Below are 113823 nucleotides of genomic sequence, written 5' to 3' on the forward strand. Positions count from 1 at the left end.
CAGATGCTTCAGCACGGGGACGCCTCGGGTGTCGAAGCCGGTCGTCACCAGGACGGTGCCGGCCGACTCGGTGAGCCGGGCGATCGCCAGCTCGAAACGCTCGGCGACCTCGTCGGGGTCGGTGCCGGGCCGGATGATGTCGTTGCCGCCCGCGCTGAAGGAGATCAGGTCCGGGGCGAGTTCGAGGGCCTGCGGAAGCTGGTCCGCCACGATCTGGTCGAGCAGCTTTCCGCGTACGGCGAGGTTGTTGTACGTGAAGTGGCCCTCGGGCTCCCGGTCCGCGAGCAGTACCGCGAACCGGTCGGCCCAACCGACCATCGCCCCGTCGGGGCCGGGGTCGCCGACGCCTTCGGTGAAGCTGTCCCCCACCGCAACGTACGACCCGATCACTGATCTGCTGTCACTCTTCGAATCGTCTGCCACAAGCGAACATGATTCACCTTCGAATGTGACCTACGCGACCGTAGGAAAGGGTTGACGTGCGGTGAGATAAGCCACTCCTAAAGTGTTCACCAAACCAGGAATAGCTTTCCGGCCACGGCTGTTGACGGCTGGAACGCCCTGCCGAAGGCGGCACCACGTCACACCGAAGGCCGGACCCGGGGATCGGGATCCGGCCTTCGGCAGCGTGTCAGGCAGGTGGTGCGGGAGGTGCGTCAGCCGACGGCGACGCCCTTCGTACGGAGGTACGCGACCGGGTCGACGTCGGAGCCGTAGTCGGGGGTCGTACGGATCTCGAAGTGCAGGTGCGGTCCGGTCACGTTGCCGGTCGCGCCGGAGAGGCCTATCTGCTGGCCCTCGGTCACGGTCTGGCCGGCCGAGACGGAGAGCTGCGAGAGGTGGGCGTACTGGGCGTAGTAGCCGTCGTTCAGCTTGATGACGACCTGGTTGCCGTACGCGCCGCCCCAGCCCGCGGAGACGACCGTGCCCGCGGCCACGGCCTTGAGCGAGGTGCCGGTCGGAACGACGAAGTCGACGCCGGTGTGATAGCCGCTGGACCACATGCTGCCGGCGACGCGGTAGCCGGTGCCGATGGTGGCGCCGCTGACCGGGAGGGTGTAGCCGCTGGAGCTGGTGGCGGAGTCGGCGGACTGCGTGCTCGTCGAGTTCGAGGAGGCCTGGCTGTCCGAGGAGGAACTCTTCGAGGAAGACGAGGAGGACGACGAGGAAGAGGGCGCGGACTCGGTGGTGCCGGTCGCGGCCTTCTTGCCGAGCGTGAGCTTCAGACCGGGATGAATGAGCGACGGGTCGTCGCCTACGGCCGCACGGTTGTCCGAGTAGAGCTTCTGCCAGCCGCCGGTGACGTTCTCCTCGTCGGCGATCTTCGCGAGCCAGTCGCCGGACCGCACCGAATAGGTGCGCACACCTTGGGTGTTGGCTGTGCTCTTCTTGGCCGACTTCTGTGCCGTCGACTTCTGCTGGACCGACGTCTTCTCGACATCCGGAAGCGACTGGACGGCCTTTTCCGAAACCGCCTGGGAAGCCGATTCCGAGGTGGCCGCGTGGGCGCCGGTGGCCCCCATGAGCGGGAGGGCGAGCGCGGCGCCCCCGGTGCCGGCGACGGCGATGGTGCGGGTCAGGCGCTGGGACTTGGGGCGGCGGTGCTTACCCTTCGCGGGCATGACGAATTCCTCTCCGGCGCCTGCGAGGTGAGCTGTCGGGTGCGAGCTGGAGATGCCCGGCCGTGCTTTTCGGCACGGCTTTACCCCAAGCCTCTTCCGGAGACCGGAACAGGCGGTTGTACCTGTGGGTCCCCCGCTCCTGCCGTTCACGGGTGAGTTGTGCGGACTCCGGTCGGCGGCAGGATTGGGCGTCCGTCCGGATTGGTGGCGAACGTAAGCGACCAGGACGCGAAGGAACAAGTAGAGGTTCCCTGTGAATACGTTTCTCTTGATCCCTTGTGAGAATTCACGGTCACCCTGCGTGAATTAAGGACCCGCCACCAGGCACAAACACCCTTGAAAAGCACGTGCATTACGTGGACATGCAGAACCACGCACGGTCACGGATATGACGCTCCTCACGTGACGCCACCCCAGTCCGCCTTATTCCAGAGCGAGTTGGAACGAAGGCGAACCAAGGCGCCAATTCGGACAGAAGAGTCAGATGCGACGGAGCCGGAGAACCGTCGCATCGAAGTCGCCGCGCAGTCCGGTCCGAAGTCCGTGATGCAGCAGTACGGCACCCCTGTGAACTTCGCCCGTTTCGAGGCATTCGTACGATGCTGTCGGGTCCAGCCCGCGCAGCCGCAGCGCGGGCACGGGCTCGCCGTAGCTCTGCGCCTGGAGCCAGGCGAGGACCACGGACTCGTCCCCGAGTACGTACTGGACGGCACTGAGCCCGCCCTGCGGGGCCCGCAGCCGGTAGAGGTCACCCTGCTGCACGAGGCGCCGGATCTCCTTGTACAGGGCGACCCAGTCGCCCGCCTCGGCCAGCTCCTCCTCGGTCCACCGGGTGAGGTCGCCGCCGACGCCCAGCACGCCCGCCATGGAGCTCACGAACCGGAAGCGCAGCGAGCTGACCCGGTCGTTGAGCTGGGTGTTGGGGCTGTCGGTGACCCAGGCGGCCATCACGCGCGCGGGGTGGATCTGGGTGAAGCCGTGCTGGATGGCGAGCCGGTCGAGCGGGTCGGTGTTGTCGGAGGTCCACACCTCGTCCGTGCGACTGATGATCCCGAGGTCGATCCGCCCGCCGCCGCCCGAGCAGGACTCGAAGGAGACTCCCGGGTGCGCCGCCCGCAGCCGGTCCAACAGGGCGTACAGCGCGTGCACATGGTCGATCCACAGCCGCTGCGGATACGCCTCGCCGGGCCAGCCGGCGTCGGTGAAGCAGCGGTTGAAGTCCCACTTGACGTAGTCGATCGGGGCGCTGGAGAGGATGGCGTCGAGCTTCTCCCAGAGGTACTCCTGGACGTCCGGCCGGGCCAGGTTGAGTACGAGCTGATTGCGGAACTCCGTCCGCTTTCGTCCCGGTTGGAACTGCACCCAGTCGGGGTGCGCGCGGTACAGGTCGCTGTCCGCGTTGACCATCTCGGGCTCGACCCAGATGCCGAACTGCATGCCGAGCGCGTGCACCTCGTCGGCGAGCGGCTTCAGGCCCCCGGGGAAGCGGTCGGGGTTGGGCGTCCAGTCGCCGAGTCCGGCCCGGTCGTTGACACGCTTGCCGAACCAGCCGTCGTCGACCACGAACAGCTCGACACCGATCGCCGCGGCCTGCCGGGCGAGGGCGCCCTGCTGCTCCTCGGAGATGTCGAACTCGGTGGCCTCCCAGGAGTTGAACAGCACGGGCCGGTCCCGGTCCGCGTCCGGGATGACGTACGTCCGCTGGTAGGCGTGCCAGGCACGGCTCGCGCCGCCGAAGCCTCCGTCGCTCCACAGACCGGCGAAGACAGGGGTGGTGAAGGACTCCCCCGCCGCGAGACGCAGCAGCCCGGATTCGTCGTACCCGACGCCACCGTTGATCTGCACGCGCGCGTCGGGGAGTTGCGCCACCGCGATCCGCCAGGAGCCCGACCACCCGAGCGCGCAGCCGTACACCTCACCGCGCTCCTCGGTCGCGTCGGTGTCCAGGGCGACCCAGGGCAGGTGCTGGTGGCTGGTGTGGCCGCGGCGGCTGCCGATGACCTTCTCGCCGTAGGTGAGCGGTACCGAGGCCAGCTGTGACTCCGCCGCCCACCGGCCGTGCAGGTGCGACAGCCGCCAGCCCTCGCGGTCGGGCAGCGTCCAGGTCGCCGAGTCCGCGCGCAGCAGCTCCACGACCGGCCCCTCGTTGTCGAGGGTCACCCAGCGCTCCACGACGTCGTGCCGCATCCGGTAGTGCAGGGTGATGGCGAGCCCGTCGTCCCGGAAGCGCAGCCGCAGTTCGCCGTCCTCGCCCTCTTCGGACTCGTACGCCTCGAACCGCCACTCCGTGCCGCGCCGCTCCTCGGTGCGCACCGACAGGGCGGGCCGGACGAAGCGCGGGCCGCCCTCGACGGGGTACTCCTCGCGCCCGTCGAGCTGCGACTCGAAGCCCCGGTACTCGGGCTGCGGAAGCGCGGCCAGCGCCTCGGCGTCGGCGAGCTCGATCCGGGGGCCCCAGTGCAGATGCAGCAGGACGTCGTCCTCGGTGAGATGGACGGCGTAACTGCTCAGCGGCCCCGAGAGGAGCCACGTACGACCGTTGTCGGCGATCTCCAGCATCAAGCTCCCACACTTCCCAACAGACGCGACCAAGGACCAACATCATCAATGGTCGTGCCGCCCGAGGCAACGCCTGTGGACAACTCATTGCCCCCGGAACCTGTGTCGTATCGTCGAAGACGCACCCCGTCGGCCATCATGCCGAGCCGCGCCGGCCGGGTGGACTGGGAGGAGCCCCCGTGACGCAGCAGATCCCGTCGACCGAGCCCGAGCTGACCGGAGTCCGCAATTTCCGCGATGTGGGCGGGCTGCCGACGGTGGACGGACGGCGGGTGCGGCAGGGAGTGCTGTTCCGCAGCGGGCATCTGGCGCACGCGACCGCGGAGGACGCGGTGTTCCTCTCGTCCCTGGGGCTGCACACGATCTTCGACTTCCGCAACGCGGCCGACCAGAAGCTGGAGGGCCCGGACGTCGAGCTGCCGGGTGTGCTGAACGTGAACCTCCCGCTCACCGACCCGGCCCACGGCGCCGACTTCTGGACGATGGTCCGGGACGGCGAGATCGAGCAGCTGCGCGAGATCCTCGGCGACGGCAAGGCCGCGAACCGGATGATCAGCTCCTACCGCACGATCATCAAGGGCCGCACCGCCGAGCACGCACGCGTACTGCACGCGCTCGCCGAGGACAGCGTGCCCGCGCTGATGCACTGCGCGGCGGGCAAGGACCGCGCGGGCCTGTCCATAGCCGTGACGCTGCTCGCCCTGGGCGTCGAACGCGAGGCGATCATCGCCGACTACCTGGAGTCGAACGCGAAGCACCGCCGCTACAAGGTGCGCCGCAGCAGCGGTGCCGAGTCCGCGTACTCCCCCGAGGTCATGGAGCTGCTCAGCCCCCTCTTCGAGGCGCGCGCCGAGTATCTGGCGGCGGCCTTCGACACCATCGAGGAGACGTGGGGCGACGTCGACACCTACCTGGAGCAGGGCCTGGGCGTCACCCCTGAGATCCGGGAGCGGCTGCGCGAGCGCCTGCTCGACTGACCACGGCGGCCAACCGGCCGACGGTCGGCACTACTTGGCGCCCGCGCCGACCTCGAACAGCAGGAACAGGAACGCCGCGAACACGTGCCCGGCGGCGATGTAGATGAGCAGCCGCACCCACAACGCGCGCGGGATCTTGTCTTCCATGTCTCTCATGGCGTCTCTCCGGTGATGGGGCCCAGGCACAGCGTGGCCGTGGGGCTCTGCAGCAGGGTGTGGACGAACAGCAGCTCGACCCCGTCGGGGTCCTGGGCCGCGATCCGGTGCGGGGTGAGGGAGTCGAAGTGCGCGCTGTCGCCGGGGGCGAGGAGGTGCGCGGTGTCCCCGAGGCGCAGCCGCAGCCGGCCCTTGAGGACGTAGAGCCACTCCTCGCCGGGATGCACGCGCACGATGTCGCCCTGCGAGCCGTGCGGCACATGGACGCGCAGGGCCTGCATGCCGCGGCCGGGCGCGCCGGCCGGCCAGTAGGTCCAGCCGCCGGCCGCGGTCGGTTCCATGTCGGCGGCGCGCACGACGGAGTCCCGGTCGGCGACCGTCTCGCCGAGCAGCTCCGAGACCGTCGTACCGTAGATACGGGCGAGGGCGAGCAGCATCGGCAGCGAAGGCTGGCGCTGCCCGGTCTCCAGTCGGGAGAGGTGGGCCGGCGACAGCCCGGCGGCGCGGCCCGCCGCCTCCAGCGTGAGGGAGGCACGGCGGCGCAGGGCGCGCAGCTGTGGAGCGACGACGGGCAGGATCTCGTCCGGCCCGTCCGCCGGCTCCGTCTCGGGAGAGCTCATGCTCTCCATTCAGCCGCAGGCTTGTCTCTGGGGCAAATTTCTTGCCTCAGAGACAAAACCCGCAGCCCCGCCGCGAGCGACGCCCGCTAGCGGTTGGCGACCGCCTGCTTCACCAGCGTCTTGCTGAAGTCCCACATCAGCCCGCCACCGCTGTGCGCGTCGTCCATCACGGCCGTGAAGGCGTCCACGAACCGGTCCACCTCCCGCTCACCGACGACCAGCGGCGGGATCAGCTTGATCACCTCCAGGTGGTCGCCGGAGACCTGGGTGAGGATCCGGTGCCGTTGCAGGAGCGGTACGACGACCATCTGCGCGAACAGGCCCTTGCGCGCGGCCTGCAACATCGTCCAACGGCCGCGCAGCTTCAGCGACTTGGGCCGGCCGAACTCGATGCCGATCATCAGGCCCCGGCCGCGCACGTCGGCGAGCAGCTCGTACTTGTCGATCAGCGCCGCGAGCCGCGTCCTCAACAGGTCCCCGGTCACCCGGGCGTTGGCGATGATCTGCTCGTTCTCCATGACGGACAGCACGGCGAGGCCCGCCGCCATGGCCTGCGCGTTGGACCCGAAGCTCGCCGAGTGGACCAGCACGCGGTCCATCGACGAGTAGACCTTCTTGAAGATCCAGTCCTTGCCGAGGGTGGCCCCGACGGGCACATAGCCGCCCGAGAGGGCCTTGGCCACGCAGACCAGGTCCGGCTCGACGCCCTCCTCGTGCTGGTAGGCGTAGAAGTCGCCGGTGCGGCCGAGGCCGGTCTGCACCTCGTCGGCGATGAGCAGCGCCTTGTGCTGACGCAACAGCTCCTGGGCGGCCCGCAGATAGCCGGGCGGGGCCTCGTGCACGCCCTTGCCCTGGATCGGCTCGACGACCAGCGCGGCGACGTCGCCCTTCTTCAACTCCCGGGCCAGGGCGTCGAGATCACCGAGCGGCACCGCCGTGTCGGGCAGCAGCGGGGCGAAGCCGTCCCGGAAGCCGTCCTCGCCGTTGACCGACAGGGAGCCGGTGGTCAGGCCGTGGAAGGCGTGGTCGCAGTACAGGACCCTGGGCTTCCCGGTGGCGTACCGGGCGAACTTCAGCGCGGTCTCGACGGCCTCCGTGCCGCTGTTGCCGAAGAACACGCGGTCCAGGTGCGGGCTGTGGGACAGCAGCTTCTCGGCGAGCAGCCCGGGCAGCGGCTGGCAGTCGAAGCGCGTGAGGTCGGCGAGGTCGGCGTCGAGGACGTCGTGCAGCGCCTTGCGGACGACGGGGTGGTGGCGCCCCAGGCCCATCACCCCGAACCCGGCCAGCATGTCCAGGTAGTCGTTGCCGTCCGCGTCCCAGAAGTAGGCGCCCTCGCCGCGCTCGTAGACCTTGTCGAAGCCGATCGTGTGCAGCATGCGCGGCAGTTGGTGGTTCAGGTACTTGCCGTGCAGCTCGTAGCGCTCGGCTCCGCGCTCGGCCAGCAGCGCGGCGAGGTCGAACTCCTTGGTCATTCAGCTTTCTCCTTGACTGGGCCGTCCAGCTGCTCCTTGGCGGCCAGACTCGCGCCGATCCGTCCCGCCACCTCGACCGGCGTGAGGCCGATGTCGGCCAGCACCTCACCGCGCTTGGCGTGCGCGAGGAACTGTTCCGGGATGCCGAACCGCCGTACGGGGACGTCGACTTCGGCGTCGCCCAGCGCGAGCGCCACCGCCGCGCCGACGCCGGAGGCCCGGCTGTTGTCCTCGACGACGGCCACCAGACGGTGTTCGGCGGCGAGGCCCGGGAGCGCCGGGTCGACGGGTTTGACCCAACGGGGGTCCACGACCGTGCAGTTGATGCCGCGGGCCGACAGCAGCTCGGCCGCCTGGAGGCAGACGGGCGCCATCACGCCGACGGCCACCAGCAGCACGTCCGGCCGCTCGCCCCGGTGCAGGACGTCGATGCCGCCGATCCGGTCCACCGCCGGGATCCGCGGGCCCACCGACTCCTTGGGGAAGCGGATCAGCGTCGGCGCGTCGTCCACGGCGACGGCCTCGCGCAGTTGGGCGCGGAGTTGGTCGGCGTCGCGCGGGGCGGCGATTCTGAGGCCGGGCACGACCTGGAGGATCGACATGTCCCACATGCCGTTGTGCGAGGCCCCGTCGACGCCCGTGACGCCGGCCCGGTCCAGGACGAAGGTGACCCCGCAGCGGTGCAGGGCCACGTCCATCAGGAGCTGGTCGAAGGCACGGTTGAGGAAGGTGGCGTAGACGGCGACGACCGGATGGAGCCCGCCCGTCGCCAGGCCGGCCGCGGACACCGCCGCGTGCTGCTCGGCGATGCCGACGTCCCACACCCGGTCCGGGAAGCGCGCGGCGAACTTGCCGAGCCCCACCGGGTGCAGCATGGCCGCGGTGATCGCCACGACGTCGTCCCGCTCCTCGCCGATCGCGAGGATCTCGTCGCCGAACACCGAGGTCCAGGAAGGCCCGTTGGAGGGCGTGAGCGGCTCGCAGGTGAGCGGGTCCATCACGCCGACGGTGTGGAAGTGGTCCTCCTCGTGGGCGAGGGCGGGTTCGTAGCCGCGCCCCTTCTCCGTGAGGCAGTGCACGAGCACCGGCCCGTGGAACCGTTTCGCCCGGCGCAGCGCCGACTCGACGGCCCCGAGGTCGTGCCCGTCGATCGGACCGACGTACTTCAGGCCCAGGTCCTCGAACATGCCCTGCGGCGCGAACGCGTCCTTGAAGCCCTTCTTCGCGCCGTGCAGCGACTCGTAGAGGGTGTTGCCGACGACGGGGGTGCGCAGGAGGACGTCCTTGCCCCAGGCGAGCACCTTCTCGTAGCTGTCGGTGGTGCGCAGGGTGGCCAGGTGGTTGGCGAGGCCGCCGATGGTGGGCGCGTAGGAGCGCTCGTTGTCGTTGACGACGATGATCAGTGGCCGGTCCTTGGCGGCCGCGATGTTGTTCAGCGCCTCCCACGCCATCCCGCCGGTGAGCGCGCCGTCGCCGATCACCGCGACGACGTGGCCCTTCTCCCCCTGCACCTGACGGGCCTTGGCGAGCCCGTCGGCCCAGCCGAGCGCGGTGGACGCGTGGCTGTTCTCGACGATGTCGTGCTCGGACTCCTCGCGCGAGGGGTAGCCGGACAGGCCCCCCTTGCCGCGCAGCTTCGAGAAGTCCTGACGGCCTGTCAGCAGCTTGTGCACATAGCTCTGGTGACCGGTGTCCCACACGATGCGGTCCACCGGCGACTCGAAGACCCGGTGGAGGGCGATGGAGAGTTCCACCACCCCCAGATTGGGCCCGAGATGACCTCCGGTCCTGGCCACCGCGTGCACCAGGAACTCCCTGATCTCTTCGGACAGTTCACCGAGTTCCGCCTCGGACAGCGCCTTAAGGTCGCGTGGTCCCCGGATGCTCTCCAGAATCGTCACGCTCGGGCCCCCTTCGGTCCGTGCTGTTCAGCTCACGGTGACGGCCGGCTCCCCCGACGCGACGCCGTCCTGCTCCATCTGTTCGGCGATCTTCATCGCTTCCTCGATGAGGGTCTCCACGATCTTCGACTCGGGCACGGTCTTGATGACCTCGCCCTTGACGAAGATCTGCCCCTTGCCGTTGCCGGAGGCGACCCCCAGGTCCGCCTCGCGCGCCTCACCGGGTCCGTTGACCACGCACCCCATGACGGCGACCCGCAACGGGACTTCCATGCCCTCCAGGCCGGCCGTGACCTCGTCGGCCAGCTTGTAGACGTCGACCTGGGCGCGCCCGCAGGACGGGCAGGAGACGATCTCCAGCCGCCGCTGCTTGAGATTGAGCGACTCCAGGATCTGGAGGCCGACCTTGACCTCCTCGGCGGGCGGCGCCGACAGCGACACCCGGATGGTGTCGCCGATGCCCTGGCTGAGCAGCGCGCCGAAGGCGACGGCCGACTTGATCGTGCCCTGGAAGGACGGGCCCGCCTCCGTCACGCCGAGGTGCAGCGGGTAGTCGCTCTGCGCGGCGAGCTGCCGGTAGGCCTCGATCATCACGACCGGGTCGTTGTGCTTGACCGAGATCTTGATGTCCCGGAAGCCGTGCTCCTCGAAGAGCGACGCCTCCCACAGCGCGCTCTCGACGAGTGCTTCCGGCGTCGCCTTGCCGTACTTCTGCAGCAGCCGCTTGTCGAGCGATCCGGCGTTGACGCCGATCCGGATCGGCGTGCCGTGCTCCTTCGCGGCCCGCGCGATCTCCTTCACCTTGTCGTCGAACTGCTTGATGTTGCCGGGATTGACGCGAACGGCCGCGCAGCCCGCCTCGATCGCCGCGAACACGTACTTCGGCTGGAAGTGGATGTCCGCGATCACCGGGATCTGCGACTTGCGGGCGATCGTCGCCAGCGCGTCCGCGTCGTCCTGCGTGGGACAGGCGACGCGCACGATCTGGCAGCCGGACGCGGTGAGTTCGGCGATCTGCTGGAGAGTGGCGCCGATGTCCGAGGTGCGGGTCGTCGTCATCGACTGCACCGACACCGGGGCGCCGCCCCCGACCGCCACCGGCCCGACATGGATCTGCCGCGACACGCGCCGCTCGGCGATCGGCCGGGCCGGTACCTCGGGGACTCCCAAGGAGATGGCGGTCATCGTGCTACTCCCGGTTTCCGGAGACCGTCTCGCGCATGGCGCGCAGCGACTCCTTCAGGGACCCCATGGTGGCGAGGACGGCGGTGGGCTCGTAGCCGCAGTGCGCCATGCAGTTGGCGCAGCGCGGGTCCTTGCCGCGGCCGTACTTGTCCCAGTCGGTCTCCTCGATGAGTTCGCGGTACGTGGGCACGTACCCGTCGCTCATCAGGTAGCAGGGGCGCTGCCAGCCGAAGAGCGAGTAGTTCGGGATCGCCCACGCGGTGCACGGGAAGTCGACCTTGCCCTCCAGGAAGTCCAGGAAGAGCGGGGAGTGGTTGAGCCGCCACTTCTTGCGGTTGCCGCCCGAGAAGGCCTTCTTGAACAGCTCCCGGGTCTGCTCCACGCCCAGGAAGTGCTCCTGGTCGGGCGCCTTCTCGTAGGCGTACGCGGGCGAGATCATCATCTCGTCGACCTTGAGGTCGTCGTTGAGGAAGTTGAGCACCTCGATGATGGTCTGCGGGGTGTCGGTGTTGAAGAAGGTCGAGTTGGTGGTGACCCGGAAGCCGCGCTTCTTGGCCTCCTTGATCGCCGCCACCGCCTCGTCGAACACACCCTCCTTCGCCACCGACTCGTCGTGGCGCTCACGCAGTCCGTCGATGTGCACGGCGAACGCGAAGTAGGGCGAGGGCGTGAACTTGTCCATCTTCTTGCGCAGCAGCATGGCGTTGGTGCAGAGGAAGACGTACTTCTTCTTCGCCACCAACTGCCGCACGATCTCGTCGATCTGAGGGTGCATCAGGGGCTCGCCGCCCGCGATGGACACCATTGGCGCACCGGACTCCAGCACCGCCCCGACGGCCTGGGCGACCGGCATGCGCTGCTTGAGCACTCCGGCCGGGTGCTGGATCTTGCCGCAGCCCTCGCACTTCAGGTTGCACGCGAAGAGAGGTTCGAGCTCCACGATCAACGGGAACTTGTCCCGCTTACGGAGCTTCTGTTCGGCCAAGTATGTAGCGACCTTGATGGACTGACGCAGCGGCATGGCCATCTGGCTCACCTCCTGGGGAGCAGCAAAGAACGGTGCCATTCGAAGAAAGCTGGAAGTACGGAACGAAGGACGCGGAAAGCTGATATTCCACCGCGCACCGTGCCGATCCGGACGAGTTCATGTTCAGGAGCGTCCACGACCACCCGTACGGCCGCAACAGGGCGCTCACCGGTGCGGACGGCGCTCAGGAGCGTCGCCGCGGACTCCATGTCGACCGCGATTGCGCCGGTCGCGAGCAACTCCGACCGTTCGTGACCGCGGATGACGTGATCGGAGCCGGTGAGCGGTCCGGTGTGGACCGTGCGCCCGGGCACGGCGCGCATGAGCTCCTTGACCAGCAGGTCGGTTCCGACGCACGGGACGTTCCCGCGCGAGTGCCAGGTCTCCTCGGCGACGACCAGGTCGCCGGGGTGCATCCCCGGTGCCAGCCCCGCACAGAAGCCCGTGGCGAGGACGGCGGCCCCCGCGAGCTCCGGCTGGGCCAGCATCCGGGTGGTGGAGGCCTCGGCGGCCTCCGGTCCCATGCCCGTGCGCAGGACGGTGACCGGCCCGTCGGCCCCGCGGTGGTCGCGGCTGCGCAGGGCGAGGCTCTCGATGCCGAGAGCGCAGGCGATCACCAGCGGAGCCGGTGCGGACGGTGTGCTCATCAGCCCCCCTCGACCTCTGGGAAGGGTTTCTTCGCGAAGGGCTCCCCGTGCACGTACCGGCCGAGGGCGGTGAGCGGGAACACCTGCCGGTAGAGGTGGTAGTTGATGGAGAAGTCCCCCGGGAAGCCGGTCCCGGTGAAGTAGGGCTCGTCCCAGGAGCCGTCCTCCAACTGGGTGACGGCGAGCCACTCCACCCCGCGCTCGACGGCCTTGGAGTCGTGCTCTCCGGCCGCCAGCAGGGCCATCAGCGCCCAGGCCGTCTGCGAGGGGGTGGAGGCGCCGCGCCCGCTCCACTTCTTCGCGTCGTCGTAGGACCGCAGGTCCTCGCCCCAGCCGCCGTCGTCGTTCTGGACCGACTCCAGCCAGCTCACCGCCCGGCGGATCGCCGGGTGCGAGCCGGGCAGGCCCGCGGCGGCGAGGGCGGGTACGACCGACCCGGTGCCGTAGATGTAGTTGACGCCCCAGCGCCCGAACCACGAGCCGTCCGGCTCCTGTTCGGTGAGCAGCCACTCGATGCCGCGCCGGGTGCGCGGATCGTGCGAGAGCCCCTCGACGGCCAGCATCTCCACCACGTGCGCCGTCACGTCGGACGACGGCGGATCGATGACCTCACCGAAGTCGCAGAACGGCAGCCGGTTGGGGAACGGGCTGGTGTTGTCGACGTCGAAGGCGCCCCAGCCCCCGTTCTTCGACTGCATCCCGAGGTTCCAGCGCACCCCCCGCCCGATCGCCTTCTCCACCCGCTCCGGGTCGTGATGCCGGACCCGGCGCAGCGCGAGGACGACCTCGGCGGTGTCGTCGATGTCGGGGTAGTTGTCGTTGTGGAACTCGAACGCCCAGCCGCCCGGCGGCAGTTGGGGTCGCTTCACGGCCCAGTCGCCCGGTCTGACGATCTCCTCACCGAGCATCCAGTCCGCCGCTCTGACGAGTTGCGGATGGTCGGCGGGCACGCCCGCGTCGACCAGCGCGATGGTGGCGAGGCAGGTGTCCCACACCGGCGACTGGCAGGCCTCGATCATCCGGGCCCCGTCCTCGCGCCAGACGGCGAACCGGTCCAGGGACGCCAACCCCTCGCGCATGACCGGGTGTTCGAGGTCGTAGCCGAGCAGCGACAGCGCGATCACCGAGTACACCGCCGGCGGCTGGATGCCGCCCCAGGCGCCGTCGTTCTCCTGCCGCTCGACGATCCAGCGGGCGGCGGAGTTCATGGCCGCCCGCCGCAACCGGCGCGGCGCGACCTTGCGTAGTTGGTGCAGCGCCTTGTCCAGCCGCTGGAAGGCACCGTCCCAACTCACCGCCGGGGCAAGGGGCTTGGGCGGATTCGGCCGGGCGGGGTCGGTGTGCAGCTCGTCCAGCGCGAACGGCGCGGGCCGTACCGGCCGCTTCGCGGAGACGACGGTGAGCGGGACGATGGTCTGCCGCGCCCAGCACCCGAAGTCGTAGATGTTGAGCGGGACCCACTTGGGGAAGAAGATGAGCTCCGGCGGGAGTTCGGGCAGGTCCTCCCACTTCCACCAGCCGAACAGGGCGAGCCAGATCCGGGTGAAGACCCGGGCCGAGGCCACGCCGCCCCGGCCGCGGATCCACGCCGAGGCCTTCGCCATGTGCGGGGCGTCCGGCGCGTCGCCGGCCAGCCGCAGGGCGACGTACGCCTCGATGGTGGTGGAGAGTTCGCCAGGGCCGCCGTAGAACGAGGCCCAGGTGCCGTCCTCGCGCTGCTCGCCGCGGATGAACAGGCCCGCGGCGCGCGTGGTCTCCTCGTCGCGGATCCCCAGGAACTGACGCAGGAGCAGGTCCTCGGCGTCCATGGTGACGTTCGTCTCCAGGTCGCCCTTCCACCAACCCTGGGGGTCCTGCCGCGACAGCAGGTAGTCGGTGGCGCGTTGTACGGCCCGTACGGCGGTGTCCGGTCCCCCCGCCGCCACGGGGGTCGTGCTGTCGGTTTCGCGGGCCGCGGCAGCGCGGGGCGGCATGGCCCCGGTGCTTCCGTCGGTCGTCGCTGTCATGGCTTCCCCTTCGTGCAGTCGTTCAAATCGTGCTGCTGTGGGTCCGCCGTCGGCCGGTGCGCGGGTGGTGCCCAGGGCACCGGTCGGCGACTACGCGAGGGTTATTCGACCGATAGTGATCATCTCTTTCGTACGACGACGAAGTCGGCGAGCGCCGCGAACTGTGCCCGCACCCGGTCGGGCATGTCGATGGCGTCCAGGGCTTCGATGGCGGTGGTGTGCTGACGGCGTGCTTCCTCGGCCGTCCATTCGCGACCGCCCGCCTTCTCGATGAGGTCGGCGCGGGCCGCGAACTCCTCCTCGGAGAAGTTCTCGAAGTCGCTGCTCTTGGCGTCCGCGGCGAGCATCTCGCCGAGCCGCTCGGAGGCGGGACCGCCCGCCGCGAGCGCGGCCACGACCGGCAGGGACTTCTTGCGCTGGCGCAGGTCGCTCCAGGCCTGCTTGCCGGTCGAGACCGGGTCGCCCCAGATGCCGAGGAGGTCGTCCACGGCCTGGAAGGCCAGGCCGAGGTGGTGACCGTACTTCTCCAGCGTGTCGGCGGTGCGGTCGTCCGCGCCGCCGAGCACCGCGCCGACCGAGGAGGCGCAGGCGAGCAGGGCACCGGTCTTGTTGCCCTCCATCTCCAGGCACTCCTCGACGCTGACGCGGTCGCGGTGCTCGTAGGAGATGTCCTGGGCCTGTCCGTCGATGAGGGCGCGGGTGGCGGTGGTCAGGCGGCGGGCGGCGCGGCCGGCCTCGGCGGTGCCGAGCTCCAGCAGCACCTCGTTGGCGAGGGCGAACAGGGCGTCGCCGACCAGGATCGCCTGGGCGGGGCCGTGCACCTTCCAGACGGTGTCACGGTGGCGGCGCTGTTCGTCGCCGTCCATCAGGTCGTCGTGCAGCAGCGAGAAGTTGTGGACCAGCTCGACGGCGACCGCGCCGGGGATGCCGACCTCGGGCGCGGCGCCGGTGACCTCGGCCGACAGCACCGCGAGGGCGGGACGTACGGCCTTGCCGCCGTCGCCGTGCGCGGGGTTGCCGTCGGCGTCGATCCAGCCGAAGTGGTAGGCGGAAACGGTGTCCATGGGAGGGGCCAGGCGGTCGATGGCCGCCCGCAGTACCGGTGTGGCCAGGGTCCGGCCGCGCTCCAGGAGCGCGGTCACGTCCACCGCGTCGGCAGCCGTCGAGGCCGGGGGCACAGTGGGCACAGTCTCTCCTCTTGTTGCGGTACCGGAGGTGCGGGGGTCGCCTGCCGCCTGCTGATCGAGCGTCACGCCGCCTCCTCGACTTCGAAGAGGTGACGGGGGCGGGGCCGGCCCAGGGCGGCGAGAGCGGCGTCCGCCGCGCTCACCCCACTGCGGACCGCACTCTCCATGGTCGCGGGCCACCCTGTGGCGGTCCACGTACCGGCCAGGTACAGGCCGGGGGCTTTGGTGCGGGCGCCGGGCCGCAGCCGCCCGACGCCGGGGGTCGGAGCGAACGTCGCCGTGCGCTCCCTGGTCACGAAGAAGTCCCTCACCTCGGCGCCACGGGTGCCGGGCAACAGCCGCTCCAGCTCCGGGAGGTAACGCTCCTTCAGCTCGGCCACCGGCGCGTCGATCTCGTCCTGGGCGGCCGACTGGGAGAGCGCAAGGTACTGGCCCTCGCGCAGCCCAGAGGCGTCGGTCCGGTCGAAGACCCACTGCACCGGGGTGCCGAGCGCGGCGAAGAAGGGCTTGTCGAGCACCTTGCGGTCGTAGACGACGTGCACGTTGAGGATCGGCGCGGTGGCGATGTCGAGGAGCCGTTCGGGGGCGTCGAGCGCGCCCGCGGGCAGCAGATCGTGGGCCTCGCGCTGGGCCACGGCGAGGACGACCGTGTCCGCCTCGATGGTCTCGCCGGGAACCTGAACGCTCCAGCGCCCGTTCTCGTCAGTAGAGATGGAGGTGACTCGTGTACGGATCTCGGTACGCACGCCCGCGGAGTCGAGCGCCTTGCGGGCCAGCCGGTCATGCAGTTCACCCAGCGGGACGTGCGCCCATCCGATGTCGGCCGCGCCCGGTTCGGACAGCAGACCGGTCTTGAACACCATCGCGGCGAGCCCCAGCGAGGCGTCGCCCGCGACCGCGTTGAGAGTGGCGACCCCGACCAGGTCCCACAGGGCCTCGATGGCACGCGCCGACTGACCGTGCGCGGTCAGCCAGCTGCCGAAGTCCTGTGCGTCCAGGCTCGGATCGGCGAGGTCGAGCCCTTTGAGCGCGAGCGCGGCACGTCCGACCTTGGCACGCTCGGCGAGCGAGAGATGCGGGTAGGTGGCGAGGCTGCGCCCCAGGTGCAGCGGTACCGGCAGCGCGTCGCGGCGCAGCCGTCCCAGCCGCCGTCCCTCCGGCTTGTCGACGTCGAGCACGGGCACGTCGAGACGATCCTGCAGCGGTGCCAGCGCCGTGCCCTCGATCCGGTCGAGGAACCAGCGGTAGGCGGTGCAGCAGCGCAGGTACACGTGCTGGCCGTTGTCGACGGTCAGTTCGCCGCGCTGGAAGGAGAAGGCCAGGCCACCCAGTCTCGGCCTGCCCTCGACCAGGGTGACGCGGACACCCGCGTCGGCCAGTGCGAGCGCGGCGGTGATGCCGGCGAGCCCGCCGCCGACCACGACGGCGTCCCGCCCGGCATGTGCCGGGACGTCCGCGGGCAGCCCCTCGGACTGCGTCCCGTCGGTCATCGTGCGCCCTCCCCCGAGCGGCCGCCGCGGTCGAACTCCGCGCGGCGGGCCGTTGCAGTCATGGACGCCGTCCGCGACCGGAGGGTTGCGCGCCGTTTTTCTCCGGTGGAATCACCTTGGACCGAATTGTCCATCAGGCGCGCCTCCTGATGGTCCTCCGCGTCACACCGCGGGCGTCCAGGCCGGACAGCCCGCGCACGGCGACGTACGCCTTCTCCCGCCCGGGCAGCGAGACCCGGCCGCGCAGCACGGCCTCCGGGTCGCGCTCGATCCGGTCGAGCAGCCGGCGGTAGATCCCGGCCATGGCGGCCACGCAGGCGCCGCTCCGCCGGTCGAGCATGGGGAGCAGCCGGTAGCCCTCGGCGAAAAGGGTGCGGGCCCGTCGCACTTCGAAGTGGACGAGACCCGCGAAGTCGGAGCCCTCCGGCGGGGTCGGCCCGTCGAACCCGGCCGAGCACCCGAATTTCGCGAGGTCGTCGGCGGGCAGATAGGTCCGCCCGTTCTCGGCGTCCTCGCGGACGTCCCTGAGGATGTTGGTGAGCTGCAGCGCAAGGCCGAGCGTGTCGGCGTACTCCGACGCGCGCTCGACGCCGGGCGCCCCCGGCTCGGGGCCGAACACACCGAGCGAGAGCCGCCCGATCGCGCCCGCCACGCACCGGCAGTAGACCTTCAGGTCGTCCCAGGTCTCATAGGTCTCGCCCTGTACGTCCATCAGGACGCCGTCGATCAGCTCGTCCAGGCCGTCGAGCGGGATCGGGAAGGCCTGGGCGGCATGGGTGAGGGCGACCGCGACCGGGTCGGTGTCGTCCTCGTCGACCGTCCCCTCGCGGACCCGGGTCAGCAGCGCCCGGGTCTCCTCGAGTCTCGCGCTCTTGACGTCGACCGCCAGCGTGCCGTCCCCGATGTCGTCGACCCGCCGGGAGAACGCGTACAGCGCCGACATGGCGCGTCGCTTCGGCGTGGGCAGCAGGCGGATCCCGTAAGCAAAGTTACGGGCCTGCTGTCCGGTGACGGCCTCGCAGTAGCTGTAGGCGGCGAGTACCGGCGGGGACACCTGTGGTGCGTCCACGGTCCGGATCACCCCTCTCCTCGCAGAGTCACGCCCACCTCGCGCAGCAGCTGGATCTTGCCGGGCTTGGGCGGGCCGGGAAGTACGTCGTATTCAGCGGCGGCGATCGCCTTGATCGCCGCCCTCCCCCCTGCCACGAACCCCGCGAGCAGCAGCTTCAACCTGCCGTGGACGCTACCCACCAGGGGGGCGCCTTCATTCAGGAGATCGCGTGCGCGTTCCGCTTCGTATGCAACCAGGGCGCGTACCGACGCGCCCGCGCTGGCCGTGGCGAGATCCGTTTCCTGGACATGGAACCGCTTCATGTCCTCGGCGGGCAGGTAGATGCGGTCGTTGCCGAGATCCTCGGCCACGTCCTGCAGGTGTTCGACGATCTGAAGTGCGGTACAGATCGCGTCCGAGAGATGGATCCGCTCGGGGGTCGAGGTGCCGGTGACCGAGAGGACGAGGCGACCGACGGGGTTGGCCGAGAGCTCGCAGTAGGCGAGCAGGTCGTCGTAGGTCTCGTAGCGGCTGACCAGCTGGTCCTGGCGGTTGGCGGCGATCAGGCCGAGGAAGGGCTCGGGGGTCAGCGCGCAGCGGCGGACGGTCGGCTGGAGGCGGCGCAGCAGGGGGTGGCGCGGGGTCGCGTCGAAGACCCGGTGCAGGTCGTCCTCGAAGGCGTCCAGGAGCAGCAGCCGGTCCTCGGCCGCCGCGGGCTCCACGCCGAGCAGCCGGGCGTCGGCGCCGCCGGGGGCCAGGTCGCCGTCGCCGATGTCGTCGACGAGGCGGGCGAAGCCGTAGACCGCCATCAGGTCGGTGCGCCAGGCCTTGGGCAGGAAGAAAGGTGCCACGGGGAAGTTCTCGCCCGCGGCCTTGTCGAGCGTGCCGCGCTCCGGATCACCGGAGGCCGGCGTACCGGTTCCCGTCACCGCTCACTTCCCGGCGCGGGGACGGCACAGGCAGCTCCGTTGAGCTGGGGAGTTTCCGTAGCCATTGCCGTCACATCTCCCGTTCTACACTGCCGACCCAATACACACTATTTCGGACACGCCGCCCAGCCGTCCGCACAGTCGTCCCGTACGAGGGTGTCGCGCATTATCGCCCCACTTGCCGCGTTTCGGGACCGGTCCAGCTTACGTTGTACAACGCAGCGAGGTTCTCTGGGGTGTCCTGCACATCACAAGAACACACCGATTGGCGCCAAGATTCCTAAGGCGACCACGAGTTGACGTTTCCTTTGCAGACGCGGGGCCCCGCCGGAGAGGTTCCGGCGGGGCCCGTGGAAGCGTGGTGGGCCGGACTGCCCATGTCGGGGTGGACTACTTGCCCGTGAACTTCTCGTACTCCTGGAGGACCTCTTCGGTGGGTCCGTCCATCCGCAGCTCACCGCGTTCCAGCCACAGCACGCGGTCGCAGGTGTCCCGGATCGACTTGTTGTTGTGACTGACGAGAAACACCGTGCCGGCTTCCTTGCGCAGCTCGCGGATGCGCTCCTCGGAACGTTTGCGGAAGGCCGCGTCGCCGGTGGCGAGGGCCTCGTCGATCATGAGGACGTCGTGGTCCTTGGCGGCGGCGATGGAGAAGCGCAGCCGGGCCGCCATGCCGGAGGAGTAGGTGCGCATCGGCAGGGTGATGAAGTCGCCCTTGTCGTTGATCCCGGAGAAGTCGACGATCTCCTGGTAGCGCTCCCTGATCTGCTCGCGGGACATGCCCATGGCGAGCCCGCCCAGGATGACGTTCCGCTCACCGGTCAGGTCGTTCATCAGGGCCGCGTTCACGCCGAGCAGGGAGGGCTGGCCACCGGTGTAGACGCGGCCGCTCTCGGCGGGCAGCAGACCGGCGATGGCGCGCAGCAGGGTCGACTTGCCGGAGCCGTTGGAACCGATCAGACCGATGGCCTCGCCGCGGTAGGCGACGAACGAGACGCCCCGCACGGCGTGCACCTTGCGCACGCCCCGCTCTTCGCCGCGCTTGATGATCCGGCTCAGCGCGGAAGTGGCGCTGCCCTTGCCGGTCTTGGCGCCGTTGACGCGGTAGACGATGTGCAGTTCCTCGGCGACGACGGTGGGGATGCGGTCCGCACCCTGCTCGCCAGCCTGCTCGACGGGATTGTGCTCAGCCACGGCCGTACCTTTCCTCCGCCTTCCAGAAGTAGACGAACCCGCCGACGGCCAGGCACACCGCCCACAGGACCGCGACCGCCCAGACGTGGTCGGGGAGGTTCTCGGCGCCGTAGCCGTCGATGAGCGCGAAGCGCATCAGGTCCATGTAGATCGCCGCCGGGTTCCACTGCAGGACGTTCGCCAGCCACTGCGGCTTGTCGGCCAGGAAGATCGGGATGGAGAACATCACGCCGGACGCGTACATCCAGGTGCGCAGCACGAACGGCATCAGCTGCGCGAGGTCCGGGGTCGCGGAACCGGCCCGGGCGAAGACCAGGGCGAGTCCGGTGTTGAAGAGGAACTGAAGGGCGAGCGCCGGCACGATCAGCAGCCAGGACAGGTCCGGATAGCTGCCGAAGGCGGCGGCCACCACGAACAGCACGATCAACGAGTAGAGCAGCTGCTGGAGTTGCTGGAGCGCGAAGGAGATCGGCAGCGAGGCGCGCGGGAAGTGCAGGGCGCGGACCAGGCCGAGGTTGCCGGAGATCGCGCGGACGCCGACCATCACCGAGCTCTGCGTGAAGGTGAACACGAAGACGCCGGTGACCAGGAACGGGATGTAGACGTCGTGCGACAGGCCGCGGTTCGCCTTCAGGATCATGCCGAAGATGAAGAAGTAGACCGCCGCGTTCAGCAGCGGGGTCACCACCTGCCAGAGCTGGCCGAGCTTCGCCTGGCTGTACTGGGCGGTCAGCTTCGCCCGCGAGAAGGCGAGGATGAAGTGCCGCCGGTCCCAGAGTTGGCGGACGTACTCGACGAGGGAGGGCCGGGCCCCGCTCACGGTCAGCCCGTACTTGGAGGCGAGCTGGGCCGCCGTGAGGCCCTCGGCGGGCACCGCGGGGGCACTCGGTGCGACCGTGCCGTCGTGCGTTGTCTCACTCACCAGTGGAAAACCTTCGTCTTCGGGATGCGCACCCGTGCGGGCTGGCATGGGACCGGGGCCGATCGGACCCGACGGCTCACAGCAAAGAGCTTGTCAGATCACAGGGGGGCGGCCCAGTCGGGTCAGCCGCCACACCGTACGCCACTTCATGGGCCTGCGCGGTCCGCAGGGCGTGCTCCAGCCCTCCCGGAAGCCGCCGAACCACGCCCGCAGGGCGGACCGCGAGGGGCGGCGGACGAGGGTGAGCAGCAGCCAGCTGCCGAGGTAGACCGGGACCAGGGGCGCGGGGAGATTGCGGCGGGCGAGCCAGACGCGGTTGCGGGCGACCATGCGGTGGTAGACCGCGTGCCGCGAGGGGGCGGTCGTGGGGTGGTAGAGCACCATGTCGGACCGGTAGTCGATCATCCAGCCCGCGTCCAGGGCCCGCCAGGCCAGGTCGGTCTCCTCATGGGCGTAGAAGAACGCGTCCGGGAGGCCGCCGACCTCGGCGAAGACCTTGGTGCGGACGGCGTTGGCGCCGCCGAGGAAGGTGGTGACCCGGGAGGAGCGCATCGGGTCGGCGGCGCGCAGGCGCGGGACGTGCCGGCGCTGGGTGATCCCGGTCTCGGGATCGGCGATGCGGAAACTGATGATGCCGAGTCGGGGGTCGTCCTCGAAGGCCCGGCGGCACAGCTCGGCGGTGTCGTGCTGCGCGAGCAGGCCGTCGTCGTCGAGGAACATCAATATGTCTACATCTCGACCACTGGGGCCGAAGGCCTCGATGCCGACGTTGCGGCCGCCGGGGATGCCGAGGTTCTCCGACAGCTCGATCGTGCGCACGCCGTCCGGGACGTCCGGGACCGGCGAGCCGTTGCCGACGACGACGACCTCGACCGGGTCGCCGTCCTGCTTGCCGACCGAGTCGAGCAGGGCCCGCAGCTCGTCGGGGCGGTTGCCCATGGTGATGATCACCGCGCCGACCCGCATGGCGCTCACTTCAGCCTGCTGGAGGCGAGGATGGACACGAGGTGCAGCAGGGTCTGCACCAGCGCGATGCCGGCCAGGACGGCGACACCGAGCCGCGAGAAGAACAGGTCGCCGCGCACCTGGTCGGCGATGGCCAGCACCAGGATCAGCAGGGACGCCTCGATGCCGAGCACCAGCCGGTGGAACTTGAGCGCGGCGGCGGCCCGGCGGGCCAGCGCCATGCCGGAGGAGCGCATCTCGGACGCGGCCTCCTGGACGGGGGCCTGACCGGTCTGGTGCCGGGCGACACCGACCAGATCGGTCTCGGCCTTGATCAGGATCGCGCCGAGCGCGGCGAGGGTGCCGAGGAAGGCCCACAGCCAGTCGATACGACCGCTGCCCCACAGGTCGGCGGCGCGCAGCCCGAAGCCGACGAGCACGGCCGCGTCGGTCAGATAGGCGCCGACCCGGTCCAGGTAGACCCCGCCCAGCGAGTACTGCTTCTTCCAGCGGGCGATCTCGCCGTCCACGCAGTCGAGCAGCAGGTACAGCTGGACCGCGAGCACGCCGAGCACGGCGCCCGGGATCCCCGGCACCAGCAGCGCGGGGGCCGCGAGCACGCCGCAGACAGTCATCAGGTACGTGAGCTGATTGGGCGTGACCCTGGTGTTCACCAGGTAACGGTCGACGCGCAGGGACACCTCTCGCATGTAGAGGCGCCCCATCCAGTGCTCACCGCTGCGCCGGTCCTTGACCCCCGGGGGGTGGACGACCGGGCGGAGTTCAGCTACCGATGGCCTTGACATAGTCGGCGTAGATGTCCTTGATCTGGTCGGTCTTGAGGTCGAGGTGTTCGAGGATCGTGTAGCGGCCGGGCCTGGTCTCGGGGGCGAACTCCACGACCCGGACGAACTCCGCGGTCGTGAAGCCGATCTCCTCCGGGAGCACCGGCAGTCCGTGCCGGCGCAGCACCTGGGCCATGAAGGCCGCCTCTTCGTGGGCTCCGCGCAGGTACATCGCGAAGGCCGCGCCCAGGCCGCACTGCTCGCCGTGGCTGGCCGCGCGCTTGGGGAAGAGCAGGTCGAAGGCGTGGTTGATCTCGTGGCAGGAGCCCGAGGCGGGCCGGGAGTCGCCCGAGATCGACATGGCGACACCGGTGAGGACCAGCGCCTCGGCGAGGACCTGGAGGAAGTCGTTGTCCCCGATGCCGCCGGGGTGTCGCAGCACCGCCTCGCCGGCCTGCCGGGCCATGGCCGCGGCGAGGCCGTCGACCTTCTCGCCGTTGACCCGGTGGGACAGCTCCCAGTCCGCGATCGAGTTGATGTTGGAGATCGCGTCGCCGATGCCGGCCCGTACGAAGCGGGCGGGGGCCTCGCGGATCACATCGAGGTCGATGACCACGCCGATCGGGTTCGGCACTCCGTAGGAGCCGCGCCCGGCGTCGTTGTCGAGGGTGGCGACCGGCGAGCAGAGACCGTCGTGCGCGAGGTTGGTCGGCACCGCGACCAGGGGCAGGCCCACGCGTGCCGCGGCGAACTTGGCGCAGTCGATGATCTTGCCGCCGCCCAGGCCCACGACCGCGTCGTAGTGACCGGCCTTTATCTCGCCCGCCAGCCGCACGGCGTCGTCGAGGGTGCCGCCGCCGACCTCGTACCAGGTGGCACCGGGCAGCGTCGGCTCAAGCCGCGCGCGCAGCCGGGCGCCGGAGCCGCCGCTGACGGCGACGGCGAGCCGGCCGGACTGCGAGATGCGCTCGTCGGCGAGCACTCCCGCCAGGTCCTCGAGGGCACCCGGGCGGATGTCGACGACGAGCGGCGAGGGAATGAGCCGGGTCAGTACTGGCACGCGATCTCCCGTCCGCGGGCGAGGTCGGCGTGGTTGTCGATCTCCACCCACTGCACGTCACCGATGGGCGCGGTGTCGATCCGGAAGCCGCGGTTCACGAGCTCCTGGTAGCCGTGCTCGTAGAACTGCTGGGGGTCGGTCTCCCAGACGGTCTTGAGCGCGTCGACCAGTTCGGGGGCCGCGTCGCCCTCGATGAGCGTGACGCCGATGTACTCGCCGGTGGCTTCGGCGGGGTCCATCAGCTTGGTGATCGTCGTCATCCCCTTCTCGGGGTCGACGACGACCTTCATCTCCTCGTCGGCGAGATCCTTCACCGTGTCCAGGGCCAGGATGATCCGCTTTCCCTCACCGCGCGCGGCGAGCAGCGCCCGCTCGACGGAGACCGGGTGGACGGTGTCGCCGTTGGCGAGGATCACGCCGTCCTTGAGGGCGTCACGGCCGCACCAGAGGGAGTAGGCGTTGTTCCACTCCTCGGCCTTGTCGTTGTCGATGAGGGTGAGCTTGACGCCGTACTTGCGCTCCAGCTCCGCCCTGCGCTCGTACACGGCCTCCTTGCGGTAGCCGACGATGACGGCGACCTCGGTCAGGCCGATCTCGGCGAAGTTGCCGAGGGTGAGGTCGAGCACCGTGATCGAGTCCTCGGCGCCCGCGGGCCCCACCGGCACCAGCGCCTTGGGCAGGGTGTCGGTGTAGGGGCGCAGACGCCGTCCGGCGCCGGCCGCCAGCACGAGGCCGATCATGCGGTTTCTCCTTCATCGTGTACTGCGGGGGCCCCTGCGGACACCCAGAAGCGGATGCTCTCGGCGAGCACCACCAGGGCCACGGCAACCGCGAGGACCGTGAGCGCGAGCGTGAACTGCGAGGCCGTGAGCAGCGCGGCCAAAGCGGTGACGAGCAGCGTCCGCCCGTCGTGTCCCCCGATGACGCGCACCAGCCACGCGGGGGGCGCTCCGGCGTCGCCACGGATGCGGTACACCGTGTCGTAGTGATGGTAGGCGACGGCGGACACCAGTCCGAAAGCCGCCGGAAGTGCTCCGTTCACGTCCGCCTTCGCCGCCAGGATCAGGACGGTGCCGTACTCGGCCGCCCGGAAGAAGGGCGGAACGAGCCAGTCCAGAGCGCCTTTGAGGGGGCGCGCGAGGGCGAGGCCGGAGAGCAGGACGTAGCCGGCGGCGCCCAGCACGGTCGGCCAGGTGGTGCCCCAGACTGCGGCGGAGATCACCACGAGGAGCCCGCCGGCCGCGGCGCTCACCGGCGCCGGGAAGCGCGGAGCGACCCGCGCGACCAGTCCGGCCAGCGGCCCGTTGTCGGCGAGGTCCGCCAGCGCCTGCGCCGCCCGGTCGGTGCGCCGCGCCTTGCGGGTCAGCGAGCGCAGTACCCGCCCGGCGGTCGTGTAGGTCGCCGCGAAGGCACAGCCGATGAGAAGGACGTACAAGGTGATGCGCGGGGTGGTGACGGCGGTGAGGACCGCGATCATCGCCCAGCGTTCGCCGATCGGCAGCACGATCATCCGGCGCAGCCACACCGTCCAGCCGACGCTGTCGAGCTTGTCGGAGAGGGCGGCGGTGGGGCTGGTGTTGGCGGTCGCGTCGTGGTTGGCCTCGTTGAAGGAGAAGTCGACGACGTGCCGGCAGGTCTGCAGGACCATCGCGCCGAGCGCGAGAGCCCATACGTCGTCACCGCCACGGGCGGCTCCCAGCGCGAGGCCGGCGTAGTAGGCGTACTCCTTGGCCCGGTCGAAGGTGGCGTCGAGCCAGGCGCCGAGCGTGGAGTACTGGAGGGAGTAGCGGGCGAGCTGGCCGTCGGTGCAGTCCAGGACGAAGGACGCGATCAGCAGCACGCCGGCCGCGACGTACCCGGCGCGGGTGCCGGTGGCCGCGCAGCCCGCCGCGATCAGCGCGGTGATGAGGGAGGCGGTGGTGACCTGGTTCGGGGTGAGGCCGCGGCGGGCGCACCAGCGGGCGATGTAGCGGGAGTACGGGCTGATGAAGTAGGTCGTGAAGAAGCCGTCGCGGGCCTTCACCGCCGACTTCAGGCGTACGGCCTCGTCGTCCACGTCGGCGACGGCCTGCCGTGCCTCGTTGCGGGCCTGCGGGTCGGCCGGGACGGCGGCGACGAGACTGCCGAGCTCGGGGCTGCGGACGTCGGCGCCGTCGTCGTCCAGGGCGGTGACTATGCGGTCGGGGAGGCTGTCGACGGCCAGGGCCGTACCGCCGCCCGCCGAGGTCTCGCGGGCCAGCGCCCGGGTGAGGGTCGCCCGGCCCTCGGGCTGCGCGGTGACGGCACCGGCGATCGCGGCGAGCGGGAAGCGGGGGTCGGTGAGACCGAGGCGCAGCGCGTGCACGTGTCCGACGAAACGGGCGTCGACCAGGGCGACCCGCCCGTCGGAGGGCACCTGCGCGACGAGCCGCTCCGCGTCGACGGCGTCGACGGCCACCAGCACGTCGAAACCGAGGGACCGCAGATCACCCTCGATCGACGATCCGGGGACCGGCTGACCGGTGAGGATGGCGGTCGACAACCGAACTCACTCCCTGGGTGCCGACGCACGAGCGCCGGTCATGTACACGATGGGGGCGCCCCTTGGATGCACCAGGCGGGCGGCATGTCGGCAGAGGCTATCGGATGCCGGAAGGCAGGCGTTCACCGCCCGTTCATGAGCTGATCAACGCCGGATCCACTGGCCTTCGCCGCGATCATCATCGGTGATTTTGGGCTCCGCCCACAAACCGTGCCCGCTATCACCCCCTTCGGGCCGGGCATCCAGGACATCGAGGGCGCTCCGCGGTGCCGACATAGGGTGGACGACCATGACATGGCTGATCACAGGCGGAGCGGGATACATCGGGGCCCATGTGGCGAGGGTCATGGCCGGGGCCGGGGAACGTGCCGTCGCGCTGGACGACCTCTCCGCGGGTGTGCCGGCCCGACTGCCCGCCGGCGTCCCGCTGATCGAGGGTTCGACGTTCGACGCCGGTCTGCTGAAGCAGGTCTTCGCCGAGCACGAGGTGACCGGTGTGGTGCACCTGGCCGCCCGCAAGCAGGTGGGCGAGTCCGTGGCGCAGCCGACCCGCTACTACCGGGAGAACGTCGGCGGCCTCGCCACGCTCCTGGAGGCGGTGGCCGAGGCCGGGATCGGCAGGTTCGTCTTCTCCTCGTCCGCGGCCGTGTACGGCAACCCCGATGTGGACCTCATCACGGAGGACACCCCGTGCGCGCCGGTGAACCCGTACGGCGAGACCAAGCTGGCCGGTGAGTGGCTGGTCCGGGCGGCGGGCCGGGCGCACGGCATCTCGACCGTGTGCCTGCGCTACTTCAACGTGGCGGGCGCCGCCGCGCCGGAGTTGGCCGACACCGGTGTCTTCAACATCGTGCCGATGGTCTTCGACCGGCTCACCCGCGACGAGGCGCCGCGGATCTTCGGCGCCGACTACCCGACACCGGACGGCACCTGCGTCCGCGACTACATCCACGTCGCCGACCTGGCCGAGGCGCATCTGGCGGCGGCCCGACGGCTCGGCGAGGCCACCGGTACCGCCGCCGGTGACCTCACGGTGAACATCGGTCGCGGCGAGGGCGTCTCGGTACGGGAGTTGGTCACGCTCATCGGTGAGGTCACCGGTGACACCCGGCCGGCGCTCGTCGAGGGGCGCCGGCCCGGGGACGCGCCGCGCGCCGTCGCCTCGGCCGCGCTCGCCGGGCGGGAACTGGGCTGGACGGCCGGGCGCGGAGTACGCGACATGGTCGAGTCGGCGTGGCAGGGCTGGCTGCTGCACCACGGCGACCGAGCCACCGGCTGAGGCACCGACCGAGGCACTGACCGAGCCTCCGAGCAAACCACCGGCCGGGCTACTGAGGGTGCCCTGACCTGCATATCGTTTCCGCAGGTCACGGCACATGACAACGGTGTTCAGTGCCGCGTTGCCCGATACCCCCCACCCGTAGTTCACTGTGATCCCGGGCCGACCACAGGAAGGGCTGTCATGGGGGCAGGACACGACCACGGACACGCGCATGGGCCGACGACGGGTACGGCCGCCTCGGCGTACCGCGGTCGGCTGCGGGTCGCGCTGTCGATCACGCTCGGCGTGATGGTGATCGAGGTGGTCGGCGGAGTGCTCGCAGACTCGCTGGCGCTGATCGCGGACTCCGCGCACATGGCGACCGACGCGCTGGGCCTGGGCATGGCGCTGCTCGCCATCCACTTCGCCAACCGTCCGGCGACCGGCAACCGCACCTTCGGGTTCGCCCGCGCCGAGATCCTCGCCGCGCTCGCCAACTGTCTGCTGCTGCTCGGGGTCGGCGGCTACGTCCTGTACGAGGCGGTCCAGCGGTTCGTCACGCCGGCCGCCACCGAGGGCGGGCTGACGATCGTGTTCGGCGCGATCGGCCTGGTCGCCAACATGGTGTCGCTGACGCTCCTTGTGCGCGGCCAGGAGGAGAGCCTGAACGTGCGCGGGGCGTTCCTGGAGGTCGTCGCGGACGCCCTCGGCTCGCTCGCGGTGATCATCTCGGCGCTGGTGATCCTGGGCACCGGCTGGCAGGCCGCCGACCCGATCGCCTCGCTGGTGATCGGCCTGATGATCGTGCCGCGCACCCTGAAGCTGCTGCGCGAGACGCTGGACGTGCTCCTGGAGACGGCACCCAAGGGCGTCGACATGGCCGACGTGCGGTCCCACATGCTGGCCCTGGACGGGGTGGAGGACGTCCACGACCTGCACGCCTGGACGATCACCTCCGGCATGCCGGTGCTGTCGGCGCACGTGGTCGTGCGCTCCGACGTGCTCAGCGCGATCGGCCACGAGAAGATGCTGCACGAGCTCCAGGAGTGCCTCGGCGACCACTTCGACGTGGAGCACTGCACCTTCCAGCTGGAACCGGTCGGACACGCGGAGCACGAGGCGAAGCTCTGCCACTGAGGCAGGCGGGGCAGGTGGGGCGCCTCCGGCGCGGAATGCAGCCGTCCGGCGCGCATCGGCGTCCTGCACATCAGTACGCCCGCCCCGCGCGGTTCCCCGCCGACCGCCAGGGGCACGATGACCTACCGGGCCCCTGTTCCGGCGTCCGACCGGTGACCGTCGCCGCCCGTGCCGCGCGCGGGACATGCGGGCGCACCGCGAAGTGCCGGGAGTGCCGGATTCGTACGGCAGACTTGGGCGGCGAGAACCGATGCGAAGGATGGGTATGCCGATCACACCAGCCACCGCGACGCACAGTCCGTCGAACGGCACCGCAGACGCCATTTTGCTCGAACTGGTCGACGAGAACGGCGTCACGATCGGCACCGCGGAGAAGCTCTCCGCCCATCAGCCCCCGGGCCGGCTGCACCGCGCGTTCTCCGTGTTCCTCTTCGACGAGCGCGGCCGGCTGCTGCTCCAGCAGCGGGCGCTGGGCAAGTACCACTCCCCCGGTGTGTGGTCCAACACCTGCTGCGGTCACCCCTATCCCGGCGAGGCGCCCTTCGCGGCGGCGGCCCGGCGGACGTACGAGGAGCTGGGGGTGTCCCCGACGCTGCTCGCCGAGGCGGGCACGGTCCGCTACAACCACCCGGACCCGGCCTCGGGCCTGGTCGAGCAGGAGTACAACCACCTCTTCGTGGGCCTGGTGCAGTCGAAGCTGCGGCCCGACGAGGAGGAGGTCGGCGACACGGCGTTCGTGACCCCCGCCGAGCTGGCCGAGCGGCACGCCAAGGACCCCTTCTCGTCCTGGTTCATGACGGTCCTCGACGCGGCCCGGCCCGCGGTGCGGGAGCTGACCGGTCCGTCGGCCGACTGGTGAGTCTCAGAGGACCCGCACGGGTTTGAGCGGCAGCGCGGCCCAGATCACCTTGCCGCCGCTCGACGTGTGCTCGACGTCGCACACCCCGCCCGCCTCCCGGGTGATCTCGCGCACCAGCAGCAGCCCCCGGCCGCCGGTCCGGCCGTGGTCGGCCTCCAGGGCGGTCGGGCGGTAGGGGTGGTTGTCCTCGACGGACACCCGCACCCACTCGGCGCCCACCGCGACCTCCACGGCGAGCATCGGCGACAGCAGGGCCGCGTGCCGGACGGCGTTCGTGACCAGCTCCGAGACGATCAGCAGCACGCCTTGGACGAGGTCGTCGGAGAGGGGTACTCCCTGGCGGTACAGCAGGTCCCGCACGGCGTGTCGCGCCTGCGGGACCGAGGCGTCGACGGCGGGGGCGGTGAACCGCCAGACACCTTCGTACGGCAGCGGATCCGGGGCCCTCGGGTCACGGGGCTCGTCCGTGTCGCCGTCTGGGCGTGGGCCGGACCCGCGCCCGTGGTTCTCCATCGTCCGGTCGCCACCCTTGCGCTCGATTGTCACCACACCTCGAGTGTTGATAACGACCCGCTCCGCTCCGGATGACTGAACAGAAGTCAGCGAATATCGAGCACTTCTGACCGCTGCCGCATGACGAGGTCGGCGACGCGACCGTTCCTGTCCACTCCGCGCCGACTTCGCGACCTATTCGGGGGGTACGGGTTTGGCGTGCGCCCGGCCCGGTCCGTCCCGCGCGTCGTCCTCCCCGGCGAGCCGCTCGGAGACCAGACCGACGATCCGCCGACCGCCGAAACCGGTCGCGATCAGTCCGAGTCCGTCGAAGAGCAGCGCGAGCGAGAAGAAACAGCCGATGACGTACTTGCTGCTGCTCGGCCAGTTCCCCAGCACCAGGATGCCGAGCAGCAGGTCGAAGGCGCCGAGGAGGAGGGTCCAGCCGAACTGCGGACCGCGTACCACCAGACTGCCCACGAGCCGGAAGAGACCGGCGGTGAGGAAGAGCAGGGCGGCGAACATGGTGAGGGCCGCGGCCGCCGCGTCGGGGCGGCGGATGACGACCACGCCCGCGGCGATGTTCAGGGCCGCGACGATGACACCGAGCCAGAAGAAGTTGGTGCCGCGCGCCTGGACCGCGTGCAGGAGTCCGACCGCGCCGCCGATCAGCAGCAGCCAGCCGAAGAGGAGCATCGAGGTCAGGGTGGCGACCCCGGTGTAGACGAGCCCGACGAGTCCGGCGAGCACCAGGATCACGCCGAGCGCGGCGAGCCAGCCGAAACCTCGGTGCAGTTTCGCGGCCTCGTCCTGTCGGGCTGTGGCCATCGCAGTCTCCTCGCGGTCGGCCCCCTCCTTGATCGTACGGTCGTGGGCTGCGGCTAGCATCCGGCCATGGAGCCCCAGCTGCTGCACACGGTCACCGACTCCGTCGCCACCGTCGTCATCCACCACCCGGCCAAGCGCAACGCCATGACGGCCGCGATGTGGGCCGCCCTGCCGCCACTGCTCGACACCCTCGCGGCCGACCCCGAGGTGCGGGCGCTGGTGCTGACCGGGGAGGGCGGGACGTTCTGCGCGGGGGCCGACATCTCCACGCTGCGGGGGTCGCCGAAGGAGGCCCAGTCGCTGGCGGTGGGTGCCGAGGAGGCTCTCGCGGCCTTCCCGAAGCCGACGCTGGCCGCGATCCGCGGGCACTGCGTGGGCGGCGGCGCGCAGCTCGCGGCGGCCTGCGATCTGCGGTTCGCCGAGGAGGGTGCGCTGTTCGGGGTGACACCGGCGAAGCTGGGGATCGTGTACGCGTCCTCGTCCACCCGGCGGTTGGTGTCGCTGGTGGGTCCGGCCGCCGCCAAGTACCTGTTGTTCTCGGGTGAGTTGATCGACACCGAGCGGGCGCAGCGCACGGGCCTGGTGGACGAGGTGCTGCCGGCGGGCGAACTCGACAAGCGGGTCGCGGAGTTCACCAGGATCCTGGCCGCACGCTCGCAGCTCACGCAGGCCGCAGCGAAGGAATTCGCCAACGGGCGTACGGACAGGGACGGTTACTGGGCCGAACAGGCGCGCGGCAGCGACGACACCGCGGAGGGGGTCGCCGCGTTCCTGGATCGCAGGCAGCCGCGCTTCACGTGGTCGGTTCCTTTCCGAGGATGAACCGGCTCATCGAGCGGATCAGTTCGACGACGTCCGCGGGCGCCTTCTGCGGGGACCCCGCGTCGTAGGGCGGCTGCGGGTCGTACTCGATGCCCAACTGCACGGCCTGGGCGACGACATCGCCCGACATCCGGCCGAGCAGGGCGAGGCCCATGTCGATGCCCGAGGAGACCCCCGCCGCGGTGACGTACTTGCCGTCGAAGACGACCCGCTCCCCCGTCGGCTCGGCGCCGAACCTCTTCAGCTCGTCGAGGGCCAGCCAGTGCGAGGTCGCGCGGCGTCCGTCGAGCAGCCCGGCGGCGGCAAGGAGCAGCGAGCCGGTGCATACGGACGTGGTCCAGGTGCTCGTGGCGTCGGTGGCGCGGATCCAGTCCAGCAGTGCCTCGTTGTCCATCTGCGGGGTCTGGCCGGGGCCGCCGGGGACGACCACGACGTCCGGGTTCGGCACCTCGGCCAGGGTCCGGTCGGCGATCAGCGCGAGGCTCCCGCTGTCGGTGCGGACGGGCCCGGTCCGCTCGGCGACGAAGACGACCTCGGAGTCCGGGAGGCGGCCCAGGGTCTCGTAGGGGCCGACGGCGTCGAGGGCGGTGAAGCGGTCGTAGAGGACGATGGCGAACTGCATGGGGTTCCCCCTTCGGGCTGCGGGTGTGTCAGCCGGTCTGCGGGTGCTCAGTGGGCGGCGCCGGGCGGAACCGGCGGCGGTACTCGGCGGGTGCCGTCCCGAGGGATCTGACGAAGGCGCGCCGCATCGCCTCGGGCGTGCCGTAGCCGCAGGCGCGGGAGACCTCCTCGATGCCGTCGGCGGTGTCCTCCAGGAGGCGGCGGGCGTGTTCGAGGCGGACGCGCTCGACGTAGCGGCCCGGCGTCATGCCGGTCTCGGTCTGGAAGGCACGGGCGAAGTGGCGGGGCGAGAGGCTGGCACGGGTCGCGAGGGCCTCCACGGAGAGGTCGTCGCCGGGGTGCTCGGTGATCCACTGCTGGACCTCGCGCAGTGGCTCGCGCTGGGCCGTCTGCGCGACGAGCTGGGCGCTGAACTGGGCCTGGTTTCCCGGGCGTCGGAGGAAGACGACGAGGTGGCGGGCGATGGAGAGGGCGGTCTCCCGGCCGACGTCCTCCTCGACCAGGGCGAGCGCGAGGTCGATGCCGGAGGTGACGCCGGCCGAGGTGGCGAGGTGTCCGTCGCGGATGTAGATGGGGTCCGGATCGACCTCGACGGCCGGGTGGTCGCGGGCGAGCTTCTCGCACACCGACCAGTGGCTGGTCGCGCGGTGGCCGTCCAGCAGACCCGCCTCGGCCAGCAGCAGCGCTCCGGTGCACACCGAGACCAGCCGCTTCGCGCGCGTGCCGTGCGCGCGCAGCCAGTCGACCAGGCGCGGGTCGGGGCTGCGGGTGCCCGCGCCGCCGGGGACCAGGAGGGTGTGTGGGTCCGGCGCCTCCGTGAGTGCCTGGTCCGGTACGAGGGTGAGGCCGCTGGAGGTGCGCACGGGACCGCCGTCCAGGGAGGCCGTACGGATGCGGTACGAGCCCGGCACGCCCTTCTCCGCGCCCGCGAACACCTCCACCGGGCCGGTGACATCGAGGCTCTGGACGCCGTCGAAGAGGACGACGAGAACGGTTCGCTGCGCCATGCCGTCGATTCTCGGCGGGCGCGCGCATGGCCGCAATGACGGGCTTCCCACCTTTCCTGCCATGCGGGTTGTCCACAGGGCGGCGCCCTGATCCCCGGGTGTCGGTGCGACCTGCCACAATTGCCGCGCAACCCCAGCGAGAAGGCGGTACGGGATCGTGACGACAGCCGGATCCATCGAACCAGGGTCCATCGAAGGCAGGATCGCCGAGGAACTCGGCGTACGGGAGCGGCAGGTCAAGGCGGCGGTCGAGCTGCTCGACGGCGGCTCGACGGTGCCTTTCATCGCGCGCTACCGCAAGGAAGCGACCGAGATGCTCGACGACGCGCAGCTGCGCACGCTCGAGGAGCGGCTGCGTTATCTGCGGGAGCTGGAGGAGCGGCGCACGGCGATCCTGGAGTCGGTGCGCGAGCAGGGCAAGCTCACCGACGAGCTGGCCGCGCAGATCCGCGCCGCGGAGACCAAGGCGCGCCTTGAGGACATCTACCTGCCGTACAAGCCCAAGCGGCGCACCAAGGCGCAGATCGCGCGTGAGGCCGGTCTGGAGCCGCTCGCGGAGGGGCTGCTGAGCGACCCGACCGTGGAACCACTGGCCGCGGCCGCCGCGTTCGTCGACGCCGACAAGGGCGTGGCCGATCCGCAGGCCGCCCTCGACGGTGCCCGGGCGATCCTCACCGAGCGGTTCGCGGAGGACGCCGACCTGATCGGCGAGCTACGCGAGCGCATGTGGGTGCGTGGCCGCCTGGCGGCCAAGGTGCGGGAGGGCAAGGAGGAGGCGGGCGCCAAGTTCGCCGACTACTTCGACTTCGCCGAGCCGTTCACGGCCCTGCCCTCGCACCGGACCCTCGCCATGCTGCGCGGCGAGAAGGAGGAGGTCCTCGACCTCGTCCTGGAGCCGGAGGAGGCGACGGAGGGGCCTTCGTCGTACGAGGGGATCGTCGCCCACCGGTTCCAGGTCGCCGACCGCGGTCGTCCCGGTGACAAGTGGCTGACGGACACGGTCCGTTGGGCCTGGCGCACCCGGATTCTGGTGCACCTCGGCATCGACATGCGGCTGCGGCTGCGCACGGCCGCCGAGGACGAGGCGGTCAACGTCTTCGCCTCCAACCTGCGCGACCTGCTGCTCGCCGCCCCGGCCGGCACGCGCGCGACGCTCGGCCTGGACCCCGGGTTCCGTACGGGTGTGAAGGTGGCCGTCGTCGACGCGACCGGCAAGGTGGTGGCGACCGACGTCATCTACCCGCACGTCCCGGCCAACAAGTGGGACGAGGCGATCGCCAAGCTGGCCCGGCTCGCGAAGGAGCACGCGGTCGATCTGATCGCGATCGGCAACGGCACGGCGTCCCGTGAGACCGACAAGCTCGCCGGTGAACTCATCACCAAGCACCCGGAGTTGAAGCTCACCAAGGTGATGGTGTCCGAGGCCGGCGCCTCCGTGTACTCGGCCTCCGCGTTCGCCTCGCAGGAGCTGCCCGACATGGACGTGTCGCTGCGCGGCGCCGTCTCCATCGCGCGCCGCCTTCAGGACCCGCTCGCCGAGCTGGTGAAGATCGACCCCAAGTCGATCGGCGTCGGCCAGTACCAGCACGACCTGTCCGAGGTGAAGCTGTCGCGTTCGCTGGACGCGGTGGTGGAGGACTGTGTGAACGGCGTCGGCGTGGACGTCAACACGGCGTCGGCCCCGCTGCTCTCCCGGGTCTCCGGCATCACCTCCGGGCTCGCCGAGAACATCGTGGCCCACCGCGACTCCAACGGCCCGTTCACCTCACGCGGCCAGCTGAAGAAGGTGGCGCGGCTCGGCCCCAAGGCCTACGAGCAGTGCGCGGGCTTCCTGCGGATCCGCGGCGGTGACGACCCGCTGGACGCGTCCAGCGTGCACCCCGAGGCCTATCCGGTGGTCCGGCGCATGGTGAAGACGTCCGGGCAGGAAGTCGCCTCGCTCATCGGCAACACGGGTGTGCTGCGCTCGCTGAAGCCGACCGAGTTCGTGGACGAGACGTTCGGTCTGCCGACCGTGACGGACATCCTCAAGGAGCTGGAGAAGCCGGGTCGCGACCCGCGGCCCGCCTTCAAGACGGCCACGTTCAAGGACGGCGTCGAGAAGATCTCGGACCTCACCTCCGGGATGGTGCTGGAGGGTGTCGTCACGAACGTCGCCGCGTTCGGGGCGTTCATCGACGTCGGCGTCCACCAGGACGGTCTTGCGCATGTCTCCGCGCTGTCGAAGACGTTCGTCAAGGACCCGCGTGAGGTCGTGAAGCCGGGTGACATCGTCAAGGTGAAGGTGCTCGACGTGGACATCCCGCGTAAGCGCATCTCGCTGACCTTGCGGCTGGACGACGAGGCGGCTGCGCGTCCGCAGGGTCAGCAGGATGGCGGGGGTGAGCGTCGGCAGCGGGGTGGTCGTCCGCCTCAGCCGCGGCAGCAGCGGCAGGGCGGTGGAGGTGGGGGTGGTTCGCGGCAAGCGGCTGCGCCGCCGGCCAACAGTGCGATGGCCGATGCTCTTCGCAAGGCGGGGTTGCTGAATCCGAAGGACGGCAAGCGCTGAGGTGGTGGGGAACTGACGGTCCGTTGTGGCTGGTCGCGCAGTTCCCCGCGCCCCTCAAGGGGCGCGACGCGGACCGTCGGCTGAACAGTCAGCGCTCCTCCACCTTTCCCGCCGCCACCTCCAGGCGGCGCGTCACATGGACCGCGTCCAGCATGCGGCGGTCGTGGGTGACGAGGAGGAGCGTGCCCTCGTAGGCGTCGAGGGCGGACTCCAGTTGCTCGATGGCCGGTAGGTCGAGGTGGTTGGTGGGCTCGTCCAGGACGAGGAGGTTGACTCCTCGGCCCTGGAGGAGGGCCAGGGCCGACCTCGTGCGTTCGCCCGGGGAGAGGGTCGCCGCCGAGCGCATGACGTGGTGGGCCTTGAGGCCGAACTTGGCCAGGAGGGTGCGTACTTCGGCCGGCTCGGTGTCCGGGACGGCCGCGCAGAACGCGTCCAGCAGGGACTCCTCGCCGTGGAACAGCTGGCGAGCCTGGTCGACCTCGCCGACCAGGACGCCGGAGCCGAGCGAGGCCGTGCCGGAGTCCAGCGGGATGCGGCCCAGGAGGGCGCCGAGCAGGGTCGACTTGCCGGCGCCGTTCGCCCCGGTCACCGCCACCCGGTCCGCCCAGTCGATCTGGAGGGTGACCGGGCCGAAGGCGAAGTCGCCGCGGCGGATCTCGGCTTCGCGCAGGGTGGCCACGACGGCACCCGAGCGCGGGGCCGAGGCGATCTCCATGCGCAGGTCCCACTCCTTGCGGGGCTCCTCGACGACGTCGAGACGTTCGATCATGCGCTGGGTCTGGCGGGCCTTCGCGGCCTGCTTCTCGCTGGCCTCGCTGCGGAACTTGCGGCCGATCTTGTCGTTGTCGTTGTTCGCCTTGCGGCGGGCGTTCTTGACACCCTTGTCCATCCAGCCGCGCTGCATCTGGGCGCGGTCCTGGAGGGCGGAGCGCTTGTCGGCGTACTCCTCGAAGTCGTCGCGGGCGTGCCGGCGGGCCACGTCCCGTTCCTCCAGATAGGCCTCGTAGCCGCCGCCGTAGAGGGTGATCTGCTGCTGGGCCAGGTCGAGTTCGAGGACCTTGGTGACCGTGCGGGTGAGGAACTCGCGGTCGTGCGACACGACGACCATGCCGGCGCGCAGGCCGGAGACGAAGCGCTCCAGGCGCTCCAGGCCGTCCAGGTCGAGGTCGTTGGTGGGCTCGTCGAGGAGGAAGACGTCGTAGCGGGACAGGAGGAGGGAGGCGAGTCCGGCGCGGGCCGCCTGGCCACCGGAGAGGGCGGTCATGGGCTGGTCGAGGTCCACGGACAGGCCCAGGGAGTCGGTGACCTCCGCGGCCCGCTCGTCGAGGTCGGCGCCGCCGAGGTCGAGCCAGCGCTCCAGGCTCGTCGAGTAGGCGTCGTCGGATCCGGGCGCGCCGTCGACCAGCGCCTGGGTGGCCTCGTCCATCACCCGCTGGGCCTCGGCGACACCGGTGCGGCGGGCCAGGAACTCCCGTACCGTCTCGCCGGTCCTGCGCTCGGGCTCCTGCGGGAGGTGGCCGACGGTGGCGCTCGGCGGGGAGAGCCGCAGCTCGCCCTCCTCCGGTGCGAGCAGGCCCGCGAGCATCTTGAGCAGCGTGGACTTGCCCGCGCCGTTGGCACCGACCAACCCGATCACGTCGCCGGGCGCGACGACGAGGTCGAGCCCGGCGAAGAGGGAGCGGTCGCCATGTCCGGCGGCGAGGTTCTTGGCGACGAGGGTGGCAGTCATCAGACCGCCGATCCTAACGTCCGGGTGCCGTCCCCCGCCGCCGGGTTCTCACCGCGCCATCGCCTCCACCAGCACACTCCCGGCGGTCCGCGCCACCACGAAGGACTGCCCCTTCACCGCCCTGGCGTCCAGGGCGATGCGGTGGCGGCCCGGTTCGAGGACGCCGTCGAAGACCTCGTGTGCGTGGGCACGGTAGAGGCGGTCGAGGCGGTACGCCGTGAGGCTGACCCGGCAGGACGAGGTGACCTCGACGCCCGCCTCGCCGTCGGCGGCGACCAGGCGGGTGAGGCGGCGCAGCTCCACCGGGCTGCGGTCCAGGGCGTGTTCGATCTGGGCGACGAGCAGCGGGACTATCGGGGCGAGGCCGTCGACGTAGGCGACGTCGACGCCGGCCTGTTCGAAGGCGTGGCGTACGGAGGCACGTTCCTGCTCGGTGACCGCGCGGCCGAAGGCGACGGCGCCGTAGCCGCGCAGTTCGTCGGTGTGGACGTCGTTCGTGTCGTGGGCGATGTCGGCGCCGATGCCGATGATGCGCAGGGCGGCGGCGAGTTTGGCGAGCAGGGCGACGCGGGCGCCGATCAGCAGGACCCGGCGGCGGGTGCTGCCAGGGCCGCCGTCGAGGAGGGCGGCGAGGGCCTCGCGGTACTCGGTGCCGTGGAAGCGGAGCGGCCCTATGCCGTGGTAGCCGTTGAGCTCCAGGTCGGCGTGTTCGTCGGTCTGCCAGGCGAAGTCCCGCCAGATGTAGTCGTCGCCGTCCTTCTCGATGACCGCGGTGACCGCGCCGCAGGCCAGGTCGGCGCAGTCGGGGCAGCCGTAGATGACGTAACGCCCGTCCGGAAGCGGGGCGTCCGCCTCCAGGAGCAGGCTGCGGACCTGTTCGGTGAAGATCGCGGGTGGGATGTCGGAGGCCAGTGGGGAGACGGCGTCGAGGTCGGAGAGCTGGAACAGCAGCGGGCGTCCGTCGACGATGAAGTCCAGGAAGTCCCGGTGAACCTGGTAGTCACCATTGACGAGGACTCCACCGGCACGCATCGCCGGTGCCAGGCCGAAGGTCGCGTACTCGACAGACATGCTGTGAGTATTCCCGCAGCGACAGCGATCTGCGCACGGCATGGGACATTCCGCTACGGTCCGGGAATGGAGAGCGGATCGAACAGCGATGTCATCGTGGTCGGTGGCGGGGTCGTCGGCCTGACCACGGCCGTCGTTCTCGCCGAACGCGGGATACGGGTGCGGGTCTGGTCCCGGGATCCGGCCGAGCGCACGACCTCGGCCGTTGCCGGGGCGCTCTGGTGGCCGTACCGGATCGAACCGGAGGCGCGGACCGGCGCGTGGGCGCTGCGCTCCCTCGGGGTGTACGAGGAGTTGGCGGCGCGACCCGCGGAGACGGGCGTACGCATGGCCGAGGGCGTACTCGGTGAGACGCGGCTGGACGAGTTGGGGCCGTGGGCGGCGCGGGTGCCGGGGCTGCGGGCGGCGACGGGTGACGAGTACGCCGGGACGGGACTGTGGGCGCGGTTGCCGCTGATCGACATGCCGACCCATCTGCCGTGGCTGCGGGGGCGGTTGGCGAAGGCGGGCGGGGTGGTCGAGGAGCGTACGGTGTCCGCGCTCGCGGAGGCGGACGCGCCGGTGGTGGTCAACTGCTCGGGCCTCGGCGCCCGTGAGCTGGTGCCGGACGCGAACGTGTATCCCGTCCGAGGCCAGTTGGTCGTGGTGGAGAACCCGGGGATCGACACCTGGCTGGTCACCACCGCCGACGACGGCGAGATGGCGTACTTCTTCCCCCAGCCCGGCCGCCTGTTGCTCGGTGGCACGGCGGACGAGCACGCCTGGACCACCGAGCCGGATCCGGCGGTGGCCGAGGCGATCGTACGACGGTGCGCGGCCCTGCGGCCGGAGATCGCCGGGGCGCGGGTGCTGGAGCACCGGGTGGGGTTGCGGCCGGCCCGGGACGCGGTCCGGTTGGAGAGTGAAGTCCTCGCGGACGGGCGGTTGTTGGTGCACAACTACGGTCACGGCGGGGCGGGTGTGACGGTGGCGTGGGGGTGCGCGGAGGAGACGGCGGGGCTCGCGTCCGCCTGAGCGGCTGGGCGGCTGGGCGGCTGGGCCAACAGCCGGTGAGCCACGCCGTGTTCCGCCCCGCCCGCCCCCCTCACCCGTGGTCGTGCCCCAAGGGGTCGCCCTCCGTGTCGGTGCCCGGGCCCGGTCCGACCTTGATCTCGAAGTCGCCGTCGTACTTCTTGTGGCCCTCGATCACGGCGAGTTCGACGGCCTCGGAGCCCATCTCGCCGCGCACGATGACCGGGTCGCGGCGGAGGTCGCGCAGGAGGGCGACGCACATGCCGATCATCACCAGGACGAAGGGCGCGGCGGCCAGGATGGTGAGGTTCTGCAGGCCGGTGAGGGCGTCGTCCTCACCGCTGCCCACGAGCAGCATGATGGCCGCGACGGCCCCGGTGACCACGCCCCAGAACACGACGACGAACCGGCCGGGTTCCAGGGCACCCTTCTGGGAGAGCGTGCCCATCACGATGGACGCGGCGTCGGCTCCGGAGACGAAGAAGATGCCGACCAGGATCATCACCAGGAGGCTGGTGGCGGTCGCGATGGGGAACTCCTGGAGGACGCCGAAGAGTTGGGCCTCGGGCGTCGACTTGCCGCCCAGCGCGCCGCCCTCCTTCAGCTTCATCGCCGTACCGCCGAAGACCGCGAACCAGACGAGACTGACCGTGCTGGGCACGAGGATGACGCCGCCGACGAACTGCCGGATGGTGCGGCCGCGGCTGATCCTGGCGATGAACATGCCGACGAAGGGCGTCCAGGAGATCCACCAGGCCCAGTAGAAGACGGTCCAGCTGCCGAGCCAGTCCGCGACGCCCTTGCCGCCGCTGGCCTCCGTGCGGCCCGCGAGCTGGGGCAGGTCGCCGAGGTAGGCGAAGATCGAGGTGGGCAGCAGGTCGAGGACGATGATCGTGGGGCCCGCGATGAAGACGAAGACCGCCAGGATCAGGGCCAGCACCATGTTGATGTTGGACAGCCACTGGATGCCCTTCTCCACGCCGGAGACCGCCGAGGCGACGAACGCCAGGGTCAGCACGGCGATGATGGCGACGAGCAGGCCGGTGCTCACGTCGTCCATCCAGTCCAACTCCTGGAATCCGGAGCCGATCTGGAGCGCGCCGAGACCGAGGGAGGCGGCGGAGCCGAAGACGGTGGCGATGATCGCGAGGATGTCGATGACCCGGCCTGCGGCGCCGTTCGCGTGCCGCTCCCCGATGAGCGGGGTGAAGACCGCGCTGATGGTCTGGCGGCGGCGCTTGCGGAAGGTGCTGTAGGCGATGCCGAGGCCGACCACCGCGTAGATCGCCCAGGGGTGCAGCGTCCAGTGGAAGAGGGTGGTGGCCATCGCCGTCTGCATCCGCTCGCCGGAGTCGGCGGGGGTGGTTCCCGGCGGCGGGGTCGTGTAGTGCGCGAGCGGTTCGCTGACGCCGTAGAACATCAGGCCGATGCCCATGCCGGCGCTGAACATCATCGCGACCCAGGACACCGTGCGGAACTCGGGTTCCTCGCCCTCGGCGCCGAGGTGGATGCGGCCGTAGCGGCTGATCGCCAGCCACAGGGCGAAGGCCACGAAGCACGAGGCGGACAGCATGAAGGCCCAACCGCCGTTGTGGATCAGGCCGTTGAGCATCGTCGTGGAGACGCTCTCCAGGGAGTCCGTCGCCGCCCAGCCCCAGATCACGAAGGCCACGGTGATGGCGGCGGTGACACCGAACACCACCCGGTCGGTGCGGTTGCCGGGCGGGGCCGACGCGCCTTCCCGGTCGCCTCCCTGCTGCGGATCGTCGGTCATCGGCGGCACCTTCCCCTAGGCGTTTTGGGCGTATCTGTCGAGCTATGCCCCAAGGGCCTATCACAGGTGGCGTGGTCCGGGCGGCCGCGGCACTCGGTCCCGGTCCGAGTCGTGGTTTCAGCTATGCCTGAAACGTCTGGCGGTGCCATGTCAGGCGACCCCACGCTGACCTCAGGACGAGACCGAACCACTCAGACCCCGGGGGAATCGGATGAGGCAGAAGAAGTCGATCAGAGCGATGTTCGCCGCCGTGCTGTGCGCGGGGGCCCTGTTCGCCGCGACGGGCACCGCGGACGCCATGCAGGAGACGGCCGACGGAGGCACCTCCGTGCTGGTCGTGAACACCTTCCAGAGCCTGGGCACGCTGCGCTGCATGGACGACAGCAAGTCCTTCGGGTTCCGCACGTACCCCTGCAACGGCGGCATCTACCAGAACTGGGACGTCCACGTCTTCAACGACGGCACACGCCGCTTCCAGAACCAGGCCACGGGACGCTGTCTCTACGACGGCCCGGCCGGGTTCAGCACGCAGTTCTGCGACAGCTCCGAGTACGTGAGCTGGTTCGTGTCCCACCACCACGAGGTGCGCCTGACCTTCCGCAACCAGTACACCGGCCGCTGCATCGACGACAGCGACGACAGCGGCTTCCGCACCACCGGCTGCAACGGCGGCATCTACCAGGACTGGGTCTGACGCCCCACCACACGGAGAAGAGGCGCACATGGCCGACGAGATGGTGGAACGCGCGCAGCAGTTCATCAACTCCTACAACGTGTCCGGCATCCCGAAGGTGGAGGTGAACGGGAAGACCAGCTGGACGGTGATGTACGCCCTGACCCGGGCGCTCCAGTACGAGCTGGGCATCACCACGCTGTCCGACACCTTCGGTCCGACGACACTGAGCACGCTCCAGTCCCGGTTCGGACCGCAGATCGACGACAGGACCGGAAGCAACAACGTCTACCGGATCATCCAGTCGGGCCTGTACTGCAAGGGCTATGACGGCGGCAACATAGATGGCACCTATAACGGCCGGACCGCGGACTCGGTCGCCGAGCTCAAGTCCAACATGGGCGTGGGCGGAGCCTATCCGGGCAGCGGGCTCCAGCCGAAGGTGTTCAAGGCGCTGCTCACGATGGACCCGTACGTCCGGGTGGGCAACGGCACCGAGCAGGTGCGCACGATCCAGCAGTGGCTCAACGGGCGGTACGTCCAGCGCCGGGAGTTCTTCATCTGCCCGGCCGACGGGAACTTCTCCCGGGACGTGCAGAAGGCGCTGGTCTTCGCCCTCCAGTACGAGATCGGGATGAGCGACGACGTCGCCAACGGGCGTTTCGGTCCCGGGACTCAGGACGGTGTCAGGACGCAGGCGGTGCTCGGTCTCGGCTCGGCCGACGGCGCCAAGCAGTTCGTGCACCTGTTCCAGGCCGCGATGCGGTTCAACGGCTGGGATGTCGCGTTCGACGGCTTCTACTCGGGGTCGCTGCTCAGCACCGTCGTGGACTTCCAGCGGTTCGCCCAACTCCTGCCCACCACCGGCACCGCGGACTTCCGCACCTGGGCCTCGCTGCTGGTCAGCACCGGCGACCCGAGCAGGGCCGGCACCGCGGCCGACTGCATCACCGAGATCACCCCGGCCCGCGCCCAGGCGCTGCGCGCCGCCGGATACACCACGGTGGGGCGGTACTTGACCAACGCGAACGTCACCAACCCGAAGAACAAGAAGATCCAGCCCGGTGAACTCGCCAACATCGTCGCGGGCGGCCTCTCGGTCTTCCCGATCTACCAGACCAACGGCGGCGATCCGGAGTACTTCAACGCGCAGCAGGGCGCCACGGACGCCCTGGCGGCTCTGGAGGCGGCCCGGGGACACGGTTTCAAGTCCGGCACCACCATCTACTTCTCCGTCGACTACGACGCCGTCGACGAGGAGATCACCAGCCGGGTCATCCCGCACTTCCGCGGCCTGGTCAACCGTATGACCGCTTACGGCAGCGAGTACCGCGTCGGTGTCTACGCACCGCGGAACATCTGCAGCCGGCTCTCCAAGGCCGGTCTGACGGCGGCCAGTTTCGTGTCCGACATGTCGACCGGGTACAGCGGCAACCTGGGCTTCCCGCTGCCGAAGGACTGGGCCTTCGACCAGATCGCGACGATCACGGTGGGCTCGGGCACCGGGTTCATCGAGATCGACAAGGACGTCGCGTCCGGCCGCGACGTCGGGCAGAGCCAGTTCGCGCCCCGGGGGCCGGACACCGCGCTGGACGTGCCCTTCGACATGAGCATGCGGGGTGGGCTGACCTCGAGTCTCGTCAACTACATCGTGGCCAACGGTCACGACGACTGGTACCGAGCCCGCAGTGCCGAGGAGTGCATCGCCAAGGTTCTCGACATGGACGCGCTGATCACAGGTCTCGCCCGCTCCTTCCGGATGCGCAAGTCGCTCATCCAGGCCGTGGTCTTCTGGGAGTACCAGGCCGACTTCACCGACGAGGGCGTGGATGTGCTGGTCGACGCCTATTACAACTGGAAGGACGCGCAGGCCGCCTGGGAGCAGAACCCCGTCGGGTCACCGCCCACCCCGCCGACCCCGATCTTTGACGACTCCAGCACGGGCGTCGCCCAGATCTTCGGCAGGACCGCGATCAGGGCCCGCAACCACTGCATCGACGCGGACGTGATCTCGGCCCCGATCCAGGATACGGAGGACTGGCGGGCGCGCCGCGCGGTCTGGAACCAGCTGCGCAACGACGACGACTACAACGTGAGCATCGTCCCGCTGATCCACATCTGGTCCGCCTTCCTCAAGGGCGTCACCACCGACCGGCTGCGCTACTCCGACGCCGACAACGTCACGGTGCTCGCACGCTACAACGGCACCAACGAGGACGCACAGGAGTACGGACGCCGAGCGCGCGACCTCTACAACATCTTCGAGGCCTACAACGCAGTCGCACGCGGCTGAAAGGGGAACCGCATGCAGATCAGAGACACGGACGGACCGGGCGGCAGAGGCCTGCCCCGGCGGACCCTGCTGCTCACCGGACTCGCGGGGGCGGTGGCGGCCGGCATCTCTCTGCCCACGGCCGCTCCCGCCTCGGCCGCGGCCGGTACCACCAGTGCGAACGGATGGCCCGTCACCACCGCCGGCATCAGCACCCTGTCTGTGCAGGGCACCCCGGCCTCCGTCGCACTGCTGGACGGGGACGTATCCACGGTGCTCGTCCACGTCGTACGCCGCTTCCACTACGAGGTCGAGGAGGTGGCCCGGCACGAACTGGCCGGGCACCGGTCCGCCGCGGGGCTGACCGGGCACCGCACCAACTACGCCTCCGGAACCGCCGTGGCCGTCCGCCCGGACGCCTACCCGCTCGGCGCGGACGGCGTGCTGTTCCCGCACCAGGAGCGCGCGGTGCGGGACATCGTCCGGGAGTGCGAGGGCGTGGTGGCCTGGGGCGGCCGGCTGCGCCGGCCGCACGTGGCGCACTTCCAGATCGACGTCCGCCCCGGTGATCCCAGGCTGCGGCGGCTGGCCGCCCGGATCGGGGGCTGGACTCAGCTCCCCGGCGAGGGCGCGGGGGTGTTCCCGCTGGCCGCCTGACCGAACCGGCCGGCCGCCTGGTTCGCGTACCCGGCGGCCGGCTGCGCCGCGCTCTCCGGCCAGCGTTGCGGAATGCCGCGCCGGCCGTCCAGGAGGGCCTGTCCGAGCGGTGTCGTGCTGTGGTGGACGCCCTGTCCCCGGCGTTGGGTGACGATCAGGCCCGCCTCGCGCAGGGCCGCCGCGTGCTGCGAGACCGTCGCCGGGGACACGATGAGCCGACGGGCCAGCTCACCGGTCGAACCGCCGCCGGACGCCGCCGCGTTGAGCAGTTCGGCACGCGTACGGCCGAGCAGGGTGCGCAGCGCCTCGCGCCCGTCGTTCACCGGGCCGTCCTCCTCCTGGGCCCAGCCGAGGTCGTGGCCGACCGGATAGACGATCACCGGAGGACGCTCCGGGTCGCGCAGGGTGATCGGGGCACGCCAGCAGAAGAACGACGGCACCAGGAGCAGTCCGCGGCCGTCCAGGTGGATGTCGCGGTCGTACGTGCTGGCCATGGTGAGCACGCCCGACTCCCAGCGCAGGCCCGGGTGCACGGTGGCCAGCATGGCTTCGGTGCCCCCGTCCAGAACGGCCCGCGCACGCAGCGCGCGGTCCGCCTCGACCGTCGTGCGCACCCGCGTCCAGTGCGGGCGCAGGGCCTGGTCGAAGTAGCCGCGCAGAACGGCGCCCAGACGGCCCAGTGTGCCGGTGTCGCCCTCGGCGAGCGGCCGGGTCCACGTCCCGACGCGGCGCGCGGCGGCCAGCCCGGCCACGTCCCGGCGCAGCAGCTTGCGCGGGGTGGACAGGACGGCGTCGATCCCCGTGTCCAGCTCGTTCCGGTCGAGCGCGGGGGTGAGGAAGTCGGCCGAGTAGCCGCGGGGCGGGGCCAGATCGAGCAGCATGCGGACGCCGGCGGGCAGTCGGGTGCGGACGTGCCGCCGCCAGGGACCGAACACGACGGCCCCGTCGCAGCCGGCGAGCAGGTGGAGGCTGAGCAGCAGCTCCCACATGGGATGCGGGCCCCTCACGACCCGTATTCGGGCCAGGTCGGCGTCCGTGAAATGGAAGTTCAGCATGGTGGTTCCCCCGTGGTGGTGCGTCGTGCGCTGTGGTCAGGAGCCGTTCCACGCCGTGGTCAGCGGCGGGAACGGTCCCTGAATCAGTCGGCCCACGGCATGCGCGCCGTGGGCCGACGGTCCGTCAACTTCCGTCCGGGACACGCTGGGTGCGCGGTGCACGGACCCCGTCGAGGTCCGTCGCCTCCGCCACCGCGCCGGACGTGCCCGAAGTGGCCTGCCTGAACGCGGACGCACCGCCGACCAGCGGTACGCGTGCGGACGTGCGGGACAGGTCGATGGTGAGCGTCGGCTTGTCGGCCGGCGGGTCGATGAGGTCCTTGTCGGTGCCCGCGACGATCAGGGCGAGGCGGTGTCCGGCCGGGACGACATGGTCGGTGGCCGCGAGGTCGAGGGTGATGGTGTAGGCCCTGCCCGGGGTGAGCGCAACTCCCTTGCGGTCGGAGGCGTAGGTGCCGAGGTCGGCCCAACCACGGCTGACCACCGTGTAGTCGACGGCGGTCTTCTTCGCCGCGGTGTTCTTGAAGCAGGCGCTGTCACCCGTGGTGCTCGCGCCCCAGCAACTGCGGTCGGTGAGTGTGCTGATGCCCTCGCCGCCGGCGGCGTAGTCGCGGATCGTGTCGGGACCGAGGTCGACCAGGACGGCGGAGAGGTGGGCCGTCGGGGTGGTCGGGGTCGCGGTGATCGTGACCTTGGAGGAGCCGGACAGCCGCAGGTCGCGGCTGAGGGGCTTGGTCACGAAGCCCGCCTTCGCCGGGGTCGACGTGTCGATCTGCGCGGCCCAGTCGGTCTCGCTCAACTGCGGGTCGTCGGTGAACGTTTCGGTGCCGTCGCCCTTGGTGAGGCCGAGGGCGCCGACGCCCGCCTGGGTGCCCTGGTCGGGGCGCAGGGTCGTGGTGGCCGTGGATCGCGGGGGCCAGACCGAGGAGGTGACCCACTGGTCGGGGTGGCGCTCGACGTCGGCCATCGGCTCGCGGTCGATTCCGTTGTCGTAGCCGAGGAGTTCGTGGTCGAACCAGCGGTGCAGGGTGTCGACCCAGGCGCCGCGGCGGAAGTCGAAGGGGTCGACGTGGCCGGTCTGGGAGAGCCAGATCTTGCGCTCGACACCGTTCTTGGCGAGGGCGTCCCACCACTGACCGAAGTGCTTGGTGCGGACGTTGAGGTCCTGGAGGCCGTGGGTCAGGAAGACGCTGGCCTTGACCTTGCTCGCGTCCTTCACGTAGTCGCGCTCGGTCCAGAACTTCGTCCAGTCGCCGGTGCGCGGGGCCCCGTCGACGATCTTCTGCTGGACGGCGGCGCACTTGGCGCGGGCGTCGGGGCTGTCGACGTAGTCGGAGAGCCAGTCGGGGCCCGAGTCGTAGAGGGGGGCGCCCTGGGCGAAGTAGTAGTCGTACCAGGAGGAGATGGCGCTGATCGGGACGATCGTCTTCAGGCCCTTGACCCCGGTCGCGGCGACGCCGTTGGCGATGGTGCCGTCCCAGCTCTTGCCGATCATGCCGGTCCTGCCGTTGGTCCAACTCGCCTTGGCGCGTGCGGTTCCGGTGCGGGTGGTGTACGCCTTGGCGCGGCCGTTCAGCCAGTCGACGACGGCCTTGGCGGACTGGATGTCGGAGCGGCCGCCGACATCGACGCAGCCGTCGGAGCGGTTGGTGCCGGCGAGGTCGACGCCGACGAACGCGTAGCCGCGGGGTACGAAGTAGTTGTCGTAGAAGAGCGGCATCTGGACCACGTCGCCGTTCGCGTCGTACGTCTTCAGCTGGCTCTCGTTGCCGCGGCCGCAGCAGGAGTAGTACGGGCTGGCGTCCATGATGACCGGTATCTTGCGGCCCTGTTGGGCGGGTTCGCGGGGCCGGACGATGTCCACGGCCACGCGGTCGTGCCGTCCGTCGCCGTCACCGTCGAGGCCGGTGTCCACCCAGACGGCCTCGCGGACAGCGTTGTCGTAGGAGTAGACGGGTTGGCTCTCCCGGGGGGCCGCGTGGGCCGTCAGCGGGGTGAGGAACGCGGCCATGAGGGCGGCGATGGCCGCCGTCGCGAGCGGTCTCCAGGTCGTGAAGCGCGTGCGTGTCGGCATGCGCGGGACGGTACCTCGGCCAACTCCCGCACAGAAGGGGGCTATGCGCGAACTGTGGTGCCCCTGTGGCCGAATAAGGCCCCTGCGCGGACTTCGCTCATGTCGGCCGAATGGCGATCGTGTGACAGCGGAGGCCGTGGACAGGGGTGGGTGCACAGGGACTGAATAGGCTCCGAACAGACTTCGTGCCCCCAACACTTGGAGCCTTTCGTGCACCGCAGAATCATCGCGCCGGGCGCACTCGCCGCCGCGTCCCTGATGCTGGCGATCCCGGCGTCGGCCGCGAGCCACTCCCCCGGCGCGCCGGGTATCGGCGACCCCTACTACCCGGCCTACGGCAACGGCGGATACGACGTCTCCCACTACGACCTGAGACTCCAATACCAGCCCACCACCGACGAGTTGGCGGGTACGGCGACGATCCTGGCGAAGACCACGCAGGATCTGTCGAGCTTCGACCTGGACTTCCTGCTGGACGTCAGCGAGGTGCGGGTGAACGGCGCCGCGGCCTCTTTCACGACCTCGGGCCAGCACGAGCTGGTGGTCACGCCGAAGACTCCGCTGGCCAAGGGCACGGCGATCACCGTGGTCGTGCGCTACAGCGGGGTGCCGTCCACGAAGAGCGCGTACGGCTTCTCGACCTGGCACCGCACGCCCGACGGGGCGATCGCGGCGGACGAGCCCGAGTCGGCCTGGTGGTGGTACCCGAGCAACGACCACCCGCTCGACAAGGCGACCTACGACGTGTCGGTGGCGGTGCCGAACGGTACGCAGGTGATCTCCAACGGGCTGCTCCAGTCGACGAGTTCGCAGCGCGGCTGGACCCGCTACAACTGGCGTGAGAACAAGCCACAGGCGACCTACCTGACCACCCTCGCGGTCGGGAAGTTCGACATCACGACGAGCACCTCCGAGGGCGGGGTGCCGGTCGTCAACGCCTACAGCAAGGACCTCGGCGACAACGACGGGGCGGCGCGGGCGAGCGTGGAGCGGACGGGTGAACTCGTCGACTGGCTGAGCGGCTACTTCGGGCCGTATCCCTTCAGCAGTGCGGGCGGTTACGTGCCCAACACGACCACGGGGTACGCGCTGGAGACCCAGACCCGCGTCTACTACAGCCCCCGGCAGTTCGCGAACGGCTCGAACACGTCGGTCGTGGTGCACGAGCTGGCGCACCAGTGGTACGGCGACAGCGTGTCCCTGAAGGGCTGGAAGGACATCTGGATCAACGAGGGCTTCGCGCGGTACGCGCAGTGGCTGTGGTCCGAGCACGAGGGCGAGGGCACGGCGCAGGAACTCGCCGACTACGTGTACGCCTCGCACCCGGCCGACGACGCGTTCTGGACCGTCAAGCCGGGTGACCCCGGTCCGGACAACCAGTTCGCCCTCGCCGTCTACGACCGCGGCGCGCTGGCCGTGCAGACGCTGCGCAACGCCGTCGGCGACGACGCGTTCTTCGCGATCCTGAAGGGCTGGCCGAAGGAGCACGCCTACGGCAACGCGTCCGTGGCCGACTTCCAGGCGTTCGCCGAGCGGGTGTCCGGGCAGTCGTTGTCGGCGCTCTTCGACACGTGGCTGTTCCAGCCCACCAAGCCGGGCGCCTCGGCGGCGGGCTCGGCGTCGATCGCCCGGTCGGCGGCTCCTGCTCAGCCGAAGTCGTGGAAGAAGATCGCGGCGACGAATGATGTGCACGAAGGCGCCCACTGAGCGGCTGCCTGGTTCGGTGGTGTGGGGGCTGCGCGTCCGTTGTGGCTGGTCGCGCAGTTCCCCGCGCCCTTCAGGGCGTGATCGTCGCCGGCTCCTGATCAGTCCCCGTGGTCGTAGACCGTGACCCGGATCCCGCGCGTGACCAGGCGCTCCGTGATCAGTGGCTCGACGCGTGACCACTTGCCGCCGGCCAGGCCGCAGCCTATGCGGGGCATGTGGACGGAGGCGTCCAGCTCCAGGGCCTTGTCCGCGAGCTTGCCGAGAGCCGTGTCGATGGCCTCGTACCGGACCGGGACGCCCTTGCTGCCGGTCCGTGTGCCCCGCTGCCCGACCATGTTGGCCACCCACAGATACCGCTCCACCTGTACGAACTGCGCCGCGCCCAGACCGAAGTCGTTCTTCGCGCGGTCGCGGTGCCAGGTCCGGTACGCGGCCTCCGGCTCGGGCCAGCGGCGGGAGAGGGCCAGGACGAAGCCCTTTCCCCATCCCCCGATGTCGTTGCAGACATGGGCGATCACCTTGACGCCTTTCACCGACGGAACGGTGGCGTCACCCCGTGTGTAGATGATCTCCGACATGAGGCCACCGTACGGTTCGCCACTGACAACGGGATCGCGCAAGAGGTGTCACAGTTCTGGTGAGACAGCGATACTGATACGCATGACGACCGACACCGAGGAGCCGACGCTCACGATCGACGAACTGGCCGCGCGGGCCGGTGTCACGGTTCGTACGGTTCGGTTCTACGGCACCAAAGGGCTGCTGCCGCCGCCGGTGATCGGGCCGCGGCGGGTGGGGCACTACAGCGGGGAGCATCTGGACCGGCTGGCGCTCATCGAGGAGTTGCAGCATCAGGGCATGACGCTGGCGGCCATCGAGCGGTATCTGCAACAGCTGCCGCCCGATCTCAGCGCCCAGGATCTCGCCATTCACCGGGCCGTCGTGTCCACGTGGGCGCCGGAGACGCTGGAGACGCTGAGCCGGGCGGAGCTGCGGGAGCGGGCCGGGCGGGCGTTGAGCGACCATGATGTCGAGCGGCTCGGTGCAATGGGGGTGGTGCGCGCGGACGAGGGCGGATACGTCGTCGACGTCGGGCTGCTTCGGCTCGGGGTGCGGCTGCTCGACGTACCGCTCTCCGAGGAGGCGATCCTCGCGGCCCGCCAGGTCCTGATCGCTCACTCGCGCGCGGCGGCGCACGAGCTGTCGGAGCTGTTCCGCGGCGAGGTCCGGGAGCGGGACGCGCGGGCCGTCAGGTCACTGTCCGCCCACATGGAGCCGCTGGTGCTGCAAGCCCTGCTCACCACCTTCCAGCGGTCGCTGAAGGAAGAGCTGCACGCCTGGGTAGACCGGTCACAGGAACGCCGATCCTCCTGAGACGTTGAGTGTCTGCCCGGTCAGGAAGCCGCTCCCCTCGTCCACCACGTACAGCAGCGTCGAGACCAGGTCGGACGGCTCCTGGGTGCGAGCGACGACCTGGCCTGCGCGTACCGCCTCGAAGCCGCCGTCCGCGCCGACCGTCCGCTCGGCCGTCGCGGTGCGCACCATGCTCGGCGCGATCGCGTTGACGGTGATGCCGTACGGTCCGAGCGCCGCCGCCAACGCGCGCGTGAAGCCGATCAGGCCCGCCTTCGAGGCGACGTAGGGGACCATCGCGGGCGGCGCGGTGAACACGGCGGCCGAGGTGATGTTGATGATCCGACCCCAGCCGGCCGCCTTCAGATACGGCAGTGCGGCGCTGGTGACCAGGAACGGCGCCTCCAGGTTGACGCGCATGACCCGGCGCCAGTCCTCCAGGGTCGTCTCCTCGAAGGGTTTGGCCGGATACAGGCCCGCGTTGTTCACGACGACGTGCAAGGTGCCGAACTGGTCGATCACCCGCTCCAGGCCCGCCCGTACCTGCTCCTCGTCGCTCGCGTCGGCCACCAGCTCCACGTAGTCGAGGACCTTCCCCGCGGTCTCCTGCTGCGGGACCAGGTCGAGGCCCGCGACCCGGTATCCGCGCCCGGCGAGCGCGACGGCGAACTCCTGCCCGAGGCCTTGTGCCGCTCCGGTCACCAGTGCGGTCCGCGTCTCCATGGGGCGAGTGTGATGACCCGTCAGTCGCTCGGCAAGGGCGCATTTCACTCGCCGGAACGGCACGGTTGCCGCCCGTGGCCGACGGGCCGACGCTGCGGTCGGGCCGTGCCGCCGGCCCGCCCCCAGTGCCTGCCGTACGGGAGCCGTGTCCGATGACCGAGACCGAGCGTGCCGTGGACGACGCCGAGCGCGCCCGCGAACAGGGCGGCGGAGAGGGCGGGTCGCGGGTGCGCCGGTGGCGGCCGCGGCGGCTGGTGCGGGACGAGTTCGGTGTCCTGCTCGTGCTGGGGCTGCTGATCGCCGCGATCGGGATCCCGTACCCGGACTTCCTCGACACCGACAACCTGCTGACCACCGCCCACAATTCGGTCTACATCTCGCTGATGGCGTGCGGCATGGTCTTCGCGCTCGCCATGCGCGAGGTCGATCTGTCGGTGGGCGGCACCTACGCGATGTGCCTGGTCGTCGGGGCGTTGTTGGTACGGGACGGGCTCGCGCCGTGGCTCGCGGTGCCGGTGATGCTGGTGTGCGGGATCGGACTCGGCGTGTTCAACGCGCTGGTGACGACGCTGCTCGCGCTTCCGTCGTTCATCGTGACGCTGGGGACGCTGCTGCTCTTCCGGGGCGTCGGACTCGCGCTCGCCGACGGCAAGCAGATCACCGATCTGCCGCTGGACGACTCCTTCTTCACCTTCGCCGGCGGCGATCCGGGCGGAGTGCCCTTCGCCCTGTGGGTGCTGCTCACGGTGGTGGTCGTCCTCACCGTGGTGCTCTCCCGCAGCCGGTTCGGGGCCCGGGTGCGGGCGATCGGGTCCAATCCCGACGCCGCCGCGTTCAGCGGCATCCCGGTGGTCCGCACCCGCGTACTGGCCCTGGCGCTGTCCGGCCTCACCACGGCGTGCGCCGCCTCGCTCGCCCTCGCCTTCTACGGCGCGGGCGACCCGACGCTCGGCCAGGGCTACGAGTTGCAGGCGATCGCCGCGTGCATCATCGGCGGCACCCCGCTGGCCGGCGGGCGCGGTTCGGTGGTCGGCGCGGTGGCCGGGGCGATGATCCTGTCGGTGGTCGCCTCCGGGCTCGTGTTCTTCGAAGTACCCATCAACTGGACGTCGTTCGCGACCGGCGGGGTCATCCTCGTCGCCGTCGCGGCCGACAGCGCACTGCGCCGCACGGGACGGCGGCGCAGATGAACACCCGGGCCGGGCAAGGCTTTTGGAGGCCGTGATGCACCGCCGATTCCGTACGACCGCCGCCGCGCTCGGCGCGCTGGTGCTGCTCGGTGCCGCCGGGTGCGGGGACAACAGCCCCGGATCCGGGGGCGGCGAGCTGAAGATGGGCATCGCGGTCGCCAACATCTCGCTCAACTTCGCCCACGAGATGGTGCTGGGCGCGGAGAGCGCGGCCAGTCACGCGGGCAAGGTCGACTTCAAGGCCGTCGGGCCGCCCAACACAGACGGCCCGGCCGAGGTGCAGCTCTTCCAGAACCTCACCGCGCGCGCCAAGGACGGCATCGTCCTGGAGAACCTCGCCCCGCCGATCTTCACCCGCCCCGCCGCGCAGGCCGTCGACAAGGGCATCCCGATCGTCGCCCTGGACACCTCCCCCACCGACGGCAGCAAGGTCACCTTCTACGTCGGCAACGACAACTACGCGCTGGGCGAGTCGATGGCCAAGGAGGCCTTGAAGCGGCTCGGCGCCGACCCCAAGGGCGAGATCGTCATCGGCGTGCCCAACCCTGGCACCCCGGTCCTGGACAACCGGGCCATGGGCATCTCCGAGACCTTCGCGAAGGAGGCGCCGGGCGTGAAGGTGCTCGGCCCCTTCCAGACGTACAGCGATCCCGGGCAGAACTACAGCTCCTGGTCGGCGCAGGTCAACGCGCATCCGGACGCGCTGGCCTTCCTCGGTGTCGGGGACGCGGACAGCTACAACCTCGCCAAGATCAAGAAGGCGGAGAACGGCAAGTGGCTGACGGCCGGCTTCGACGTCGACCCGAAGACGCTCGACGCGGTGAAGGACGGCTCCAACTTCGTGACCATCGACCCGCAGCACTTCCTCAAGGGCTATCTGTCGACAGCGATGCTGATCGAGGCGGTCCGCGACAACGACGGCAAACTGGCGGACGGTTGGTTCCTGTCCCCCGGCGGAGTGGTGGACTCCTCGAACATCGACGAGATCATCACCCGGCAGAAGTCCGCCAAGGCCGCCTACGACTGGTACAAGCCGACGATCGACAAGCTCCTCGGCGACCAGAAGGCCAACCTCAAGCCCCTTGAGGACGCGCGCTGAGATGTCGGCCGAAGTGACGCACGAGGACGCCCTGGTCGCGCGTGACCTGGTCAAGTCCTATGGCGGGGTACGGGCGTTGGACGGGGTCGGCATCCGGCTGCGGGGCGGAGAGGTGCACGCGCTGGTCGGCGAGAACGGCGCCGGCAAGTCGACGCTGGTGCGGATCCTGTCCGGGACGCTGACGGCGGACGCGGGCGAGGTACGGATGGCGCCGGACACCCGGATCGCCGTGGTCTCCCAGGAGTTGAGTCTGTTCCCGGACCTCACCGTGCGGGAGAACCTCTTCCCGTACGACCCTCCGCGCCGCCTCGGTCTCCTCGACCGGGGTGCCATGGACCGCGCGGCCCGTCCGGTCCTGGCGGAGCTGGGACTGGACGTCGACACGGGCATGCCACTTGGCGAACTCCCCCTCGCGGATCAACAGTTGACGGAGATCGCGCGGGCCCTGCTGCGCCGGCCGGGGCTGCTGATCCTCGACGAGCCCACCTCCGCGCTCCCGGCCACCGCCGTCGACCGGCTGGAGCGGGTCCTGCGCACCCTCACCGGGCGGGGCATCGCCGTCCTGTACGTCACCCACTTCCTGGACGAGGTGATGCGCTTCGCGCGGCGGGTGACGGTCCTGCGGGACGGCCGGGTGGCCCTGCCCGGGGCGCGCCGGGCCGAGGTCGACGTGCCCGAGCTGGTCACGGCGATGCTGGGCGGCCACCCGCCCGGGCCGGCCCGCCGGGCGCGGGCGGCGGTGGATCTGCCGCCGTCGGTGGTGCTGTCCGAGGTGGACGTGCCCGGGCGGCTGTCGGACGTGACGTTCACGGTCCGGGCGGGCGAGGTGGTGGGGGTGGCCGGGCTCCAAGGGGCGGGCCATCTCGACGCGTTGGCGGTGGTGTGCGGGCGTACGGCGGTCTCGGCCGGGCGGGTCGACATCGCCGGGCACGGGTTGCCGCGCTCGCTGCGGGACGCGGTGCGGGCGGGTGTCGCGTTCGTGCCGAGCGACCGCAAGCGGTACGGGCTGATGGTGGACCGGGAGGTGTGGGAGAACACGACGACCGTGAGCTGGTTGGCGCTGGGCCGCGGCGGCGTACTGCCCTCCCGCGCCGAACTCGTGCGCAGGACCGCTGATCTGACGGAGCGTCTGCGACTGCGTGGCGACCCGCACGACCTCGTGTCCCGGCTGTCCGGCGGCAACCAGCAGAAGGTCGTCCTGGCCAAGTGGCTGGCGACCGAGCCCAAGGTCGTCGTCCTGGACGACCCGACCCGGGGCGTCGACGTCGGCGTACGGGCCGAAATACACCGCGTCGTCGGCGAGTTGGCGGCAGGCGGCGCGGCCGTGCTGCTGGCGTCGACCGACCTCGCGGAGCTGACGGAGGTGTGCGACCGGGTGCTGGTCTTCGTGCGGGGGCGGGTGGTCGGGGAGGTGCGCGGGGAGCGGCTCACGGAGCGGGAGTTGGCGGTGGCGATGCAGAAGGGGGTGGCGGGGCCGAAGGGGGTGGCGGGGCTGGGGTGACGGGCCGCCTCGCCGTTCTGGGTGGGCGAGGCGGCGCGTCATCCCCGTACGACGGCGTGCTTCCGTCAGGCCGACAGCGACCGTGTCAGCGCCCGTGCCGCCGCGCAGACCCGGGCGCCGACGCGGGCCACGTCGAGGCGGCGGGTGCCGCCGGTGACGGAGATCGCGGCGATCGGACGCGGGCCGAGGCCGTGGGCGTAGATCGGCGCGGCGACGGCCGAGATGCCGACCTCGGCCTCCTCCAGGTTGACGCCGTAGCCGCGGGCCCGGGTCAGGGCGAGGTCACGGGCGAGCTGGCCGGGCAGGACCAGGGTGCGCGGGGTGAGCCGGGGCAGCGTGCGGTGCGGTGGGCGGGGGTCCTGGGCGAGGAACACCTTGCCGGTGGCGGTGCAGTGGGCGGGCAGCCGGCCGCCGGTGCGGGAGACGATCGGCGTGGCGCGGCGGCCGGTGAGCTTCTCCAGGAAGAGGGTGTCGAGGCCGTCGGGGACGGCCAGGTGCACGTTCTCGTGGGTCATCTCGTGCAGGTCGCCGAGGTAGGGCAGCGCCGCGTCCCGCAACTCCCGCACGCTCGGCGCCGATTGGCCCAGCACGAACAGTCCGAGCCCGATCCGGTAACGGCCCTCGTCCGTGCGCTCCACCAGTCCGAGCCGCACCAGCTCACCGATCAGACGGTAGGCGGTGGGCTTGGGCAGCCCGGTGCCCAGGGCCAGTTCGGCGAGGCTGAGGGCGGTCCCGGAGTCGCCGCAGACGCGCAGCAGCATGACCCCGCGGGCGAGCACCGACTTGGGCAGCTGACCGTCCGTCATGGTCCCGATGGTGGTGGCTCGCGCGGGCGGGTGACAAGGCGTGCGGCACGGTGAATGTCACGACCGCAGGGGTACGTCCACCAGCAGCGGGCGCGTCAGGTCGGCCGCCCCGGCGACCAGTTCGCGCAGGTGGTCCGCGGACGCGGCGCGTACGGCGTCGACGCCGAAGAAGCGGGCGGCCTGGGTGAAGTCGAGGGAGCCCAGTTCGGTACCGGGGCAGACGCCCTGACCGCCCATCGACGCGTAGGTGTCCTGGAGGGTGCGGTAGGCGCCGTTGTTCATCACCGCGAAGAGGACGGGGGTGCGCTGGCGGGCCGCGCTCCACAGGCCCTGGAGGCCGAACAGGGCGCAGCCGTCGCCCAGTACGGCGACCACCGGCCGGGCGGGCTCGGCAAGTGCGCGGCCGACGGCGGCGCCGATGCCCCAGCCGAGGCCGCCGCCGACGGTGTGGGTGTAGCTACCGGGGCGGTCCAGGCGGATCAGGCGGCGGAGCAACAGCCCTACGGTGATGGCCTCTTCGACGACCACGGCGTCCGCCGGCAGTCCGCGGGCCACGGCGTGCGCGGCGGCCCAGGGTGCCAGCGGAGCCGGGGAGTAGGCGGCGCCGGCCTCGGACTCGGTGCGGTCGCGGTCGGCGGTGTGGCGTTCGCCGGCGCGGAGGATGCGGCCCTTGGCGGTGTGCGCGGGTACGTGGTCGCGGAGCAGTTCGGCGAGGCGGTGCAGGGAGGGGGCCAGGGAGCCGACCAGTCCTGCCGTGGCGGGGAAGTTGCGGCCGATCTCGTGCGGGTCGGAGTCGAGTTGGACGACGGCGAGGCCGGGGGGCAACGCCGGTCCGGGGCTGTAGTGGTGGGGCGTGAAGGCGTGCGCGCCCGCGATCAGGACGGTGTCGTACGGGGTGAGGGCGGTGCGGATGGCGTCGTGGCGGGGCGGCAGCATGCCGGCGTACAGGGGGTGTGTGGTCGGGAAGTTGAGGCAGTCGGCCATGGGCTGGTGGTGGACGACCGCGCCGCACGCCTCCGCCGTACGGACCAGTGCGTCCAGGGCGTCCTCGCGGCCGACGCCGTCTCCCGCGACGATCGCGGGGCGGGCGGCGGCGCCGAGCAGGGCCGCGGCGCGCTCCAGGCCTGCGGCCGGGCCCAGTGGGGGCGCGGGGGTGCGGGCCGGGATCTCGACCTCCGTGGCCTCGTCGAACAGGTCCATGGGGATGGAGAGGAACACCGGGCCCGCGGGTGGGCGGACGGCCAGGGCGAAGGCGCGGCGCAGGGCGAGGGGCAGGTCGTGGACGTGCTGGACGTCGTGGGCGGCCTTCACCGCGGGGGTGGCCAGCGCTACCAAGTCGCCGGTGAGCATGGGGTCCTGTTGGAGGTGGCGGCGGTGTTGTTGGCCGGCGGTGACCACGAGGGGGGTGCGGGAGCGGCGGGCGTTGAGGAGGCCGATGATGCCGTTCGCCAGGCCGGCGGCTATGTGGAGGCTGGCGAAGGCGGGGCGGGCGGTGCCTCTCGCGTAGCCGTCCGCCATGGAGATGACGGCGCCCTCGTGTGTGCCGAGGACGTATTCGGGGGCGCCGGGGGTGTTCGACAGGGCGGCCAGGAAAGGGAGTTCGGTGGTGCCTGGGTTGCCGAAGATTCGGTCCACGCCCTCGCCGCGGAGGATGTCCAGGGCGGCGAGGGCGGGGCGGTGGCCCATGGCTGGCGCTCCTCGTGGGGACGGGAACGGGTGGGGGTTCTCAGCGGTCAGCGTCGGGGAGTTGGGGGGTGGGGGCAAGCGTGGTGTGTCGCTCAGCGGTACGGCTTTTCTCGCCCCCGCCGCCCCTACCCGTCCCGTCCTTCTGGGGGCTGCCGCCCCCAGACCCCCGCTTCGGCCTGAACGGCCTCGTCCTCAAACGCCGGACGGGCTAAAAAGATCACGCGTCCCCGAAACGCTCCCCCTTCTCCGCCTTCTCCACCAGCAACGCCGGCGGGTTGAAGCGTTCGCCGTAGCGCGCCGCCAGTTCGCGGGCGCGGGCTACGAACCCGGCGGCCCCGCCCTCGTAGCCGTTGATGTACTGGAGGACACCGCCGGTCCAGCCGGGGAAGCCGATGCCGAAGATGGAGCCGATGTTGGCGTCGGCCACCGACGTGAGGACCCCCTCCTCGATGAGCTTTACCGTGTCCAGGGCCTCCGCGAAGAGCATGCGTTCCTGCATGTCCTCGAAGGGGATCTCGTGGCCGGGCTTGGTGAAGTGTTCGCGCAGGCCCGGCCACAGCCCCACTCGCTTGCCGTCCGCGTCGTAGTCGTAGAAGCCCGCTCCGCCGCTGCGGCCGGTGCGGTCGAAGTCGTCGACCATGCGGTCGATGACGGCTTCGGAGGGGTGACCGGGCCAGGTGCCGCCCGCTTCCTCGACGGCCCGCTTGGACTCCCGGCGGATCTTGCGCGGGAGGGTGAGGGTCAGTTCGTCCACGAGGGAGAGGACCTTGGCGGGGTAGCCGGCCTGGGCGGCGGCCTGTTCGATCGACGCGGGCTCGATGCCCTCGCCGACCATCGCGACGCCCTCGTTGATGAACTGGCCGATGACCCGGGAGGTGAAGAAGCCTCGGGAGTCGTTCACCACGATCGGGGTCTTGTTGATCTGGCGGACCAGGTCGAAGGCTCGGGCCAACGCCTCGTCGCCCGTCCGTTCGCCCTTGATGATCTCGACCAGCGGCATCTTGTCGACCGGTGAGAAGAAGTGCAGGCCGATGAAGTCCGCCTGGCGGTCCACCCCTTCGGCCAGTGCGGTGATCGGGAGCGTCGACGTGTTGGAGCACAGGAGCGCGTCCGGCTCGACGATGTGCTGGATCTCCTGGAAGACCTTGTGCTTGAGGCTCGTGTCCTCGAAGACCGCCTCGATCACCGCGTCGCAGCCCGCCAGGTCCGCCGGGTCGGCGGTGGGCGTGATGCGGGCGAGAAGGGTGTCCGCCTTCTCCTGGGTCGTACGGCCTCGGGAGACCGCCTTGGCGCACAGTTTCTCGGAGTACGACTTGCCCTTGGCCGCCGCTTCCGGCGATACGTCCTTGAGGACCACCTCGATGCCTGCGCGGGCGCATGAATAGGCGATGCCCGCGCCCATCATGCCGGCGCCCAGGACGGCCACCTTGCGGACCTTGCGGGGCTCGACGCCCTTGGGTCGGTTGGCGCCGGAGTTGACGGCCTGGAGGTCGAAGAAGAACGCCTGGATCATGTTCTTCGAGGTCTGGCCCGCGGCCAGTTCGACGAAGTAGCGGGCCTCGATGACCTGCGCGGTCTCGAAGTCGACCTGGGAGCCCTCGACCGCGGCCGCGAGGATGGCCCGCGGGGCCGGGTAGGGCGCGCCGTTGGTCTGCTTGCGCAGGTTGGCCGGGAAGGCGGGCAGGTTGGCCGCGAACTTGGGGTTGGCGGGGGTGCCGCCCGGGATGCGGTAGCCGGGCTTGTCCCAGGGCTGCTGCGACTCGGGGTGGGCCTCGATGAAGGCGCGGGCCTTGGCGAGGAGTTCGTCGGGGGTGGCGGCCACGTCGTCGATCAGGCCGTTCTGCAAGGCGCGTTGCGGGTTGTACTGGGTGCCCTGGAGGAGGACCTTGAGCAGCGCGTCGGCGATGCCGAGCAGACGGACCGTGCGGGCGACGCCGCCGCCTCCGGGGAGCAGGCCGAGCGTGACCTCGGGGCAGCCGATCTTGGAGCCGGGCGCGTCCAGGGCGATCCGGTGGTGGCAGGCGAGGGCGATCTCGTAACCGCCGCCCAGGGCCGCGCCGTTGATCGCGGCGACGACCGGCTTGCCCAGCGTCTCGATGCGGCGCAGGTTGCGCTTGATCGCCAGACCGCCGTCGAACAGCTCCTGCGCGGTCTCCGGGGTGACGCGGATGAGGTCTCGCAGGTCGCCGCCGGCGAAGAAGGTCTTCTTGGCCGAGGTGAAGATGATCCCGCGGACGGAGTCCTTCTCGGCCTCCAGGCGGTCGGTGACCACCGCGAGGGACTCGCGGAAGGCCGCGTTCATCGTGTTCGCGGACTGGTTGGGGTCGTCGAGGACCAGCGTGACGACGCCGTCGCGGTCCTGTTCCCAGCGGATGGTGGTGCTCTGTGTCATGACAGGGTCTCCGTAGAAGCCGTTGAGGTCTGTTGGTCCGTCGATTCCGCCGGGAATCAGATGCGTTCGACGATTGTCGCGATGCCCATGCCGCCGCCCACGCACAGCGTGGCGAGGCCGTACCGCTTGTCCTGGCGCTCCAGTTCGTCGACCAGGGTGCCGAGCAGCATCGCGCCGGTCGCGCCGAGCGGGTGGCCCAGGGAGATCGCGCCGCCGTTGACGTTGACCTTGTCCAGGGAGATGCCCATGTCCTTGGCGAACCGCAGGACGACCGCGGCAAAGGCCTCGTTCATCTCGAAGAGGTCGATGTCGTCGACGGTCAGGCCCGCCTTGGCGAGCGCCTTGCGGCTCGCGGGGGCGGGGCCGGTGAGCATGATGGTGGGCTCGGAGCCGGAGACGGCGGCGGAGACGATCCGCGCGCGCGGGGTGAGCCCGTAGCGGTCGCCGACCTCCTTGGTGCCGATGGCGACCAGGGAGGCGCCGTCGACGATGCCGGAGGAGTTGCCCGCGTGGTGGACGTGGTCGATCTTCTCGACCCAGTGGTACTTCTGCAGCGCCACGGCGTCGAAGCCGCCCAGGTCGCCGATGTCCGCGAAGGACGGCTTCAGCCGGGCGAGGGAGTCGGCCGTCGTGCCGGGGCGCAGGTGCTCGTCGTGGTCGAGGACGACCAGGCCGCTGCGGTCCTTGACGGGCACGAGGGACCGCTCGAAGCGGCCCTCCTTCCACGCGGTGGCCGCACGCTCCTGGGAGAGCGCCGCGTACTCGTCGACGTCACGCCGCGTGAAGCCCTCGATGGTGGCGATGAGGTCGGCGCCGATGCCCTGCGGCACGAAGTTGACCGCCAGGTTGGTCATCGGGTCGTTGAACCAGGCACCGCCGTCGGAGGCCATCGGCACCCGCGACATGGACTCGACACCGCCCGCCAGGACGAGGTCCTCGAAGCCCGAACGGACCTTGGCGGCGGCCAGGTTGACCGCTTCCAGGCCCGAAGCACAGAAGCGGTTCTCCTGCACGCCCGCGACCGTGTCCGGCAGTCCGGCGACGATCGCGGCGGTCCGGGCGATGTCGGAGCCCTGGTCGCCGACCGGGCTGACGACGCCCAGCACGATGTCGTCGATCGCGGCCGGGTCCAGGCCGGGGAAGCGGTCGCGGAGCTCGTGGATGAGTCCGACGACCAGGTCGATGGGCTTGGTGCCGTGCAGGGCGCCGTTCGCCTTGCCTCGGCCGCGCGGGGTGCGGATCGCGTCGTACACGTACGCTTCGGTGCTCACAGGGAAGCCTTTCAATGAGGGTCAGCCCAGCAGGGAACGGCCGATGATCTCCTTCATGATCTCGGTCGTGCCGCCGTAGATGGTCTGGATGCGGCCGTCGGTGAACGCCCGGGCCACGGGGTACTCGGTCATGTAGCCGTAGCCTCCGTGCAGTTGGAGGCAGCGGTCGGCGACGCGCTTCTGCAGCTCGGTCGCCCACCACTTGGCCATGGACGCGTGCACGGCGTCGAGCTCGCCGTCCGCGTGCTCCTCGATGCAGCGGTCGAGGAAGGTGCGGGTGACGGCGCACTCGGTGGCCATCTCCGCTATCTCGAACCGGATGTGCTGCTTGGTGGCGAGCGGCCGGCCGAAGGCCTCGCGCTCCTTGACGTAGTCGGTGGTGATCTCCAGGACGTGCTCGGCCGCGGCGATCGCGGCGACGCCGATGTGCAGGCGCTCCTGGGCGAGGTTCGTCATCAGGTGCACGAACGCGCCGTTGAGCTCGCCCAGCAGGTTCCCCTTGGGGACGCGTACGTCGGTGAAGAACAACTCGGCGGTGTCCTGGGCCTTCTGGCCGATCTTGTCGAGGTTGCGGCCGCGCTCGAAGCCGGCCGTGTCCCGCTCGACGACGAGCAGCGACAGCCCGCGCGCACCGCCCTCCGGCGTGGTCCTGGCGACCACGATCACCAGGTCGGCCAGGATCCCGTTGGAGATGAACGTCTTGGAGCCGTTGAGCAGCCAGTGGTCGCCCTTGTCCTCGGCATGCGTCCGGATGCCCTGGAGGTCGGAGCCGGCGCCGGGTTCGGTCATCGCGATGGCCGTGATCAGCGAGCCGTCGCAGAAGCCGGGCAGCCACCGGCGCTTCTGCTCCTCGGTGGCGAGGCCCGTGAGGTAGGGGCCGATGATGTCGTTGTGCAGTCCGATGGCGATCCCGGGGGCACCCGCGCGCGTGAACTCCTCGGCGAGTACGGCGCTGTAGCGGAAATCGGCGGTGCCGCCGCCCCCGTACTCCTCGGGCACGGCGAGCCCGAGCAGCCCCTGCTTGCCGGCCGCCCGCCAGGCCTCGCGCGCGACGATGCCGTCCTTCTCCCACTGCTCGTAGTGCGGCAGCACCTCCCTGGCCAGGAAGGCCCGCACGGTCTCCCGGAACGCCTCGTGCTCGGGGGCGAAGATCTGACGCTTCATGGCAGGTCCTTGGTGAGGCGGGGCACGTCCCAGTCGCGTGCCACCTCGGCCGTGTCCGCGCCGGGTCGGGCAGGCCCGGTGCGCACGGTCGTGGGGGTCGTGGAGAAGCGGGGCGCGGGGGCCGGCTGGGTGATCCCGCCGTGGTCGGTGAAGGTGCCGCGGGCGGCGAGGTGCGGGTGGTGCGGGGCCTCGCCGAGCGACAGTACGGGCGCCACGCACGCGTCGGCGCCCTCGAAGACGGCCGTCCACTCCTCGCGCGTACGGCTGCGGAACCGCGCGGCGACGGCCTCGCGCAGCTCGCCCCAGCGGGACAGGTCCTTGCGGGCGTCGGCGTGCTCCGGGATGCCGAGGAGGGTCACGAACTCCGCGTAGAACTGCGGCTCCAGGGCGCCCACCGCCATGTACTTCCCGTCGGCCGTCTCGTACGTGCCGTAGTACGGGCAGCCGCCGTCCAGGAGGTTGACGCCGCGCCGGTCCTGCCAGCCGCCCGCGGCGACCATGCCGTGGATCATCGCCGCGAGATGCGAGGCGCCGTCGACGATCGCGGCGTCCACGACCTGGCCGGCGCCGCTCACGCGCGCGTGGTGGAGGGCGGCGAGGACGCCGACGACCAGGTAGAGAGAGCCGCCCCCGTAGTCGCCGAGGAGGTTGGCCGGGGCGACCGGCGGCCGGTCCGCGTCGCCGATCATGCCGAGGGTGCCGGTGACGGCCAGGTAGGCGATGTCGTGGCCGGCGCGGTGGGCGAGGGGGCCGTCCTGCCCCCAGCCCGTCATGCGGCCGTAGACGAGGCGCGGGTTGCGGGCGTGGCAGGCCTCGGGGCCGACGCCGACGCGCTCGGCGACGCCGGGGCGGAGGCCCTCGACGAGGATGTCGGCGCGTTCGGCGAGGTCGAGCACGCGGGCCGGGCCGTCCGGGGACTTCAGGTCGACGATCACCGAGCGCTTGTTGCGGTTGGTGACGTCGTAGTCGGGGTTGATCCCGAGTCCCACCCCGCCGGGTCGGTCCACGCGGACGACGTCCGCGCCGAGGTCGGCGAGGAGCATGGCGGCGAAGGGCGCGGGCCCGATCCCGGCCAGCTCGACCACGCGCACGCCGACGAGCGGTCCCTGTCCTGGCGTCGTCGCCATCCGACCCCCTAGGTGTGACACAACTGATGTAACACCGACGATGCTAAGAACAGGTTCCATCGAGCACAAGCCCCGAACGAGCAAGCGCTTAGACAATTATCCGCGCGCGCCCCACCGATCCGGTACCGCTCCGCCCTCGGGAATCCGGTGCGGCTCAGCGCCCGTCCAGCTCCGATATCAGCCGCTTCGGCGCGATCGTGCGGTAGCTCTCCTCCACCCAGTCGCACAGCAGCTCCGCGGCCGGCGCGCCCTTCTCCGCCAACGGCACCCGCACCCAGCCCGCCTTGCCGAGGCCGTAGCCCGCGGGCTCGGCGCCCGGGGAGGTCAGCGCGTGGGCGTGCGCCTCCTCGTCCTTGAGCTTCACGGTGAGGGCCAGTGGATGGCTGCCGTCGTCGACGCCGAGGAAGACGAACACCTTCTTGTTGACCTTCGCGACGCTCTCGCCCCAGGGGAACTCCTCGACGGCACCCGGCAGCCCCAGGGCGAACTCGCGCACTTTCGCCCATTTCCTCAGGGCGTTCCTGTCCACCGCCACCGGCACACCTCCGGGCTCGTCGTCGGGCTCCGCACCCTTCACGCTAGCCTCGGCCACCGACAACGGCGCGCGCCGCGGACCGAGGGGTGTCATGAGCAGGCTGAACAGGACGGACCGTCCGTACGACATCGTTCTCTTCGGAGCCACCGGCTTCGTCGGAACGCTGACCGCGGAGTACCTCGCCGCGCACGCGCCCGAGGAGCTGCGCTGGGCGATCGCGGGCCGCGACGAGGGGAAGCTGGAACAGTTGCGCGAGCGACTGCCCGGCGGCGGGAAGGTCGGGGTGCTGCGCGCCGATGTCGCGGATCCGGCCTCGCTGCGTGAACTCGCCGAGCACGCGCGCGTGGTGGCGACGACGGTGGGTCCGTACGTGCTGCACGGTCAGGACCTGGTGGCCGCGTGCGCCGAGAGCGGCGCGGACTGTCTCGACCTCAGCGGTGAGCCGGAGTTCGTGGACCTCACCTACGTCCGGCACGACGCACGCGCGCGGGAGACCGGTGCCCGGCTGGTGCACGCCTGCGGGTTCGACTCGGTGCCGCACGACCTGGGCGCGTACTTCACGGTCCGGCAGCTGCCGGAGGGGGTGCCGCTGACGGTCGACGGGTACGTGACGGCGGACGCCATGTTCTCGGGCGGCACGTTCGCCTCGGCGCTCAACCAGTTCGCGCGCTGGCGGCCGATGCTGAGTGCCGAGCGGGACCGCAAGCGGCACGAGCCGCGGCTGGTGGGGCGCCGGGCGCTGGCACCGATGGGGGCGCCGCGGTTCGCGAAGGAGATCGGCGCGTGGGCGCTGCCGCTGCCGACGATCGACCCGCAGATCGTGCGCCGGTCGGCGCGGGTCCTGGAGCGCTACGGTCCCGACTTCCGCTACCGGCATTTCGCGGCCGCCCGGTATCTGCCCGTCGCGGTGGGCGGGATCGCGCTCACCGGCGGGATCTTCGCGGCCGCCCAACTGCCCGCTGCCCGGCGCTGGTTGTCCGACCGGTTCAAGCCCGGGGACGGGCCGAGTCCTGAGAAGCGGGCCAAGAGCTGGTTCACGGTGCGGTTCGTCGGCGAAGGAGGCGGCCGACGGGTGTTCACGGAGGTCGCGGGCGGCGACCCGGGGTACGGCGAGACGGCGAAGATGTTCGCCGAGTCCGCGCTGTCCCTGGCGTTCGACGACCTTCCGCCGACGGCCGGTCAGGTCACCACGGCGGTCGCGATGGGCGACGCGCTGACCGAGCGACTGCGCGCGGCGGGCCTCACCTTCCGGGTGGTGGCGAGCTGGTGACCGGGCCCGAGAGACGTGTGCCAGGGCGGTCGTTCCGGCCCTAGAGCGTCCAGCCCGCGACCGTGTAGATCATCCCGCCGATCCAGCCGATGCCCGCCAGCACGGCGAGGACGAGTGCGAGGTTCACGACCCGCTCGACGGGACGGTTCGGGTCGGCGAGGGGCTTCGGGTCGCGGCGGCTCGTCATGCGGCGGGTCGTCATGCGGTGCGTCGTCATGGCGCACAGCCTGCCGACAGGACGGGCGCGTCCACATCCGTACAGATACTCAGACCGGGTACTCAGTTCACGCCCGTCCCCTGCCCAACTCCCGCCGCCTCACCCGCCGTCCGTCGCCGCCCGCAGCGCACTTCGGCACAGGGCGTCCGCCCTGCGGGTCGTCTCCGGGAGGCGGAACGCGGGGGTCAGGGCGAGTACGTGCGCGCAGGCGTCGTCGAGGCCCGTGCGGTGGCCGACGGACACGAAAACCGGCTTGACGGCGTCCCGGGTGCGCAGGGCGCGGCCGACCTCCTCGGTACCCGCGAGGAGCGGGGACGTGCTCCCGCGCGGGGTGCCGGGTTCGTCGTACGCGAAGGTGAACGGGTTCTTGGCGACGCCGATCGTAGGCAGGCCGGTGAGTACGCCCAGGTGGCTGGCGAGGCCGAAGCGGCGCGGGTGGGCGCGGCCGTAGCCGTCGCAGACGACCAGTCCCGGCGGGCACGGCAGCGCGTCCAGGGCGGCCAGGACGGTGGGGATCTCGCGGAAGGCGAGCAGACCGGGGACGTACGGGAAGGAGATCCGGCCGACCGCGGTGGCCTCCGCGACGACGTCCAGGGTGGCCGCGTCCAGGACGACGGCGGCCGCCACGACGACGTCCCGTTCGTCGTCGTAGGCCACGTCGACGCCGGTCACCGAGCCGGTCCCGGGCGGCGGTCCGGGCTCGTCGAGCACCACGCGGGCGCGCAGTTCGTCCTGGACGGCGCGGGCCTGCTCCTCGGTCGCGGGCCAGCCCGCGGGAATGCGTACGGTCGTCATGGTGGGGACGAGCGTATGGTTCCCGGCGGGACCGGCCGACGATCAGGTCAACTTTTGCGGCTCAGGGCGCGCTGCAACTGGGCCTTGTTCATGTCCGAACGGCCTTTGACGCCCCGGCGTTTGGCCTCCGCGTAGAGCTGGTCGTACGTGGGCCCCTGGGCGCCCTTGTGCGAGCGCTGACCGCCGCGCCGGCCGGAGGACATATCCTCGGTCGAGACCCGGCTCGCGGTCTTCGACTCGCCGGAGCGGGCGCGTTCCTTGTTGACGGTGCGCGCGGCGATCTCCTCCGCGCGCTCCGTGCTCTCTCCTCGGTCCTCGGCGCTCTGCTTGATGTGCTCGTACTGGCGTTCCCGCTTGGGGCTCGAACCGCGTGGCATGGTCGTCACTCCTCTCGGCGTAGACGACCGGGTACCCCGTTTCCCGCGGACGCGTCATCGCTCCAGGCGGGCCACCCGGCCTTGTTCGCCGGCGGCCCAGCAGGACAGGTCGGCGGTGCAGTCCACGGTGTCGTACGAGCCGGTGTCGACGGTGTGCCAGGTGCGGCCGGCGTCGGTGGTGAGGTCGGTGCCGGTGGGGCCGACCGCGAGGGCGGTGGTGCGGCTGTGCGGGAGCCAGGCGGCGCCGGAGCGGTAGGCGGGCGGCGGCTGCGCGGCGGGCTGCCAGGTACGCCCTGCGTCGGCGGTGCGGGCGGCGGCCTGCGGTGAGGTCTGGTCGGCGCGGTAGTCACCGCCGACCGCGAGGCCGTGGGTGCGGTCGCGGAAGGCGAGCGCGAAGACGCCCTTGGCCGGGTCGCCCGCCGGGATCGGCGTGTCGGTGGCCGTCCAGTGCACTCCACGGTCCGCCGAGTGCAGCACGCGCGCGTGGGCGCCGCCTCCGGTCGCCAGCCAGACGTCGGACGGGCCCGAGGAGACCAGGCACTGCCCGCTCGCGGCGAAGCCGGCCTCACCGGCCAGCGCGGCGGGCATGCCGGCGTTGGGAAGCACCTTCCAGGAGCGGCCGCCGTCGCCGGTCGACAGGATGCGGAACTTGCCGTCCACCGGGTCGCTCATGGCGAGGCCGTGGCGGCTGTCGAAGAAGGTCAGGCAGTCGTAGAAGGCGGCGGCGTCGGTGTTGCGGAAGGACTCCGTCCAGGTCCGCCCCGCGTCCTCGGTGCGGTAGACGCGGGACGCCTCGCCCTCGCCGATGGCCAGCACCACGGCGCGCCGCGCGTCGAACGCCTCGATGTCCCGGAACTGCAACTCGGCCGCGCCCGGCGGCGAGACGTTCCGCCACTTCTTCCCGCCGTCGGTGGTGCGCAGCACGGTGCCCGCGGTGCCGGCCACCCACGCGGTGTCGCGGTCGACGGCCGCGAGCCCCCGGAAGCGCACGTCAGACGCCCCGGTGTCCTTGAGCTCCCAGTGCGGCGCCCGGTGCTGCGGCTCGTGCGCCTGCGCCGGTACGGCGGTCAGGGCGGCCAGTGCCGCCGCGCTCACCGCCCCCGCGGCCACTGTGCGAACCGTACGTCTCATGCGTCGCGTCTTCCCCATGGGCCTCATGGCGGGCGAAGCTAGCCGACGGGAAGGGTGTCGTCCAGATGGCCGCGGTCGCTGCGGCACATGGTCCGGAGCCCGCCGCAAGGGGCCGTCCCGACCCGAGAGGCCGACTGTTTCACTTCCGTGAATGAAAGCGGTGACGGAGGTCACTAGCAAATTGTGTGCACTGAACGACCGATTCCGACGTCTCTTCCATTGGCCGGCTTCATCCGTCGACCCACCGTCCAGCCGTCACGAGGGAGCAAGGCGTTGATCACCGTCATCGAGCAGCCCGTGGAGGCCCGCCTCGTCGCGGCCGCTCCGCGCATGCCGAGCATCCCGGCCAAGCTGCACTACGACCGCCGCGACCCGTTCGCGATCCGTATGACCTTCCCGGCCCCGGCCACCCTGGAGGGCGTGGAGGTCTGCTGGACCTTCGCGCGCGAACTCCTCGCGGCCGGCCTGCACGGCGCCGAGGGCACCGGCGACGTCCGGGTGCGGCCGTACGGGTACGACCGCACCGTCCTGGAGTTCCACGCCCCCGAGGGCACCGCCGTGGTGCACGTCCACTCGGAGGAGATACGCCGGTTCCTCCAGGCCACCAGCGACCTGGTGCCCGTGGGCTTCGAACACCTCCACCTCGACCTCGACCACGACCTGGCCGAGCTCATGCGGGACGCCTGCTAGGCGCTGCCCCGACCTAGCGCACGGCCCCCAGCAGGCGGTTGAGCTCGCCGTAGTCGAGCCCGTCCGCCAGCGTCTCGTACGTCCCCGTGTCCAGCAGCTCCCGCGCGGCACGGCGGACCAGGGCGTGCGCGGCCTGCGCGAGCCCGGAACCGGCGCTCACGCGCGCGACGCCGAGCGCGGCCAGTTCGGCCACCGGTGCCGCACCCGGATGGACCATCACGTTCAGCGGCCCCTCGATCCCGTCGGCGAGGAGCTTGACCGTCCCCGGCTCGACGGCCCCGGGGACGAAGATCCCGTCGGCGCCCGCGGCGAGGAAGGCGGCGGCCCGCTCCAGGGTGACGTCCACCTCCCCATCACCGCGCAGGAACGTGTCGATACGGGCGTTCACGAACAGCGGCACACCCGCCGAGTCGGCCGCCGCACGCGCTGCGGCGATGCGCTCGGCCTGTTCCGCCACCGGCCGCAGCGGCCCCGCCCCGGCCTCGTACAGCGCGTCCTCGATGTTCACGCCGACCGCCCCGGCCGCGATCACCGCGCGGATCGTGTCGGCGACCCCGGCCGCGTCGCGCGCGTAGCCGCTCTCGATGTCCGCGCTGACGGGCACGTCCACCGCGGCGACGATGCGCGCGACGGCCGCCAGGGCCCCGTCGCGGTCCAGCCGGTCGCCGTCCGCCGCGCCGAGCGCCCAGGCGAGCCCGGCGCTGGTGGTCGCGACGGCGGCGGCACCGGCGTCCTCGACGATGCGGGCGCTCGCGGTGTCCCAGGCGTTGGGCAGGACGAGCGGATCGCCCGGGACGTGCAGCGAGCGGAAGGCGAGAGCGCGGTCGCGGAGGGGGTTCTCGGTCGTCATGCCGCCCAGCCAACCAGCCGCGGCGGGCTGGGGGCTGGCAGGAATCCGACATGTACGTGGCCCTCGGGAAGCCGGTCGAGGAAGCGTGGGGGCGCCCTACTCCCCCGCCGCCGCGGGCACCGGCGTGACCGCCGTACGCACCTCGTCGACCACCTTCCGCAACCCGGGCACGCCCGCCCCGGCGTGCGCGACCAGCTGCTCGACGCGCTCCGGGTCCTTGACCGGGGTGAGGGTGCCCAGCTCGGCCGCGGCGGCCAGGACGGCGGCGGTCGCGTCCCGCTCCGGGACCTCCGTGACGGGGACCGGCCCGTCCAGGACCTCCTGGGTCTCCTCGCGCAGCGCGGCCACGTCGGCGACCCGGTCGAGGCGGTGCTCCACGCCCGGGAAGACGCCGAGGACCCGCTTCCGTTCGGTGCGCAGATAGCCGTCGGCGGTCAGCTGCTCCCGCATCGCGTCCGCCGTCTCGCGCGCGTGGAGCGTGACCCACGCCCGCCAGCCGTGCGGCCGGGACTCGCGGACCAGTTCCAGGAGCTCGTCGAGCGGGTCGTCCCCGGTCATGGCGTCCATGTCGACGGGCGTGACGATGTCGTCCTCGTCGACGAGGAGACCGCGCCGGGCCAGTTCGACCAGGGCACCGGCCCGGACCAGCGGGGCGGCGCCGGCGGCCTCGCCCGTCCCGGTGTCCCAGGCGACCAGGTAGAGCAGGGCGGGGAGCGAGAGCGAACCGTCGGACACGGGGGTCTCCTTCAGGGGGCGATCGAGGCTCACGTTAATTCGTTGACAGCGATCGGGCGCGTTCGTACCGTTGACGACGGTCCTGTTGCCGTCGATTGGAGAAGGACGTTGCTCGTCTGAGGTTCTGAGACACCGAGCCACCCACCCGTCTGTGGTGTGTGTGCCGCGTGCGACCTCGGCATTCGAGCCGTCCCGACGGAGCGGGGCTTCTTCATGGCCCCAGGGCTGTGTCCCGCTCCCTCCCTCCCCGTCGCCGCCTCCGGTGTCTCGATACGCGTTTGCCCATCACCGCATCAAGCAATCGCGAGGCGCCCTTATGTCTACGACCATGTCCATCGCCTGTACGTCCCTCTCCTTCGCCTGGCGCGACGGCACCCCCGTCTTCGAGGACCTCGACGTCGCCTTCGGTCCCGGCCGGACCGGGCTCGTCGGTGTCAACGGATCAGGAAAATCGACCCTGTTGAAGCTGATCGCCGGTGAACTCACGCCGGCCGAAGGCCTGGTGCGGGTCGCGGGCGAGGTCGGCCATCTCCCGCAGAACGTCACGCTCGACACCCGGCTGCGCGTCGACGAGGCCCTCGGCATCGCCGCCCGGCGGGCCGCGCTGCACGCCATCGAGGCGGGTGACGTGTCGGAGGAGCACTTCGAGACGGTCGGCGACGACTGGGACGTGGAGGAGCGCGCGCTCGCCACGCTCGGCGAACTCGGGCTCGGCCACATCGAGTTGGACCGCACGGTCGGCGAACTCTCGGGCGGCGAGTCCGTGCTGCTGCGCCTGGCGGCCCTGCTGCTGCGCCGCCCGGACGTGCTGCTCCTGGACGAGCCGACCAACAACCTCGACCTGTACGCGCGCCGACGGCTGTACGCGGCCGTGTCGTCCTGGTCCGGGGTCATGGTCGTGGTCAGCCACGACCGTGAACTCCTCGACCTGGTCGACCAGATCGCCGACCTGCGGGGCGGCGAGGTCACCTGGTACGGCGGCAACTTCTCCGCGTACGAGGAGGCGCTGGCCACCGAACAGGAGGCGGCCGAGCGCATGGTGCGGGTCGCGGAGTCCGACCTGCGCAAGCAGAAGCGCGAACTGGCCGACGCCCAGATGAAGTTGGCCCGCCGCAAGCGGTACGGCCAGAAGATGTGGGACCAGAAGCGCGAGCCGAAGATCGTCATGGGCGCGCGCAAGCGGGCGGCACAGGAGTCCGCGGGCAAGCACCGCATCATGCACGAGGAGCGGCTGGCCGAGGCCAAGGAGCGGCTCGACGACGCGGTGGAGGCCGTGCGCGACGACGACGAGATCCGCGTCGACCTGCCGTACACGGCCGTACCGCAGGGCCGTGACGTCCTGACCCTGCTGGACCTGGAACTCGCCTACGGCGCGCGGGTGGCGGGCGGGCTGGATCTGCGCGGTCCCGAGCGGGTCGCGCTGATCGGGCGCAACGGCGCGGGCAAGACGACGCTGCTGCGCACGATCGCCGGGGAGCTGGCGCCGGTGTCGGGCGAGGCGCACGCGCACGTGCCGCTGCGTTTTCTGCCGCAGCGGCTCGATGTCCTGGACGGCGAGCTGTCGGTCGTCGAGAACGTGGCCCGGTTCGCGCCGGGCGCCACCAACAACCGGATCCGGGCCCGCCTGGCCCGCTTCCTGTTCCGGGGCGCCCGGGCCGACCAGAAGGCGGCGACGCTGTCCGGCGGCGAACGCTTCCGGGCGGCGCTGGCCGCGCTGATGCTGGCCGAGCCGGCCCCGCAGCTGCTCATGCTCGACGAGCCGACCAACAACCTCGACATGGCGAGCGTCCGGCAGCTGACCACCGCGCTGGAGTCGTACGAAGGGGCGCTGATCGTGGCCTCCCACGACCTGCCGTTCCTGGAGTCGATCGGCATCACGCGCTGGCTGCTCCTTGACGGCGAGCTGCGCGAGACGGAGCCGGCGGAGGTCGGATGAGCGCGTTGCAGGAGGGGCACAGCATGGCAAGGGGGGTTTTCTACGCACGGGAGGGCCCTGCATGATGGCCGGACCGGGCCCGCACCACGGGCCCGGTCCACCGTCCGCCGTGAGGAAGTCCTGACGTGCCCAGCAAGAAGGCTCTCGTCCGCCGCCCGAGCCCGCGCCTCGCCGAAGGTCTGGTGACGCACATCGAACGGGAGAAGATCGACGCCGACCTCGCGCTTGAGCAGTGGGAGACGTACGGGGAGACGCTGCGCGCGCACGGCTGGGACACGTTGGAGGTGGACCCGGCCGACGACTGCCCCGACTCGGTGTTCGTCGAGGACGCCGTCGTCATGTACAAGAACGTCGCGCTGATCGCCCGCTCCGGCGCCGAGTCCCGGCGCGAGGAGACCCTCGGGGTCGAGGAGGCCGTGGCCCGCCTCGGCTGCTCGGTCAACTGGATCTGGGACCCGGGCACGCTGGACGGCGGCGACGTCCTGAAGGTCGGTGACACGATCTACGTCGGCCGCGGCGGACGGACCAACGCGGTCGGCGTCCAGCAGCTGCGGGCCGCCTTCGAACCGCTCGGGGCGCGGGTCGTCACCGTGCCGGTGAGCAAGGTGCTGCATCTGAAGTCGGCGGTCACGGCGCTGCCCGACGGGACGGTCGTCGGGCACATCCCGCTGGTGGACCGCCCGTCCCTGTTCCCGCGCTTCCTGTCGGTCCCCGAGGAGTCGGGCGCGCACGTGGTGCTCCTGGGCGGCGACAAGCTGCTGATGGCGGCGAGCGCGCCGAAGACGGCGGAGCTGTTCGCCGACCTCGGCCACCAGCCGGTGCTGGTGGACATCAGTGAGTTCGAGAAGCTCGAAGGCTGTGTGACGTGCCTCTCGGTCCGGCTCCGCGAGCTGTACGCCTGATGGGTGATCGCTTCACCCGTACGGCCCTGGGACCTGCGGGTCCTGGACCTTTTTGGCATGCCCCCGAAAGACCGGGGAACAGGGCCTGAGCAGGGCTCTTTACACCCCACTTAACCTACGGCAACGTAACCTACGGATACGTAGCCTACGATGCCGTAGGTTCCGGCACCGCTCGCCGGACCCACCCGGCTCCGTCCCGCTCAGTTCCACCCGGTCCCGCCCGGTCCCGCTCTGTTCCGTCTTTGTCGCCCGTCCCCCTGGAGTTCCCGTGACGATCACCTCCCCGCACCTCGGCAGCCCTTCCGTCTGGACCGACGCCCGACTGCTGTACGCGCTGGAGGAAGTGGTCGAGAAGGAACTCAACCGGCACCTGAGCGTCACCAAGGACTGGATGCCGCACGAGTACGTGCCGTGGTCGGACGGCCGTAACTTCCCCGGCCTCTTCGAGGACGGCGAGGCCTGGGACAAGGGGCAGTCGAAGGTCACCGAGATCGGCCGCATCGCGCTGGTCGTGAACCTGCTGACCGAGGACAACCTGCCCAGCTACCACCACGAGATCGCCTCGCTCTTCGGCCGCGACGGCGCCTGGGGCACCTGGGTGCACCGCTGGACCGCCGAGGAGGGCCGCCACGGCATCGTGATGCGCGACTACCTGCTCGCCTCGCGCGCGGTGGACCCGGACAAGCTGGAAGCGCTGCGCATGGCCCACATGAGCGAGGGCTTCGAGTCGGACAACCGGCACTCGATGCTGCACTCGGTCGCCTACGTCGCCTTCCAGGAGCTGGCCACCCGCGTCTCGCACCGCAATACCGGCCACCAGTCCGGCGACCCGGTCTGCGACCGCATGCTGGCCCGCATCGCGACCGACGAGAATCTCCACATGGTCTTCTACCGTAACCTCCTGAAGGCCGCCTTCGACCTGGCCCCCGACCTGACCATGCAGGCCGTGCGGGACGTCGTGGTGAACTTCCGGATGCCCGGTCACGGGATGCCCGGCTTCGAGCGGTCCGCCGCGCAGATGGCGATCGGCGAGGTCTACAACCTGCGTATCCACCACGACGACGTGATCCAGCCGGTGCTGCGCTACCTGAAGGTCATGGACATCGACGGCCTGGGCCCCGAGGGGCAGCAGGCGCAGAACGAGCTCGGTCTGTTCATGGGCGGCCTGGACGCGGAGGCCGCGAAGTTCGACGAGAAGCTCGCCACTCGCAAGGCCCGCATGGCGGCGCGCGCCGCGGGCTGAGACGGCACGCACGCGTGCACGCGGCCGGTACGGGAACGCCCGTGCCGGCCGCGTCGTCGTCCGCGGCCGGGCAGGGCGTGCGTCAGGTGCGGTCGGGCCGGGTGGGCGTCAGGTGCGCTCAGACCGGGCGGGCGTCAGGTGCGATTCCGCCTGAGTTCCAGTCGCTCCTTCTCCGACAGGCCGCCCCAGACACCGAAGCGCTCGTCGTTCGCCAGGGCGTAGTCGAGACAGGCGGTGCGCATCTCGCACATGCCGCAGATGCGCTTCGCCTCACGTACCGAGCTGCCCGGCTCGGGGAAGAAGAACTCCGCCCCGGTCTGCGCGCAGAGCGCCTGGGCCTGCCAGCCGGGGTCGGCCGGGGTCATGGTGTCGATGTGCATGGCGAGATCGTGCCGGAACTCGAAAAACGTTCGATCAACGCGGGATCAACGCCATGCCCCGAGGCCTCCGGCCATCCGATGGTGACCCACGGCACACACCAGCGCACGGCGGCGCGCGGCACGGCGCGGCGGGATGTGAAATCCACGGAGTCGGCGCCGGTACGCCAGGTCCATACGCGTCCTTCACGCCGGTACGGCGGCGATTGTCAGTGGGCGGTGCAAGACTCGGCAGAGCAGAGAACGGGACCCTTCCGAGGAGGGCGCACATGCTCACCACCCGTTTCGTCAACGGCGCACCGAACTGGATCGATGTCGGCACATCCGACATCGACGGCGCCATCTCCTTCTACGGCGGTGTCTTCGGCTGGCGGTTCCAGTCGGCGGGACCCGAGGCCGGCGGCTACGGCTTCTTCCAGCTGGACGGAAAGACCGTGGCCGGCGGCATGCAGACGACGCCCGAGCAGGGCCCTCCCTCCTGGACCGTCTACTTCCAGAGCGCGGGCGCGGAGGCCACCGCGAAGGCCGCCGAGCAGTCGCACGGCAGCGTGCTCATGCCGCCGATGGACGTCATGGGCGAGGGCCACATGGCGATCCTCGCGGACAAGGCGAGCGTGCCGTTCGGCATCTGGCAGCCGGGCCGGCTCAAGGGCCTCGACGTGGCGAACGAGCCCGGCTCGCTGTCCTGGGTCGAGCTCTACACGCCGGACATCGCGGCGGCCGCCTGGTTCTACCACGAGACGCTCGGCCTGGAGACGGCCGCGGTGAACTTCCCGGGCGGCACGTACACGACCGTCAACCCGGCCGGAGCCGACGAGGACTCCATGTTCGGCGGCATCGTCCCGCTGGCCGACGACCCGAATGAGGACACCGCGTACTGGCTGCCGTACATCGAGGTCACGGACGTGGACGCCGTGGTCGCCAAGGCGCGGGAACTGGGCGGCGAGATCCGTGTCCCCGCCACGGACATCGAGGGCGTCGGCCGCGTCGCCAGGCTCGCCGACCCGTACGGGGCACGCTTCGCGGTGATCAGGAACGCGGAGCAGCAGGGCTGAGCAGCACGACCGGTTGAAGGGCGAGAGCCGACCGAGGGGCCGAGCCGAGGGACAGACCTACGCGGAGGCGCGCCGTACCAGTGTCGTCGGCAGGACGATGCCGGACGGCGCGCCCTCCGAGATCTCGACGGTCCCGGTGGTCCCGACCTCCCTGAGACTGCCGGCCGTGTCGTCGCCTTCGCGGTGGTCGAGGCGGCGCAGCAGCAGACGGGCCATCAACCGGCCCATCTCCTCGATGTCCTGGCGGACCGTCGTGAGCGGCGGATCGGTCTGCTCGGCCACCGGCCCCACGTCGTCGAAGCCGATCACGGCGACGTCCTGCGGCACCCGCCGCCCACGTTCGCGCAGCACCCGCATCGCGCCGGCGGCGGTGAGGTCGTTGGCGGCGAACACGGCGTCCAGGTCGGGGCGCCGGTCGAGCAGTTCCCGCATCGCCTGCTCGCCGCCGGCCGGGGTGAAGTCGCTCTCGACGATCAGTCCCGGGTCGACGTCGGTCATGACGTCCCGGAACCCGTCGAGCCGATCCGCGGCGGACGTCTGGTCCAGGGGCCCGGTGATGTGCGCGATGCGGGTGCGGCCAAGACCGACGAGATGGCGTACGGCCGTACGGGCGCCGTCGCGGTTGTCGCAGTCGACGTACTCCGGGCCGCCCTTGCCGTCGCTCCAGCCGGGCCGGCCGCCGAACACGGTCGGCACACCGGCGTGCTGGAGCAGCCCCGGCAGCGGGTCGTCGAGGTGCAGCGAGAAGACGAGGGCGCCGTCGACATGGCCGCCGGCCAAATACCGGCCCACCCGCGCGTGATCGTCACGCCCCTCGATGAGCAGCAACACGAGTTGATTGTCGTGAGCGGTCAACTCCTTGCTGATACCGCGCAGTTGCAGGGCGAAGAAGGGGTCGGCGAAGACCCGGGTCTCCGGCTCGGCGATGACCACGGCGACGGCGTCGTGGCGCCGGGTCACCAGGCTGCGCGCGGCCTGGTTCGGCACGTATCCGAGTTCCTCGACCGCCTTGCGCACCCGCTCGACGAGCGGCTCCCTGACCCCGTCCCCACCGTTCACGACCCGGGACGCGGTGGCCCGCGAGACCCCGGCCCGCGCGGCCACGGCCTCCAGCGTGGGGCGTGGTGCGGTGTCGCTCACTTCGGGGCCTCCTCGGTGGTTGCGGATCAGGATAACGCCCGGTGGGGAACGGAGAGAGAGCGCTCTCGCATCACGAGAAAAGGGCGTTCACGGAGGACACGCCTGACGCACCCGGACGGCACCGCCCTCGCCCGCCACCGCGTGATCCGCCGCGGGCCACCCCTCACGCCAGCAGATCCACCCGTCGCCCCACTCCCTCCCGTACCGCCCTCTCGTACGCCACCCAGGCCAGTGCCAGGTCCTGCCACGGCAAACCCACCGGCGCGTACACGGACCGCTGTTCGTCGCTCGTCCGACCGGGACGCTCGCCCCGCAGCACCTCGCCGAGTGTCGCGTCGGCGGCCGTCGCCGGGAGGCCGGCCGCGGCCAACGCGCCCATGTCGGCGGCGAGTTCGCGGTCGTCGACGACGAGCAGGGCGTTGTCGAGCAGGTCGGCGCCGAGTTCCTTTTTGCCGGGCTCGTCCGCGCCGAGGCTGGTGAAGTGCTGGCCGGCGCGGGTGTCCGCGAGCCGCAGCAGTGGCTGTGTCGACCAGGTGGCCAGCAGCAGCGTGTCGGCGCTCGCCGCGGCCTCCGGCGCCGAGCCGACCGCCCGGCCTCCGTGCCGCGCGGCGAAGGCGGTGGCGCGCTCGTCGTCCGTGTCGTGGACGACGAGGTCCGGGTACGGCCGTCCCAGGGCCCGTAGTCCGCGAAGCATCAAGTCCGCTTGCGCGCCCGCGCCGATCACCGCCACCGACTCACCCGGACCGGCGAGGACGTCGGTGCCCAGGGCCGCCGCCAGGCCCGTCCGCCAGGCGGTGACCGTCGCCGAGTCGAGCAGGGCGAGGAGTTCGCCGTCCGTCCCCGCGTGCAGGCAGATCACTCCGCGCAGCGCGGGCCGGGCGCCCGGGAACTTGGCGTTGACCTTCACCGTGTAGGCGTCGATGCCGGGCAGCAGCCCCGGGATCAGCGCGGTGGCCGTGCCCGGGAACGGCAGGTCCGTCCGCACCCGCTGCCCCACGACCGCCTGCGCAGGCGCCCGAAAACCAGTCCGCAGCGCGTCGAGGCAGTCCTCGAACTCCAGGACGGCTTCCAGATCACTTCGCGTCAGTACAAACGTCACCCGCCCATGATCCGTCAGTGCGCGTGCGCAGCGTGCGGGTCATGGGGGTCGTGCGGCTCGTAGCCGGGAATCGTGCCGTCCGTCTTCTTCACCAGGAACAGCCCCACCATCCCCATGTCGGAGTGGCTCTGGACATGGCAGTGGTACATCCACGCGCCCGCCCCGACGCCCTCCCCCGCGACCACCTGGAAACCGAAGGAGTCCGCCGGGCCGACGATCTTGTTGTCGACGACCTGGCTGGGGTCGTCCGGGCCGGTCAGCAGGCCCGTGCGGTTGTCCGCCCAGCGATGCCCGTGCATGTGGAAGGTGTGGTAGTACTCGCCGTGCGTGATCATCACGAACTCGACCCGGTCACCGACGGTGGCCTCGAAGTCGGGCCCGGAGTGGGCGGGTCGGTTGTTGATGCTCATGTCGTTGAAGACGATCGTGTACGTCCGGTCCGGCAGGACGTCTCCCTTGCGGCGCACGATCACCGGGCCGTAGAGGCCGTTGCGGATGCCGCTGGTGCCGTGCTCGGTGCCGACGACATGGTCGTGGTAGTGCCAGTAACCGGCGCTGCCCGCCCGCCAGGTGCCGTCGGCGCGGCGGCCCGGCGCGTGGGTGCGCCAGGTGTAGGTGCGGGTGCCGCCGGGCTCGACGTCGCTGCGGTTCAACTTGGTGCCGTCGCTGGAGATTTCGTAGTCCAGGCCGTGCACGTGCAGGCTGGCGGCCACGTCCATGGTGTTCTCGAACTCGATGTGCAGGGTGTCGCCCTCGTTCAGTTCGATGAGCGGCCCGGGGATCGAGGCCTTGCCCTTCTCCAGGCCGTAGCCCATCTGCCCGCCGGCAAGGCGCTCGGCGTACAGCTTGATGCGTTTGACCTCTCCCCCGGCCGGGGCGGTCTTCGCCGGAGCTGCGGCGCTCACGGCCTCCGGCGCGAGGGACAACGATGTCGCGACGGCCGCGCCGCCGAGCAGCACCCGTCTGTTGAACCCGCGTCTGTCCATGCGGAACTCCCCACCCTGGTAAGGAATTTGCGGAGGTGCACCTGTGATGAACCTGTGAGACGGTAGCGGCCCTTCCGCCGTTTTTCCACACTCAGGACAAAGTTCGTGGGATCCCGGTCATAGGTATTGGCGAGCCGAGCAAAGCCGTCTAGCTTCCTTGCCGTTGCCGCTGTGACCGAGGAGGTGCCCATGCACTTACGAGGGTTGAGCACAAGAGGCGTCAGAAGACGGGCCTGGGCGGCCACCGTGACCGCCGGGGTCGTCACCGCCGGACTGCTGTCGGGACCCGTCGCGAGCGCGCGGCCGGCCCCGGAACCGTCCCCGACAACGATGTCCGTCAAGTCGCCCCCGGGCGGCCCGAATGTACGCGTGCTGGTCTTCTACGGTTCCGCGGCGGCCGGGGACGAGTCCCCCGTCGTGAACGCCGGGATCGGCGCGATCGAGCAGATCGGCCTCACCGGACCCGCCGAGCAACGGTTCGAGACCGAGGCCTCGGACGACGCGTCGGTCTTCACCGACGAGGCCAGGCTGGGCAGTTACAACGCGATCGTGTTCCTGACCGGGGGCGGTGACGTCCTCGATCCGGAGCAGGAGGCGGGCCTGGAGGCCTACATGGAGGCGGGCGGCGGTTTCGTCGGCGTCCATGACGCGGCCCGAGCGGAGCCGTACTCGGACTGGTTCACCGGTCTGGTCGGCGCCCGTCCGGCCGCCTCCAGCCCAACCGCCGTGCAGCGTGCCGTCGTTGAGGTCGGCGACCGGCAGCATCCGGCGACCAAGGATCTGCCGTTGCAGTGGAAGCGGCCGGACCAGTGGCCGAACTGGGTGAAGAACCCGTCGGGCGACGTGCACACCGTGGCCCGGGTGCGCGAGTCGACGTACGCACCGGGTGCGAGTGCCAACGGCGCGGACCACCCGGTCAGTTGGTGCCGTGACTACGACGGCGGCCGCTCCTTCTACACCGCGATGGGCGGCACGGTGTCGTCGTACGACGAGACGGACTTCCGCGCCCATCTGCGCGGTGCGCTGCTGTGGACCACCCGGCTGGCGCGGGCCGACTGCAAGGCGACGATCAACGCCAACTACAAGGCCGAGCGGCTGACTCAGGCCAACCAGCCGGGCCAGAACGACCAGATCGGCGAGCCGCACGGCCTGGTCACCGCGCCCGACGGACGTGTGCTCTACATCGGCCGTGGTGGCGCCGACTCCTCCCAGCCCGTGATCACCGACTGGAACAACCCCGATGTCGGCAAGGGCAAGGGCCAGATCCACGTCTACGACCCGAAGACCAAGAAGGTCACGCTCGCGGGTGAGTTGACGGTCTTCGGCAACAAGGGCGGCGGCGACGAGCTGGTCAAGGTCGAGGAAGGCCTGCTCGGCATCGCGCTCGACCCGCGCTTCGAGCAGAACGGGTGGGTGTACCTGCACTACACGCCCCACTCGCAGCTCAACCGCGACACGCAGATCGCCGAGCGGCGGGTCTCCCGCTTCACGCTCGACCTCGCCACCAACAAGCTGGACCTGGGCAGCGAGAAGGTGCTGCTCAAGTGGCCGGTGCAGGTGCACAGTTGCTGCCACGCGGGCGGCGGGATGGCCTGGGACTCCAAGGGCAACCTGTACATCGCGACCGGCGACAACAACTCCAGTGGTTTCAGCGACGGTTACTCCGGCAACAACCCGGTGCCGAGCTACAAGGGCGTGTCCTTCGCCGACGCGCGCCGCACCGCCGGCAACACCAACAACCTCAACGGCAAGATCCTGCGCATCCACCCGGAGTCCGACGGGACGTACACCCTCCCGGCGGGCAACCTCTTCACCGGCAAGGAGACCGACGAGGGCGGCGGCAAGACGCGCGGCGAGATCTATGTGATGGGCGTCCGCAACCCGGCGCGCATCTTCGTCGACCAGCAGACCGACACGCTCTACGCGGGCTGGGTCGGTCCGGACGCGGGCGCGCCGTCGACCACGTGGGGTCCGGCCAAGTACGACACGTTCGCCGTCATCACCAAGGCGAGCAACCGGGGTTGGCCGTACTGCATGGGCAACAAGCAGCCCTACCGGGACCGCAATCTGCCGGATCCGACGAAGCCGCTGGGCTGGTACGACTGCGCCCACCCGAAGAACGAGTCGCCGAACAACGACGGGTTGGTCAACCTCCCGCCGGTCACCGGCAACAACATCTGGTACTCGCCCCAGGGCGGCGCACCGGACTACCCGCGCGACGCGAACGGCATTCCCTCCTACAAGCAGGCGGAGGCCAAGTACCTGCTGCCGTGGCTCAAGGGCGGCGGCCAGGCGGCCATGAACGGCCCGGTCTACCGGTACGACGCGGCGAGCGCGAGCGCGACCAAGTGGCCCTCGTACTGGGACGGCAAGTGGTTCGTCGGTGACTTCTACGACGCCGACCAGCCGCGCAACGCCGTGCTCACCGACCCGAAGACGCAGGGCGACGGCGGTCTGCCGGTGCACTCGGAGTCACTGAAGAAGATCATCCCGATCGGCAACGACGGCATCAAGAACCTCATGGACTGGAAGTTCGGTCCGGACGGGGCGCTGTACGTCCTCGACTACGGGCGCGGCTTCTTCACCTCGGACGCCAAGTCGGCTCTGTGGAGGGTCACTTACACGGGCGGCGGACCGACGCCGGCCGCGAACCAACTGGTGGGAGGAGGGCAGTGATGCGGCACCTTCTTCGGCGACGAAGAGTCTGGGCGGCCCTGTTGGCCGGCGTGCTGATGATGCTGGGCCTGCAGACGACGGCGGGCGCCCAACCCGAACGGGCCGCGCGGGCGGCAGCGGCCCAGACGCTCACCTGGACGGCGGGCGACGACATCACCAAGTACGTCTCGGTGCCCACGACGGCGGTCGCGGGCACGGCGACGATCGTCTTCGAGAACAGTGTGGCGACCGGCAACACCATGGGAATGCCGCACACGTTGACGTTCGCGACGTCGGACCCGGAGTTCAACTCCGACGTCGAGCTGAACATCCTCGCCAACCCGAACGACGCGCAGGGCGGCCGGCACACCGCGGAGGTCACGCTCACCCCGGGCCGTTACTTCTACCACTGCACGATTCCCGGCCATGGTCAGATGCAGGGCATCCTGGTGGTGACCGAGGGCACCGGCGAGGACACCACCGCGCCCGAGACGTCGGTCGACGTCACCGGGACGCGTAACGCGCAGGGCCAGTACGTCGGTTCGGCGAGCGTGGCGATCGCCGCGAGCGATCCGGGCGGTTCCGGTGTGGACCGGGTCGAGTACGCGATCGGCGACGACGGCGCCTGGCTGCCGTACACCACGCCGGTCGTGGTGAATCAGGTCGGCGATCACAAGGTCCGCTACCGGGCCTCGGACAAGGCGGGCAACGTGGCCGCCGAGAAGAGCGTCGCGTTCACGGTCGTCGCGCCGCCGACGGACGACACGACCCCGCCGGAGACCTCGGCGACGGTCAGCGGGGAGAAGAACCCCGAGGGGAACTACCTCGACATGGCCACGGTCACCGTCTCGGCCTCCGACTCCGGGTCCGGCGTCAACACCATCGAGTACGCGGTGAACTCCGGTGCCTGGACGCCGTATTCGGGTCCCGTGATGGTGCATCAGCTCGGCACCCACACCGTGCGCTACCGGGCCACCGACAAGGCGGGCAACGCGGCGGCGGACAAGAGCGTCACGTTCACCGTGGTCGCGACACCCCCGCAGGACACCACCCCGCCGGTGACGGGCGTGACCGTCGGCGGGACGCGGAACTCCGACGGGGCGTACGTGGGCAACGCCAAGGTGACCGTGAGCGCGGCCGACGAGGGCGGCTCGGGGGTCGCGGGCATCGAGTACTCGCTCGACGCCGGACCCTATCTGGCGTACGGCGGGCCCGTGGTGGTCGACCGGACCGGCACCCACACGGTGGCGTACCGGGCGACCGACAAGGCGGGCAACACCTCACCGGCACGGAGCGTGAGCTTCACGGTGGTGGCCGGCGGCGGGGTCCCAGCGCCCAACTGCCCAGAGTTCGACGAGCGGTTGACGGTCATCGTCGGCACGGTCGACTCCGGCGTCCCCAACCGGGTCACCAACAACCGGTGCCGGATCAACGAGTTGATCGAGGACGAGAAGGAGTGGACGTCCCACGCGCTGTTCCTCAAGCACGTGAAGACGGTCCTGGACAAGCTGTTCAAGGAAGGGGTCGTCGACGAGCGCGAGTACGACACGATCACGGAGGCCGCCCAGGAGTCCGGGATCGGCAGGCCGGGGCAGACCGAGGGCTACCGGACGATCTTCGACGGCACGGCGGGTTCTCTCGCCAAGTGGGAGCAGGTCGGCGGCGGTTCGTTCGGCCTGAACTCCGACGGGTCGATCACCAGTGGCACCACGTCCGACGGCCTCGGCATGCTCTGGTACCCGCAGCGCAAGTACGGCGACTTCTCGCTGAAGCTCCAGTGGCGTGATGACGCGCCGGGCACGGGCAACGCCAACTCCGGTGTGTTCGTGCGGTTCCCGTGGGTCCACAACCACCCTGAGGAGTCCCGACCCGAGTGGGCCGCCATCAAGTACGGGCACGAGGTGCAGGTGTTCGACCGGCCCGACGGCGACCTGTACAAGACGGGCTCGATCTACGGCTTCGACCGGGTGGGCCTCGCCGGTGCCGGCGTCACCCAGAAGGGCACCTGGAACGACTACGAGATCCGCGTGGTCGACCAGCACTACTCGGTCTACCGCAACGGTGTCCTGATCAACGAGTTCGACAACATCGGCGGCCAGGACTTCTACCCGGCGCGCTCGGACGACCCGGGCACGGACGGCAGGCGGTTCGCGTCCGGCTACATCGGGCTCCAGGTGCACAGCGTCACTGACGTGGTCTCGTACCGGGACATCCGGATCAAGGAGCTGCCCTAGCAGACATGTCCGTAGCAACCTCGGGAGGCGCCCCGGCCGGGACTACTCGGCAGGCGGCGCCTCCTTCTTCGCCCGGCTCGGCTGCACCCGCTTCGGTTCGCCCGGCATCTTCGGGTACTCCGGCGGGTAGGGCAGATCGCCGAGACCGTGGTCGTGTTCGTCCCGCCGGGCGAGTTCGAGGAGGGCGTCGAGGGAGAAGCGGTGGTCGTCCATGTCCGCGTGCACGTCGCCGAGTTGGGCGAAGCGCGCGGGCATCGTCGCGAGGTCGAAGTCCCGGGGGTGCGCGGTGCCGACCTCGTCCCAGGTCAGGGGCGCGGAGACGGGCGCGTGCGGGCGGGGCCGTACCGAATAGGCGGAGGCGATGGTGCGGTCGCGCGCCGTCTGGTTGTAGTCGACGAAGATGCGCTCGCCGCGCTCCTCCTTCCACCACTTGATGGTCACCTGGTCCGGCATCCGGCGCTCCAGCTCCCGGCCGACGGCGATGGCGGCGCGCCGGACCTCGGTGAAGGTCCAGTTGGGCTCGATCGGCACGAAGACGTGCAGGCCGCGTCCGCCGGAGGTCTTGGGGAAGCCCTTGAGGCCGCCGAACTCGTCGAGCACGGCGCGCAGTTCGTGGGCGGCGCGGACGGCGTCGTCGAAGTCGGTGCCGGGCTGCGGGTCGAGGTCGATGCGGAGTTCGTCGGGGTGGTCGACGTCGTCGCGGCGGACCGGCCAGGGGTGGAAGGTGAGCGTGCCGTACTGGGCGGCCCACAGCACGGCGGCCTCCTCGGTCGGGCACATCTCGTCGGCGCTGCGCCCGCTGGGGAAGGTAATGTGGGCGGTCGGGATCCAGTCGGGCATGTTCTTGGGCGCGCGCTTCTGGAAGAAGTTCTCGCCGGTCACGCCGTCGGGATAGCGCTCAAGAGTGGTGGGGCGGTCGCGCAGGGCGCGCAGGATGCCGGGACCGACGGCGATGTAGTAGTTCGCCAGGTCCAGCTTGGTGAACCCGCGCTCGGGAAAGAAGATCTTGCTCGGGCTGGACAGCCGGACGGCCCGGCCGCCCGCCTCCAGTTCCACCGCTTCGGCCATGCGGCCACGGTAGGCGCACCTCGGGTCGCACGCACACCGGGCGGCAGCCGTCGTATGAGAGCAGAATCGGAGCCATGGACCTGCCGGTGATGCCACCCGTGAAGCCGATGCTCGCCAAGTCGGTGGCGAGGATCCCGCCGGACATGCAGTACGAGGCGAAGTGGGACGGGTTCCGGGCCATCGTGTTCCGGGACGGGGCCGACGTCGAGCTCGGGAGTCGTACCGGCAAGCCGTTGACCAGGTACTTCCCCGAGCTGGTGGCGGCGCTCGCGGAGCGGTTGCCGCGGCGGTGCGTGTTGGACGGGGAGATCGTCATCGCCCGGGACGGGCGGCTCGACTTCGACGCGCTCACCGAGCGGATCCACCCGGCGGACTCCCGGGTGCGGACCCTCGCCGAGCGGACCCCGGCGTCCTTCGTGGCCTTCGATCTGCTGGCGCTGGCGGACGAGTCGCTGCTGGACGTGCCGCTCGCGGACCGGCGGGCGCTGCTCACCATGGCGCTGGCGGGGGTGTCGCCGCCCGTGCACGTGGCGCCGGCGACCACGGACATCGAGGTGGCGCGGCGCTGGTTCGAGCAGTACGAGGGGGCGGGTCTGGACGGCGTGATCGCCAAGCCGCTCACCCTGCGCTACCTCCAGGACGAACGCGCCATGTTCAAGATCAAGCACGAGCGCACGGCGGACGTCGTCGTCGCGGGCTACCGCCTGCACAAGAGCGGCCCGATCGTGGGCTCCCTGCTGCTCGGCCTGTACGACGACCAGGGCACCCTCCAGCACGTGGGCGTGTCGGCCGCGTTCCCGATGAAGCGGCGCGCGGAGCTGATCGACGAACTGGAGCCGCTGCGCATGACGGACGTCGAGGGCCACCCGTGGGCGGCCTGGTCGCAGGAGTCGGCACACGAGAGCGCCCGCCTGCCCGGCGCCCCCAGCCGCTGGTCCGGCAAGAAGGACCTCTCCTGGGTCCCGCTCCGCCCCGAGTGGGTTGCCGAGGTCGCCTACGACCACATGGAGAACGGCGCCCGCTTCCGCCACACGGCCCGCTTCCGCCGCTGGCGCCCGGACCGGACTCCGGAGAGCTGCACGTACGCGCAGCTGGAGGAGCCGGTTGGGTACGACCTGGCGGAGATCTTCGGACCGCAGGACTGAGGGATCACGGTCTGGCGTACAGCCCGCGTGTCTGGCCCCGGCACCCACCAAGGACGACGCTCTACAGCCGATCGGCCCATTCGACGCGCGCAATGGTCATCGAGGGGGTAAGCGCAGCTATGAACTTATAAGCGCACAATCGATGACACAGGATGTGGTGCCACGGTGGGCAAGGGACGCACGGCGCGCGCACGACGCGCCTCGACGACGGTGGCGCTGTTGGCCGCCACGGTGACGGCAGCGCTCGCGGCCGGCTGCACGGGCACGCACAACCCGGTGGACGACGGTCGCGGACAGCTGCGGACGCCGGTCCCGACCCCCAGCAGGAGCGGCGGCGACGACACCGACAAGAGCGCCGGCTCCGTACTCGCCGTGAAGATCGACAACGTACGCGCCGCCCGCCCGCAGACCGGACTGCGCGCCGCGGACGTCGTCTACGCCGAGCAGGTCGAGGGCGGGCTGAGCAGACTGATGGCGGTGTACGCGACCCAGCTGCCGAAGTCGATCGGGCCGGTGAGGAGCGCGCGGGAGTCCGATCTGGAACTGCTGCGCCAGTACGACGACCCGACGCTCGCCTTCTCCGGAGCACAGGGCAAGCTGCTGCCGCTGATCGACAAGGCACCCCTGCGGGCGGTGCCGCCCGGCGACGGGGACGACGGCGCCTACTACCGGGGCACCGACAAGGCCGCCCCGCACAACCTCTATCTGCACCCCTCCCAGCTGATGCCCTCCGCCCCCGGCGCCGACGCGCTGACGAACGGCTTCACCTTCGGCGCGGCACCCGCTGGCGGCACGAAGGAGACCTCGCGGACCGTCCGCTACCCGTCCGCCTCCTTCACCTTCTCCTGGTCCGCGAAGAGCGACCGCTGGCTGGTCTCCATGGACGGGACGCCGACCGTGACCACCGACGGCAGGCGGGTGGCACCGGCGACTGTCGTCGTGCAGTACGTGAAGGTCCGCAAGTCCCGCTTCCACGACGTCCTCGGCAACAACACGCCGTACACCGAGACGGTGGGTTCCGGGACGGCGCAGGTGCTGCGCGGCGGACGGGCGTACGACGTGGACTGGAAGCGCGAGAAGGCCGAGGACGGCACGGAGTTCACGACGAAGGACGGCTCCCCGGTGAACTTCGCCAAGGGGCAGGTGTGGGTGGTGTTCGCGAAGGCGTCCTGACGGGCGACCGGATCGGAGCGGACCCCCTCGCACCGGACCGGCCCCGGCGCTCAGCGCTGCGTCACGAGGGGTTCCGCCGGGTTGCGGAGCCCCTCCGCCGCGTCGGCGACCCGCTGGATGAGGTCGCAGAAGACCGTCTGCTCCGCGGCGGACAGGGGCGAGAGGAAGACACGGTTCATCCGGGCCGTGCGCACGCTCAGCTTGCGGTGGGTGCGCTCGCCCTCGTCGGTGAGACGGAGCAGGGACCGGCGGCCGTCCTGCGGGTCGCGCACCTTGTCGAGCAGCCCGCGGCGGCCGAGCCGGCTGATCACCTCGGCGATCGTGGACCGGTCCAGCCCCACCCGCTCCCCCACCGTGCGCTGGTCCAGGCCCGGCTCCTCGACGAGCGCGTTGAGAACCGCGAACTGCGGCGAGGTGATCTCCTCCGAGACCATCGTGTTCCACAGCAGGTAGTGGGCCTGCTGCAGCCGTCGGGCCAGATGCCCGGGGTGGGTGGTGAGGTCCAGCGCGGCCAAGTCCGCCCCCGAGGTCGAATTGGTTGGTGCACTGACGATACTCGCGCATCTCCGGGTTGTCTCCATGAATGCGCCACCCCCTGACCTCGCACTTCTCCCAGCTCTTGACGTCACGCGCGTCCAGTGGCAGCGTGAAGGAAACTTCACCAGGATGCTCAGTGCTCTGATGAATAGTGCTCTGACGAATAGTGCGCTCATGGACAGGGCCCTGATGAACTCCGGACGAGATGGAGCTTCGCGGATGGACAAGGTGGTCCCCACAGCCTCCGAGGCGGTGGCCGATGTGCCGGACGGCGCGACGCTCGCGGTCGGCGGCTTCGGCCTGAGCGGCGTGCCGAACGTACTCATCCGGGCCCTGTACGAGCGTGAGGTCACCGGGCTCGGCGTGGTCTCCAACAACTGCGGCGCGATGGAGTCGGGCCTCGCGGTCCTCCTCGCGGCGGGCCGGATCGCCCGGGTGACGGGCTCGTACATCGGCGCCAACAAGGAGTTCGCGCGCCAGTACCTGGCCGGTGAGCTGGAGGTGGAGCTGATCCCGCAGGGCACGCTCGCCGAACGGCTGCGGGCCGGCGGCGCCGGGATCCCCGCGTTCTACACCCCGGCGGGCGTCGGCACCCAGGTCGCCGAGGGCGGACTGCCCTGGCGCTACGACGGTACGGGCGGAGTCGCGCTCGCCTCGCCGCCGAAGGAGGTACGGGACTTCGACGGCACGGAGTACGTGCTGGAACGGGGCATCCGCACCGACTTCGCGCTCGTGCGGGCGGCGAAGGGCGACCGGCACGGCAACCTGGTCTTCAACAAGTCCACGCGCAACTTCAACCCCCTCGCCGCGATGGCGGGCCGGATCACGATCGCCGAGGTCGAGGAGCTGGTCGAGCCCGGCGAGATCGACCCGGACGCGGTGCACCTGCCGGGGATCTTCGTGCAGCGGGTGGTGGCGCTCACCCCCGAGCAGGCCGCCGACAAGCGGATCGAGCAGCGGACGGTGAGCAGCTGATGGCCTGGACACGCGAAGAGATGGCGGCCCGCGCGGCGCGCGAACTCTCCGACGGGCAGTACGTCAATCTCGGCATCGGCCTGCCGACGCTGATCCCGAACTATCTCCCGCCCGGCGTGGAGGTGGTCCTGGAGTCCGAGAACGGCATCCTGGGCACCGGCCCCTACCCGACCGAGGACCAGGTCGACCCGGATCTGATCAACGCCGGCAAGGAGACCGTCACGGTCCTGCCGGGCGCCTCCTTCTTCGACTCGGCGCTGTCGTTCTCGATGATCCGGGGCGGGCACATCGATGTGGCCGTGCTCGGTGCCATGCAGGTGTCGGCCGGCGGCGATCTGGCGAACTGGGCCATTCCCGGCAAGCTGATCACCGGGATCGGCGGGGCGATGGACCTGGTCCACGGCGCCCGCTACGTCATCGTCGTCATGACCCACACCGCCAAGGACGGCTCGCCGAAGATCCTCACGGAGTGCGCGCTGCCGCTCACAGGCAAGGCGTGTGTGAACCGAGTCATCACCGACCTGGGCGTGATCGACGTGACCGAGGACGGCCTGGTCCTCGTCGAGACCGCGCCCGGTGTGGGTGTGGACGAGGTCATCGCCAAGACCGACGCGAAACTGACCGTCCCGGAGGTTCTGCTGTGAACTCGGTTTACATCGTCGACGCGGTCCGCACCCCGATCGGCCGGTACAGCGGCGGCCTCGCGAGCGTCCGCCCGGACGACCTCGCCGCCCACGCCCTCCGCGAACTCCTCGCCCGGACGCCCGACCTGGACCCGGCCCGCATCGAGGACGTCTACTTCGGCAACGCCAACGGCGCCGGCGAGGAAAACCGCAACGTCGCCCGCATGGCAGGGCTGCTGGCCGGCCTCCCCACCTCCGTGCCGGGCGTGACCGTCAACCGCCTGTGCGCCTCCGGCCTCGAAGCCGTCATCCAGGCGGCCCGCGCCATCGCGGTGGGCGACGCCTCGATCGCCGTGGCGGGTGGCGTGGAGTCGATGACCCGCGCGCCGTACGTGCTGCCCAAGTCGGAGCGGCCCTTCCCCGCCGGGCACACCGAGCTGTACTCGACCACCCTGGGCTGGCGCATGGTCAACCCGAGGATGAACCCGGAGTGGACCATCCCGCTGGGCGAGTCGGCCGAACTCATCGCCGACAAGCACAAGATCAGCCGCGAGCAGCAGGACGAGTTCGCGCTCGCCAGTCACCAGAAAGCGGCCAAGGCGCAGGCCGAGGGCCTCTTCGACGCCGAGATCACGCCCGTCCCGGTCCCGCAGCGCAAGGGCGACCCGGTCTCCTTCGTCGCCGACGAGTCCGTACGGGCCGACGCGTCCCTGGCGGCCATGGCCCGGCTCAAGCCGTCCTTCCGTGAAGAGGGCGGCACGGTCACCGCGGGCAACGCGTCGCCGCTCAACGACGGTGCGGCGGCACTGCTGTTGGTGGACGAGGAGGGCCTCAAGGCCACCGGTCGCGAGCCGCTCGCCCGGGTGACCGCCACCGGTGTGAACGCACTCGACCCGCAGTACTTCGGACTCGCCCCGGTCGAGGCCGTGAACCGCGCACTCGCCAAGGCAGGCAAGGGGTTTGACGACCTGTCAGTCCTTGAGCTCAACGAGGCCTTCGCCGCCCAGGTGCTCGGATGCGTCGCCGAATGGCCCGAGTTCGACCCCGCGATCCTCAACCCCCAGGGCGGCGCCATCGCCCTGGGCCACCCGCTCGGCGCCTCCGGTGCCCGCCTCGCCGGTACCGTCGCCCACCAACTCGCCCGCAAGGGCACGGGAGTCGGTGTCGCCACCCTCTGCATCGGCGTGGGTCAGGGACTGGCCCTCGTCCTCGAACGCCCGTAACAGGATCACCAGGGAACCCCCATGACTCTCACCCAGCAGGACATCGACCAGGAGATCGCGGCCGAGCACGCCGCCTACGAGAAGCGCGTCGCCGACGGCGCCCCCGTGGAGCACCATCCGCGCCGCGGCTACGCGCCGTACCGCTCCTCCGTACTGCGGCACCCGAAACAGCCGCCGGTCGCCATCGACGTCAGCCAGGACCCGGAGCTGGTGGAGCTGCACTCCCCCGCCTTCGGCGACCGCGACATAACCGAGATCGACAACGACCTGACCCGGCACCACCGGGGCGAGCCGATCGGCGAGCGGATCACGGTGTCCGGACGGCTCCTGGACCGCGAAGGGCGGCCCGTCCGGGGCCAGTTGATCGAGATCTGGCAGGCCAACTCGGCGGGCCGCTACGCGCACCAGCGCGAGCAGCACGACGCCCCGCTGGACCCGAACTTCACCGGCGTCGGCCGCACGATCTCCGACGCCGACGGCGCGTACCGCTTCACCACGATCCAGCCGGGCCCCTACCCCTGGCGCAACCACGTCAACGCCTGGCGCCCGGCGCACATCCACTTCTCGATGTTCGGCACGGCGTTCACGCAGCGGCTGGTGACGCAGATGTACTTCCCCAGCGACCCGCTCTTCCCCTACGACCCGATCATCCAGTCGGTCACCGACGACGCGGCACGCGAGCGGCTGGTCGCGACGTACGACCACAGCCTGTCGGTGCCGGAGTTCTCGATGGGCTACCACTGGGACATCGTGCTGGACGGCCCGCACGCCACCTGGATCGAAGAAGGACGCTGACCCGCCATGACGAAGATCGACACCAGCCGTCCGGACTCCGTCCTGCCCACCCCCTCGCACACGGTCGGCCCCTTCTACGGCTACGCGCTGCCCTTCCCCGGCGGCGGTGACATCGCGCCCGTCGGCCACCCCGACACGATCACGGTCCAGGGACACGTCTACGACGGCGAGGGCACCCCGCTGCCGGACGCGCTCGTGGAGCTGTGGGGCGCGGACCCCGGCGGGAACGTGCCGACCGCCAACGGCTCGATCCGGCGCGACGCGGCGACCGGGGGCTATCTGGGCCGCAACGGCGTGGAGTTCACGGGCTGGGGGCGGATCCAGACGGATGCCGACGGCCACTGGTACGCGCGGACACTGCGCCCGGGGGCGCGCGGGCGGAGTGCGCCGTACATCAGCGTGTGCCTGTTCGCGCGCGGGCTGCTGGTGCACCTGTACACCCGGATCTATCTGCCGGGCGACGCGGCCGCGCTGGCCGCCGACCCGCTGCTGTCCCGGCTGCCGGACGAGCGACGCGACACGCTGATCGCCACGGACGGGGGCGACGGCACATACCGTTTCGACATCCGCCTTCAGGGCGAAGGCGAAACGGTCTTCCTGGAGTTCCAGTGACTTCTGTCGATCCCGACACCGGCCTGCTCGCCCCCGGGTGGGCAGGCTCCCCGGCCGCCTCGGCGACCGGCGACACCGCGTACCTGCGGGCGCTGCTCGACGCCGAGGCCGCCCTGACCCGCGCCCAGGCCGGGCTGGGCCTCGCCCCGGCCGGGGCGGCCGACGCGGTGACGGCGGCGGCCGAGGCCGACCGCTTCGACGTGCGTTCCCTCGCCGAGCGCGCCCGGTCCGGCGGCAACCCGGTCATCCCGCTGGTCGCGGACCTGACGAAGGCGGTCGGCGCGGAGTACGGGCCGTACGTCCACCGGGGCGCGACCAGCCAGGACATCCTGGACACGGCGACGATGCTGGTCGCGACGCGCACCCTGGACCTGGTCCTGGCCGACCTGAGCCGCACCGAGCGGGCCCTTGCCCGGCTGGCCGCCGACCACCGGGACACCCCGATGCCGGGCCGCACCCTCACCCAGCACGCCGTCCCGACGACGTTCGGGCTGAAGGCGGCCGGCTGGCGGTCACTGGTCCTGGACGCGCGGGACCGGATCGAGACGGTACGCGCCGCACTGCCCGCCCAACTCGGCGGCGCGGCCGGGACGTTGGCCGCCTTCACGGCGTACGGCAGCCAGGACCCGTCGGCCCTCGTGGCGGCCTTCGCCCGTGAACTGGGCCTGCGCGAGCCGGCCCTCCCCTGGCACAGCCTCCGCACACCGATCGCCGATCTCGCCGGGTGTCTGGCCTTCGCGGCCGGGGCGCTGGGCAAGGCGGCGACGGACGTGCTCACGCTGGCCCGGACGGAGCTCGCCGAAGTCACGGAGGGCAGCGGTGGCGGTTCGTCCACCATGCCGCACAAGGCCAATCCCGTACGGTCCACGCTCATCGTCGCCGCGGCCCGGCGGGCGCCGCAGCTCGCCGCGACCCTGTACGGGTCGCTGGTCGCCGAGGACGAGCGGCCCGCCGGGGCCTGGCACGCCGAGTGGGAGCCGCTGCGGGATCTGCTCCGGTTGGTCGGCGGGGCCGCACGGGACGCCGCCGAACTGGCCGAGGGGCTGCGGGTCGACGCGGCGGCCATGCGTGCACACCTCGCGCTGACCCACGGGTTGATCGTCTCGGAACGGCTCTCCGCCGAACTGGCCCCCGTGCTCGGCCGGGCCCGCGCCAAGACCCTGCTCACGGAGCTGGCCGCACGGACCTACAGCGAGGGCCGCCCGCTCGCCGAACTCCTCGCGGCGGAACCCGAGTTGAAGGACGTCGACCTCGACGAGCTCACCGACCCCGCCCGCTACACCGGCTCCGCCGGAGCCCTCACCGACCGCGCCCTGGAGCGACGTTGACCGATCTGCTGCTCAACCACCGTGCCGAGGGGCCGACTTCCGCTCCCCCGCTGCTGCTCGGGCCCTCGCTGGGCACCTCGTATGCCCTGTGGGACCAGGTCGCGCCCGAGCTGTCGGTCACCCGTCGCGTGGTGCGCTGGGACCTGCCGGGGCACGGCGGGTCGGCGGCCGGGCTGATCGGGGCCGGCGCGACCGTCGGTGACCTCGCCGACCTGGTGCTCGCGCTCGCCGACTCGCTGGGCATCGAGCGGTTCGCGTACGCGGGGGTGTCGTTGGGCGGTGCGGTCGGGCTGCAACTGGCCGTGGACCACCCGGAGCGTGTCGAGTCGTTGGCGGTGATCTGCTCCTCGGCCCACTTCAACGGCGCCAAAGCGTGGGAGGAGCGGGCCGAGCGAGTGCGTCGCGAAGGGATGGCGTGGCTCGTCGAGAGCGCGAACGCCCGCTGGTTCGCAGGGGACTTCACCGTGCCGCGGCTCGTCCAGGACCACGCGGACGCCGACCCCGAGGGCTATGCCGCGTGCTGTGACGCGCTGGCCGCCTTCGACCTGCGCGACCGGCTCGGCGAGATCTCCGCGCGGACTCTGGCGATCGCCGGCCGCGACGACCCCGCGACCCCGCCCGCACAGCTGCGGGAGATCGCGGACGCGGTGCCGGGCGCCGCGCTGGTGGAGATCCCGGGGGCCTCGCACCTGGCGCCCGCGCAGTGCCCCGAGGCCGTGCTCACGGCGCTGCGGGCGCATCTGGACGGCGGTGCCAAGCGGGGCATGGAGGTGCGGCGCGAGGTGCTCGGGGACGCGCACGTGGACCGGGCGCAGGCGCGGCAGACGCCGTTCACCGCCCGCTTCCAGGACTTCATCTCGCGCTACGCGTGGGGCGAGATCTGGACCGACCCGACGCTGACCCGCCGCGAGCGCAGCATGATCACGCTGACCGCGCTGGTCGCCCACGGGCACTACGACGAGCTGGCGATGCATGTGCGGGCGGCCCGGCGCAACGGGCTCACCCCCGAGGAGATCGGGGCGGTGCTGCTCCAGACGGCCGTGTACTGCGGGGTCCCCGCGGCCAACTCGGCGTTCGCGACCGCGCAGCGGGTGCTGGCGGAGGAGGACGGCTGACGGTGCCGAAGGTGTCCCTGGTGGTCGTAGCTCCAGAAGTGCCTCGCACAGGGGCCCGAAGCGTGCCTACTGTGGGGCTATGTCCACCCTTCTGATCACCGGTGCCACCTCCGGTCTCGGCCGCTACCTCGCCTTCGAGCTGGTCCGTGCCGGACACCTCGTCCTCGCCCATGGCCGCGACCCGGGCCGTACCGAGCGGCTGGTCGAGGAGTTGCGCACCGAGGGCGACGCCGAGGGGTTGGTCGCCGATCTGGCCTCGCTGGCCCAGGTGCGCGAGCTGGGCGAGCAGGTCGCCGCCGCGCATCCCGAACTGAACGTGCTGATCAACAACGCCGGAGTGGGCGGCGGTGCATCCGACTCCGGCCGGGAGCTGAGCGTCGACGGCCATGAACTCCGGCTCGCCGTCAACTACTTGGCGCCGGTCGCGCTCACCAGCACCCTGCTGCCGGTGCTCCGGGCCGACCCGCCGGCCCGGATCGTCAACGTCGGCTCGGCGGGGCAGGAGCCCTTCGACCCCGACGACCCCGAGTTCACGCGCGGCTACGGCGGCTTCGCGGCCTACTGCCGCAGCAAGTTCGCGCTGGCCGCGTACACCTTCACGCTCGCAGAGGAGCTGGCCGGCACGGGCGTCTCGGTGAACGTGCTGCACCCGGCGACCTTCATGGACACGGCGATGGTCCGGGAGGGCGGAGTGACGCCCTGGAACACCGTCGCCGACGGGGCGCCAGGCGTACTGGCCCTGGCGACCCGGGAGTCGGGCTCCGGCGGCTACTTCGACGGCACCCGGCCGGCGCGGGCGCACGAGGAGACGTACGACCCCGCGGTGCGCAAGCGGCTGGCGGCGGTGACCGATCAACTGCTGGCGCTCTGAGGCACATACGCCGACACCTGCTGCTCACCGCAGTCCGCGGCCCGTGTCCAGCACCTCCCGCGCCTTCGTCGCCAGGCCGTCGGCGCCGCACGAACGCGCCAGCGTGAGGCCCCGGTTGAGCTCGGCGACCGAGCGGGCGGCGATGCCGTACTCGACGCGGGCCGCCGCGTGTTCGTACTGGCAGGGCGAGGCCTCCAGGTAGGCGACGGCCTGGGCGGCCAGACGCACCGCGCGCTGGCCGGTCTCCAGCGCTGCGGCGCAGCGCAGGGCCTCGCCGATGGCCGTGTCGGTGCCGAAGCGCTCGGCCCGGCGGCGGACGTCGCTGACCAACTGGGCGGCGCGGACCGGGTCTTCGGTGGCGAGCGCGGGGGCGAGGGCGACGGCCCAGGGCACGAGCACCGGGTTGTGGTGGCCGCGGGCGGTCGCGGCCTTCTCGGCCTGCTCCAGTTCGTTGATCCCGTCCTTGGTGCGGCCGACGGCGAGCAGCAGCCGGCCGCGCACCGAGCGCGGGTCGGGCAGCACGATGGTCGAGGGGTACGGCGGTGCGAAGCCGTACTGCTCGGCGATCGACCAGGCCTCGTCGACATGGCCGCGGGCGAGCAGCACGTCGACCAGGTTGCAGGTCGCCGACCAGTACAGGGGCAGTCCGCGGCCGACGCGCTCGGCGAGCCGCAGCGACTCGCGCAGGGAGGACTCGGCCTCCCGCAGCCGGCCGCGCCTGCGGTGTCCGAGACCGACGTAGGCGTGCGCCAGGGAGAGGTGGCCGCCGCTCCAGCCGGCCGACTCGTAGGCGCGCAGGGCCTCGTTGTAGAGGGACTCGGCGCGGTCGAGGCGGTCGCTGTAGGCGTAGGCGCCGGCGAGCATCATCAGCAGTTCGATGCCCCACTCGGTGTCGGTCCAGCCGAGGCCGGGTGCGAGACGGCCGTTGACGAGGGCGCGGTCGCACAGCTCGACGACCTCCTCCGCGTTCTCGCCGTGGGTCATCGCGTCGAAGCCGCGCAGGATGAGCAGGGCCCGCTCGGAGTTGTCGCGGCCGGTGCAGGTCTCGACGAGTGCGGCGAGCTGCTCGGAGCGGCCGGGTGAGCTGGTCTCGCCGGCGTGGATGCCCTCCCACATGAAGTGCACCGCCTGCAACCGCAGTCGGGCGGGGCCGTCCTCGTGCCGGGCGGTCTCCGCCTCGACCGTGCGGACGGCCTCGTCCAACTGGTCGTTGTGGAGCAGGGCTTGGGAGAGGCGGTAGACGGCCTCCACCCGGGTGTCGCTGTCGAGGCCGGGCATCGCGAGGGCCGTCTGGAGGTGCGAGATGGTCCGGGCGGGCGCGGTGAGCAGGGTGGCGCAGCCGAGTTCGTAGAGCACGGAGGCGTGGACCGTGGCGACGGGCGGTTCCACCAGGGCGCGCTCCAGGCAGCGGCGGGCCGCGTCGGGGGCGCCGACGGCGAGGTGTTCGCGGGCGGCCTCGCGCAGTTGCTCGACGAGTTCCTCGTCGCTGTCCGGGTGCACCTGGAGGAGATGGCGCGAGGCCATGGCGGCGCCGAAACCGTAGTCGGTGACGACCTTGGCGGCGATGCCGTGCATGGCGGTGCACAGGGCGTCGGGGATGGAGTTGTAGACGGCCGTGGCGATCAGCGGGTGGACGAACTCCAGTTCGCCGTCGCCCACGTGGTGGCCGGCCGGGTCGGGTTCGGTGAGGATGCGGGCGGAGCGCAGGAGGTCGGCGCAGCGCGAGGCGTTCTCGTACTCCAGGGTGGCGAGCCTGGCGACCAGGCGGACGGAGATGCCGGTGCCGAGGATGGCGGCCGCCCAGGCGAACCGGGTGGCGTCGATGCCGAGTTCCTCCAGGCGGGCGACGAGTCCGCCGCCGCGGGCGGAGCGGTTGAGGGCGCGCAGTTCGGCGGCGGCGCCCTCGGTCGGTTCCAGGTCGCTGTCCTGCACCTTGGCGAGGAGTTCGACGGTCTCGTACGGGTTGCCGCCGGTGACGGCCCAGACCTCGCGGCAGAACGGGGCGTCCGCGTGCGGGCCCAGGGTGGCGCGGGTGAGTCCGGCGGTGGCCTGCGGGGTCAGGGCGCTGAGGTCGTCGAGGGGGCGGCCCGCGGCGGCGACCGTGTCGAGGTGGCGGGCGCTCTCGCCGGAGACCTCGCCGGGGCGGTGGGCCACGACGAGCAGGACGGAGAGGTCGTCGAGGCGTTCGGCGAAGGCGGCGAGCCAGCGCAGGGTCTCCTGGTCGGCCCAGTGGGCGTCGTCGATGAGCAGCACGAGGGGCCAGTCGCGCCGGGCCAGCCGGCGCACCGCGGCGACCAGTCCGTCGCACACGCCCTGCGGGTCGGCCTGGCGCTCGCCCGGCTCCGCGATGCCGAGGGCGGGTCCCGCGATGTCGAACCAGTCGCCCAGGTACTCGCGGGCCTCCTCCGGCATCAGCGACAGCAGCGCGGGCTGGAGCAGTTGCCGTACGACGTTGAAGGGGACCGACCGCAGGGTCTCGCCGCCGCGGGCCGCCCATACGGTGCAGCCGCGCCGCTCGGCGATGCGGCGGGTCTCCGCGAGCAGGGCGGTCTTGCCGATGCCGGCCTCGCCGCGGACCACCAGGAGGGTGCCCGCGCTCACGTTGTCGGCCTTCAGGGTGTCGAGCGCGCGCTCGACCGCCGCGACTTCTTCCTCGCGCTCCCAGAGGGGGTCCGAGGCGGCCTCCGTGGGCCCTACCTCCGTCATCCCGCTACCTCCCCAAGTCGCCCGAACGACGTACAGCCCTTGAGCGTAGCCGCACGAATGCCGAAGTGGAGGCGGGTCCGGGCAGCTCTTGCCGTGACGGGTGACAGCGAGTTCGCGCGGTCGACGCGCGGGCACGGTGACCTGCCCGTGTTGAAGTGACAGACAGTCAAAGGCGTTCAAATGACGTTGATTTTCGGACAACGCCCCACGGCGAGGGGCCCGGCTGCGCTACGGGCGCTGGCGGCGGGGTCGGTGGGCAACTTCGTCGAGTGGTACGAGTTCGGCGTCTACGGCTACTTCGCGACCGTCATCGCGGCGCAGTTCTTCACACCGGCGGGCGGCGGTGAAGCGGAGGCGCTGGTGCGGACGTACGCGTCGTTCGCGCTGGCCTTCTTCTTCCGGCCCGTCGGCGCGGCCGTGTTCGGGCGCCTCGGCGACCGGATCGGGCGCCGTCCGGTGCTGATCCTGGTGATCGTGCTGATGACGGGCGCGACCACGCTGATCGGCGCGCTGCCGACGTACGCGACCGCGGGCGCCCTGGCACCGTGGCTGCTGACGTTGCTGCGGGTGGTCCAAGGACTGTCCGCCGGTGGGGAGTTCGGGGGTGCGGTGGCGGTGCTGACGGAGTTCGCGCCGCCGGGCCGGCGCGGGCTGTACGGGGCGTGGCAGTCGTTCACGGTGGCGCTCGGACTGCTCGCCGGTGCGGGTGTGGCGGCGGTGCTGGGCTGTCTGCTGACGGAGGCTCAACTGCACGACTGGGGCTGGCGGTTGTCGTTCCTGCTGACGTTGCCGATGGGGCTCGCGGCGCTCCGGCTCAGGCTGCGGCTGGACGAGACGCCCGCGTTCACGCGGGAGGCGGCGGCCGTGCGACCGCCGCCGCGAGAGGTGGCCTGCGCGATCGCGCTGGGCGCGGGGCGGGTCATGGGCTGGGCGGCGGCCGGATACACCTTCCTGGTCGTCCTGCCGTCCTATCTGCAGAGCACGCTCGACGCCTCCTTCCAGCAGGCGCTGCTCGCCACCGCGCTGGCCAACCTGGGGTTCGCGGCCACGATCCTGCCTGCGGGCGCGCTCAGCGACCGGATCGGCCGGCGGGCGGTGATGCTGACGGGCGCGCTGCTCGTGGTGGCCCTCGCGCTGCCGCTGCTCAACCTCCTTCAGGACACGACGACTTCGTACGCGGTGAAGGGGACGGCACTGTTCGGCGCGGGCGCGGTGGTGGGCCTGATGGCGGGGCCGGGCCCGGCGATGCTCGCCGAACTCTTCCCGACGACCGTGCGCCATACGGGCCTGGGACTCGCCTACGCCCTGTCGAATGCCGTGTTCTCGGGCTGCGCCGGGCTCATCATCACGGAAACCGTGGAGCGGACGGGGAACGTCGACATTCCTGGGTACTACGCGGCGGCGACCTGTGCGGTGAGCGTGCTGGCACTGGCCAGGACGCCCAGGAGCGGCCAGGGCTCCCAGAAGGAAGGCGAGTTGAGCGGATGCGGGTGATCGGCCTGATGTCGGGCACGTCCTACGACGCCATCGACGCGGCGGCGGCGGAGCTGAGCCTCGTCGACGACAGCCTCGTACTGAAGCCGCTCGGGACGGTGAGCGAACCGTACGACGAGGAACTGCGGGAGGCGCTCGGGGCCGCCCTGCCTCCGGGGACCTGCTCACTGGCCGAGGTGTGCCGCCTCGACACCCGGATCGGGCAGGCCTTCGCGGCGGCGGCCGTCCGGGCGGATCGCGAACTGTGCGACGGGGGTGCCGAGTTGGTGGCCTCGCACGGGCAGACGGTCTTCCACTGGGTCGAGGACGCCACCGTCCACGGCACGCTCCAGCTCGGGCAGCCGGCCTGGATCGCCGAGGCGACCGGGCTGCCGGTGGTCGCCGACCTCCGGCCCCGGGACATCGCCGCGGGCGGTCAGGGCGCGCCCCTGGTCAGCGTGTTCGACCTCCTGTGGCTGCGCGGCCGCCCCGGCACGCCCGTCGCCCTCAACATCGGCGGCATCGCCAACCTCACCGCACCCGACGGCACCGCCTTCGACACCGGTCCCGGGTGCGCGCTGATCGACGCGGCGGCGAGCGGGTTCAGCGGCGGGCGGTTCGCGTACGACGTCGACGGGGCGGTGGCCGCCCGCGGCAGGGTGCACGAGCCGCTGTTGCGCCGGCTGCTCGTGGAGCCGTACTACGGACTGCCCGCGCCGAAGACGACGGGCAAGGAGCTGTTCCACCTCGGGTATCTGCGGGACGCGCTGGCCGGGTTCGGGACGCTGCGGGCCGAGGACGTCGTCGCCACGCTGACCCGCCTGACGGCCGAGACGGTCGCGGCAGCGGTGCTTTCGGTGGCGGCCACCGAGGTGATCGCGTCCGGCGGCGGCATCCGCAACCCGACGTTCATGCGGATGCTGGCCCGGCTGCTGCCCGGGGTGGCGGTGCGCACCTCCGACGAACTGGGCCTCCCGTCGGACGCGAAGGAGGCGTACGCCTTCGCCGTCCTCGGCTTCCTGACCGCGCACGGCCTGCCGGGCACCGATCCGGTCAGCACGGGGGCGCGGCACGCGAGCGTGCTCGGGTCGATCACGCCGGGAAGGGACGGGTGGCGACTGCCGACGGCGGGGGCGCGGGCGCCGGTGCGGTTGGTGGTGGTCTGAGGCGGGGACAGCGGCCAGGTCTCCCGGATCGATGTCCGGAAGCCGGGGTCCTCTCATCCCGCTTTCACTGACGCCTCATACGGTGGGGTCATGACGCAGGTGACTCCTCCCGGGTGGTATCCCGATCCCGGGCAGACAAGTGAGGGTCCCGCCGCCGAGCGCTGGTGGGACGGCAAGGCATGGACGGACCAGACCCGCCCCGCGGGCTCGGCCGCCGAATGGGGTCCCACGGCGCAGGCGCCGACGGCCGAGGGGTATCCGGTGCATCCCGGTTACCCGGCCTATCCGGCGTACCCCGGTCAGCCGCCGGCGGCCCCGCGGCGCGGGTTGCGCACGGGCATAGCCGTCGCGGTCGCCGTGGCCGTACTCGCCGCCATAGGTGTGGGCGTGTGGGCGCTGACCGACGACGGCGGCTCGGGCGGTGGTACCGCGCAGCAGCCGCCGGGCACCGCCGGCGGGCAGAACGGGGGCGGTGGTCAGGGCGGTCCCTTCGGTGGCAACGGAGGGTCGGGCGGCACCGGCGGGTCCGGCGGTGGCACTCCCTCGCCCGCTCCGAGCCAGTCCGAGGCGCCGAAGATCGAGAGCGGCTCGGTGACCGACTCGATCAGCGGGATCAGCATCCCGATCCCGAAGGACTGGTTCGGGCAGCAGATCACGGTGGGCGCGCAGGTGACGTCCAACGACTCCTACAAGTGCCCGGGCGACACCTCGCAGTCCTGCACCAAGGGCGGCGCCTACTCGGCGCCCGCCCAGGCGCTGGGCACCGCGGGGACCACGGCCGAGGCGGTCGCCAAGGCCGACATCTCGACGAACGCGGACGAGTCGTACGGCGGCAAGACCTACGGCTCGATCACCTCGCACGACGTGCTGGCCTCCAAGGCCGTCACGGTGGCGGGGCAGAAGGGCTATCTGGTCCGCTGGAAGGCGGTCACCAGCAAGGGCGCGGACGGTTACGTCGAGTCGCTCGCCTTCCCGGCGCCCGCCAACCCGAAGCTGATCGTCGTGATCCGTTTCGGAGTCGACGTCGGCGAGAAGCAGAGCGTCATCGACGACATCACCAAGGGCATCAAGGTGTCCACCGGCAGCGGCGACGGCCAGACCGTCTGAACCGCCCCGGACATGGATCGGCCGGGCAGGGCCCCCTCCGCTCAAGAGAGGCCCCGCCCGGCCGGGGTCACGCGCCGCCCCCGTCCCCACGGTGCGGCGCGCGCAGGCCGCCGTCCAGTCATCCCGTGGACGGCGACCCGGTTCTCAGGTGAGGCCGAGTGTCGGTAGCACGGCGGCCTCCACGAAGCGGACGAGATACTCGGGGTCGGCGTCCTCGCCCTCCAGGACGGGCCGCGCCCGCATCACGCCGAACATCTGCGCCGGCACATACGGCAGCGCCGGATGGTCGGCCGAGACCTCGCCGCGCTCCACACCGCGCCGCAGGATGCACTGCAGCGCGCAGATCTCGGGGTCGACGAGCGCCTCGCGCAGCGCCTTCTGAAGATCCGGGTCCTGGGTGATGGCGTGGCCGAGCGCCGACAGGAGCTTGGTGTCCTTCTGCCCCCACTGCGCGGAGGCCCGCGCGACCTGGCGCAGGTCCTCGGCGAGCGAGCCGGTGTCGATGCCCTCGAAGCGCACCTTGCGGCCCGAGCGCAGCGCGGCCGCCACGAACTGGGGCTTGGTCCGCCACTGGCGGTAGAGCGTCGACTTGCTGCAGCGCGTGCTCGCGGCGACGCCCTCCATGGTCACGGAGTCGTACCCGCATTCGCGGACCTGTTCGAGCACGGTGTCGAAGAACTCCTGCTCACGCTCCCGCGTGAGCTTGGAGCGGCGCGAGGCGGCGACCGTCTCCGGTTCGTCCGCGGCCTGCGACGTCATCGGCTCTTCTCCTCGCTCTGGTCTCGCGGTCCCCCGTCCGAGGGCCGGTTATTCCAGTGTGCAGCACTTTCTTGGTGTGAAGAACATCTATCGATACGCCAGTGTACCGGTACACATCCGTATCGGTACACTGTCGTATCGGTACGGCGACGTATCGATGAGTTCCGGCCTCGGCCGGAGTCTCATACCGCACCACCACACGCACCAGCGAAAGGGCCGGGGGATGAATGCCCGCACCGAGCCTGCAGAAGGGGAGACCGACGCGATAGCGCGGCCTCCGGTCGTCCGTGAGCTCCTGCTCGTCGCAGGACTCTTCCTCGTCTACAAGTTCGGCCGGCAGCTGGCCACGGGCCACACCGGTGAGGCTCTCCACAACGCGACCCGCGTGTGGGACCTGGAACGGACGCTCCATCTCCCCGGTGAGGGCTCGGTGCAGTCCCTGCTGCTGCACGGCGACGACCTGGCCCAGATCGCGAACACCTACTACGCGACCGTGCACTTCCCGGCCACCGCGGCCTTCCTGGTCTGGCTCTACCTGCGGCGCCCCGCGCACTACGTGTGGGCCCGCCGGGTCCTGGCCACGGTGACCTCGGCCGCCCTGGTGCTCCCCTTCGTCTTCCCGCTGGCGCCGCCGCGGATGCTGGCCGCCACCGGCCTCGTCGACACCGCGCGCGTGTACGGACCCTCGGTCTACGGCCCGCCCTCCTCCGACCACCTCTCGAACCAGTTCGCGGCGATGCCCTCGCTGCACTTCGGCTGGGCCCTGATGGTGGCCGTCGGCCTGATCGCCGCCACCCGCTCGCGCTGGCGCTGGCTGTGGCTGCTGCACCCGCTGGTGACGCTGCTGGTGATCGTGGGGACGGCGAACCACTACTGGCTCGACGCGATCGTGGCCACCGCCATGCTCGGTGCCGCGCTCGCCCTGATCCACCGGCCGCCGCGCACGGCGCCGACCGCCGGCCGTGGTGGGCAGAGCACGAAGAAGCTCGTACCGGCCGAAGGATCGGCCGGATCACAGACCTCGTCGACCGACGACAACGTCCTGGTCGGAGCGGGCCGATGAGCGCCACCGCCGTCGCCGTCGTCCTGTCCCTCTTCTCCGCCGTCGCCTACGCGGCCGCCGCGGTCGCCCAGGAGCGGCTGGCCTCCCGCCATCCCGGCTCGGGCCTGCTGCGCCTGCTGGGCTCGACCGCCTGGTGGTGGTCGGTGCTGCTCAACGCGTCCGCCGCGCTGCTGCACGTGGTGGCCCTCAAGTACGGTCCGCTGACCGTGGTCCAGCCGCTCGGCGCGCTCACGCTCGTCGCCGCGGTGCCGATGGGCGCGCGGATCGCCGGCCGCAAGGTCAGTTCCGTGGAGTGGCGGGGTACGGCCCTCACGCTGCTCGGTCTCTCCGCGATCCTCGTGACCGCGTCCGGACAGGCGCCGGAGACGGTGCTGAGCGTGCCCGAGGCGGTCGGGGTCGCGGGTGTCACGGCGACGCTCATCGGCATGCTGGCGTGGCCGGGTGCGCGGCCCGGGCTGCGGCACGCGAGCGCGTCCGGCTTCGCCTCCGGTGTCGCCTCGGCGCTCACCCAGACCGTGACGGTGGCCGCCACGGACCGCTCGGGCCCGCTGCTGAGCTGGCAGGTGATCGGGGTGGCACTGCTGGACGCGGCCTTCGCGACGGGCGGGCTGCTGCTGTCCCAGACCGCCTACCGGGGCGGCCTCGGCGCACCGCTGGCCGTGGTGACGCTGGCCAATCCGGTGGCCGCCGCGGCGATCGGACTCGCGCTGCTCGGCGAGCGGCTGCAGGGCGGGGCCGCCGGTGTGCTGCTGGCCCTCGCGGGCGCGGGACTGGCGTCCTGGGGTGTCGTCCTGCTCACCCGGGCGACGCCCGACGCGGTCGCCGCCGACAGGTTCGCGGACGTCTATCCGGTGTCGGCCGTCGACGACGAGCACCCGGTGGCTGCCGTCCTCGCCCTGAAGCCCGAAACGGCGTCCCAGGAACCGGCGTTGGTGCCCCGCCGGCCGGAGCAGGGACACCTGACCTCGCTCTGATCGCCGTACGGCGCGGGTCCTCTGCGACTACGGGCCGTACGGCGAGAGCGTCAGTCGACGGCGCTGTCGTCCTGCTTCAGGGCCGTGTCCACGGTGAGCGCCGCCGCGACGACGAGGCTCAACAAGGGCTCGGGCAGCTGGTGGTGGATCTGGAGGGCGTAGTGGTCCGCGGCCGTGAACGGCGTCCGGGCCAGGCCCTCCCAGGTCTTGGTGATCCGGGCAACCTCGCGGTCGTAGTCGTCCACGACCGAGAAGTTCCACGCCAGCCGGTTCTCCGCCCTGATCGCGCCGATCAGCTGGTAGTCGGGCGTGAGGATCGCGAAGTCGATCCCCTCGGCCTCCTCCTGCTGGACGATCTCACCGACGGGCGTCCCGTCCGGACGGGTCACGGTGACCTGCGGCCTGCGGAGCTTCGCCGGCCGGGACAGCAGCAACTGCGGCTGTCCCGCGGCGTCCCGGATCTCCAGCCGGTGGGTGAGGAACCGGTCGAGGCCGGAACCGAAGCGGAGCGCCTTCTTCAGCGTGCTCCGTACGGCCTCGGTGACCGAACCGATCCCTGTGCCGTGCTGATCCAAGACCCGGTACTCGTTGGCCGGCTCGATCTCCTCGACCTGCTCGACCGGTTCGGCCTTCAGTCCGACCACCAGGACCGGCTCCGTGAAGAGCGCGCCGCCGGGGCCGCTGGGCGCGACCCCGGCGTGCTGAGGCAGCTGCCGGGCGGCCGGTGGCTGCGAATCGTCCGGGACGTTCGGATCAGTGGTCACCGGCGCACAGTACCCCGCGCCCTTCTCACCTCGTGATGATCGCCGGGTCGCTCACGCCGGGGCGGCCGTTCTCCACGTGTCCGGCGAAGCGGCGCAGGAACGCCGTGTCCGTCTCGGACGTGACCGTCAGGTCGTACCACCGCTTGCTCGCCGCGAGGTCGACGGTGTGGTGCAGGGTGGCGCCCGGGCGCACGCTGAACGTCCGCGGGCGGCAGCCGTATCCGCCGGACAGCTTCAACTTGGCCGTGCGGGAGCCCTTGTTGGTGAAGGTCAGCTCGACGTCGTCGCCGGTGTGCCGGGCGGTGACCTCCGGGCCCGCGGTCTTGTTCGCCCCCTTGAAGGCGCGCAGGAAGCCGTTGGGGCCGTGCACGGTGAGGTCGTACGAGCCGTTCGAGTACGCCGAGTTCCAGGTGTCGGAGACGGTCTTGCCGGCCTCGGTGGTGTAGCTCCAGGGGCCGTCGGCGCGGTGGCCGGAGGTGACCAGGAAGGCGGCACCGGCCTTGGCGCCGGAGGCGAAGGTCAACGTGAACTTGCCGGCCGCCGAATCCACCGAACCGTCCACGCGCGGGGCGTACTTGAGCGGGCGGGCCGGGCGCAGACCGCGCTCCTGCTTGGGCAGGGTGCCACTGGCGGGCGGGGTCGGCACGTAGTCCGGGTGGCGGACCTTGTCCGGCGGCTCGTAGCCGTCGGTGTCGGGCAGGGCGACCGGCTTGGTGTCCTTGTCCGAGAAGTCGAAGGCACCGGTCAGGTCACCGCAGACGGCCCGGCGCCAGGGCGAGATGTTGGGCTCGTGGACGCCGAAGCGGCGCTCCATGAACCGGATGATCGAGGTGTGGTCGAGCGTCTCGGAGCAGACGAAGCCGCCCTTGCTCCAGGGCGAGACGACCAGCATGGGCACGCGCTGGCCGAGTCCGTAGGGGCCGGCCGGGTGGCCGCTGTCGCCGGCGAACAGGTCGAGCGTGGGGTCGATCGTCGACTTGCCCTGCGCGGCGGAGCCGGCCGGGAACGGCGGGACCAGGTGGTCGAAGAAGCCGTCGTTCTCGTCGTAGGTGATGAACAGCGCGGTCTTGCCCCACACCTTGGGGTCGGCGGTGAGCGCGTCAAGGACCTGCGAGACGTACCAGGCACCGTAGTTCGCGGGCCAGTTGGGGTGCTCGGTGAAGGCCTCGGGGGCGACGATCCAGGAGATCTTCGGCAGCTTGCCGCCCTTGACGTCGGCCTTCAGCTGGTCGAAGAAGCCCTCGCCCTTGGTGGCGTCGGTGCCGGTGCGGGCCTTGTCGTAGAGCGGGTCGCCCGGCTCGGCGTTGCGGTACTGGTTGAAGTACAGCAGCGAGTTGTCGCCGTAGTTGCCGCGGTAGGCGTCGTTGATCCAGCCCCAGCCGCCGGCCGCGTCGAGTCCGTCGCCGACGTCCTGGTAGATCTTCCAGGAGACGCCGGCCTGCTCCAGGCGTTCGGGGTAGGTGGTCCAGCTGTAGCCGACCTCGTCGTTGCCGAGGACCGGGCCGCCGCCCTTGCCGTCGTTGCCCGTGTAACCCGTCCACATGTAGTAGCGGTTGGGGTCCGTCGAGCCGATGAACGAGCAGTGGTAGGCGTCGCAGATGGTGAAGGAGTCGGCGAGCGCGTAGTGGAACGGGATGTCGTCCCGGTTGAGGTACGCCATCGTCGTGGAGCCCTTGGACGGCACCCACTTGTCGTACTTGCCCGCGTTGAAGGCGGCGTGGCCGTCGTTCCAGCCGTGCGGGAGGTCCTGGATGAAGGCGAGGCCCAGGTCGTCGGCGTCGGGGTGGAAGGGCAGGATCTCCTTGCCGCTCGCGTCCTTCTGGTGCCACACGGAGGTGCCGTTCGGCCAGGTCACCGGGCGCGGGTCGCCGAAGCCGCGGACGCCCCTGAGCGAGCCGAAGTAGTGGTCGAACGAGCGGTTCTCCTGCATCAGGACGACGATGTGCTCGACGTCCTCGATGGACCCCGTGCGGTGGTTCGCGGGCAGCGCGGCGGCGCGCTCGATGCTGCTGGAGAGCGCGGTGAAGGCCGTGGTGGCGCCCGCGAGTTGGAGGAATCTGCGCCGGTTGACTTCGGGCATGGGGACTGCCTCTCCTCTTGACGGTGCGACGTGCCGGTGCGCCTTGCCGGAACATGACGGGTTCCGCGCGCTGCGAGTTTTGCAAGGGCGCCGAACGTCAGGGAAGGGTCGGGTGTCGCCGATGTGAAACTCGGCGGTACGTGAGGTGTGTCGGCAAAGAACGTCCCATGGTGACAACAGTGGGATATTCGCCAATCACGCCCGGCCACCGCCGAGCAGGACCGAACTCGGCCGACCACGAAGCACCACGTGCCGACGCGTTTACACCGCCTTCACAGGACATGCACTTCCGGCCGACCTGAGCGTTCGCTGTGCTTCGCGGGGCAGACGGGGCGCGGAGCCTCTGCCTAGCCTCCCGAGCCATGAGATCCACACTGCCGAGACGCCTCGGTCTCACCGCCGTGCTCGCCCTCGCCCTCGCCGTGTTCGGCCTGACCCCCAGTGCGAGCGCGGCCCCGGCGGCCCAGGCCGACGTCACGTTCGCCACCGACAGTGCGACCACCACGCCCGGCGGCACGGTGAACCTGTCGATGACGCTCACCAACAACCACACCTACGACGTCTGGTTCGTCTACCAGACGATCGACCCGACGTGGCTGACCACCCAGCGCCCCGACCTGAAGTACAGCTTCACCGGGTGCACGCTGGCCACGGCCACCGGCTCCACCCCGTGCTCGGGCACCGGCCCCGCGAACCTCGGCACCAACTACGGCGCGACCATCCCGCCCGGTCAGAGCCGTACGGTGACCCTGACGCTGCAGATCGCCGCCGACTCCGGCTGCAACGGCAACATCGGCTTCTACTCGTACTACTACATCGAGTTCAGCGACAGCACGAACATCAGCGGCGGCCCGGCCTACACGCCCGAGACCCGGGTGCTCTGCGCCTGACGGCCCCGTACACCCGACGACCTCGCACGGCGGCCGGCCCGCGCCGGGCGGCCGCCGCCCGTATCGCGAGACCCGGGTGGTCCAAATCCGGACTAGATCGGAAAGACGCGGCGCGGCTCGGTCGACCGATCACCCGAGTGGGCCGTTCCGCTCCGACGATCGATCCCGGACCAGCGGACAGGGCCTCGATGCGCTTCCGCGGCCTACCGGACTCCCGTTCTGCGGGCGCCTGTTCGGCCGCCGCGGCGACCGAATGGACGCCTCACTTTTCCGTCACGTTTCGCAGCATGACCACAAAAGCTATACAGGGGCACCACTATGTGACGCGACTGATGTGTGACGACTGGCGTCTGAGGGGGGCGTGGCGTCGCGCATGGGGGCGCGTCCGCTCCGACGGGAGCAAGTGGGCCGCCCCTGCCCGGGGAGGGAACAACACCGCATGAAGCGGACCATACGCACGACCGCGCTCACTGTGGGCGCTCTCATGGCCTCGTTCGCCCTGCCGGCGGCCACGGCCCACGCCGACGCGGTCACGCCCCGCGTCGATCTGCGGGTCCTGATCGTGAGCGACGGAGGCCCGTCCACCGACGCCGTCGCGGCCGAACTGGACACCGAGGGAACGCCGTACACCGAGATAGACCTGCGGGACTCCGCGAGACCCGTGATCGACGCGGACTTCCTCGCGGACACGGTGGACGGCGTTCCGCGCGCCAAGTTCCAGGCCGTGGTCCTGCCCAACGACAACCCGTTCGCGGCCGGTTCGGCCGAGATGACGGCCCTTGCGGCCTACGAGCAGACCTACGCGATCCCGCAGGTCGACGCCTACACCTACGCGCGTCCGGAGGCCGGGCTCGACTACCCGGTCAACGGCGGCTATTCGGGCAGCCTGGACGGTGTCTCCGCGCAGGTCACCACGGCCGGCGCGGCCGGGCCGTTCGGATACCTGGACGGACCCGTGCCCTTCGAGGACAACTCCCCGACCGTGGGCGAGAGTTACGCCTATCTGTCGACACCCGTCGCGGGCGCGGACTTCACCTCCTACGTCGACGCCCCGATCCCCGGCGGGACGACCCGGGGCTCGCTGGTGGGCGAGTACCGGCACGATGGGCGCCGGGAGCTGGTCGTCACGTTCGTCTACAACCAGTACCAGGAACAGTTCCGGCTGCTGGCGCGCGGCATCGTGGAGTGGATGACCGGCGGGGTGCATCTCGGCGCCTCCCGCAATTACTTCGCGGTCCACGTGGACGACGTGTTCGCGGCCGACGACCGCTGGGACTCCACCCTCAACTGCACGCCCGGCGACATCGACTGCCCGCCCGGCCAGGGCGTGGAGAACCCGATCCGGATGACCGCGGCCGACGTCGACCACGCGGCCGACTGGCAGACCGACCACGGCATCACCCTCGACATGGTCTACAACGGCGTCGGCAGCGTGAACCAGCGCGAGGACAACGACGGCGTCGACGCGCTCGCCGACGAGTTCGTCACCGACCGCGACAGCTTCCGCTGGGTCAACCACACCTACTCGCACCCGTTCCTGGGCTGCGTGCAGGACGTGACCGTGGTGCCGTGGAAGTGCGCCACCAACGCCGACGGCAGCACCCAGTGGGTCGGTCGGAACGAGATCTCCGACGAGATCGCGACCAACCGCGCCTGGGGCCAGTCGGTCGGACTCCCCCTGGACACGCAGGAGTTGGTGACCGGCGAGCACTCGGGTCTGCGGATCCTGCCGCAGCAGCCGGTGGACAACCCCAACCTGGCGCCCGCGCTGACCGCCAACGGCGTGAAGTGGCTCGCCTCCGACAACTCCCGTGACCCGGTGCAGCGTCAGGTCGGTCCGGCGACGACGGTCTCGCGCTACCCGATGAACATCTTCTACAACGCGGGGCGCACCGCCGAGCAGGTCGACGAGTACAACTGGATCTACACCGGCCGGGCCCAGGGCGGCAGCGGCATCTGCGAGGACAACCCGGCGACCTCGACCTGTCTGGCCGCGCCGCTGTCCACCTCCACCGGGTACGCCGACTACATCGTGCCGTTGGAGACCAGGACCGCGCTCGGGCACGTGCTCTCCAACGACCCCAAGCCGCACTTCATCCACCAGTCGAACCTGACCGAGGACCGCATCGCCTACCCGGTGCTGGACGGTGTCCTGGACGGCTACAACGGGCTGTTCGCGGACAACACCCCGGTGGTGAACCTGCGGATGAAGGACATCGGCACCGAGTTGCAGCGGCGCGCGGCCCGGGACGCGGCGCTCGACGCCGGTCAGATCACCGCGTACCGCATCGGCGACACGGTGACCGTCCAGGCGCCGGACGGGGTTCCCGTGAGCGCGACCCTGCCCACCGGCACCACACAGGGCGGTACGGCGTTCGGCTCCGCGTACGCGGGCGAGGTCTCCGGCTGGACCACCTCGGCGGGAACGCCGCTCACCCTCGCCCTGCCCTCGTCCACCCCCTCCCTCACCGCGGCCGCCGACGCGGCGGACCCGGCGACCACCTCCACCACTCCCCCGACCAAGGTGCCCGCCGGTGTGACCGAGCAGGTTCCCTACGTCCCGGAGAACTGAGCGCGGCACGCCCTACGGTCCCGGTCGCACCCTCGCGGCCGGGGCCGGAACGACCGCCACCGACCTCGGCCGTGGAGCCCATCCATGCACGTTCACGACGGCGCGCGACGCTCCGGCTCAACGCGCGTCACCCTGCTCACCGAAGGCACCTACCCGCACAGTCACGGCGGGGTGAGCGTCTGGTGCGACCAGCTCGTCACCGGCATGCCCGACCTCGACTTCGAGGTCGTCGCCGTGACCGGCACCGGACGCGAACCCCTGGTGTGGGACATCCCGGACCACGTCTCGCGCGTGGTCTCGGTCCCCATGTGGGGTCCGGCGCCGGAGGGCCGTCTGCCGCGCGGCCGCAGCCGCAATCAACTCGCCCACGCCTACGAGCAGTTCCTGACGGCGCTGCTCGACCCCCGGGCCGAGCGCGGCTTCGCCGACGCGCTGTACACGCTGGCGCGGGCCGCGGCGGACGGCACGCTGAGCCCGTTCCTGCGCGGCGACCGGGCGATCGGTGTGCTGACGGCGGTGTGGAACCGCCCGGGCCTGGCCGTACGCGAGGCCCGGCCGAGCCTGCACGACGCGATCACCGCGACCACCCTGCTGGAGCACGCGCTGCGGCCGCTGTCCGCGCCGCTGCCCGAGGACGGGGTGGCACACGCGGTCAGCGGCGGGGTCGCCGCGCTGCCGGGGCTCGCCGCGCTCGAACGGCACGGCGTACCCCTGCTGTTGACCGAGCACGGCGTCTATCTGCGCGAGCGCTACCTCGGCTATCGCACCGCCCCCTACCGCTGGCCCGTGAAGGCCGTCGTGCTGGGCTTCTTCCGGCTGCTGGCCGAAGAAACGTACCGGCGGGCGGCCCTGATCACCCCGGGCAACCGCTACAACCGGCTGTGGGAGGAACAGGGCGGCGCGGACCCCGGGTCGATCCGCACCGTCTACAACGGCGTGGACCCGGGCGCCTTCCCGATGGCCGGTCCGGAGCCGGAGCGGCCGACCCTGAGCTGGGCCGGCCGGGTCGACCCGATCAAGGACCTGGAGACCCTCATCCGCGCCTTCGCGCTGGTCCGGAGTCAACTCCCGGACGCCGAGCTGCGGTTGTTCGGCGGCACCCCGCGGGGCGGCGAGGCCTACCGGGAGCGGTGCGAGGCGCTGGCCGCCGAGTTGGGGCACGGCGACGCGGTCACGTTCGAGGGCCGGGTCGAGGACATCAAGGACGCCTACGCGGCCGGGAACGTCGTGATGCTCTCCAGCATCAGCGAGGGTTTCCCGTTCACCCTGATAGAGGCCATGTCGTGCGGGCGGGCGACCGTCTCGACGGACGTCGGCGGGGTGCGGGAGGCCGTCGGGGACACCGGCCTGGTCGTGCCGCCGCGCGACCCGGCGCGGATGGCCGCCGCCGCCCTGGAGCTGCTGGCCGACCGCGAACGCCGCCGCACGATGGGCGAGGCGGCCCGGCTGCGGGTCATCGAGCAGTTCACACTGCGCCAGACCGTCGACACCTTCCGCTCGATCTACCTGGAGCTGTCGGCACTGGGCCGGATGTGGACGCCGGACACCACCGTGGAACTCGCCGAAGCAGGCGAGGGCGGCCCGGTGTCGTCGAGGACCGGGAGCATGGCCGGATGAGCGGGCCGATGGCGCTCGAACCGGACGGCTCGGCAGGGGACACGCTCTCCCTCCGGCTGGCCGAGGACCGCTCACGCCGCAGGCGGCTGCCCGACGACCGCACCCTGGCGCTGCGCCAGCCGCACTGGGGCGCGGACCACGCCGCGGTCGACGAGCTCGCCGCCGAACTGGCCGACCGCATAGGACCGGCCGTGCACGCCTACGAGGTCGCCGCGCTGCTGGAGTCGGAGGGCCTGACCGCGGAGGTCATCAAGGAGCGGTACGGCCATCCGAGCCTGTTCTCCCTGGCCGCCGCCCTGTACGAACGGGTGCCGCGCACCTTCCCGGAGCCCGCGCGGCCGGCCGATCCCTGGCGCCCGGACCATGTGCGCTGCGCCCTGCGCGGGGCCCTGTTCGCCCTGCCGGGGCTCGCCTACGTGCTCACCGCGCCGCTGTGGCACGCCGAACGCGCGATCTCCGTACTGGTCGTGGCCGGACTGGTCTCCTGGGCCTGGGGCCAGGCGCTGGGCCACCGGGCCTTCCTGCGCATGACCGCGGGGCGGCGGGAGGCGGGCCGCACCCTGCTCAAGGGCGCCCCGCTGGGTGCCGCGGTGGCGACGGCGGCGGGCTCGCTGGTCGCCGGTTCAGGCCCTGCGGCACTGGCCGCGGGGGCACAGTCGGTGTATCTCGCGGCGGCGGGCGTGCTGTTGGTGCTCGGCGGGGAGCGGCTGCTGCTGGCCGCGCTCACGCCGATGATCGCCGGCGCGGCGGTGCTGCCGTGGTGGGAGCCGGGGAATCCGCTGCGGGCCGGGCTG

Annotated in this window: 99 protein-coding genes and 1 riboswitch (2 of these 100 cut by a window edge); of the genes, 42 read left to right on the top strand and 57 right to left on the bottom strand. The window is 71.1% G+C overall.

The genetic code is table 11. From position 1 onward, the window contains the following. The 3 genes from ACIP6U_RS03315 to ACIP6U_RS03325 all read right to left on the bottom strand — a co-directional run. A protein-coding gene (locus tag ACIP6U_RS03315) for an SGNH/GDSL hydrolase family protein (protein WP_401712171.1) crosses the window boundary here: on the bottom strand, window positions 1-390 show its beginning. 396 nt of this gene lie to the left of the window's left edge; 390 of the gene's 786 nt are visible here — the first part of the coding sequence; its start codon is at window positions 388-390; its stop codon lies beyond the left edge, outside the window. Window positions 391-656: 266 nt separating this feature from the next. After that, on the bottom strand, window positions 657-1622 hold the full coding sequence (locus ACIP6U_RS03320; protein ID WP_401712174.1) for a peptidoglycan DD-metalloendopeptidase family protein: 966 nt from the start codon (window positions 1620-1622) through the stop codon (window positions 657-659). A gap of 4 nt (window positions 1623-1626) precedes the next feature. Then, window positions 1627-1796, bottom strand: a riboswitch (cyclic di-AMP (ydaO/yuaA leader). Between the two features lie 306 nt (window positions 1797-2102). Beyond that, window positions 2103-4181, bottom strand: a complete 2079-nt coding sequence (locus ACIP6U_RS03325; RefSeq protein WP_401712177.1) for an alpha-galactosidase — start codon at window positions 4179-4181, stop codon at window positions 2103-2105. Window positions 4182-4360: 179 nt separating this feature from the next. Here ACIP6U_RS03325 and ACIP6U_RS03330 point away from each other — a divergent pair, with 179 nt between their 5' ends. After that, a complete protein-coding gene (locus ACIP6U_RS03330; protein WP_401712180.1) occupies window positions 4361-5158 on the top strand; it encodes a tyrosine-protein phosphatase in 798 nt (265 codons plus the stop codon). A 30-nt stretch (window positions 5159-5188) separates the two neighbouring features. Here the strand turns inward: ACIP6U_RS03330 and ACIP6U_RS03335 are convergent, their stop codons facing one another. The 20 genes from ACIP6U_RS03335 to ACIP6U_RS03430 form a co-directional block, all read right to left on the bottom strand. After that, window positions 5189-5314, bottom strand: coding sequence for a DUF6126 family protein (locus tag ACIP6U_RS03335; RefSeq protein WP_124002036.1), 126 nt, complete (start codon window positions 5312-5314; stop codon window positions 5189-5191). Then, window positions 5311-5934, bottom strand: a complete 624-nt coding sequence (locus ACIP6U_RS03340) for a helix-turn-helix domain-containing protein (protein ID WP_401712183.1) — start codon at window positions 5932-5934, stop codon at window positions 5311-5313. Before ACIP6U_RS03340 ends, ACIP6U_RS03335 begins: the two co-directional genes overlap by 4 nt. 86 nt (window positions 5935-6020) lie before the next feature. Further along, the gene (locus ACIP6U_RS03345; protein ID WP_401712186.1) at window positions 6021-7406 is read right to left on the bottom strand and encodes an aspartate aminotransferase family protein; all 1386 of its coding nucleotides are present in this window, start codon (window positions 7404-7406) and stop codon (window positions 6021-6023) included. Then, complete coding sequence (gene dxs, locus ACIP6U_RS03350) at window positions 7403-9307, bottom strand: 1-deoxy-D-xylulose-5-phosphate synthase (protein WP_401712189.1); 1905 nt, start codon at window positions 9305-9307, stop codon at window positions 7403-7405. The genes ACIP6U_RS03345 and dxs overlap by 4 nt, the downstream gene beginning before the upstream one ends. Window positions 9308-9334: 27 nt before the next feature. After that, window positions 9335-10492, bottom strand: a complete 1158-nt coding sequence (gene ispG, locus ACIP6U_RS03355; RefSeq protein WP_401712192.1) for a flavodoxin-dependent (E)-4-hydroxy-3-methylbut-2-enyl-diphosphate synthase — start codon at window positions 10490-10492, stop codon at window positions 9335-9337. Between the two features lie 4 nt (window positions 10493-10496). Next, window positions 10497-11519 carry an adenosyl-hopene transferase HpnH gene (gene hpnH / locus ACIP6U_RS03360; RefSeq protein WP_401712908.1) on the bottom strand — a complete coding sequence of 341 codons (1023 nt, stop codon included), beginning with the start codon at window positions 11517-11519 and terminating at the stop codon, window positions 10497-10499. Between the two features lie 5 nt (window positions 11520-11524). After that, entirely contained in the window at window positions 11525-12166 is a 642-nt protein-coding gene (locus ACIP6U_RS03365) for a 1-hydroxy-2-methyl-2-butenyl 4-diphosphate reductase (RefSeq protein ID WP_401712195.1), read from the bottom strand. Further along, window positions 12166-14172, bottom strand: a complete 2007-nt coding sequence (shc, locus tag ACIP6U_RS03370; RefSeq protein WP_401712198.1) for a squalene--hopene cyclase — start codon at window positions 14170-14172, stop codon at window positions 12166-12168. Before shc ends, ACIP6U_RS03365 begins: the two co-directional genes overlap by 1 nt. 119 nt (window positions 14173-14291) lie before the next feature. Continuing rightward, a complete protein-coding gene (locus tag ACIP6U_RS03375; protein WP_401712201.1) occupies window positions 14292-15359 on the bottom strand; it encodes a polyprenyl synthetase family protein in 1068 nt (355 codons plus the stop codon). A gap of 62 nt (window positions 15360-15421) precedes the next feature. Then, window positions 15422-16849, bottom strand: coding sequence for a hydroxysqualene dehydroxylase HpnE (gene hpnE, locus ACIP6U_RS03380; RefSeq protein ID WP_401712205.1), 1428 nt, complete (start codon window positions 16847-16849; stop codon window positions 15422-15424). Continuing rightward, window positions 16846-16983: a DUF6380 family protein gene (locus ACIP6U_RS03385; RefSeq protein WP_401712208.1), complete on the bottom strand. Its 138-nt coding sequence runs from the start codon at window positions 16981-16983 to the stop codon at window positions 16846-16848. The genes hpnE and ACIP6U_RS03385 overlap by 4 nt, the downstream gene beginning before the upstream one ends. Further along, entirely contained in the window at window positions 16983-17930 is a 948-nt protein-coding gene (gene hpnD / locus ACIP6U_RS03390) for a presqualene diphosphate synthase HpnD (RefSeq protein ID WP_401712211.1), read from the bottom strand. Before hpnD ends, ACIP6U_RS03385 begins: the two co-directional genes overlap by 1 nt. Continuing rightward, window positions 17927-18829, bottom strand: a complete 903-nt coding sequence (gene hpnC, locus ACIP6U_RS03395) for a squalene synthase HpnC (RefSeq protein ID WP_401712214.1) — start codon at window positions 18827-18829, stop codon at window positions 17927-17929. Before hpnC ends, hpnD begins: the two co-directional genes overlap by 4 nt. Before the next feature lie 390 nt (window positions 18830-19219). Further along, window positions 19220-20023, bottom strand: a complete 804-nt coding sequence (locus ACIP6U_RS03400) for an ABC transporter ATP-binding protein (RefSeq protein ID WP_401712217.1) — start codon at window positions 20021-20023, stop codon at window positions 19220-19222. Continuing rightward, a complete protein-coding gene (locus ACIP6U_RS03405) occupies window positions 20016-20945 on the bottom strand; it encodes an ABC transporter permease (RefSeq protein ID WP_401712220.1) in 930 nt (309 codons plus the stop codon). Before ACIP6U_RS03405 ends, ACIP6U_RS03400 begins: the two co-directional genes overlap by 8 nt. 93 nt (window positions 20946-21038) lie before the next feature. Then, window positions 21039-21911 (bottom strand): glycosyltransferase family 2 protein, encoded by an 873-nt coding sequence (locus ACIP6U_RS03410; RefSeq protein ID WP_401712911.1) that lies wholly within the window; start codon window positions 21909-21911, stop codon window positions 21039-21041. Between the two features lie 5 nt (window positions 21912-21916). Continuing rightward, on the bottom strand, window positions 21917-22696 hold the full coding sequence (locus tag ACIP6U_RS03415) for a CDP-alcohol phosphatidyltransferase family protein (RefSeq protein WP_401712223.1): 780 nt from the start codon (window positions 22694-22696) through the stop codon (window positions 21917-21919). Beyond that, window positions 22674-23735, bottom strand: a complete 1062-nt coding sequence (locus ACIP6U_RS03420) for an iron-containing alcohol dehydrogenase family protein (RefSeq protein ID WP_401712226.1) — start codon at window positions 23733-23735, stop codon at window positions 22674-22676. The genes ACIP6U_RS03415 and ACIP6U_RS03420 overlap by 23 nt, the downstream gene beginning before the upstream one ends. After that, window positions 23723-24475 carry a sugar phosphate nucleotidyltransferase gene (locus tag ACIP6U_RS03425; RefSeq protein WP_401712229.1) on the bottom strand — a complete coding sequence of 251 codons (753 nt, stop codon included), beginning with the start codon at window positions 24473-24475 and terminating at the stop codon, window positions 23723-23725. The genes ACIP6U_RS03420 and ACIP6U_RS03425 overlap by 13 nt, the downstream gene beginning before the upstream one ends. Then, the gene (locus ACIP6U_RS03430) at window positions 24472-26256 is read right to left on the bottom strand and encodes a DUF5941 domain-containing protein (protein ID WP_401712232.1); all 1785 of its coding nucleotides are present in this window, start codon (window positions 26254-26256) and stop codon (window positions 24472-24474) included. Before ACIP6U_RS03430 ends, ACIP6U_RS03425 begins: the two co-directional genes overlap by 4 nt. A 289-nt stretch (window positions 26257-26545) precedes the next feature. On the opposite strand from ACIP6U_RS03430, the gene galE reads away from it, so the two are divergent. The 3 genes from galE (at window position 26546) to idi (ending at window position 29513) form a co-directional block, all read left to right on the top strand. After that, window positions 26546-27535 (top strand): UDP-glucose 4-epimerase GalE, encoded by a 990-nt coding sequence (gene galE / locus ACIP6U_RS03435; protein WP_401712235.1) that lies wholly within the window; start codon window positions 26546-26548, stop codon window positions 27533-27535. A gap of 183 nt (window positions 27536-27718) precedes the next feature. Beyond that, window positions 27719-28654, top strand: a complete 936-nt coding sequence (locus ACIP6U_RS03440) for a cation diffusion facilitator family transporter (RefSeq protein WP_401712237.1) — start codon at window positions 27719-27721, stop codon at window positions 28652-28654. Window positions 28655-28919: 265 nt separating this feature from the next. Further along, window positions 28920-29513, top strand: a complete 594-nt coding sequence (gene idi / locus ACIP6U_RS03445; protein WP_401712240.1) for an isopentenyl-diphosphate Delta-isomerase — start codon at window positions 28920-28922, stop codon at window positions 29511-29513. 3 nt (window positions 29514-29516) lie between these two features. Here the strand turns inward: idi and ACIP6U_RS03450 are convergent, their stop codons facing one another. Together ACIP6U_RS03450 and ACIP6U_RS03455 are read right to left on the bottom strand one after the other, a co-directional pair. After that, window positions 29517-30026, bottom strand: coding sequence for an ATP-binding protein (locus tag ACIP6U_RS03450; protein ID WP_401712914.1), 510 nt, complete (start codon window positions 30024-30026; stop codon window positions 29517-29519). Window positions 30027-30200: 174 nt separating this feature from the next. Beyond that, window positions 30201-30833: an HdeD family acid-resistance protein gene (locus tag ACIP6U_RS03455; protein WP_401712243.1), complete on the bottom strand. Its 633-nt coding sequence runs from the start codon at window positions 30831-30833 to the stop codon at window positions 30201-30203. A 66-nt stretch (window positions 30834-30899) separates the two neighbouring features. Here ACIP6U_RS03455 and ACIP6U_RS03460 point away from each other — a divergent pair, with 66 nt between their 5' ends. Next, window positions 30900-31655: an enoyl-CoA hydratase/isomerase family protein gene (locus ACIP6U_RS03460; RefSeq protein ID WP_401712246.1), complete on the top strand. Its 756-nt coding sequence runs from the start codon at window positions 30900-30902 to the stop codon at window positions 31653-31655. Here ACIP6U_RS03460 and ACIP6U_RS03465 read toward each other — a convergent pair. Both ACIP6U_RS03465 and ACIP6U_RS03470 read right to left on the bottom strand, forming a co-directional pair. After that, a complete protein-coding gene (locus ACIP6U_RS03465) occupies window positions 31627-32277 on the bottom strand; it encodes a DJ-1/PfpI family protein (protein WP_401712249.1) in 651 nt (216 codons plus the stop codon). The two genes, ACIP6U_RS03460 and ACIP6U_RS03465, sit on opposite strands and share 29 nt — an antisense overlap. Before the next feature lie 28 nt (window positions 32278-32305). After that, complete coding sequence (locus tag ACIP6U_RS03470) at window positions 32306-33283, bottom strand: GlxA family transcriptional regulator (protein WP_401712252.1); 978 nt, start codon at window positions 33281-33283, stop codon at window positions 32306-32308. Window positions 33284-33440: 157 nt separating this feature from the next. Between ACIP6U_RS03470 and ACIP6U_RS03475 the strand changes: the two genes are divergently transcribed. Then, on the top strand, window positions 33441-35831 hold the full coding sequence (locus ACIP6U_RS03475; protein WP_401712255.1) for a Tex family protein: 2391 nt from the start codon (window positions 33441-33443) through the stop codon (window positions 35829-35831). Window positions 35832-35919: 88 nt separating this feature from the next. On the opposite strand, the gene ACIP6U_RS03480 is transcribed toward ACIP6U_RS03475, so the two are convergent. Together ACIP6U_RS03480 and ACIP6U_RS03485 are read right to left on the bottom strand one after the other, a co-directional pair. After that, window positions 35920-37560: an ABC-F family ATP-binding cassette domain-containing protein gene (locus ACIP6U_RS03480; RefSeq protein ID WP_401712258.1), complete on the bottom strand. Its 1641-nt coding sequence runs from the start codon at window positions 37558-37560 to the stop codon at window positions 35920-35922. Between the two features lie 48 nt (window positions 37561-37608). Further along, entirely contained in the window at window positions 37609-38631 is a 1023-nt protein-coding gene (locus ACIP6U_RS03485) for an oxidoreductase (protein WP_401712261.1), read from the bottom strand. Window positions 38632-38697: 66 nt separating this feature from the next. On the opposite strand from ACIP6U_RS03485, the gene ACIP6U_RS03490 reads away from it, so the two are divergent. After that, a complete protein-coding gene (locus ACIP6U_RS03490; protein ID WP_401712264.1) occupies window positions 38698-39645 on the top strand; it encodes an FAD-dependent oxidoreductase in 948 nt (315 codons plus the stop codon). Between the two features lie 70 nt (window positions 39646-39715). Here ACIP6U_RS03490 and ACIP6U_RS03495 read toward each other — a convergent pair whose 3' ends face one another. Continuing rightward, window positions 39716-41416 (bottom strand): BCCT family transporter, encoded by a 1701-nt coding sequence (locus ACIP6U_RS03495; protein WP_401712267.1) that lies wholly within the window; start codon window positions 41414-41416, stop codon window positions 39716-39718. A 211-nt stretch (window positions 41417-41627) separates the two neighbouring features. Between ACIP6U_RS03495 and ACIP6U_RS03500 the strand changes: the two genes are divergently transcribed. The 3 genes from ACIP6U_RS03500 to ACIP6U_RS03510 are packed head-to-tail and all read left to right on the top strand — an operon-like array spanning window position 41628 to window position 45018. Next, on the top strand, window positions 41628-42110 hold the full coding sequence (locus ACIP6U_RS03500) for an RICIN domain-containing protein (protein ID WP_401712270.1): 483 nt from the start codon (window positions 41628-41630) through the stop codon (window positions 42108-42110). Window positions 42111-42138: 28 nt separating this feature from the next. Beyond that, complete coding sequence (locus ACIP6U_RS03505) at window positions 42139-44382, top strand: glycoside hydrolase domain-containing protein (protein WP_401712273.1); 2244 nt, start codon at window positions 42139-42141, stop codon at window positions 44380-44382. Between the two features lie 12 nt (window positions 44383-44394). Further along, window positions 44395-45018, top strand: a complete 624-nt coding sequence (locus tag ACIP6U_RS03510) for a hypothetical protein (RefSeq protein ID WP_401712276.1) — start codon at window positions 44395-44397, stop codon at window positions 45016-45018. Here the strand turns inward: ACIP6U_RS03510 and ACIP6U_RS03515 are convergent. Both ACIP6U_RS03515 and ACIP6U_RS03520 read right to left on the bottom strand, forming a co-directional pair. Continuing rightward, entirely contained in the window at window positions 44973-46073 is a 1101-nt protein-coding gene (locus ACIP6U_RS03515) for an ArsR family transcriptional regulator (RefSeq protein ID WP_401712279.1), read from the bottom strand. The two genes, ACIP6U_RS03510 and ACIP6U_RS03515, sit on opposite strands and share 46 nt — an antisense overlap. A gap of 124 nt (window positions 46074-46197) precedes the next feature. Next, a complete protein-coding gene (locus ACIP6U_RS03520; protein WP_401712282.1) occupies window positions 46198-48147 on the bottom strand; it encodes a Xaa-Pro dipeptidyl-peptidase in 1950 nt (649 codons plus the stop codon). Window positions 48148-48357: 210 nt separating this feature from the next. On the opposite strand from ACIP6U_RS03520, the gene ACIP6U_RS03525 reads away from it, so the two are divergent. Then, window positions 48358-49854, top strand: coding sequence for a M1 family metallopeptidase (locus ACIP6U_RS03525; RefSeq protein ID WP_401712285.1), 1497 nt, complete (start codon window positions 48358-48360; stop codon window positions 49852-49854). Window positions 49855-49952: 98 nt separating this feature from the next. On the opposite strand, the gene ACIP6U_RS03530 is transcribed toward ACIP6U_RS03525, so the two are convergent. Further along, the gene (locus tag ACIP6U_RS03530) at window positions 49953-50432 is read right to left on the bottom strand and encodes a macro domain-containing protein (protein ID WP_401712288.1); all 480 of its coding nucleotides are present in this window, start codon (window positions 50430-50432) and stop codon (window positions 49953-49955) included. 82 nt (window positions 50433-50514) lie between these two features. On the opposite strand from ACIP6U_RS03530, the gene ACIP6U_RS03535 reads away from it, so the two are divergent. Then, window positions 50515-51228, top strand: coding sequence for a MerR family transcriptional regulator (locus ACIP6U_RS03535; RefSeq protein WP_401712291.1), 714 nt, complete (start codon window positions 50515-50517; stop codon window positions 51226-51228). Here the strand turns inward: ACIP6U_RS03535 and ACIP6U_RS03540 are convergent. After that, window positions 51205-51930 carry an SDR family NAD(P)-dependent oxidoreductase gene (locus ACIP6U_RS03540; RefSeq protein ID WP_401712294.1) on the bottom strand — a complete coding sequence of 242 codons (726 nt, stop codon included), beginning with the start codon at window positions 51928-51930 and terminating at the stop codon, window positions 51205-51207. The two genes, ACIP6U_RS03535 and ACIP6U_RS03540, sit on opposite strands and share 24 nt — an antisense overlap. Before the next feature lie 152 nt (window positions 51931-52082). Between ACIP6U_RS03540 and ACIP6U_RS03545 the strand changes: the two genes are divergently transcribed. From ACIP6U_RS03545 to ACIP6U_RS03555, 3 genes are read left to right on the top strand one after another with little or no spacing between them, the layout of a single operon-like run. Further along, on the top strand, window positions 52083-53120 hold the full coding sequence (locus ACIP6U_RS03545) for an ABC transporter permease (RefSeq protein WP_401712297.1): 1038 nt from the start codon (window positions 52083-52085) through the stop codon (window positions 53118-53120). Window positions 53121-53154: 34 nt separating this feature from the next. Then, window positions 53155-54219: a sugar ABC transporter substrate-binding protein gene (locus ACIP6U_RS03550; protein WP_401712300.1), complete on the top strand. Its 1065-nt coding sequence runs from the start codon at window positions 53155-53157 to the stop codon at window positions 54217-54219. Window position 54220: 1 nt separating this feature from the next. Continuing rightward, window positions 54221-55720 carry a sugar ABC transporter ATP-binding protein gene (locus ACIP6U_RS03555; RefSeq protein ID WP_401712303.1) on the top strand — a complete coding sequence of 500 codons (1500 nt, stop codon included), beginning with the start codon at window positions 54221-54223 and terminating at the stop codon, window positions 55718-55720. A gap of 65 nt (window positions 55721-55785) precedes the next feature. On the opposite strand, the gene ACIP6U_RS03560 is transcribed toward ACIP6U_RS03555, so the two are convergent. From ACIP6U_RS03560 to ACIP6U_RS03590, 7 genes are all read right to left on the bottom strand, one after another. After that, entirely contained in the window at window positions 55786-56526 is a 741-nt protein-coding gene (locus ACIP6U_RS03560) for an IclR family transcriptional regulator (protein WP_401712306.1), read from the bottom strand. A gap of 57 nt (window positions 56527-56583) precedes the next feature. Continuing rightward, on the bottom strand, window positions 56584-58212 hold the full coding sequence (locus tag ACIP6U_RS03565; RefSeq protein WP_401712309.1) for a thiamine pyrophosphate-binding protein: 1629 nt from the start codon (window positions 58210-58212) through the stop codon (window positions 56584-56586). A gap of 217 nt (window positions 58213-58429) precedes the next feature. Then, window positions 58430-60604 (bottom strand): 3-hydroxyacyl-CoA dehydrogenase NAD-binding domain-containing protein, encoded by a 2175-nt coding sequence (locus ACIP6U_RS03570; RefSeq protein WP_401712312.1) that lies wholly within the window; start codon window positions 60602-60604, stop codon window positions 58430-58432. Window positions 60605-60660: 56 nt separating this feature from the next. After that, window positions 60661-61875, bottom strand: coding sequence for an acetyl-CoA C-acetyltransferase (locus tag ACIP6U_RS03575; protein ID WP_401712315.1), 1215 nt, complete (start codon window positions 61873-61875; stop codon window positions 60661-60663). A gap of 21 nt (window positions 61876-61896) precedes the next feature. After that, entirely contained in the window at window positions 61897-63039 is a 1143-nt protein-coding gene (locus ACIP6U_RS03580; protein WP_401712318.1) for an acyl-CoA dehydrogenase family protein, read from the bottom strand. Next, entirely contained in the window at window positions 63036-64166 is a 1131-nt protein-coding gene (locus tag ACIP6U_RS03585) for a CaiB/BaiF CoA transferase family protein (RefSeq protein ID WP_401712321.1), read from the bottom strand. The genes ACIP6U_RS03580 and ACIP6U_RS03585 overlap by 4 nt, the downstream gene beginning before the upstream one ends. 154 nt (window positions 64167-64320) lie before the next feature. Next, the gene (locus ACIP6U_RS03590; protein WP_401712324.1) at window positions 64321-64701 is read right to left on the bottom strand and encodes an MmcQ/YjbR family DNA-binding protein; all 381 of its coding nucleotides are present in this window, start codon (window positions 64699-64701) and stop codon (window positions 64321-64323) included. Between the two features lie 91 nt (window positions 64702-64792). Between ACIP6U_RS03590 and ACIP6U_RS03595 the strand changes: the two genes are divergently transcribed. After that, the gene (locus tag ACIP6U_RS03595) at window positions 64793-65971 is read left to right on the top strand and encodes a saccharopine dehydrogenase family protein (RefSeq protein ID WP_401712327.1); all 1179 of its coding nucleotides are present in this window, start codon (window positions 64793-64795) and stop codon (window positions 65969-65971) included. A gap of 40 nt (window positions 65972-66011) precedes the next feature. Here the strand turns inward: ACIP6U_RS03595 and mmpA are convergent, their stop codons facing one another. The 4 genes from mmpA to ACIP6U_RS03615 all read right to left on the bottom strand — a co-directional run bounded on the left by mmpA (window position 66012) and on the right by ACIP6U_RS03615 (window position 68491). After that, a complete protein-coding gene (gene mmpA, locus ACIP6U_RS03600; RefSeq protein ID WP_401712917.1) occupies window positions 66012-66158 on the bottom strand; it encodes a morphogenic membrane protein MmpA in 147 nt (48 codons plus the stop codon). A 129-nt stretch (window positions 66159-66287) separates the two neighbouring features. Next, a complete protein-coding gene (locus tag ACIP6U_RS03605) occupies window positions 66288-66983 on the bottom strand; it encodes an endonuclease V (RefSeq protein ID WP_401712330.1) in 696 nt (231 codons plus the stop codon). Window positions 66984-67030: 47 nt separating this feature from the next. After that, a complete protein-coding gene (locus tag ACIP6U_RS03610; RefSeq protein ID WP_401712333.1) occupies window positions 67031-67360 on the bottom strand; it encodes a plasmid stabilization protein in 330 nt (109 codons plus the stop codon). 54 nt (window positions 67361-67414) lie between these two features. Next, window positions 67415-68491, bottom strand: a complete 1077-nt coding sequence (locus ACIP6U_RS03615) for a WD40/YVTN/BNR-like repeat-containing protein (RefSeq protein ID WP_401712336.1) — start codon at window positions 68489-68491, stop codon at window positions 67415-67417. 273 nt (window positions 68492-68764) lie between these two features. Between ACIP6U_RS03615 and ACIP6U_RS03620 the strand changes: the two genes are divergently transcribed. Further along, window positions 68765-69181 carry an SsgA family sporulation/cell division regulator gene (locus tag ACIP6U_RS03620; protein WP_401712339.1) on the top strand — a complete coding sequence of 139 codons (417 nt, stop codon included), beginning with the start codon at window positions 68765-68767 and terminating at the stop codon, window positions 69179-69181. A 13-nt stretch (window positions 69182-69194) separates the two neighbouring features. Here the strand turns inward: ACIP6U_RS03620 and ACIP6U_RS03625 are convergent, their stop codons facing one another. Next, window positions 69195-70031 carry an isocitrate lyase/phosphoenolpyruvate mutase family protein gene (locus tag ACIP6U_RS03625; RefSeq protein ID WP_401712342.1) on the bottom strand — a complete coding sequence of 279 codons (837 nt, stop codon included), beginning with the start codon at window positions 70029-70031 and terminating at the stop codon, window positions 69195-69197. A 96-nt stretch (window positions 70032-70127) separates the two neighbouring features. Further along, window positions 70128-70766: a GPP34 family phosphoprotein gene (locus ACIP6U_RS03630; protein WP_401712345.1), complete on the bottom strand. Its 639-nt coding sequence runs from the start codon at window positions 70764-70766 to the stop codon at window positions 70128-70130. Between the two features lie 316 nt (window positions 70767-71082). Between ACIP6U_RS03630 and ACIP6U_RS03635 the strand changes: the two genes are divergently transcribed. The 3 genes from ACIP6U_RS03635 (at window position 71083) to ACIP6U_RS03645 (ending at window position 74847) form a co-directional block, all read left to right on the top strand. Then, window positions 71083-72702, top strand: coding sequence for an ABC-F family ATP-binding cassette domain-containing protein (locus tag ACIP6U_RS03635; RefSeq protein WP_401712348.1), 1620 nt, complete (start codon window positions 71083-71085; stop codon window positions 72700-72702). Window positions 72703-72827: 125 nt separating this feature from the next. Then, entirely contained in the window at window positions 72828-73604 is a 777-nt protein-coding gene (gene ddaH, locus ACIP6U_RS03640) for a dimethylargininase (RefSeq protein ID WP_401712351.1), read from the top strand. Window positions 73605-73872: 268 nt separating this feature from the next. Then, the gene (locus tag ACIP6U_RS03645; RefSeq protein ID WP_401712354.1) at window positions 73873-74847 is read left to right on the top strand and encodes an acyl-ACP desaturase; all 975 of its coding nucleotides are present in this window, start codon (window positions 73873-73875) and stop codon (window positions 74845-74847) included. Between the two features lie 134 nt (window positions 74848-74981). On the opposite strand, the gene ACIP6U_RS03650 is transcribed toward ACIP6U_RS03645, so the two are convergent. Beyond that, window positions 74982-75227 (bottom strand): WhiB family transcriptional regulator, encoded by a 246-nt coding sequence (locus ACIP6U_RS03650; protein WP_124001983.1) that lies wholly within the window; start codon window positions 75225-75227, stop codon window positions 74982-74984. Between the two features lie 266 nt (window positions 75228-75493). On the opposite strand from ACIP6U_RS03650, the gene ACIP6U_RS03655 reads away from it, so the two are divergent. Next, complete coding sequence (locus ACIP6U_RS03655; protein WP_401712357.1) at window positions 75494-76279, top strand: VOC family protein; 786 nt, start codon at window positions 75494-75496, stop codon at window positions 76277-76279. A 57-nt stretch (window positions 76280-76336) separates the two neighbouring features. Here the strand turns inward: ACIP6U_RS03655 and ACIP6U_RS03660 are convergent, their stop codons facing one another. From ACIP6U_RS03660 to ACIP6U_RS03670, 3 genes are all read right to left on the bottom strand, one after another. After that, window positions 76337-77419 (bottom strand): LacI family DNA-binding transcriptional regulator, encoded by a 1083-nt coding sequence (locus tag ACIP6U_RS03660; RefSeq protein ID WP_401712360.1) that lies wholly within the window; start codon window positions 77417-77419, stop codon window positions 76337-76339. 163 nt (window positions 77420-77582) lie between these two features. Next, entirely contained in the window at window positions 77583-78518 is a 936-nt protein-coding gene (locus tag ACIP6U_RS03665; RefSeq protein ID WP_401712363.1) for an ornithine cyclodeaminase family protein, read from the bottom strand. A 14-nt stretch (window positions 78519-78532) separates the two neighbouring features. Continuing rightward, window positions 78533-79504, bottom strand: a complete 972-nt coding sequence (locus ACIP6U_RS03670) for a multicopper oxidase domain-containing protein (protein WP_401712366.1) — start codon at window positions 79502-79504, stop codon at window positions 78533-78535. A gap of 189 nt (window positions 79505-79693) precedes the next feature. On the opposite strand from ACIP6U_RS03670, the gene ACIP6U_RS03675 reads away from it, so the two are divergent. Next, window positions 79694-82180 carry a ThuA domain-containing protein gene (locus tag ACIP6U_RS03675; protein WP_401712369.1) on the top strand — a complete coding sequence of 829 codons (2487 nt, stop codon included), beginning with the start codon at window positions 79694-79696 and terminating at the stop codon, window positions 82178-82180. Beyond that, window positions 82180-84393 (top strand): OmpL47-type beta-barrel domain-containing protein, encoded by a 2214-nt coding sequence (locus ACIP6U_RS03680; protein WP_401712372.1) that lies wholly within the window; start codon window positions 82180-82182, stop codon window positions 84391-84393. Before ACIP6U_RS03675 ends, ACIP6U_RS03680 begins: the two co-directional genes overlap by 1 nt. Before the next feature lie 42 nt (window positions 84394-84435). Here ACIP6U_RS03680 and ligD read toward each other — a convergent pair whose 3' ends face one another. Next, a complete protein-coding gene (gene ligD, locus ACIP6U_RS03685; RefSeq protein WP_401712375.1) occupies window positions 84436-85461 on the bottom strand; it encodes a non-homologous end-joining DNA ligase in 1026 nt (341 codons plus the stop codon). Window positions 85462-85535: 74 nt separating this feature from the next. Here ligD and ACIP6U_RS03690 point away from each other — a divergent pair, with 74 nt between their 5' ends. Together ACIP6U_RS03690 and ACIP6U_RS03695 are read left to right on the top strand one after the other, a co-directional pair. Beyond that, window positions 85536-86606 (top strand): ATP-dependent DNA ligase, encoded by a 1071-nt coding sequence (locus ACIP6U_RS03690; protein ID WP_401712378.1) that lies wholly within the window; start codon window positions 85536-85538, stop codon window positions 86604-86606. Window positions 86607-86771: 165 nt separating this feature from the next. Continuing rightward, window positions 86772-87779 carry a DUF3048 domain-containing protein gene (locus ACIP6U_RS03695; protein ID WP_401712381.1) on the top strand — a complete coding sequence of 336 codons (1008 nt, stop codon included), beginning with the start codon at window positions 86772-86774 and terminating at the stop codon, window positions 87777-87779. Between the two features lie 50 nt (window positions 87780-87829). On the opposite strand, the gene ACIP6U_RS03700 is transcribed toward ACIP6U_RS03695, so the two are convergent. Further along, window positions 87830-88294 carry a MarR family winged helix-turn-helix transcriptional regulator gene (locus ACIP6U_RS03700; RefSeq protein ID WP_401712384.1) on the bottom strand — a complete coding sequence of 155 codons (465 nt, stop codon included), beginning with the start codon at window positions 88292-88294 and terminating at the stop codon, window positions 87830-87832. Between the two features lie 241 nt (window positions 88295-88535). Between ACIP6U_RS03700 and ACIP6U_RS03705 the strand changes: the two genes are divergently transcribed. The 8 genes from ACIP6U_RS03705 (at window position 88536) to ACIP6U_RS03740 (ending at window position 95858) form a co-directional block, all read left to right on the top strand. Further along, the gene (locus tag ACIP6U_RS03705; protein WP_401712387.1) at window positions 88536-89291 is read left to right on the top strand and encodes a CoA transferase subunit A; all 756 of its coding nucleotides are present in this window, start codon (window positions 88536-88538) and stop codon (window positions 89289-89291) included. After that, on the top strand, window positions 89291-89935 hold the full coding sequence (locus ACIP6U_RS03710) for a CoA transferase subunit B (protein WP_401712390.1): 645 nt from the start codon (window positions 89291-89293) through the stop codon (window positions 89933-89935). The genes ACIP6U_RS03705 and ACIP6U_RS03710 overlap by 1 nt, the downstream gene beginning before the upstream one ends. Next, window positions 89932-91137 carry a thiolase family protein gene (locus ACIP6U_RS03715; protein ID WP_401712392.1) on the top strand — a complete coding sequence of 402 codons (1206 nt, stop codon included), beginning with the start codon at window positions 89932-89934 and terminating at the stop codon, window positions 91135-91137. Before ACIP6U_RS03710 ends, ACIP6U_RS03715 begins: the two co-directional genes overlap by 4 nt. 21 nt (window positions 91138-91158) lie before the next feature. Next, complete coding sequence (pcaH, locus tag ACIP6U_RS03720) at window positions 91159-91932, top strand: protocatechuate 3,4-dioxygenase subunit beta (RefSeq protein WP_401712395.1); 774 nt, start codon at window positions 91159-91161, stop codon at window positions 91930-91932. Window positions 91933-91938: 6 nt separating this feature from the next. After that, a complete protein-coding gene (pcaG, locus tag ACIP6U_RS03725) occupies window positions 91939-92544 on the top strand; it encodes a protocatechuate 3,4-dioxygenase subunit alpha (protein WP_401712398.1) in 606 nt (201 codons plus the stop codon). Further along, window positions 92541-93872 carry a 3-carboxy-cis,cis-muconate cycloisomerase gene (gene pcaB / locus ACIP6U_RS03730; protein ID WP_401712401.1) on the top strand — a complete coding sequence of 444 codons (1332 nt, stop codon included), beginning with the start codon at window positions 92541-92543 and terminating at the stop codon, window positions 93870-93872. The genes pcaG and pcaB overlap by 4 nt, the downstream gene beginning before the upstream one ends. Beyond that, on the top strand, window positions 93869-94987 hold the full coding sequence (pcaD, locus tag ACIP6U_RS03735) for a 3-oxoadipate enol-lactonase (protein WP_401712404.1): 1119 nt from the start codon (window positions 93869-93871) through the stop codon (window positions 94985-94987). The genes pcaB and pcaD overlap by 4 nt, the downstream gene beginning before the upstream one ends. 79 nt (window positions 94988-95066) lie before the next feature. Beyond that, on the top strand, window positions 95067-95858 hold the full coding sequence (locus tag ACIP6U_RS03740; RefSeq protein WP_401712407.1) for an SDR family NAD(P)-dependent oxidoreductase: 792 nt from the start codon (window positions 95067-95069) through the stop codon (window positions 95856-95858). 24 nt (window positions 95859-95882) lie between these two features. Here the strand turns inward: ACIP6U_RS03740 and ACIP6U_RS03745 are convergent, their stop codons facing one another. Beyond that, on the bottom strand, window positions 95883-98564 hold the full coding sequence (locus ACIP6U_RS03745; RefSeq protein WP_401712410.1) for an ATP-binding protein: 2682 nt from the start codon (window positions 98562-98564) through the stop codon (window positions 95883-95885). Between the two features lie 180 nt (window positions 98565-98744). Between ACIP6U_RS03745 and ACIP6U_RS03750 the strand changes: the two genes are divergently transcribed. The 3 genes from ACIP6U_RS03750 (at window position 98745) to ACIP6U_RS03760 (ending at window position 102310) form a co-directional block, all read left to right on the top strand. After that, window positions 98745-100058 (top strand): MFS transporter, encoded by a 1314-nt coding sequence (locus ACIP6U_RS03750; protein WP_401712413.1) that lies wholly within the window; start codon window positions 98745-98747, stop codon window positions 100056-100058. Further along, window positions 100049-101203: an anhydro-N-acetylmuramic acid kinase gene (locus ACIP6U_RS03755; RefSeq protein ID WP_401712416.1), complete on the top strand. Its 1155-nt coding sequence runs from the start codon at window positions 100049-100051 to the stop codon at window positions 101201-101203. The genes ACIP6U_RS03750 and ACIP6U_RS03755 overlap by 10 nt, the downstream gene beginning before the upstream one ends. 90 nt (window positions 101204-101293) lie before the next feature. Next, window positions 101294-102310, top strand: coding sequence for a DUF2510 domain-containing protein (locus tag ACIP6U_RS03760; RefSeq protein WP_401712419.1), 1017 nt, complete (start codon window positions 101294-101296; stop codon window positions 102308-102310). Between the two features lie 144 nt (window positions 102311-102454). Here the strand turns inward: ACIP6U_RS03760 and ACIP6U_RS03765 are convergent, their stop codons facing one another. Next, on the bottom strand, window positions 102455-103069 hold the full coding sequence (locus ACIP6U_RS03765) for a TetR/AcrR family transcriptional regulator C-terminal ligand-binding domain-containing protein (RefSeq protein ID WP_401712422.1): 615 nt from the start codon (window positions 103067-103069) through the stop codon (window positions 102455-102457). Between the two features lie 223 nt (window positions 103070-103292). Between ACIP6U_RS03765 and ACIP6U_RS03770 the strand changes: the two genes are divergently transcribed. Then, window positions 103293-104132: a phosphatase PAP2 family protein gene (locus ACIP6U_RS03770; protein ID WP_401712425.1), complete on the top strand. Its 840-nt coding sequence runs from the start codon at window positions 103293-103295 to the stop codon at window positions 104130-104132. Next, window positions 104129-105106, top strand: a complete 978-nt coding sequence (locus ACIP6U_RS03775) for a hypothetical protein (protein WP_401712428.1) — start codon at window positions 104129-104131, stop codon at window positions 105104-105106. Before ACIP6U_RS03770 ends, ACIP6U_RS03775 begins: the two co-directional genes overlap by 4 nt. A gap of 50 nt (window positions 105107-105156) precedes the next feature. Here the strand turns inward: ACIP6U_RS03775 and ACIP6U_RS03780 are convergent, their stop codons facing one another. After that, window positions 105157-105870, bottom strand: a complete 714-nt coding sequence (locus ACIP6U_RS03780) for a phospholipid scramblase-related protein (RefSeq protein WP_401712431.1) — start codon at window positions 105868-105870, stop codon at window positions 105157-105159. Between the two features lie 25 nt (window positions 105871-105895). Continuing rightward, window positions 105896-107950 (bottom strand): phosphocholine-specific phospholipase C, encoded by a 2055-nt coding sequence (locus ACIP6U_RS03785; RefSeq protein ID WP_401712434.1) that lies wholly within the window; start codon window positions 107948-107950, stop codon window positions 105896-105898. Window positions 107951-108312: 362 nt separating this feature from the next. Between ACIP6U_RS03785 and ACIP6U_RS03790 the strand changes: the two genes are divergently transcribed. From ACIP6U_RS03790 to ACIP6U_RS03805, 4 genes are all read left to right on the top strand, one after another. Continuing rightward, complete coding sequence (locus ACIP6U_RS03790; protein WP_401712437.1) at window positions 108313-108840, top strand: hypothetical protein; 528 nt, start codon at window positions 108313-108315, stop codon at window positions 108838-108840. Window positions 108841-109279: 439 nt separating this feature from the next. Next, window positions 109280-111412: a hypothetical protein gene (locus ACIP6U_RS03795; RefSeq protein WP_401712440.1), complete on the top strand. Its 2133-nt coding sequence runs from the start codon at window positions 109280-109282 to the stop codon at window positions 111410-111412. Between the two features lie 84 nt (window positions 111413-111496). Next, window positions 111497-113029, top strand: a complete 1533-nt coding sequence (gene pelF, locus ACIP6U_RS03800; RefSeq protein WP_401712443.1) for a GT4 family glycosyltransferase PelF — start codon at window positions 111497-111499, stop codon at window positions 113027-113029. Beyond that, window positions 113026-113823: the 5' portion of a hypothetical protein gene (locus tag ACIP6U_RS03805; RefSeq protein WP_401712446.1), read on the top strand. It continues 609 nt past the right edge of the window; the window shows 798 of its 1407 coding nt (coding positions 1-798); its start codon is at window positions 113026-113028; its stop codon lies off the right edge, out of view. The genes pelF and ACIP6U_RS03805 overlap by 4 nt, the downstream gene beginning before the upstream one ends.

Origin of the sequence: Streptomyces sp. NPDC088794, from assembly GCF_044750545.1 — a bacterium.
GTDB lineage: Bacteria > Actinomycetota > Actinomycetes > Streptomycetales > Streptomycetaceae > Streptomyces.

Excerpts from the sequence above, each read along its gene's own strand:
- ACIP6U_RS03320 (WP_401712174.1), bottom strand. The coding sequence starts at position 1,622 with ATGCCCGCGAAGGGTAAGCACCGCCGCCCCAAGTCCCAGCGCCTGACC.
- ACIP6U_RS03325 (WP_401712177.1), bottom strand. The coding sequence starts at position 4,181 with ATGCTGGAGATCGCCGACAACGGTCGTACGTGGCTCCTCTCGGGGCCG.
- ACIP6U_RS03335 (WP_124002036.1), bottom strand. The coding sequence starts at position 5,314 with ATGAGAGACATGGAAGACAAGATCCCGCGCGCGTTGTGGGTGCGGCTG.
- ACIP6U_RS03340 (WP_401712183.1), bottom strand. The coding sequence starts at position 5,934 with ATGAGCTCTCCCGAGACGGAGCCGGCGGACGGGCCGGACGAGATCCTG.
- ACIP6U_RS03345 (WP_401712186.1), bottom strand. The coding sequence starts at position 7,406 with ATGACCAAGGAGTTCGACCTCGCCGCGCTGCTGGCCGAGCGCGGAGCC.
- ispG (WP_401712192.1), bottom strand. The coding sequence starts at position 10,492 with ATGACCGCCATCTCCTTGGGAGTCCCCGAGGTACCGGCCCGGCCGATC.
- hpnH (WP_401712908.1), bottom strand. The coding sequence starts at position 11,519 with ATGGCCATGCCGCTGCGTCAGTCCATCAAGGTCGCTACATACTTGGCC.
- ACIP6U_RS03365 (WP_401712195.1), bottom strand. The coding sequence starts at position 12,166 with ATGAGCACACCGTCCGCACCGGCTCCGCTGGTGATCGCCTGCGCTCTC.
- shc (WP_401712198.1), bottom strand. The coding sequence starts at position 14,172 with ATGACAGCGACGACCGACGGAAGCACCGGGGCCATGCCGCCCCGCGCT.
- hpnE (WP_401712205.1), bottom strand. The coding sequence starts at position 16,849 with ATGACCGACGGGACGCAGTCCGAGGGGCTGCCCGCGGACGTCCCGGCA.
- ACIP6U_RS03385 (WP_401712208.1), bottom strand. The coding sequence starts at position 16,983 with ATGGACAATTCGGTCCAAGGTGATTCCACCGGAGAAAAACGGCGCGCA.
- ACIP6U_RS03410 (WP_401712911.1), bottom strand. The coding sequence starts at position 21,911 with ATGCGGGTCGGCGCGGTGATCATCACCATGGGCAACCGCCCCGACGAG.
- ACIP6U_RS03415 (WP_401712223.1), bottom strand. The coding sequence starts at position 22,696 with ATGTCAAGGCCATCGGTAGCTGAACTCCGCCCGGTCGTCCACCCCCCG.
- ACIP6U_RS03425 (WP_401712229.1), bottom strand. The coding sequence starts at position 24,475 with ATGATCGGCCTCGTGCTGGCGGCCGGCGCCGGACGGCGTCTGCGCCCC.
- galE (WP_401712235.1), top strand. The coding sequence starts at position 26,546 with ATGACATGGCTGATCACAGGCGGAGCGGGATACATCGGGGCCCATGTG.
- ACIP6U_RS03440 (WP_401712237.1), top strand. The coding sequence starts at position 27,719 with ATGGGGGCAGGACACGACCACGGACACGCGCATGGGCCGACGACGGGT.
- idi (WP_401712240.1), top strand. The coding sequence starts at position 28,920 with ATGCCGATCACACCAGCCACCGCGACGCACAGTCCGTCGAACGGCACC.
- ACIP6U_RS03450 (WP_401712914.1), bottom strand. The coding sequence starts at position 30,026 with ATGGAGAACCACGGGCGCGGGTCCGGCCCACGCCCAGACGGCGACACG.
- ACIP6U_RS03455 (WP_401712243.1), bottom strand. The coding sequence starts at position 30,833 with ATGGCCACAGCCCGACAGGACGAGGCCGCGAAACTGCACCGAGGTTTC.
- ACIP6U_RS03460 (WP_401712246.1), top strand. The coding sequence starts at position 30,900 with ATGGAGCCCCAGCTGCTGCACACGGTCACCGACTCCGTCGCCACCGTC.
- ACIP6U_RS03465 (WP_401712249.1), bottom strand. The coding sequence starts at position 32,277 with ATGCAGTTCGCCATCGTCCTCTACGACCGCTTCACCGCCCTCGACGCC.
- ACIP6U_RS03470 (WP_401712252.1), bottom strand. The coding sequence starts at position 33,283 with ATGGCGCAGCGAACCGTTCTCGTCGTCCTCTTCGACGGCGTCCAGAGC.
- ACIP6U_RS03480 (WP_401712258.1), bottom strand. The coding sequence starts at position 37,560 with ATGACTGCCACCCTCGTCGCCAAGAACCTCGCCGCCGGACATGGCGAC.
- ACIP6U_RS03485 (WP_401712261.1), bottom strand. The coding sequence starts at position 38,631 with ATGTCTGTCGAGTACGCGACCTTCGGCCTGGCACCGGCGATGCGTGCC.
- ACIP6U_RS03490 (WP_401712264.1), top strand. The coding sequence starts at position 38,698 with ATGGAGAGCGGATCGAACAGCGATGTCATCGTGGTCGGTGGCGGGGTC.
- ACIP6U_RS03495 (WP_401712267.1), bottom strand. The coding sequence starts at position 41,416 with ATGACCGACGATCCGCAGCAGGGAGGCGACCGGGAAGGCGCGTCGGCC.
- ACIP6U_RS03500 (WP_401712270.1), top strand. The coding sequence starts at position 41,628 with ATGAGGCAGAAGAAGTCGATCAGAGCGATGTTCGCCGCCGTGCTGTGC.
- ACIP6U_RS03505 (WP_401712273.1), top strand. The coding sequence starts at position 42,139 with ATGGCCGACGAGATGGTGGAACGCGCGCAGCAGTTCATCAACTCCTAC.
- ACIP6U_RS03510 (WP_401712276.1), top strand. The coding sequence starts at position 44,395 with ATGCAGATCAGAGACACGGACGGACCGGGCGGCAGAGGCCTGCCCCGG.
- ACIP6U_RS03515 (WP_401712279.1), bottom strand. The coding sequence starts at position 46,073 with ATGCTGAACTTCCATTTCACGGACGCCGACCTGGCCCGAATACGGGTC.
- ACIP6U_RS03520 (WP_401712282.1), bottom strand. The coding sequence starts at position 48,147 with ATGCCGACACGCACGCGCTTCACGACCTGGAGACCGCTCGCGACGGCG.
- ACIP6U_RS03530 (WP_401712288.1), bottom strand. The coding sequence starts at position 50,432 with ATGTCGGAGATCATCTACACACGGGGTGACGCCACCGTTCCGTCGGTG.
- ACIP6U_RS03535 (WP_401712291.1), top strand. The coding sequence starts at position 50,515 with ATGACGACCGACACCGAGGAGCCGACGCTCACGATCGACGAACTGGCC.
- ACIP6U_RS03540 (WP_401712294.1), bottom strand. The coding sequence starts at position 51,930 with ATGGAGACGCGGACCGCACTGGTGACCGGAGCGGCACAAGGCCTCGGG.
- ACIP6U_RS03545 (WP_401712297.1), top strand. The coding sequence starts at position 52,083 with ATGACCGAGACCGAGCGTGCCGTGGACGACGCCGAGCGCGCCCGCGAA.
- ACIP6U_RS03550 (WP_401712300.1), top strand. The coding sequence starts at position 53,155 with ATGCACCGCCGATTCCGTACGACCGCCGCCGCGCTCGGCGCGCTGGTG.
- ACIP6U_RS03555 (WP_401712303.1), top strand. The coding sequence starts at position 54,221 with ATGTCGGCCGAAGTGACGCACGAGGACGCCCTGGTCGCGCGTGACCTG.
- ACIP6U_RS03560 (WP_401712306.1), bottom strand. The coding sequence starts at position 56,526 with ATGACGGACGGTCAGCTGCCCAAGTCGGTGCTCGCCCGCGGGGTCATG.
- ACIP6U_RS03565 (WP_401712309.1), bottom strand. The coding sequence starts at position 58,212 with ATGGGCCACCGCCCCGCCCTCGCCGCCCTGGACATCCTCCGCGGCGAG.
- ACIP6U_RS03570 (WP_401712312.1), bottom strand. The coding sequence starts at position 60,604 with ATGACACAGAGCACCACCATCCGCTGGGAACAGGACCGCGACGGCGTC.
- ACIP6U_RS03580 (WP_401712318.1), bottom strand. The coding sequence starts at position 63,039 with ATGAAGCGTCAGATCTTCGCCCCCGAGCACGAGGCGTTCCGGGAGACC.
- ACIP6U_RS03585 (WP_401712321.1), bottom strand. The coding sequence starts at position 64,166 with ATGGCGACGACGCCAGGACAGGGACCGCTCGTCGGCGTGCGCGTGGTC.
- ACIP6U_RS03595 (WP_401712327.1), top strand. The coding sequence starts at position 64,793 with ATGAGCAGGCTGAACAGGACGGACCGTCCGTACGACATCGTTCTCTTC.
- mmpA (WP_401712917.1), bottom strand. The coding sequence starts at position 66,158 with ATGACGAGCCGCCGCGACCCGAAGCCCCTCGCCGACCCGAACCGTCCC.
- ACIP6U_RS03605 (WP_401712330.1), bottom strand. The coding sequence starts at position 66,983 with ATGACGACCGTACGCATTCCCGCGGGCTGGCCCGCGACCGAGGAGCAG.
- ACIP6U_RS03610 (WP_401712333.1), bottom strand. The coding sequence starts at position 67,360 with ATGCCACGCGGTTCGAGCCCCAAGCGGGAACGCCAGTACGAGCACATC.
- ACIP6U_RS03615 (WP_401712336.1), bottom strand. The coding sequence starts at position 68,491 with ATGAGACGTACGGTTCGCACAGTGGCCGCGGGGGCGGTGAGCGCGGCG.
- ACIP6U_RS03625 (WP_401712342.1), bottom strand. The coding sequence starts at position 70,031 with ATGACGACCGAGAACCCCCTCCGCGACCGCGCTCTCGCCTTCCGCTCG.
- ACIP6U_RS03635 (WP_401712348.1), top strand. The coding sequence starts at position 71,083 with ATGTCTACGACCATGTCCATCGCCTGTACGTCCCTCTCCTTCGCCTGG.
- ACIP6U_RS03650 (WP_124001983.1), bottom strand. The coding sequence starts at position 75,227 with ATGCACATCGACACCATGACCCCGGCCGACCCCGGCTGGCAGGCCCAG.
- ACIP6U_RS03655 (WP_401712357.1), top strand. The coding sequence starts at position 75,494 with ATGCTCACCACCCGTTTCGTCAACGGCGCACCGAACTGGATCGATGTC.
- ACIP6U_RS03670 (WP_401712366.1), bottom strand. The coding sequence starts at position 79,504 with ATGGACAGACGCGGGTTCAACAGACGGGTGCTGCTCGGCGGCGCGGCC.
- ACIP6U_RS03675 (WP_401712369.1), top strand. The coding sequence starts at position 79,694 with ATGCACTTACGAGGGTTGAGCACAAGAGGCGTCAGAAGACGGGCCTGG.
- ACIP6U_RS03680 (WP_401712372.1), top strand. The coding sequence starts at position 82,180 with ATGCGGCACCTTCTTCGGCGACGAAGAGTCTGGGCGGCCCTGTTGGCC.
- ligD (WP_401712375.1), bottom strand. The coding sequence starts at position 85,461 with ATGGCCGAAGCGGTGGAACTGGAGGCGGGCGGCCGGGCCGTCCGGCTG.
- ACIP6U_RS03690 (WP_401712378.1), top strand. The coding sequence starts at position 85,536 with ATGGACCTGCCGGTGATGCCACCCGTGAAGCCGATGCTCGCCAAGTCG.
- ACIP6U_RS03705 (WP_401712387.1), top strand. The coding sequence starts at position 88,536 with ATGGACAAGGTGGTCCCCACAGCCTCCGAGGCGGTGGCCGATGTGCCG.
- ACIP6U_RS03710 (WP_401712390.1), top strand. The coding sequence starts at position 89,291 with ATGGCCTGGACACGCGAAGAGATGGCGGCCCGCGCGGCGCGCGAACTC.
- pcaH (WP_401712395.1), top strand. The coding sequence starts at position 91,159 with ATGACTCTCACCCAGCAGGACATCGACCAGGAGATCGCGGCCGAGCAC.
- pcaG (WP_401712398.1), top strand. The coding sequence starts at position 91,939 with ATGACGAAGATCGACACCAGCCGTCCGGACTCCGTCCTGCCCACCCCC.
- ACIP6U_RS03740 (WP_401712407.1), top strand. The coding sequence starts at position 95,067 with ATGTCCACCCTTCTGATCACCGGTGCCACCTCCGGTCTCGGCCGCTAC.
- ACIP6U_RS03745 (WP_401712410.1), bottom strand. The coding sequence starts at position 98,564 with ATGACGGAGGTAGGGCCCACGGAGGCCGCCTCGGACCCCCTCTGGGAG.
- ACIP6U_RS03750 (WP_401712413.1), top strand. The coding sequence starts at position 98,745 with ATGACGTTGATTTTCGGACAACGCCCCACGGCGAGGGGCCCGGCTGCG.
- ACIP6U_RS03755 (WP_401712416.1), top strand. The coding sequence starts at position 100,049 with ATGCGGGTGATCGGCCTGATGTCGGGCACGTCCTACGACGCCATCGAC.
- ACIP6U_RS03760 (WP_401712419.1), top strand. The coding sequence starts at position 101,294 with ATGACGCAGGTGACTCCTCCCGGGTGGTATCCCGATCCCGGGCAGACA.
- ACIP6U_RS03765 (WP_401712422.1), bottom strand. The coding sequence starts at position 103,069 with ATGACGTCGCAGGCCGCGGACGAACCGGAGACGGTCGCCGCCTCGCGC.
- ACIP6U_RS03770 (WP_401712425.1), top strand. The coding sequence starts at position 103,293 with ATGAATGCCCGCACCGAGCCTGCAGAAGGGGAGACCGACGCGATAGCG.
- ACIP6U_RS03775 (WP_401712428.1), top strand. The coding sequence starts at position 104,129 with ATGAGCGCCACCGCCGTCGCCGTCGTCCTGTCCCTCTTCTCCGCCGTC.
- ACIP6U_RS03785 (WP_401712434.1), bottom strand. The coding sequence starts at position 107,950 with ATGCCCGAAGTCAACCGGCGCAGATTCCTCCAACTCGCGGGCGCCACC.
- ACIP6U_RS03790 (WP_401712437.1), top strand. The coding sequence starts at position 108,313 with ATGAGATCCACACTGCCGAGACGCCTCGGTCTCACCGCCGTGCTCGCC.
- ACIP6U_RS03795 (WP_401712440.1), top strand. The coding sequence starts at position 109,280 with ATGAAGCGGACCATACGCACGACCGCGCTCACTGTGGGCGCTCTCATG.
- pelF (WP_401712443.1), top strand. The coding sequence starts at position 111,497 with ATGCACGTTCACGACGGCGCGCGACGCTCCGGCTCAACGCGCGTCACC.